This window comes from Krasilnikoviella flava (genome assembly GCF_900167525.1).
GTDB classification, from domain to species: Bacteria; Actinomycetota; Actinomycetes; order Actinomycetales; family Cellulomonadaceae; genus Isoptericola; species Isoptericola flavus.
Genome location: NZ_FUZQ01000003.1, coordinates 115,344 through 228,767, shown reverse-complemented (window position 1 = coordinate 228,767; position 113,424 = coordinate 115,344). Strand labels below are relative to the sequence as shown.

Here is a 113,424-nt window from a genome sequence, read left to right as displayed (position 1 = left end):
CGGCGGCAAGCGGTTCATGGCCTCGGTGCTGGACTACACCCTCGGCGGCAAGAACATCGCCGACGTGCTCGACCTGTCCGTGGCCCAGGCGCACGCCTTCTTCCGCGAGGGGGAGGCGAAGATCCCCGCCGCGCACAAGATCCTCGCGCACCTGGAGGACGTGGGGCTCGGGTACGTGAAGCTCGGCCAGCCGCTCAACACCCTGTCCGGCGGCGAGCGGCAGCGGCTCAAGCTCGCCATGCACATGGGCGAGAAGGGCGGCACGTACATCCTCGACGAGCCCACCACCGGCCTGCACCTGGCGGACGTCGCGAACCTGCTCGGCCTGCTCGACCGGCTGGTCGACGCCGGCAAGACCGTGATCGTCATCGAGCACCACCAGGCGGTGATGGCGCACGCGGACTGGATCATCGACCTCGGCCCGGGCGCCGGGCACGACGGCGGGAAGGTCGTCTTCGAGGGCACGCCGGCCGACCTCGTGGCCGCCCGGTCCACCATCACGGGCGAGCACCTGGCGGACTACGTCGGCGCCTGATGGACCGCTTCGCGGGGCGCGTCGCGCTCGTGACGGGGGCCGCGCACGGCATCGGCGCCGCCGTCGTCCGCCGGCTCTCCGGCGAGGGCGCGGCGGTGGTGCTGGCCGACGTCGACACGGCCGCGGCCGAGGAGACGGCGGCCACCCTCGAGCCGGCCGCGCGGGAGCGCACGCTCGTGGTGACCTGCGACCTCACCGACCCGGCATCGGTCGATGCGGCGGTGGAGGCCGCCGTCGCCCGGCGCGGCCGCCTGGACGTGGTGGTCAACGTCGCTGGCGGCGCGCTGCCGCACCCGGACCAGCTCGACGGCGGCACCGACGACGACTGGGCGGCCACCGTGGACCTCAACCTCGCCGGGCCCGCGCGCGTGCTGCGCGCCACCGCGCCGCACCTGAGGCGCCCGGGCGGCGCCGTCGTGCTGGTCGGGTCCGTCAACGGCCTGGCGGCGTTCGGGGGCGACGCGTACTCCGCCGCGAAGGCCGGGCTGGGCGTGCTGGCCCGGAACCTTGCCGTCCGGCTCGGGCCGGACGGCGTGCGCGTCAACGTCGTCGCACCCGGCACCGTCCGCACCCGCGTCTGGGACGACCAGGGCGGCCCCGACCGCCTCGCGCCGATGTACCCGCTCGGTCGCGTGGGCGAGCCGGAGGACGTGGCTGCTGCCGTCGCGTTCCTGGCGTCCGACGACGCCGCGTGGATCACCGGGGTGACCCTGCCCGTGGAGGGCGGCGTGCTCGCCGGGCCGCTTGCCGCGTTCGCCCGGCTCGCCGACGAGACCTGACGAGCGCGCGCTATCGTGACGGGACGGCCCGAGGTCCACGAGGGGAGACGGCATGAGTGACGTCCTGCTCGCGCTGGCGCGCGACGTGTCGTCGTCGCTCGCGGTCCTGCTCGGCACGCCGACACTGACGACCCTGCTCCTCCTGGTCGGCGCCGCCGGCCTGGTCGCGATGGCGCTGAGCTTCGTGGCCCGCGCGACGGCGACCGGCCCGCGACTGGTGCCCGTGACCGCGCCCGTCGTGCGGCGCGGCGCCGAGGTGCCGCCTCTCGTCACCCAGAGCGATCCCCACGCGCCCGGCCGTCCCCGGCCGCGTGCTCCCGGCGTCCTCGCCGGCTGATCACCCCTCGGGCCCTGCCCTGACCGTCCCTCGCCCGGACGGCGCGACGTCGTGCGCTGCGCGGCGACCCCGCACGCCCGCGGGGTGTTCGGCGAACGCGAACCCGACCGTTCGACCGAGGACACCCCATGGATCTCTTTGCCCTGCCCCCTGTCGCCGCCGTGCTCGGCGGCGCGTACCACGCCCTGATGGGCCTGTCCCACCTGCTCGAACCGGCCCTCGGCGGCGGTGCCGCTGCGGCCGCCGTCGTCGCCGTGACGCTCGCCGTCCGCGCCGCCCTGATCCCCGTCGGGGTCTCGCAGGCGCGGGCCGAGCGCACCCGGGTGCGGCTCGCTCCCCGAATCGCCGAGCTGCAGCGGCGGCACCGCAAGGACCCTGAGGCGCTGCAGCGCGCCACGATGCGGCTCTACGCCGACGAGGGCACCACGCCCCTGGCCGGCTGCCTGCCGATGCTGCTGCAGGCCCCGGTGGTCGGGGTCATCTACGCCGTGTTCGTCCACGCCGAGGTCGCCGGGCAGGCCAACGCCTTGCTGGGCCACACGCTGTTCGGGGTGCCGCTCGGCACCAGCCTCGTCGGCACGCTGTCCGCCGGCGTTCCCGCCGTCGCGACCGTGGCCGTCCTCGGTGCGCTCGTGCTCGCCGTCGCTCTCGTGGGCGAGCTGACGCGGCGCGCCGCACTGCCCGGCGGCCGCCTCGCCGTGCCCTCGGCGACCGCCGTCACCGCCGTCACCGCGGGGCCGTCCGGGGCGGCGGGGATGCAGCGCGTGCTCGGAGCGCTGCAGTTCGTCACCGCCGTCGTCGCCTGCTTCGTCCCGCTCGCCGCGGGGCTGTACCTCCTGGTGACGGTGGCGTGGACCTTGGTCCAGAGGATCGTGCTGCGGCGCCGGTTCCCGCTCGACCCCGAGGGTGGCGTACGACCGGCGATACCGTGACGCCATGTGGCTCGAGCGGCCGGGTTCGACCCCTGCGGTGCGCACGGTGTGGCGCGCGATCGTGGAGGAGCAGGGGGAGTACCTCGTGGCGGGCTCGGAGTACTGGGGCATCTCCTTCATCCGCCGCGCCGACGGGAGCCTCGGCGGCGAACTCGACGGGCCGAGCATGAGCGCCCGCAGCACGAAGAGCGTCGCGGGTGAGAGCTACTGGGGCGTGGAGCTGGCACCGTTCGTGGTGGTCACGGGCCTCGACAAGCAGCCGGTGCTCGGGGCCACCGTCGACCTGCCGGTGCGCTCCGGGCAGGTCCGGCTCGGGGAGCGGTGGACGACGCTGCCGGCCTTCGATGAGCTCGAGGACTGGGTGGACGAGATGGTGCGCCTCGGCCCGCTGGGCGTGGACGAGGGCGTGCGCGCGGCGCTGGACGGGCACCGGGACGGCGCGTCCCCGCGCACCTGGCAGCGCCGCTACCGGCGCACCGTCGGGCTGACGGCGGGGCAGGTGGAGCAGGTCAGGCGGGCCGAGAGGGCATACGCCCTCCTGCAGGCCGGCGTCGCGCCGGCGGAGGCGGCGGCGCGGGCGGGGTTCGCCGACCAGGCGCACCTGACCCGTAGCCTGCGCCTCATCCGCGGGCGGACCCCGGCGGCGGTGCTCGCGGCCGCCGCCCGCCGACGGCCCGACGCCGGGTGACGTTCTCGTTCAAGACCGGGCCCCTGCCCACGGGGTGTGATGGCGGGGACGAAAGGAGCCACCATGGCCGTCCCCTCAGGATTCTCGACGATCAACCCGTTCATCATCAGCCGCGACGTCGAGAACCTCATCCTCTTCCTCGTCGACGTGTTCGACGGCGTCGAGCACCCCGACGCACGGACCGTCGACCACGACGGATTGCTGCTGCACGCCGAGCTCCAGATCGGCGGCACCACCATCATGTTCGGCGAGCGCAAGCCCGGCTGGCCGTTCACCCCGTCCTTGCTGCAGGTCTATGTCGACGACGTGGACGCGGTGCTCAAGCGGGCGCTGGCCGGTGGCGCGGACGTCGTGACGGAGCCGACGGACTTCTTCGGCGAGGTGTTCTCCCGCTTCGTCGACCCCTGGAACAACCTGTGGTGGGTCTACAGCACCCCGCAGGACGACGCCGCCGGCGAGTGGGCGGAGGCCGGCGACGGTGACGAGACCGACGCCGAGTGGGAGCCGACGCCGGAGCTGACCTACATCCGCGACACCCTCGTCGCCACCCTGCCCCGCCTTCAGGACCCGGCCGTCTGAGCCGCGGTCACGTCCCCGCCCGCCGCCTCGTCGGAGGTGCAGGACGCGCGGTGGTCGCGCGACGACGGAGGAGGACGGCATGGCACGCATCCTGGTCACCGGCGGTACGGGGCACCTCGGCAGGCTTGTGGTGCCGCGGTTGGTGCGGACGGGCGCGGACGTGCGGGTGGTCAGCCGCAGCCCGCACGCGGAGGGCGACGGTGCGCGGTACGTCGTCGCGGACTGGGCGACGGGCGAGGGTCTGGCGCAGGCCGTGGGCGACGCGGAGGTGGTCGTGCACCTTGCCGGCGACCAGCTCCACAACGAGCCGATGGCGACGGCGCTGGTCCGGGCGGTCCGGGACGCCGGGGCGGAGCCCCACCTGGTGAACATCTCGGTGGTGGGCGCGGAGAAGGTGCCGGTGCGGTCCGGCTTCGACCGGCGCGCCCTCGGCTACATGGAGAGCAAGCTCGCCCAGGAGCGCGTGCTGGAGGAGTCCGGGATCCCGTGGAGCAACCTGCGCGCCAGTCAGTTCCACGAGCTGGTGCTCATCGCGGCCCGGGCGCTCGCGAAGCTGCCGGTGGTGCCCACGCCGTCCGGCTGGAGGGCGCAGCCGATCGCGGCGGACGAGGTCGCGGCGCGCCTGGTGGAGCTCGCCCTCGGCGACCCGCAGGGCCGCGTGCCCGATGTCGCCGGGCCGGAGGTGCTCACGTTCCGCGGGATGGTGCGGGACTACCTCGACGCCGTCGGGTCGCGGCGTCCCACGATGCCGGTCCGCGTGCCAGGTGCGGCGTCGCGGGCGTACGCGGCGGGCGGCAACCTCGCGCCCGACCGCGCGGTCGGCAAGCAGACGTGGGGTGAGTTCCTCGCGGAGCACGTCGAGCACCGCTGAGCGGCGGCCGTCGACGTAGCGCTTCCTTCCCGTCCTGCGCAGGGACGAGAAGGAAGCGCTACGTCGACGACCGGTCCGCCGCCTCAGCTGCCGGACAGCCGGAGCGACCGCACGATGCTGGCGAACCGCTCGTGGGAGGCCTCCCCGCGCGGCCCGTAGTACGACAGCACCACCGCGTCGTCGCCCCGGCGGAGCTCCACCGTTCCCAGGAAGCACGGCTGTCCGTTCTCCGTGGTGTCGTCGCCCACCTGGAGCGCGACGGCGTCCGCGCCCGGGACGTCGTACCGGTACCCGGCAGCCGGGGCGGTGTCGAGGACGTCGCCGGCCGCGGCCATGACCGTGACCGTCTCATCGGGCCCGCTCGCCGCCCAGTCGACGCCGTCGGGCGGGGGGCCCTCCGACCAGCTGCCCGGCAGAGCCAGCCGCAGCGCGCCCCCGCCGACCCCGCCGACGGTCGCGGCCCGCCACCCGTCCGGGACGGCCGTCGTCTGGAACTCCGGCAGGTCCTCCGGCCCGGGCACCGTCGCCGCCTCGGCGGAGAAGCCCAGCGTGCCCAGGAGCTGCCGCGTCAGGGCGCGCCCGTCGGCGTCGCCGGGGGTCTCGAGCGTGACGATGTACCCGCGCCCGCCCTCGCGCCGCACGTGCGCGGTGGTGCTGTCGACGCCGTCCGCGGTCATTGTCTCGACCTGGACCACGTCCGCGCCGTCCAGCGGGAACGTGGACGCCGGGTCGAGCGGCGACGACGCGATGGACTCCGGCCATCGCGCGAAGCCGTCGGACAGCGCCACCGTCATGGCGGCCGAGCCGTCGGCGCTCGCGGACCGCGACCGCTCACCGGCGGGGAACGCGTCGGCGACGCTCTCGTCGGCGGCCCAGCCACGCGGCAGGGCGTACTCCAGGCCGGCGAACGACGTCTCCTCCCAGCCCGCCGGCACGCCCGCTGCGAACCCGTCCAGGGGCTGCAGCTCGGCCTCCCCGTCCGGGTCCGGCAGGGGGGCGGAGTCCTCGTCCGCCGACACGGACGCCACGAGGTCGGCGAAGATCTCCTCGCCCTCGCCGCCGTCCACCCAGACCAGGGACACCTGCACCACGTCCCCCGACTCCAGCGTGACCTGGAGCCTCCCGAGGAAGTCCTGGGCGAAGGTCGGGTCGTCGCCGTGCTCCTCGACGACATACCGGGCCGACTCCGCCCCCGGGACGCGGACGTCCACCGGCGTCAGCCCGGAGCCCGGCGGCACGAGCGGCGCGTCCGCCCCCGCGGGCTGCACCTGCACGAAGTCTCCGCCGTCGTCGTCCGGACCCTGCTCCCAGACGCCGGCACGGCGGCTCGGCTCGAGCCCGGGCGGCACCGCGAGCCGCACGCCGCCGACGGCCACGGGTGTCCACCCGTCCGGCACGTCGGGCGACGACGCCGGGCCCACGACCCCGCCCGTCGACGTCACCTGCCACACCCCTGCGACGGTGCCGACGGCGGCGAGCGCCCCGACGCCGGTCAGTGCGGCGCGCCGGGCCCGCACCCGGCGGACGGCGCGGCGGCCCATCGCCGCGCCGTCGAGCGCGGCGACCGGCTCGACCCGGTCGGCCGCGTGCTGGAGCTCGGTCACGAAATCGTCCTGGAGGGTCATCGGACCGTCCCCTTCCTCTTCGGTGTCGGTGTCACGTCGTGGTTGCTGCCGTCGGCGCCGAGCAGCTCGCGCAGCCTCGCCAGGCCGCGCGACCCGCTCGACTTCACCGAGCCGGTCGAGATGCCCAGCTCGTCCGCGGTCTGCGCCTCCGAACGGTCGAGCAGGTGGCGCAGGACGACGACGCGCCGCTGCGACTCGGGGAGCTGCCGCAGCGCGCGGACGAGCCGGTCGCGGTCGACCACCGTCCGCGTCGCGTCCGGCACGGGGGCGGGGCGCAGGTCGGCGGGGTCGGAGAGCACGTCGTGGCGGGTGCGCCGCCAGCCGTCGATGCGTGTCGTCGCGATCACGCGGCGCGCGTACGCGAAGGGGTCGCCGTCCTCGACCCGCCCCCACGCGCGGTAGGTCCGTTCCAGCGCGAGCTGGACCAGGTCGCCCGCGCGGTGCTCGTCGCCGCACAGGAGGTACGCGATCCGGGAGAGGGCGGGCGTGCTGGCCGCGGCGAACGCCGTGAAGCGGTCCGCCGGGGTCTCGCCCGCCGCCACGACCCGGAACGGTTCGGCGCTCGCCTCGGCGACGAGCGGCACGGCGCCGTCGGCCGTCATGGGTGCTGCCTGTCTCGTGTGTTCACGGGACATAGACGCCGACGGCGCGGGAAAGGTTGTCGGGCGACGCCGCCCGGAGGCGGCGTCAGGCCGCGCGGTCACCCTTGAGCACGCCGTAGACGAGCGTGTCCGTCCACTCGCCCTTGGACCACCAGTCCTGACGCAGGTGTCCCTCGCGCCGCATCCCGACGCGCTCGCACAGGCGGGCGGAGGCGTCGTTGCGGGCGTCGAGCTGCGCGACGACGCGGTGCATGCGGTAGAAGTCGAACGCGAGGCCCAGGACGGCGCGCACGGCCTCGGTGGCGAAGCCCTGGCCGGTGTGGTCGGGATGGAAGACCCACCCGATCTCGCCGCGGGACATGGTGTCGCCCGTCGTCCACAGGGAGACGTCGCCGACGACCTGCCCGTCGTGCTCCACGATCAGCGCGAGGGCGGAGCCGGGCTCGTCGATCCGAGTACGGGCGAGCCGCTTCGCGAGCTGCGCCTCGGCGACGTCCGGCGTCCACGGCTCCTCGAGGAGGTAGCGCGCCACCTCGGGGTCGGCGTAGTAGGAGAGCAGGGGCTCGAGGTCCTCCGCGCGGTGCGCGCGCAGGACCAGGCGGCCCGTGGTCACCGGCAGCGGGGAATCGGTCGTCACGGTCAGGCACCCTACGCGCCGCGACGCCCGGCTCGCGACGGAAGCCCGCGGAAAAGGCGTGACGCCGAACCCGCCGGCGGCGCACCGTGGGCGCATGAGCATCCCCGCTGCCCCGCCGACGTGGCGCCTCGTCGACCCGCCCCGGCCGGGCACGCTGGACGTCCCGGAGGCCTGGGCGTACCACGGCATCGCCGCGCTGGAACGGGTCGTCGGCCTGGCCGACCTCGGCCACGACGACTTTCCGCCGCGCGCCGTCGACCTCCTGGTCGGCGACCTGCACCAGGAGCACCTGCGGCGGCACCGGCTCGTCGCGGTCGAGGTCGGTCCCGACGCTCCCGGGGCGGTGCCGCGCGTCGTCGGGCACGGGGTCCTCACGCTCCCCGTCACCGACAACCGGCACCTCGCCGTCGTGCGGATCGCCGTGCTGCCCTCCCACCGCGGCCAGGGCATCGGCTCCGCGATCGCGGACCGACTGCGCCGCGTCGCGCTCACCGAGTGCCGCTCCACCGTCTTCGCGGAGGTCGAGTTCGCCGCCGAGCCGCCGTCGGGCGCGCCCGACGCGCTCGCCCCCCGGGAGGGCGACGGCCACGTCTCCGCCGACCTGCCCGGGATGCGGTTCGCTCGTCGGGCCGGGCTCGGGCTGGAGATCGTCGCGCGCCGCTCCGTGCTCGAGGTGCCGCTGCCCGACGGCGTCGTCGAGAGGCTCGCGACCGACGCCGCGGCCCGGGCCGGCGACGCCTACCGCCTGCACACCTGGCAGGACCCGGTGCCCGAGGCGTGGGTCGAGCAGCTCGCCGCCCTCGAGCAGCGGCTGTCCGAGGACGAGCCGAACGGCGGCCTCGCACTGGAGGCCGAGCAGTGGGACGGGCAGCGGGTCCGGATCGAGGAGGCCAAGCGCGCCGAGCGCGGGCAGGGCGCGTTGGTGACCGTGGCCGAGCACGTGCCCACCGGCACCCTCGCGGGGATGACCCTGTTCATCTGGGACGCCGACCGCCCCGAGTTCACCGAGCAGGAGAGCACCGTGGTGCTGCCCGAGCACCGCGGGCACCGGCTGGGCATGCTCCTCAAGGCCGTGAACCTGCGCGAGCACACCCGGCTGCGCCCCGACACCCGCCGCATCTCCACGTGGAACAACGAGACGAACGCCCCGATGCTCGCGATCAACGTGGCGCTGGGCTTCCGCCCCGCCGGCGGCGCGGCCGAGCTGCAGGCGCCCCTCGCCGACGTCGTGCCGACGCGCCGACTCGCCGGTTGAGCTTGTCGAAACCTGGTCTCGACAGGCTCGACCGACAATTCCGACAGGCTCGACCGACGGTTCCGACAGGCTCGACCCACGTGCCGTCAGGCCGCGGGGACCTCGAGGCTCTCGCCGGGGGCGAGGCGGCGGTACTCGACGCCGCCGAGTCCGCCGACGACGCGGTCGGACAGCGCGCGGCCGGCGTCGCTGAGTATCGCGTCGTGGATCGGGACGGCGACGTGGGGCGCCACCTGTCGCACGTAGTCGACGGCCTCGCCCAGCTTGAGCCACGGCGCGGCCACGGGCACGGTGAGCACCTGCACGGACGTCCCCTCGGGGGCGGGCGTGAACGAGTCGCCCGGGTGCAGCACGGCGCCGTCCACGAGGAAGGCGACGTTCTCCGGCGGGGGCATGTCCGGGTGGATCGTCGCGTGCCGCTGCCCGAGCGCCTGCACCGCGAACCCGGCCGCCGTGAAGGCGTCGCCGCCGGAGACGGCGTGCAGTCGGTCGGCGGGGGCGCCCGCCTCCTCGAGCTGGTCGACCACCGGCCGCGGCGCCCACAGCTCCAGGGCGGGGTCGGCGGCGAGGGCCGGCGCCACGCGGGGCACGTCCAGGTGGTCGACGTGCTCGTGGGTGATCAGCACCGCGTCGGCGCCGTCGAGGATGCGGGGGTCGGTGAACGTGCCGGGGTCGACGACGAGCACGCGCCCGTCCCGCTCCAGGCGGACGCCGGCGTGGCCCCAGGTGGTCAGCGTGATGGAGGACATGACGCCATCCTCGCCCCGCTACCTGCGCGTGTGCTCCACGAGCTCCGGCAGCAGCACGTCCCACGACGACGGCGGCGGCGCCTGGTGACCCATGTGCTCGAGCAGCAGCAGCCGCGCGCCGGGGATCGCCGCCGCCAGCGCCGCCCCGTGGCCCGGGAACAGCGGGTCCTCCGTGCCGTGCACGACGAGCGTCGGCACGGTGAGGTCCGCGAGCGTGCCCACGAACGGGGCGCCCGGGTCCGCGGCGAAGTGGTTCGTGCCGGCCGTCGGGTCGATCGACCGCTCGACGGCGCGGGTCGCGATCGCGCGGGTGCGCGCCTCGTCGAACACGCCCCGGCCGGTGAGCGCACGGTCCTCGGCGACGGCGGCCTCCACCAGCGCGGCGGTGTCCCCGGGGTCGGGGGAGGGGCCGTCCCAGAGCCCGTGCAGCTCGGGGGCGGACGGCGGCAGGGCGGCGTCGCCCGGCGCCGAGAACGCGCGCGTCGTGGAGACCAGGGTGGCCGACGCGACCCGGTCGGGGTGCTCGAGGGCGAGCTCCTGCGCGATGGCGCCGCCCATCGACAGGCCCACGAGGTGCGCGCGATCCACACCCAAGGAGTCGAGCACGTGCAGCGCGTCCTCGGTGACGTCGCGGCCGGTGTAGTCCGGTGCGCCGGGCCGGCAGGTGGTGGAGCGACCGGTGTCGCGGTGGTCGTAGCGCACCACGTGGCGGCCGCGTTCGGCGAGCGCCGAGCACAGGTCGGCCGGCCACCAGTCCATCGACGACCCGACGCCGCCGATCAGCAGCACCGTCGGGGCGGCCGGGTCGCCGACCGCCTGGTAGCAGAGGCGCACGCCACCGGACGGCGAGCCCGCCGGGACCTCGGCGTACCGCTCGGGGCCGAGGGCGTCGCCGTCGGCGGGGCCGACACCCGAGGTCGGGGGGCTCGGCGTCGCGGGGCTCCGTGTCATGGACGGGTGGACGGCGCGGGCGGGCCCGAATCATCGGGGAGCGTCTCCGCCCGTCAGCGATCGGCGGTCGATTCCTGACGAGCAGAGACGCTCGACGGCGTCACGTCAGGCGCAGCAGCGCCTGGACGGGCGTGTGGTCGCTCGGCCAGCGGCCGTCCTTCGTCCACGTGTTGATGGTCGCGGCGAGCACCTCGGTGCCGCCGGTGGCGAGCACCCAGTCGATCCGGTCGGCGCCCGGCACGGGCTCGCCGTAGTTCGGGAACGTGCCGACGTCGGGGGTGAGGCGGCGGTCGGCGGACACCCACGTGTCGAGCAGGCCGCCGTCGGTGACGAGCACGTCGTAGGGCGCGGACCGCTCGGCGGGGGCGTTGCAGTCGGCGGTGAAGACGACGGGCAGGCCGAACCCGGCGGCCAGGTCGCGCACGACCTCGGCGCTGCGCACACGGGCGTTCTCCGACTGGTGGTCGAAGTGTGAGTTCACGTGCACGAACTCGGTACCCGTGCGCTGGTCCCGGAACCGGGCCCAGGTGACGATGCGGGTCACGGAGTTGCCCCACGTGGCCGAGCCGATGACGTCCGGGGTGTCCGACAGCCAGAACTGGTCCCACCACAGCAGCGTGAGCCGGCGCGCGTCGTAGAAGATCGCCGAGTACTCGCCGTCGGCGCCGCCCGACCGGCCGTAGCCCACCGTGCGGTAGTGCTTGCCGAGGCCCTCCTCGACGGCGGCCAGCTGCTGGAACTCCGCCTCCTGCACGCCGAGGATCGTGGGCTGCTCCAGGGCGAGGAACGCGGTGACGAGCGGGGCGCGGTCGGGCCAGTGGTCCGGCTCGCCGGGCTGGGTCGCGTCCTCGCGGTCGAGCCGGATGTTGAAGCTCATCGCGTGCAGCGTCGATCCCTTGGCCGGGCCGATCAGCGCGCCCCTGGCGGGGCGTGCGGCGGTCGTGGCGGCGGCGCCCGGCGCGGCGAGGGCACCCGCGACGCCGAGGGCGCCGAGCGCACCGGCGGCCGTGAGGGCGCCGCGGCGGGTGATGCCGGCGGGGGCGGCGGAGCTGCGGTGATCCATGTCGTCCTCCAGAGGGTGGTCGGCCGTGGTCGGCCGTTGCCCGACCATCCCATCGGTCGCACGTGACCGCCCGGCGGACGGCAGGTGGACGGCGGGCGACGGGGCCGTGACCAGGGCCTCGACCAGTCCGCGGCGGCCTCTCGCGATGCCGGCCCGGCTATGCTCGGCGCATCGTGACCGACCCTTCCCGAGACTCCGCCGCCCCTTCCGCTGCCCCTTCTTCTCCGGCCCTGTCCGCCGCCGGAACCGACCGCCTCGTCGCCTGGGGCCAGGAGCTGCGCTCCGTCCACGCCCGCCTGCGCGACGCGCTCGAGGTCGCGCGCGAGGCCGTCACCGTCGCAGCCGACGACGGTTCGACGCCGGCGGACGCCGACCCCCGCCGCCTGATCGGCCTGTACTGCCACGGCTTCTGCCAGGCGCTCGAGGGTCACCACCGCGGCGAGGACGGCAGCGTCTTCACCGCCCTGCTCGACCTGCGGCCCGACCTCGCCGACGTCGTCGCCGAGCTGCAGCGCGACCACACGATGCTCGACCACCTGCTGGGCGGGCTGGCCCGCGCGGTCGACGCCGGTGCCGACGCAGCCGCGCTCGACCGCCACCTGGACGGGATCGACGCCGTCATGGAGACGCACTTCCGGTACGAGGAGAAGCGGCTGGTCGACGCGCTCGACGAGCCGGCGCTCGCGGCGGCGCTCGCCGGCACCGACCGACGCGTCGCCCTGGGCCCGCTCGCCTAGAGCGGGTGCGGGGCCGAGGGTGCCGACGGGCTGTCACATCCTCGCGACGCCGAACGCCCGGCGTCGGGCAGACTGGCCCGACCGCCCGCACCACGAGAGGTCCGCCATGCCTGCCACGCCCCCGTCGCCCGCCCGCCCGCCGCTGTCCGCGATGGGCCGCGCGTTCGCCGTCGTCGCCGTGATCGAGGCGCTCACCTGGGCGGGGCTCCTGGTGGGGATGTTCCTCAAGTACGTCACGGAGACGACGGAGGCCGGCGTCTGGCTGTTCGGCCGCCTGCACGGCGCGGCGTTCGTGGCCTACGTGGTGATCGCGCTGGTCGTGGCGGTGAAGCTGCGCTGGGGTTGGTTCCGCACGCTGGTCGCCCTGGCCGCCGCCGTCCCGCCGCTGACCACGCTGCTGGCGGACTGGTGGCTGCGGCGCACCGGCCACCTGAGCGACCCGGCCTCGCGCCCGGCGGCGGCCCCCGAGCCGGAGACGGTCGGCGCGGGCTGAGCGGCGGGCGGCCTCCCGTTCTCCCGGCCTTCTCACGGCCGTCATGCCGCTGTCGCACGGTCCCGCTACGGTGACGCCCACCACAGTCCTTGTCACCGGGAGCGTCCCATGTCCTCAGCTCGGCCCTCCTTCCGCCGGCGGACCGCCGGCGCCACGTGCCTGACCCTCGCGCTCGCGGGGGTCACCACGGCCGGCGCCGTCTCCGCCCAGGCGGACCCGATCGTCGACGTCCAGATCCTCGCCACCAACGACTTCCACGGCCGCATCCAGGCGAACGGCACGGAGGCCGGCGCCGCGGTGCTGGCCGGCGCGGTGCAGCAGCTGCGCACCGAGAACCCGAACACGGTGTTCGCCGCCGCGGGCGACCTCATCGGCGCCTCCACGTTCGAGTCGTTCATCCAGCACGACAAGCCCACGATCGATGCCCTCAACGCCGCGGGCCTCGACGTGTCGGCCGTGGGCAACCACGAGCTCGACCAGGGCTACGACGACCTGCTGAACCGGGTGATGGCGCCCTACGACGCCGACAGCAACCCGTTCGGCGGCGCGCAGTGGCAGTACGTGGCCGCCAACCTCAAGGTCAGGGCGACGGGCGACGACGCCGTCCCCGCCACCTGGATCAAGGACTTCGGCGACGTGCAGGTCGGCTTCGTCGGCGCGGTGACCGAGGAGCTGCCCGCCCTCGTCAGCCCGGCGGGCATCGCCGACCTCGAGGTGCAGAGCATCGTCGACACGACGAACGAGGAGGCCGACGCGCTCAAGGCCGAGGGTGCCGACGTCGTCGTCCTGCTGGTGCACGAGGGCGCGGAGTCCACGGACTGCGCGGCGATGCCGACGGCGGACAACGCGTTCGCGAGCATCGTGAACGACGTCAGCCCCGAGGTGGACGCCATCGTCTCCGGGCACACGCACCTCGCGTACGACTGCACGTTCCCGGTGGACGAGTGGGCCGGCGAAGCCGTGACGGAGCGCCCGGTCGTGTCGGCCGGGCAGTACGGCTACAACCTCAACCAGCTGGTCTACTCGGTCGACGCCGCGACGGGCGAGGTGGCCGGCGTCGAGACGGGGATCCTGCCGCTGGCGGGCGCGTACCCGGCCGACCCGGACGTCACGACGATCGTGGCGGACGCCGTCAAGGAGGCTGACGTGCTCGGCGCGGAGCCGCTGGGCGAGATCGGCGGGGCGTTCAACCGCGCCAAGCTGTCGTCCGGCGCGGAGAACCGCGGCGGCGAGTCCACGCTCGGCAACCTCGTGGCCGAGGTGCAGCGGTGGGCCACCGAGGCTCCCGAGTCGGGCGAGGCGCAGATCGCGTTCATGAACCCCGGCGGGCTGCGGGCCGACATGGTGGGCTCCGGCACGGACGCCTTCCCGCGCACGCTCACGTACAAGCAGGCGGCCGCGGTGCAGCCGTTCGCCAACACGCTCGTCAACATAGACCTCACGGGCGAGCAGATCAAGGCGGTCCTCGAGCAGCAGTGGCAGCGCGACGCCGACGGCAACGTCCCCTCGCGGCCGTTCCTGCGCCTCGGCGTCTCCGACGGGTTCACGTCCACGTTCGACGCGAACCGTGAGGAGGGTGACCGCATCACCGGCATCTGGCTGGACGGCGAGGCGATCGACCCGGCCGCGTCGTACTCCGTCACGGTGAACTCGTTCCTCGCGTCGGGCGGCGACAACTTCCGCGCCTTCGCGGACGGCGCGAACGCCCGCGACACCGGGAAGGCCGACCTCGCGGCGTTCGTCGACTACATGGCGACCTTCGCCGCCGACGAGCCGCTCGCCGTCGACCCGAGCCAGCAGGCCGTCGGCGTCTCCTTCCCGGCTGACGCCCCCGAGGCGTACGAGCCCGGCACGACCGTCGCGTTCGACGTCTCGTCGTGGTCGATGTCCGCCCCCGGCGACGTCACCGACCCGGAGCTCACCGTGTCGCTCGGCGACACCGTGCTCGGCGCCGCCGCCGTGACGACGGCCGCGGGCACCACGCCCGACGACACGATCGGCACGGCCGCGGTCTCCGTCGAACTCCCGGCCGACACCCCCGCGGGCGCCGCGACGCTCACGCTCACCGGGGCCGCGACCGGCACCGAGGTCACCGTGCCGATCGAGGTCACCGAGCCCGCCAAGGCCACCCCGACCCTGACGGTCGACGCGCCGGAGACGGCGGTCGCGTGGCTCCAGCCGGCCCGCATCGACGTGTCGGTCGAGACGCCGGACGGCACGCCGACGGGCAAGGTCACCGCGACGATCAAGGGCAAGAAGGTCGACGTCGACGCGCTGAACAAGAAGGGCGACGCCCGCCTGTGGGCGGGCCCGTTCCAGCCCGGCACCGTCGAGGTGGAGCTGCGCTACTCCGGCGACGACGCCACCGAGGCCGCCACGACCACCACCACCATCCGGGTGAAGAGCCTGTGGGAGGTCATCTTCGGCGGGCGGTGACCCGCACCCCCCGAGACACCGACGGCCCGGCCCGACGCTCCCCTGAGCGTCGGACCGGGCCGTCCGGCTTCCGTCCCGGCGTCAGACGCGACGCCGGACGTGGAGCGCGACCGCCGCCACCGCCGCCAGCAGCCCGAGGGCCAGCAGGACGCCGCCGCCGAGCGCCGCGCCCCCGGCGGGGCTGTTCGTCACCTCGGACCTCATGGTGCCCGTCCCGTCCGCGAGCTCCGTGGTGCCCGCCGCGAGCGTGGCCGCCCCGTCCGCGAGGTCCGTGCTGCCATCGGAGAGCTGCGTCGCGCCGGTCGCCAGGCGCCCGGCCCCGTCCGCGAGCTCGGCCGAACCGTCGGCCAGCCGTCCGGCGCCCTTGTCGAGGTCCTGGGCGCCGGTGTCGATCTTGCGGATGCCGACCGTCGCGTCGTCCGCGCCGTCGGCCAGCTTGCCCAGGCCCGCCTCGAGGTCACCCGCGCCGGTCTGCGCCTCGCCGAGCTTGCTCGTCAGCTGCGCCGCCCCCGCGGACACCTGACCCGATCCGTCGACGAGCGCGGGGAGCTTGCCGGCCAGCTCGGCGGCGCCGTCGTTGGCGCGGACGGTACCGGCGGCGACCTCCTCGGCTCCGTCGGCGAGTGCGGGGAGCTTGCCGGCGAGCTCGGCCGCGCCATCGCTCAGCTCGGTGGTCTTCCCTGCCAGCGTGGTCACGCCTGCGTCCAGCTCGGACGATCCATGGGCGAGCGACTTCGCTCCGTCGCGGGCCGAGGCCGCGCCCGCCTGGAGCTTCGAACCGCCGGTGAGGAGCGCGCCGATCCCGTCCCGGACCTGCGCAGCCCCCGCGTCGACCTGCTGTGCGCCCCCGTCGAGGCGAGCGGTGGCGTCGGCGAGCTTCCCGGCTCCGGACGCGACCGACTCCGCGCCGTTCGCCACGGCCACCGTGCCCGACTGCAGGGCCTTCGAGCCGGCGACGAGGCCCTTCTCCCCGTCGAACCCGCCGGCGAGCTGCGCGGCACCGTCGCGCGCGGCACCGACACCGCCCGCGACCTGGGTGGCACCCGCCGACAGGCCCTCGGCCCTCGCCGTCAGGCCCTTCAGCGTCGCGGCGAGCTCAGGGTCCTCGGTCGAGGCGGCGAGGTCGGCGAGCGCGTTCGCCAGGTCCGAGCTGCCGCGCGCGACCTGGCCGGCACCCGCGTCGACGGACTCCAGCCCGGCGGCGAGCGAACGGCTGGCGCCCGCGGCCTGGGCGACTCCCGTGGTCAGACGCTCGGCGCCTGCCGCCGCTGTCGAGGCGCCGTCGGCGGTCTGCCGCGCCCCGCCCTTCAGCGTGCCGGTGGCCCCGACGAGTGAGGTCGTACCGTCCGCCACCGTGGTCGCGCCGGCCGCCACGTTCGTGGCCCCCGCCCCGAGCTCGCCCCCCGACGTGACGAGCTTGTCGATCCCCGCGGACAGCTGACCGACACCGGACGAGAGGTCGGATGCGCCCGAGGCGACCGCGCCCGAGCCGGTGGCAAGTCTCGTACTTCCCTCGGCGAGCAGCTCGGACCCGCCCGCAAGTGCGTTCGCCCCGTCCGACGCCTTGGCGTTTCCGGCAGCGACCTGGGCGGCGCCGTCGACGAGCTGGGGGAGCTTGCCGGAGAGCTCGGAGGCGCCGTCCGACGCCCTGACGCTGCCGGCGGCGACTTCGGAGGCGCCGTCGCTGAGCTTGGCTCCACCGTCGTGCAGCAGCACGGTGCCGTGGTGCAGCGTCTGGATCCCGGCGAACGCCTCGACGGTGCCGGGCTGCAGCTTGGTCTCGAGGCCTTCGCGCAGCTCGCTCGTACCGTCGAAGAGGCGTGCGGTGCCGGCCGTGAGGTCGTCGGTGCCGTCGACGAGGCGGACGGTGCCGTCGACGAGGGTGCCGGCGCCGTCGGACAGCTCGCCGGCCCCGTCGGCGAGCTGCGTGCTGCCGTCGGACAGGCGGGCTGCGCCGTCGTCCACCTGGGCGGCGCCGGCGTCGAGGCGCGTGGTGCCGTCGGCGACCTTGCCGTCGAGCAGCAGGAGCACCACCAGCGCGACGAGCGCCGCGAGGGCGAGGGCTGCGACGGCGATGGCAGAGGACACGGCGGGGCCGCGTGTTCCACGGGGCACGGGGGTGATCGAGTTCATCGGGGCCTCACTCCGGTCCGGGTCGTCGTCGACGCGGACGTCCGCGCGGCTCGGGGCCGCGGCCCGTCGTCGTCGACGGGTCTGGAGGGAGACTACTGATGCGGCCTCAATAACGGGAGGGTGCGTGCGGATTTCACCCGCTCGGCAATGCGGACGACGCGGGTCGCCGGTCAGTCCCACCCGCAGGCGTCGTGGACGATCTGGTAGATCACCGCGCGCTGCTCGTCAGACATCGGCACGTGGATCACCGGCTGCGGCGCGCCGTCGACCTCGGTGTGCAGGGGCAGGAACGTGCCGCGCTTGTCCTCCGCGACCACGTGCGGGTCGCAGCGCGCGGGCACGAGGTCGAGCACGACCCGCCCGTCGTCCTGCCCGGCCAGGTCGTCGCCCGTCCAGGCGACGCCGCGTGCGGGGGAGAGCAGCGTGGTGCCGGAGATCTCCACCAGGTGCACGTCGGGTCCGCCGGGCACGGGCTCGACGCCGAGCGTCACCCGCCCGCCGGGCTCGACGCCGCCGGAGGTGCGGACCCGGGCGGCCTCGACGTCGGCGACGCGCAGCGTGACGCCGGAGGCGACCAGGCGCTCGGCGCAGGCCTCCGCGTGCACGGCGGCGAGGCGGGCCAACGGGTCGATGACCTCGACGTCGACAGCGGTCCCGGACGTCGCGCCCTCGGCGGCGGACGCCGCGCCCGAGACGTCTCCCGCCGCCACCCGCACCGTCGCCGTCGCGACCGGCGTCTGCTGCGCCGCCGCGCCGGTCAACGGGTCCGGGGCGGTCGCGTCGCAGTCGACCTCCCCGAGCCGCAGCCGGACGTCACGGCCCGCGCCCGGCGCGAGCTCGCGGGCGCGCGGTGCGCCGTCGGGGCTGCTCGGCCCGAACCCCGGGGCGTCGAGGCTGCCGCCGAGCAGGGTCACCGTGCTGTCGGAGCCGTTGACCACTCGCAGCACGGCGCGGCGGTCGGCGTACTGCGTGCGGTCCTGGCGCAGCTCCGCCGTCAGGCCCTGCGCGACGCCGCTCGGCAGGGGCTGAGCGTCGTCGCCGGGGGACGTGCAGCCCGCGAGCGCGAGCGCCGCCACGGCGACGAGCCCGACGGCGCAGTGTCGCGCCCGCACGTCACGCCCCCTCCGCCGAGGACGACCGGGCGGGCCGGTCGATGACGCGCGTCATGACCAGGGACGTGCGCGTCTTGTCCACGCGGGCGCTGGCACGGATGGCCTCGACGGTGCGCTCCACGTCGCCCATGTTGCCCGCCATGATCTGCACCATCGCGTCGGCCTCCCCGGTGACCGTGTCCACCCGCACGATCTCCGGGATGGTGGCCAGGTCGCGGCGCAGGGTGGCGGGGGAGACGTTGCCGCGGCAGAACAGCTCGACGTACGCCTCCACGCCCCAGCCCAGCTCCTCGGGCGCCACCCGCACCGTGAACCCGGTGATCTCGCCGCGCGCGAGCATGACGTCCACGCGGCGCTTCACCGCGGGCGCGGACAGCCCCACGTCGGCGCCGATGTCGGCGTAGGTGGCACGACCGTCGCGCAGCAGGTGCCCGACGATCCTGCGGTTCAGCGCGTCCATGTCAGCTCCATGCCCGAATTCTTCAACCGGGACGCTCGATACGCCAGGTCGGGGCCCGGAACGCGCAACGGATCGCGCGTCCGGCGCAACGTCGGCGGCCCTAGCGTCCGGGTTATGACGGCCCTCACCACGCCGACGACGACGTCGGCCACGGTTCCCCAGCCTGCGAGGATCCCCGAGCGCGCGGCGACCCCGCGCCACTTCCTCATGTGCCCGCCCACCTATTTCGACGTGGTCTACGAGATCAACCCGTGGATGGACCTCGGCGTTCCGGTCGACGCCGGGCGCGCCCTCGCGCAGTGGGAGCACCTGCGCGCCACCTACGAGGCGTACGGTCACCGCGTCGAGGTGATCGACCCGGTCCCGGGCCTGCCCGACATGGTGTACGCCGCGAACGGTGGCGTCGTGCTCGGCGGGCGCGCCCTGGCGGCGCGGTTCACCTACCCCGAACGGCGGCCGGAGGGCGTCGCCTACGAGAAGTGGTTCGCCGGCGCGGACGACGGCGTCACCAGCCTCGGCCAGGCCGTCGAGCAGAACGAGGGCGAGGGCGACCTGCTGCTCGCCGGTGACGTCATGCTGGCCGGCACGGGCTTCCGCACCTCCCGCGCCGCGCACGCCGAGGTGGCCGCGCTGCTCGGCGTCGAGGTCGTGACTCTCGAGCTCGTCGACCCGCGCTACTACCACCTCGACACGGCGCTGGCGGTGCTCGACGGCGGAGCCTCGCCGCTCGTCGCCTACCTGCCGGAGGCGTTCAGCCCCGCCTCGCAGGCCGTGCTCGCCGAGCGCTACCCGGACGCGATCCTCGCGACGCCCGAGGACGCCGCGGTGCTCGGCCTCAACGCCGTCTCGGACGGGCGCCACGTGTTCCTCACCGACCGCGCCACCGGGATGCACGCCCGGCTGCGCGAGCGCGGCTTCGAGCCGGTCGGCGTCGACCTGTCCGAGCTGCTCAAGGGAGGCGGGTCCGTGAAGTGCTGCACGCTCGAGCTCCGACCGGCCCCGGCGACCACGCCGACGAGCTCGCCCACGAGCACCGCCACCGACCAGGAGGCCCGCGCATGACGACCGTCCCGTTCCTCGACGTCGCGTCCATGGCGCGCTGGGTGGCGCACCGCGGCCCGGAGCCCGTGATCCGGCGGCTCATGGACGCCCTCGAGGTCGACTTCGCCCGGTGGCCCGACCTGGACAAGCGCCCGCGGATCGCGTCCCACTCCCGTGACGGCGTCATCGAGCTCATGCCCACGTCCGACGACGTCACGTACGGCTTCAAGTTCGTCAACGGCCACCCGCGCAACCCGGCGCGCGGCTACCAGACCGTCACGGCGTTCGGCGTCCTCGCCGACGTGCGCAACGGCTACCCCACCTTCCTCGCCGAGATGACGCTGCTCACCGCGCTGCGGACGGCGGCGACGTCGGCCCTGGCGGCGCGGTACCTGGCGCGCGCCGGCTCGCGGACCCTCGCGCTGATCGGTGCCGGGTCGCAGTCGGAGTTCCAGGCCCTGGGGATGCGGGCCGCGCTCGGCATCACGCACCTGCGCGTCTGGGACACCGACCCGGGCGCGCAGGCCAAGCTCGCCCGGCACGCGCGGGCCCTCGGCTTCGAGGTGCACGAGGCGACCAGCGGCGAGGACGCCGTCACCGGCGCCGACGTGATCACGACCTGCACGGCGGACAAGGCGAACGCGACCGTGCTCACCCACGGCATGGTGTTTCGCCTCGCCCGGCCCGGCGTGCACGTCAACGCGATCGGCGGTGACTGCCCCGGAAAGACGGAGCTCGACCCGGCGATCCTGCGCGGCGCCGAGGTGTTCGTCGAGTACGAGCCGCAGACCCGCATCGAGGGCGAGATCCAGCAGACGCCGGACCTCGTCGTCACCGAGCTGTGGGAGGTCGTGGCCGGGCGGCGCGACGGGCGCCACGGCGCGCCCGCCACCGCGGGGCCCGGCGACGCGTTCGCCCGGCACGCCGGCGACCGCCGCACCCCCGACGACGCCACCGTGACCGTCTTCGACTCCGTGGGCTTCGCCGTCGAGGACTGGACAGCGCTGCGCCTCGTGCGCGACGACGTCCCCACCGGGCTCCTGCAGCACCTGGACCTCGTCGCCGAGCCGGAGGACCCGAAGGACCTGTACTCCCTGGTGCTCGCCGCCGAGCAGGACGACCGCGCCGATTCCCGGGACGCCCTCGACCGGCTCATGGGACTGACCGGCCGCGGCCACGTGGAGGCGCTCGCGACCGCACGGCGCTGACCCCGCCGCGCAGCCCCCGCTCGGGGTCGCCGCCGCCCGGCGGCCCCGAGCCCGCGGCGCGTCCTCACGCCCCGTCGAGGACGAGGTCCGTCAGCTCGGCGAGGGTGCCGATCCGGTGGGTGGCCCGTGAGAAGTCCTGCGAGCTCGTGAACTCGTGGTGGACGACGGCGCAGTCGATCCCTGCCGCGACCGCCGAGGCGAGTCCCCGCGACGAGTCCTCGACGACCAGCGTCTCCGCCCGGGTCGCCCCGAAGAGCCTCAGGCCGGTCAGGTACGGCTCCGGGTGCGGCTTGGCGTGCACGTAGTCCTCGCGCGCGAGGACGAAGTCCATGAACGGCAGGATGTCGCGCCTCTCGTGGATGAGGTCGAAGTCGACCCGCCGCGACGTCGTCACGATCGCCATACGGACGTGCGGCGCCAGCTCGGCCAGGGTGTCGACGACCCCGTCGATCTCGATCGCCTCCGTCCGCAGGTACTCCTGGTAGTAGCGGTCGCGGACCTCGCGCTGCCGGTCGATCGTGGCCTCGTCGACGCCGGCCCGACGCGCCTGGGCCCAGGTGGCCTGCCCGTCGTGCATGTCCCGCAGGTACCGGTCCCGGTCCTGGGTGAAGCCGACGTCCGCCAGGGCGCGCTCCCCGGCCCGGTAGTACCAGGGCTCGGTGTCCACCAGCACGCCGTCGTGGTCGAAGAGGACGAACTGCTTCATGCGCTCGAGCCTGCCCGTGGTCGCGGAGAGCGGCGCCGACGTCCCGCACCCTGAGACCTGCCTGAACAGGGGCTTGCCCGAACCCTGGGGTTCGCTGTCATCATGACCCCGCGAGCGTGCCTCCGGTGCGCCGCTCGAGACCCAGGGACGGGGGCACCGTGACCGAGACGGCCGGTGACGACGCGCCGTCGCGCGCGGGGTTCGTCGACGACGCGATCCGCCGGATGCGGGTCGCCGCCGCGGCCGCGGGGCGCGGGGGAGCACCCGGCGCCGCCGGGACCGCCGACCCCGAGGCGCAGCGCACCGCCCTCGCCGCGCTCCCGCCCGACGACCAGCTGCTGCTGTGGGCCACCCACGTCCAGCGGCACGAGCCGGCCGCCGTCGCCGCCGCGCTCGGCACGCACACGCGCGCCGTGCCTCGTTTGCTGGGGCAGGCCGAGCAGGCCCTCGCCGCGGCGCTCGAGGCGGCCCACGCGCACGGCTGCCCGCCCGGCTGCGCGGCCACGCGGCGGGCCCTCGGCGACCTGACGCACCGGCGGGTCCAGCCCGCGCAGGAGACGGAGCCCGAGGACCATCTCGTCGCCTGCCCCGCGTGCCTGCACGCGTTCGTCGACGTGCGCGAACCCGCCTGGGCGCTGCGGGACGCCGGCCCGCGGCTGCTCGCGGGCGGGTGGCGCCCGGCCGCGGTGCTCGCCGCGACGGCGGACCGACCCGCGACGCCCGCCCCGCGACCGGTGCGACGGCAGAGCTGGCTGATCGTCGCGGGCACGGTGGCCTGCGTCGCCGTGGCGGGGGTCGCGATCGCGCTCGGCAGCGGGGACGCGGCACCCGCGGCGCCCGGCCCCGGGTCGTCGCCGGAGGCGACCACCGTGGGCACGGTGCCCGACGGCGGGGTGTCGCCTGCGGTGGCACCCACCTCGACGACGCGAGAGGGCGGGCCGAGCGCGGGGCCGATGCCGTCCGGGGACGCCACGGAGACGCCGACGGGCGAGCCCTCGCCGACCCCGAGCGGCGACGACGATTCCGTGGACCCCGACCCGTCTGCCACGTCGTCGCCCACCCGCGGCGACGACCCGACGTCGTCGCCGACCTCCTCGTCGTCCGGGTCGCCGTCGACGCCGTCGTCGCCGCGGCCGTCGTCGACCACCCCGCCGGAGGACCCGCCGACGGAGGAGGAACCCGCGCCCACCGACAGCGGAACCCCGAGCGAGGACCCGACGAACGAGCCGACGGACGGGACCTCGACGGAGCCGGCACCCACGCCTTCGGCCGACCCGGAGCCCACCGGTGAGCCGGGGCCGACCGAGCCCACGGAGTAGCCCACTGACGCAGCCCGCCGCACCCTGCCGAACGAGCACGGGAGCAGGTCGTCGAACCGCCCGGGGGCTCGGTGAGCGCCGCTGCGGCGCGCCGTCCCGGGCCTGGGGATTTGCCTTGGCCCCGTGCGTCGCTGCGATCATGGCCCACGGCGCGCCCGTGTCGCGCGCCGTGAACGGCCCGCGACGACGGGCACCGGAGAGCATCAGCAGAGACGGGGGCGTCGCGTGACCGCGATCCACGACGGCGACGCGCCCGCGCGCCGCGGCGCCGTCGACGACGCGATCCGGCGGATGCGTGCCGCAGCCACGGCGGACGGTCGCGACGACGGTCCGGGCGCGGCAGGCACGGTGGACCCGGCCGTGCTGCGCACCGTGCTCGCCACGCTGCCGCACGACGACCAGCGGCTGCTGTGGGACCGGCACGTCGTGGGCCGGGAGCTGGCCGCGATCGCCACCGAGCTGGGCATGCACGCCCGGGCGGTGCTGCGCCGGCTGCGTCAGGCCGAGGAGCGGCTGGCCGCCGCGTTCGCGGCAGCACACGCCCGCGCCTGCCCGCCCGGATGCCTCGACACGCGGCAGTCGCTGCACTCGTACGTGCGGCACCGGCTCTCGCCGCCGCGCCGCACGGTGCTCGAGGCGCACCTCTTCGGCTGCCAGGGCTGCATGCGCGCGTTCATCGACGTGCGGGAGGCCGGCTGGGCGGTGCGCGACGCCGGCCCGCTGCTGCTCGCGGGCGCGGCTGCGGGAGTCGCCGCGGGCGGCGCCGTGCCGGTGGTCGTGGGCGCGCTCGGTGCCGGTACCACCGGCGCGGGCGCGCTCGTGTGGTCGGGCCCGGTGGGCGCCGCGCTCGTCACGGCCGGGGAGTGGGTGCGGGCGATCGTGCTCCGGCTCGGCCAGCTCGGCAAGGGCGGGCTGATCGGCGCGGGCACGGTCGCCGGGATCGCGGTCGCGGCCGTCGCGGTGGCGATGAGCGGCGGCGGCACCGGTGGACCGGTCGCCGCGCCGCCCGCGCCCGCCCCCACGTCGTCGGCCGTGGCCCCTGCTCCGGCCCCGAGCGACGCGGCGTCGCCCGACGCCCCGCCCGAGCCGGAGCCGAGCGCGACGACGGCCCCTCAGCCCACGCCGTCGGCGGACGCGCCGTCGACCCCGTCGACCGGCGGCCACGCCACCCCGAGCACGCCGACGCCCGGCCCCACGACGACGCCGGGCACCACTCCGCCGTCGTCGCCGCAGCCCAGCGCGCCGGCGACGGGCCCCGGCACGTCGCCCGAGCCGTCCGCCTCACCCGGGCCGACGGAGCCCTCGACGTCGCCGAGCGCGAGCCCGTCGCCGACCACCGCGCCGTCGCCGCCCGCCTCGCCGTCACCGAAGCCGACCCCGCCGTCACCGACGCCGACGACGACGCCCGAACCGACCCCCACCCCGACCGAGGAGCCTGACCCGGACCCGGTGCGCACCACGGTCACGGCCCAGACCTCCGGGCTGCGCGGCATCTACTCGGTGACCGTGGCCGACGCGGACGCGACGATCGTCAAGGTCACGGAGGACCGCCGCTGGCTCCAGACGAAGGAGTGCTCCGACGGCTGGCACGTCGCCTCGTGGCGCAACCGGGTCGGCACCGTCACCATCACCGTGGAGGCGCCGCCCGGCGTCGAGCCCGGCGTGACCCTCGCCCGGACCGGCAACTGGCCGGGGTGGCTGCACACCTGCTGACCCCGGGCACGGGTCGAGCCTGTCGAAACCCGGCGAGGTCTCGACAGGCTCGACCAGCGGTGGTGCGGTGCCGACAGGCTCGACCGGTGGCGATCAGCGCCCGTCGAAGCCGTGCGACCCGCGGTGGTGACCACCGCCGTGGCCGTGGCCGTGGCCATGGCCGTGACCATGGCCGTGACCGGGCCGGCCGGGCTCGACGCCGTTGACGGACTCGGTGCTCCACGCCAGCTGCTGCGCGGCGTGCCCGATCGCGCGGGACATGATGTCCAGCGCCTCGATGTTCACGTTCGACAGGTCGTCGCCCGCGGAGTGGTAGTTCTGGTCGAGGGCCTCGCCGGCGACCCCGCCGAAGACGGCCGCCTCCTCCTCGGTCTTGATCGCGTCCGCGCCGGTGAACAGGCCGGAGGCCGGCACGCCGTTGCTGATGAACGCGTCGTAGTCGGAGCGGCCGGAGAACTCCGAGTCCACCCACGCCTGGTCGATGTCGTCGAAGTAGTCGGTGAAGACGGCCTCGGTCGCGACCGAGCCCTCGGGCACGGTGACGGGGGCCGGGAACGTCGACTCGTTGGCGTCGTACACGCCGATCGTGTAGTTCGGCGAGCCCACCATGTCGAAGTTGAGGTAGGTCGCGATGTCGTCGAGGGCCTCGGGGTCGTTCGTCACGAGATCGTCGACGTAGTGCGCCGAACCGACCAGCCCGAGCTCCTCGGCGCCCCACCACGCGAAGCGGACGGCGTTGTTGAGCTTGGCGCCCTTGGCCAGCTGGACGGCGGTCTCGAGGATCGCGGCCGAGCCGGTGCCGTTGTCGTTGATGCCCGGCCCTTCCGGCACGCCGTCGAGGTGGGCGCCCAGCATGACGACGTTGTCGTGCCGCCCGCGCTTCGTCTCGGCGATCACGTTGAACGTCTCGGCGGTCCCGATCACGGCCTGCAGGTCGAAGGAGACCTGCGTCGCCGGGTCGGCGGCGAGGGCGGCGACGATGGCCGCACCCTCCGCCTGCGTGACGCCGACCGTGGGCGCGTACCCGTCGTTCCGCTCGCCGAGGGTGCCGTTGAGCGCGCCGTCGGTGTTGTTGTAGATGATCAGCCCGGCGGCTCCGGCCTCGCCGGCGGCGAGCGCCTTGGCCCCGAACGTGCACGACCCGCGCTGCACCACGGCGATCTTGCCGGTGGCGTCGACGCCGGCCCACGAGTCGTCGTGCGGCGCCTCGGGGTCGTCGCTGGCGGGGCAGCCGTCCGCGACCGCGGGCTGCACGGCCGCCGCGGTGACGCCGTCGTCGGGCGTGGAGGTGGAGTACGTCATCGGCACCGGGTCGAAGGCGACGCCGGGGATCGTGACGGACAGGTCGAGCACGTCGAACGTGTCGAACTCGAAGTACTGGCGCTCCGGCTGGTACCCCGCCTTGCGCAGGGTCTTCTCGACGTACCTCGCGGACGCCTCGTAGCCGGGGCTGCCGGCGGCGCGGTTGCCGTCGTTCTCGTCGGCGATCTCCTGGAACGCCTCCAGGTGGCGGAAGACCCGCTCGCCGGTCACTCTCTTCGACAGGTCCGGCCCTGGCACGTGGGTGCCGTGCCGGCCGGTGGCGACGGCGGGTGCCGCCGTCGCCGTGGGGGTGAGGGACGCCGCGACGACGAGCCCGCCGAGGGCTGCGGTCGCGACGGCCGTGCTGAACATCCTTGTTCTCACGGTCGACCTCCTGGTGGTGACCCCGCGAGGCCCGGGGTCGGGCTCACGACGCACGGCGCGACGCTGCGGGGTGCGGTTGGCGCGAGCGTAGGCCTCAGCCCGTGTTCAGGAAACCCCTGCCGCCGTCGGTCGAGCCTGTCGAGACCACGCACACGGTCTCGACAGGCTCAACCAGCGGTTGCCGTCCGCTCGAGGAGCACCAGCACCTCGTAGTGGCTGGTCTGCGGGAACATGTCGAGCAGCCGGGCACGGGTCGGTCGCAGCGACGGCATCCGCGCGAGGTCCTCGGCGAGCGTCACGGCGTTGCAGCTCGAGTAGAGCACGTGCGTGGCGTCGGAGTCCTCGAGCCAGCGCGACAGGTCGGCGCCGATACCGCGCCGTGGCGGGTTGACGATCACGAGCTCGGGCGCCCCGTCGTCGCGGGCGACGGCGGTGGCGTCGCCCGCGGCGAAGCGGACGTCGCGCACGGCGCCGGCCCACCAGGTGGCGTCGTGGCCGGCGACGACGGCGCCGGCGGGCAGGGCGGCGAGCTCGTCGCGCGTCGTGGTGGCGCTGGCGATGGCCTCGGCGGAGATCTCGATGCCGGTGACGGTGCGCCCGGGAGCCGCGCAGTGCAGGGCGAAGCCGCCGACGCCGCAGTACAGGTCGAACAGCGAGGCCGGCCCGACCTCGTCCACCCAGGCGCGGGCCTGCGCGTAGAGGGCGGAGGCGACGGCGGTGTTGGTCTGGAAGAAGCTCTGCGGCCGCAGGTGCAGGGTGATGCCGTCGGCCCCGACCCGCATCGGCAGGGCGTGCCGGTCGGTGAGCACGATCTCCTGCTCGCCCTCGAGGACGGCCGCGTGCGCGGGCTGCACGTTGACGCTCACCACCGCGACCTGCGGCAGCGCGGCGAGCAGCCACGAAAGGTGCTTGCGGAGCCGGGCCACCGGCTCCTGGCTGCGCAGCACGAACCGCACCATGAGCTCGCCGTCGGCGGACAGCGTGACGAGCACGTGCTTGAGCTCGCCCCGCCACGCCGACTCGCGCGGCGTCTCGCGTCGGCGCGCCCCGCGTGACGGCGACGTCGCGTCGTAGGGCTGCAGCCGGGCGCGCGTGATCAGCTCGGCCAGGACGGGGAACGACTCCTGCAGCGCGCCCGGATACAGGCCGCAGTCGGTGAGGTCGATGCCCTGACCGGAGAACGGTCCCGCCGCCGAGCCGAGGATGCCGAGCACCGGCTCCTCGAGCGTGCCGCTCACCACCATCTTCGCCTTGTTGCGGAACCCGGCCTCGGGGCCGGTCGCCGGCGGCAGCCAGGCGATCCGGTCGTCGGCGAGCAGGGCGGCCACGTGCTCCTGCTTCTCGCGCACCTGCGTGGGGTACGGCGTCGCCAGCAGGGTGCACGAGTGACAGCGGCCGGCGTCGAAGTGGGGGCACTGCACCGACCCATTCTCCCCCGTCCCGGCGCGCCCGGCGGGCGCCCCGGCCTCCTGATGCGGCCCACGGCGGGCGACCTTAGGTTGTGCTCGGGCCGGAAGAGGTCACGTCGCCAACGGGGAGGCCGGGATGACGACGCAGGTCGCAGGGCACATGAAGGGCACGACGGCGGCGCTGGTGGCGCTGACCGCCGCCTCCTGTCTCCAGGTGGTGGACCCGACGGCGAACAACATCGCCATCGTCGGGGCGAGCGTCGATCTCGACATGTCGAGCTCGTCGCGGGCGTTCGCGGCCAGCGTCGGCACCCTGTCGCTGGCGGCGTTCATCCTCACGACGGGGGCGCTGGGCGACCGCCTGGGGCGCCGCAAGGTGATGCTCGCGGGCCTGGTGGTCGCGATCGCGGGCGGCGTCCTCACGGCGATCGCCCCCACGACGGCGATCTTCATCCTCGGACGGGCCGTCACCGGCGTGGGGATCGCGGCGTCGTTCGGGCTGAGCTTCGCCCTGCTGCGCGAGGTGCTGCCGAACCAGATCCCGAAGGCCGTCGCGTTCTGGCTCGCCGGGCAGACGGCGGCCGCGCTGGTGCTCGGCGTCGTCGCCGGGTGGTTGGCCGGCTTCGGCTGGCGGTTCGGCTACCTCGCCATGCCGATCGTCGCGGTGATCGCCCTGCTCATGTGCCTGCGTGGGCTGCCCGAGGCCAAGGCCGACAGCGTCGGCGCGTTCGACTACGTCGGCCTCGGCTCGATCGCCGTCTCCCTCATCGGCCTCATCTACGGGCTGTCGAACGCCGCCAGCTACGGCTGGGGCTCCACCCAGGTGCTCGTGCCGGTGCTCGTCGGCCTGGTGTTCATGGCGCTCTTCATCTGGTGGGAGGGGCGCATCGCCGCCCCGGCGTTCCCGGTCAAGCTGTTCAAGGACCCCGAGCTCGCGGGCTCCGTCGCGGTCGGGTTCTCGTTCAACATGTGGCAGGCCGTGGTGATGATCCAGCTGTCCATGCTGTGGCAGTACGTGTACCAGTACACGCCGCTGCAGGTGAGCCTCGGCCAGCTGCCGATGAGCCTCGCCATGGTGGTGGGCGCCGTGATCGCCGGCCGGTTGCTGTCCCGCGGCATCCCGGCGTCGCTCAACCTGATCATCGGCCACGTGCTGCTCATCGGGACCATGGTGCTGTTCGGCTTCTCGACGACGACGTCGCCGTACGTCTTCTTCGCGATCCCGATGATCGTCGGCGGTTTCGCCCGCATGCTCAACGAGACGACGATGGGCCAGTTCTTCGTGGCCAAGCCGCCGCCGGCCCTGACCGGCGCGATGGCGTCGTCGAAGACCGCCATCGGCCAGACGAGCTTCGCGCTGGGCACCGCCCTGTCCTCGACGTTCCTGTTCGGGCAGTACGGGCGGGGGATCGCGGAGGCGTTCGCCGACGCCAACGTGGAGCCGTCGCAGCAGGGCCAGTACACCGGCATGATCCAGCAGTACGTCTCCGGCGGGGACATGTCCGACTACGACCCCGCCGTCGTGCAGAAGGTGATCGACCAGGCGTCCGAGGTCTTCCTGAGCTCCTTCAACGGGACGATGTTCATCATCGCGGGCTTCCTGGCGTTCTTCGCGATCATCTCCACGCTGTTCTTCGCCAAGGCGAACCGGGACCGCAAGGCCGGCCGGCTCGTCGACGGGCCGCTGACGCTCGACGGCCGCCCGGCTGCCCTCGCGGGCGGCGACGCCGGCCCGCGCGGGGACGAGACCCAGAGCTGAGCACGAGAGGAATCGAGGAACCATGACCGCGCCCGACCTGATCCTCACGAACGCCACCGTCGTCACGGTGGACGACGCCGACACGATCGCGGAGGCGGTGGCAGTCACCGCGGGGACGATCACGGCCGTCGGGTCGGCGACCGAGGTCGGGGCCTTCGCCGGGCCCGGCACGGAGGTGGTCGACCTCGGCGGGCGGACCGTCGTCCCCGGCTTCGTGGACGCACACAGCCACGTCTCGATGGGCGCGCCGTTCATCAAGCACGCGGCGCTGACCACTCCACCCGTCGGGGGCACGCGGACCGTCGGCGACATCCTGGCCAAGCTGCACGAGGCGAAAGACCGCAACGACCCCGCCCCCGGCGAGTACGTCATCGGGTGGGGCTACTACCCGGAGGCGATGGACGACGACGGCGAGCTCACCGCCGAGATCCTCGACCGGGAGTTCCCCGACCACCGCGTCGCCGTCGTGCACGTGTCGGCGCACGGCGGGGTCGTGAACACCCGCGTGCTCGAGGAGCACGGCTATGTCCCGGGCGTCGCGGACCCCGACGGCGGCACGATCGTGCGCGTCCCCGGCACCGACCGGCCGAACGGCGTGCTGTGGGAGGGGGCGTGGATGCCGCTCGCGTTCTCGCTGCTCGACTACGGGCGCGGGGAGTTCGACGCGATGCTCGCCGAGTACGCGCGCTGGGGCATGACGACCGTGCAGGACGGCGCCGCCACGTGGCCGCAGGTCGAGAAGGTGCGCGGGTTCGCCGCCGAGGGCGCGTTGCCGGTCGACGTGCGCAGCCTCGTGATCTTTACCGAGCTCGACGAGGCGGTGGCGTCGGGTCTCGTCGACACGACGGTCGGCGGGCACACGGTGCAGGGGGTCAAGCTGATCCTGGACGGTTCGCCGCAGGGCAAGACGGCGAACGTCACGCAGGAGTACCTCACGGGCGGCCCCAGCGGGGAGCAGCACTGGCACGGCATCGCCAACATCGACCAGCCGACCAGCGACGCGATCGTGACGACGGCGTACCGGAACGGCGTCCAGGTGTTCGCGCACTGCAACGGGGACGGCGCGGTGGACCAGCTCCTCGCGGCCCACCGCGCCGCCAAGGCGGCGGGCGCGACCCCGCCGGGGCGGACCGTGCCGATCCACTCGCAGGTGATGCGCCTGGACCAGCTCGACGACTACGTGGCCGAGGGGTTCGAGCCGTCGATGTTCACCGTGCACACCCTGCTGTTCGGGGACACGCACCTCGCGAACTTCGGCCGGGAGCGGGCGTTCGGTATCTCGCCGATGCGCTCCGCGATCGACAGGGGCCTACGCCCGTCCAACCACTCCGACTACCCGGTCACGCCGATCGACCCGCTGCTGCTCCTGTGGAGCTCGGTGTCCCGCACGTCGACCGGTGGCGTCGTGCTCGGCGAGGACCAGCGGGTCACCCCGCTCGAGGGCCTGCGGGCGCTGACCATCAACGCTGCCTACGAGCACCGCACGGAGGGCGACCGCGGGTCGATCGAGGTGGGCAAGCTCGGCGACCTCGTGGTCCTGAGCGACAACCCCCTCGAGGTCGACGTGGACGCGATCCGCGACATCCAGGTGCTGCGCACGATCAAGCGCGGCGTCACGGTGCACGAGGCGTCGTGAGCGGGGCCGCGCCAGCCGGCGCCGGCGCGACGTCCGGTGGCGCGACCCCGGGCGAGCCGGCCGACGGCGTCGCGCAGCGGCCCGGCCTGGCGATCTTCGCCCTGACGGTCGCGGGCGTCGCTCAGGCGGCCGACGTGTCCCTGCACAACACGGCCCTCGCGTCCGCGGCGGCCGAGTTCGGTATGTCGGCGACGCAGCGGTCGATCGCGGCGTCGGCGGCGACGCTGGCCCTGGCCGCGTCGATCCTCACGATCGGGACGATCGGCGACCGGTTCGGCCGGCGCCTGACACTGATGTGGTGCGCGGTGGCCCTCGTCCTGGGGGGCCTGGTGACCGCGACGGCGCCGGGGTTCGGCATCTATCTCACGGGCCGCGTGATCACGGGGATCGGGCTCGCGGGCACGCTCGCGCTGTCGATGGCGCTCATCCGCACGGTGGCGCCCGACCACATCCCGAGCGCGATGTCGCTGTACTTCACCGGTCAGGTCGGTTTCACCCTTCCTCTGACGATCCTCGGCGGCTGGCTCATCGGGTCGGACTGGCGCCTCGGGTACCTGGTGGTGCCCGTGGTGGGCGCGGTGGCGCTCGTGCTCAACAAGCTGTTCGTGCCGCGGTCGAAGGCCGTGCACCGGCGCAAGTCCGACCCGGTGGGGCTGGTGCTCGTCGCCGTCGCGCTGGTGGGGATCATCTGGGGCGTCAGCGACGCGGCGAACGGCTGGTTGACGGCGCGGGTGCTCGTGCCGGTCGTGGTCGGCGTCGTCGCGCTGGCCGGGTTCCTGTGGTGGGAGCAGCACCACGACGAGCCGGCCCTGCCCGTGCACCTGTTCAAGGACCGCAACCTCGCCGGCGCGCTGACCGCGGACGTCTCGTTCAACATGTGGCAGGCCGTCATGGTGCTGCAGCTGTCGCTGCTGTGGCAGTACGTGTACGCATACAGCCCGCTGGACGTCACCCTGGGCCAGCTCCCGGCGTCGCTCGCCATGGTGCTCGGCGCGTTCGCCGCCGGCCGCCTCGCCGCGCGCGGCCGCCGGCCGCAGACGCTCGTCCTGCTCGGCCTGACCGGCGTCGCGCTGTCGATGTACCTGTTCGTGCTCGGCGGCGCGACGACCCCGTACTGGGTGTTCGGCGTCTCGCTCGTGCTGGGCGGGTTCTCCCGGATGCTCACCGAGACCGCGGCGGGGGAGTTCTTCGTCGAGGTCCCGCCGCCGGACCTGGTCGGCGCGACGGTGGCGAGCAAGCCGGCTATCGGGCAGGCGTCGTTCGCTCTCGGGTCCGCGCTGAGCTCGACCCTCCTCTACGGCGGCCTGGGCCGCGGGCTGTCCGACCGGCTGGCAGAGCTCGGTCTGACCCCGACCCAGCAGAGCACGGTCGTGGGCTGGTTCTCCGACGACTCCGTGTCCGCCTGGGCGCGGGACAACGACCTGTTCGACCAGGTGGTGGCGGCCAGCCAGGACGCCTACGTGGACGCCTACCGGGTCACCATGCTGGTCTTCGCCGTCGTCTTCACGCTGCTGCTCGGCCTGGCGTGGCACTTCCTGCGGCGGCGCCCGGCTTGAGACCGGGCGGCAGGATGAGGTCAGATCCCGCCGCTCGTCCTCAGGAGACGGAAAGTCTCATGCTTCGTCGCTCCATCGCGGTGCTCCTCGGTGCCGCCATCGCCCTCGGGCAGCCGCGCTCCCCGCGCAGGCGGCCACGGTCTACCCGACCAGCCTCACCCTCAACGCCAAGCCGGAGCCGGTCGCGGTCGGCGGCACGGTGACCCTCGCCGGCACGCTGAAGTACAAGAATTCCGGCCGCTGGGTGGCTCCGACGGCCGGCAAGGCGATCGCCGTGTGGTTCGACCCGGCGGGCGACGCGAAGCCGGTCAGGATCAAGACCCTGAAGACGAACACCAAGGGCGCCTACGGCTACAAGCACTCGCAGTCGCGGTCGGGCACCTGGGTCGTCAAGTTCGCCGGGAAGTCCAACCTCGAGGCCGACCGCGCGACCGACTACGTGCGCACGTACGTCAAGGGCCCGTGGAACTACCCGGGCAAGGACCTCGACTGCTCCGACGTCCGCAAGAAGGTCTGGGTCGGCAGCGACGACTACCACCGCCTCGACGCGGACGGCGACGGCTGGGGCTGCGACTCCTGGGGCTGAGCCCTCAGCCACGAATCAGCCCACGAAGAGGCAGAACGGGTGACCGGCGGGGTCGGCGTAGACCCGCAGCGGCTCCTGGGGGTCGTCGGACCGGTCGCGCAGCAGCCGTGCCCCGAGCGCGAGGGCGCGCTCGTGCTGGCGGTCCAGCGCGGCGACGTCGGGCACGGTGGCGTCGAGGTGCAGCTGCTGCGGCACGCCGTCGTCCGGCCAGGTCGACGGCGGCAGCGCCGGTACCTGCTGGAAGGCGAGGGGGACGCCGCCCGGGTGGCGCAGCACCAGCCAGTCCGCGCCCCGCGGGTCCGGCTCGCCCGGTGCCGGCGGCTCGTCGCCCGGGCGGTACGCGAGGCCGAACATCTCGCGGTAGAACTCGGCGAGCCCGCGTGCGTCGGCCGTGTCGAGCACGACCTGGCGGATCGTCGGGACGGTGGGGACGTCGTCGGTCATCGGCTCTCCTCGGGGAACTGCTCGGCGATGCCACGCAGGGTGGCCGTGAAGGCGGCGTAGTCGAAGCCGCTCGCCAGGTTGTCGTTGCCGGGCCGCATGCCGACGGCGCCGTCGGCCTCCTCCCGCAGGATGTCGGCGTGCCCGGCGTGCCGGTGCAGCTCGGTGGTCACGTGCACGAGGATCTGGTGCAGCGTGACGTCCTGGTGCCCCTCGCGCCACCAGGGGACACGACCGGGCGCGTCGAGGGGGAGCGCCTCGATGGTCGCGTCCGCGAAGTCCCACACCTGCCGGTACAGGCCGATGATCTGCCCGACCGACTCGTCTGCGGTCGCGAAGAACTCCGCCTGCAGCGCGTCGGCGTCGGCGTCGGGGGCGTCGGCCGCGGCGAGCCACGGCGCGTCCTCGGGGCGGGGCCATGGGCGCCGGAACACGCCGCCGAAGTAGCCGATCTCCACGGTGGCCGCGTGCTTGACCAGCCCGAGGAGGTTGGTGCCCGTCGGCGTGCGAGGCATCCGCGCCTCCCGCTCCGACAGCCCTTCCACCTTCCACAGCAGCGCCTCGCGGGCCGAGCGCAGGTAGCGGTGGAGCACGGTCCGGGGGTCAGGGGGCGGCGCCGTCGTCATGGGCACAGCCTGCCCACGGCCACCGACAGCTCGCGCGACCACCCCGCCGACCACCCTCCGACCACCGCCCCGAACGCAGGGTAGGCAAACCTTACTTCCCCTGTTATGGTGACGCCACGTCGTGACGATCGGTCACGACGTCGACGGCGACGCCGGAGGTCCGGCCGACCATGACCTGGAGGTCCCATGACCGTGCTCGCGGAGGTTGCCCCGCTGTCGACCCGGCTGCGCGAGGGCACACGTGCCGAGCACTCGCAGGCGGAGTCCGAGGGGTTCGTGGAGCGGCTCCTCGCGGGCGTGCTCGACGTCGCGGCGTACGCCGACCTCGCCGCGCAGCAGCTCGCGGTCTACACGGCCCTCGAGCGGGCGAGCGACCTGATGCGGGCCGACGACCGTGGCCAAGGCCTGGTCTTCGATGAGCTCACCCGCGTGCCCGCCATCGAGCGGGACCTCGCGCACCTGTACGGCCCGGGATGGCGTGACGTCGTGCGCGTGCTGCCCGCGACGGAGCGCTACGTCGCGCGGCTGCACGCCGTCGGCGGCGACGTCGCCTGCTATGCCGCGCACGCCTACACGCGGTACCTCGGCGACCTCTCCGGCGGGCAGGTCATCCAGCGGATGATGCAGCGCCACTACGGCCTCGCCGGCGCGGGCCTGGAGTTCTACGACTTCCCCGAGATCCCCAAGGCCAAGCCCTTCAAGGACGTGTACCGCGAGCGCCTGGACGGCCTCGACCTCGACGACACCGAGGTCGACCTCGCCGTCTCCGAGGCGAAGGAGGCGTTCCGCCTGAACCGCGCGCTGTTCGTCGAGCTCGGCGCCGCGCACCTCTGACGCCCGCGGGTCAGCGGACGCGGGCGGCGAGCACGGCCACGTCGTCGCGCTGAGGCACCTGCACCATGCGGTCGACGAGCCGCTGCGGCAGCTCCGCCGTCGGGCTCCCGTGCAGGTCCACGAGCACGCCGCGCAGCTCCTCGGCGCGGGCGGCGAAGGACACGGTGCGGGACTCCACGAGCCCGTCGGTGTACAGCAGCAGGGTGTCGCCGGGCCCCAGCTCGGCCGCGTGGTCCCGCCGCAGGATCGAGGGGTCGACGCCGAGCATGAGGTCCGGGCGCCCCGCCAGCTCGTGCACGCGGCCGTCGGCGCGCAGCACCACCGGCCGCGGGTGGCCCGCGCTGGCCCACCACAGGCGGCAGCCGTCGTCCCCGTCGCCGGGCTCGCCGCGGCCCGTGCGGTCCAGGCGCGCGACGACGGCCGTGCCGCTCGCGGTGAGCCCGAGGCCGCGGTTGGCGCGGTCCAGCTCGCGCAGCAGCCGGGCGGGCGGCGCGTCCTGGCACCAGGCGAGGGTGCGCAGCATGGCGCGCAGCTGCCCCATCCGGGCGGCGGCCTGCATGTCGTGGCCGGTCACGTCGCCGATCATCAGCACGGTGGAGCGCGGGTCGAGCTCCACGGCGTCGTACCAGTCGCCGCCCACCTTGTCGGTGCGGGTGGCGGACGCGTACGTCGACGCCAGCTCCAGGTACGGCACGTGCGGCAGGTCGGTGAGCATCGCCGCCTGCAGGGTGGTGGCCACGCGGTGCCGGTCCTCCAGGACCCGGATGCGCACGAGGGCCTGCGCCACGCACGACGCGAGGGTGGCGGCGGTGCGCCGGCTCTCGTCGTCGTGGTCGTGGGGGCCGCGCCACAGCAGCACGACGACGCCGAGCAGATGGTCGTCCACGACCATGGGCAGCAGGGCCAGGCCGCCGAGGGACGGGTCGACCCACGGGGACCAGGTGGGCTGGTCGCGCAGGGCCGCGGTGCCGTCGCGGTAGAACGCCGGGCGGCGGGCGCGGGCGACGGACGCCACCGCGGGGTCCGAGAAGCGCCAGTGCCGCGGCAGGTACGGGTACGCGCCGTCGCGCTCCGCGAGGGTGAGGCCGGACCCGCCGGGCTCCGCGAGCGCGAGCGCGGCCCAGACGGTGCCCAGCCCGGGACCCGACGCACGCAGCGCGTCGACGATCTCGTCGAGTGTGGTCGCGGCGGCGAACCGGTCGGTGAGGTCGAGCAGCATGCGGGTGCGGCGCGTGGCGTGCACCGCCACCTGCTGGATGCGGTGCGCGCGCTGCCGCTCGAGGCGCAGGCGCAGCTCGGCGGTGCAGGCGGAGGCCAGGTCGGCCAGGGTGGCGAGGTCGGTCGCGCTCCACGCGTGCGCCTCGGTGTCCAGGGCGCACACCGTGCCGACGGCGGTGCCGTGCCGGTCGAAGATCGGGAAGCCCGCGTACGACCCCATGCCGAGCTCGGTGACCGTCTCCCGGCTCGCGAAGCGGGGGTCGGCGCGCAGGTCCTCGACGACGAGGGGGCCGCTCGTCCGGATCGTCTCGCCGCACAGGGGATCGGCGAGCGTGGTGCGGCGCGTGGCCTGGTAGGGGTCGGGCAGCCCGAGCGCACCGGGGTACACCTGGGAGTCCGGCAGCACGAGGGTGACCAGCGCGGTGGGGACGCCGAGCTGGCGCTGCACCAGCCGGGCGAAGCGGTCGAAGGACTCGTCCGCGACGGGGCGGGCGAGCCCCGCCGCCACGAGGGCCTGCACCGCGGTCGCCCCGGGTCTCCCGGGGGGCTGCGTCGTCCTGAGCCTGCCGAGGGGCCGGGCCGTCATGGGCGCGCACCCCCGTCACGGCTGTGCGCACCGTCCGCGACCATGCCCCGGATTCTTCCACGCACGCCGCCGGATATCCTCGCCGGACGATGGAAACCGCCCCCCGTGCCGCCCCACCGGCAACGACGTCGCGCCAGGCGTGGCGGGTCGTCGCCGCGGCCCTCGTGTCCGCGTCGGCGATCCTGCTGTTCGCGGTGCACGTGCGCCCGCTCGCGTACCTGCCGCTGGTGGCGGGCGTCGCGCTCGGCCTCGTCGTCGATCGGCGGCTCGGGCGCGACCTGGCGCTGATCGCCGTCTCGCTCGGCATCATCTCGACGATCTCCCTCGAGGCGGACCTGTCCGACGCCGGGATGGCGCGGTTCGCCGTCGTGCTGTCCCTGGCCGTGCTGGTGCCGTGGGCGGCGTCCCGGTTCTGGTTCCGCGACGACGACGGCGCGGGCGTGGTGCGCTTCCCCATCGCGACCGGGCGGCGGTGGTCGAGCGGGCAGTACGTGTACCTCGTCGTCGTGGTGCTGGTGGGCTACCTCCTGCTGCCCTGGTACTTCCTGGGCTCCGGGGCGTACCTCAACTGGCCCCCGCTCGAGGACGGGCAGGACGTGGCCCGGCTGTTCGTCGGCGTCAATGCCGTGGGCATCTGGGACGAGCTGTTCTTCGTGTGCACCGTGTTCGCGCTGCTGCGCCGCCACTTCGGGCTGTGGACGGCGAACGTGCTGCAGGCGGTGATCTTCGTGTCCTTCCTGTGGGAGCTCGGCTACCGCGAGTGGGGGCCGCTGCTCACCGTGCCGTTCGCCCTCGTCCAGGGGTGGATCTTCAGCCGCTACAAGAGCCTCACCTACGTGGTGGCGGTGCACCTGCTGTTCGACCTCGTCGTGTTCGCCGTGCTGGTGCACGGCCACCACCCCGAGCTCTTCGACGTCTTCGTCACCGCGCCTTGAGCCCCGGGCCGGCCACGCCGCAATTTTGGAGGCGGCACGAGCGGCGTGGGAGGGTTCCTTCGTGCGCCAAGAAGCGGCCGCCGCGCACGAACGAGCCCAGGATGAGGCTGATCGAGCATGCGGAGCTCCGTCCGAGACAGTGACGACGACGCCGACCTCGAGGTCTGCGCGGCCGAGCCGATCCATGTGCCGGGTTCGGTCCAGCCCCGCGGAGTGCTGATGGTGCTCGACGCGGACGTCGTGGTCCAGGTGTCCGCCAACGCGGAGGATCTCCTGGGCGTGGCGGCCGACGACGTGCTGGGGCGGACCGTCGCCGCCGTGCTCGGCGACGACGCCGCGGCGGCGCTGCGGCTCGACGACGTCGCCGACGGCGGGCCGCTCGCGGACGGGCTCCGGCGGGTGGTCCTCCACGGCCGCACCTGGGTGGCGTCGACGCACCGGAACCCGCAGTCCGCCGTGATCGTCGAGCTCGAGCCGCTCGCGGACCAGTCCGCCGACCCGGCGGAGCCGTACCGCGCCGCGTACACCGTGCTCGGCCAGGCGGCGACGGCCGGCTCGCTGGAGGAGCTGTACGCGCTCACGGCGCGCGGGGTGCGGGAGGTGACGGGCTTCGACCGGGTGATGGTCTACCGGTTCGACGAGGACCACCACGGCGAGGTCGTCGGGGAGTCTCGCCGCGAGGACCTCGAGCCCCTCCTCGGCCACCGCTACCCGGCGGGCGACATCCCGCCGCAGGCGCGCGCCCTGTACGAGAAGAGCTGGCTGCGGCTCATCTCCGACGTGGAGTCGGTGCCGCGGCACCTGGTGCCCGTGCTGCTGCCGGGCACCGGCGAGCCGACCGACCTCTCGTTCGCCAGCCTGCGCGCGGTGTCCCCCGTGCACGTCGAGTACCTGCGGAACATGGGCGTCGCCGCCTCGATGTCGATCTCCCTGCTGCGGGGCGGGCGGCTGTGGGGGATGGTCGCGTGCCACCACGTCGACGGCCCGCACACGCCGTCGCTCGAGGTCCGCGCAGCGGCCGAGGCGCTGGCGTCGGGGCTGTCCCTCCAGATGGTGGTGCGCGAGGCCGCCGACGACGCGCAGCACGCCCGCGACGTGTCCCGGGCCCTCGAGGCGCTGGTGCGGGCGGAGGACGACCCGGTGGCCCACGCCGTCGCCCAGCCGGAGCTGCTGCGCATCCTGGGCGTGGACGGCGCGGTGGTGCGCACCGGGGACGTGACGGCGGCGGTCGGGCTGGTCCCGGACGCGCCGGAGGTGGTGGTCGACGTCGTGCGACGGACCGCGACGCCGCGCAAGGACGTCGGGACCGAGCCGGTGTACACGTCGGACGACCTGCGGGGCGAGCACCCCGAGCTGAAGGAACAGCTCGGCGAGGTCGCGGGGGCGCTCGTGGCCCCGCTGCCCGACGGGGACCTGCTCGCGCTCTTCCGCCGGGAGGTCGCCCGCGAGGTGACCTGGGGCGGCGACCCGAGCGCGAAGACGGTCGACCGCGACGAGGACGGCACCGTCGTCCGGGTCGGGCCCCGGCGCTCCTTCGCCGCGTGGCGCGAGGCCGTGCACGGCACCTGCGAGCCCTGGTCGGACCACGACGTCCGCGCCGCCCTCGTGGCGCGCCGCACCGTCGTCGAGCTCCTGTACCGGCGCAGCCGTCCCGACCTGGGGGCGGCGCTGGTGCTGCAGCACTCGTCGCTGCCCGCCGCGCTGCCCACGGTGCCGGGCTGGCGGCTGGAGGCGCGCTACCGGCCCGCGGACGGGGGACGGGTCGGCGGGGACTGGTACGACGCGTTCGAGCTGCCCGACGGGCGGACCGCCCTCGTCATCGGGGACGTGGCGGGCCACGGGCTGCCCGCTGCCTCCGCGATGAACCAGCTCCGCAACGGCCTGCGCTCCCTGCTCCTCGAGCACCGCGACGTCGCGACGGCCGCGGCCGGGCTCGACCGGCTCGCCCGCACGCTCCTGACCGACGACATGGCCACGCTGCTGGTCGGCATCCTCGAGGTCGACACCGACACCGGGGCGGGGGTCGTCGACTACGTCTGCGCCGGGCACCTGCCACCCGTGGTCGCCGACGCGCACGGCGCCCGGTGGGTCGAGGTGGTCCGCAACCCGCCCGTGGGCGCGATGCGGGAGACGGTGCGCGCCGGCCAGGTGACCCTCGTGCCGGGCGAGTCCCTGCTGCTCTACACCGACGGGCTCGTGGAGCGTCGCGGCACCCGGCTCCGGGACCGGCTCGAGGACCTGCGCTCCACCCTCGGGCTGACGTGCGACCTGGAGGTCGTCGAGCACAAGCTCGCCGGCCTCGAGTCCGACGACGACTCCACGATGCTGCTGGTCACGGCTCTGCCGAGGCCCTGACCGGCGCGGGTCACGCGTGGCCGGTCGGGACCACGGTGGGCAGCGCGTCGTACGGGTCGGGGAAGACGTGCGCGTCCAGGCCGAAGACGTCGGCGAGCATCGTGGCGTCCAGGACGTCGGCGGGCGGTCCCTCCGCGCGCACCCGCCCGTCCTTCATGACGACCACCCAGTCGGAGTAGCGGGCGGCCAGACCCAGGTCGTGCAGCACCGTGACGACCGTGCGGCCCTCGGCGCGCAGCCGCACCACCAGGTCGAGCACGTCGACGGCGTGCGCGAGGTCGAGGTGGGTGGTGGGCTCGTCGAGCAGCACGACGTCGGTCTGCTGCGCCACCGTCATCGCGATCCACGCCCGCTGCCGCTGCCCGCCGGAGAGCTCGTCGAGGGCGCGGTCGGCGAGGTCCGCGACGCCGGTGGACTCCATCGCCTCCTTCGCGATCCGCACGTCCTCCGGGGACCACTGGCGGTACCAGGGCCGGTGCGGGTGCCGACCGCGCTCGACGAGGTCGCGCACGGTCATGCCGTCGGGCGCGACGGGCGACTGGGGCAGGATGCTGAGCCGCCGCGCGAGCTCGCGCGGCCGCAGCCCGGCGACGCGGTCGCCGCCCAGCTCGACGTGCCCCCCGGTGGGGGTCAGCAGGCGCCCGAGGGTGCGCAGCAGCGTGGACTTGCCGCAGCCGTTGGGCCCGACGACGGTGGTGATCCGTCCGGCCGTGACGGCGAGGTCGACGCCCTGCAGCACCGCGCGGTCGCCGTAGCCGGCGTGCACGCCGACGGCGCGCAGGGGCGGGAGCTCGCCGGTCACGGCGCCGGGGGCGGCCGGCGCGCCGGTGTCGAGGCGGGCGGTGTCAGCCACGGGTCCTCCGCAGGGATCGGGTCGCGAGGTAGAGCAGGAAGGGGGCGCCGACCAGCGACGTCAGCACGCCCACCGGCAGGGGGACGGGCAAGGACTGGGCCAGGGTGTCGGCGACGAGGAGCAGCGCGGCCCCGACCGCCGCGCCGGCCAGCGGCGGGGGCCCGGCGGTGCGGAACGCGCGCAGCGCGATCTGGGGTGCCACGAAGGCGACGAACGCGACCGGCCCCACGACCGCCGTCGCAGCCGACGCGAGCACGACCGCCAGGACGAGCGCCCCCACCTGCGTCCCCCCGGCCCGTACCCCGAGCGAGCGGGCGACCTCGGGCCCGAGCCGCAGCGCGCCGAGCCGGTCGGCCAGCACGACGCACGCCAGCAGCCCCGGCAGCGCGACGAGCCCCAGGGACGCGACCTCCGTGCCGGTGGCGCCCTCGAGCGACCCGACGAGCCAGCGCTGCGCGACCGCGGCGCTCTCGAGCTCGGCGCGGGTGAGCAGCCAGGACACCACGGCGAGGGCGAGCGCGTTGACGCCGATGCCGACCAGCACGAGCCGGAACCCGTCGAAGCCCCCGCGCTGGCTGAGCACGAGGAGCAGGGCCGCCGTCAGCAGGCCGCCGAGCACCGTGGCGACGCCGACGACGCTCTGCGGGGGGACTCCCAGGGCGCCCTCGACGACGTCCGGCCGGACGGCGACCAGGACGGCGAACACGCTGGCCCCGGCCGTGACGCCCAGGATGTCGGGGCTGGCGATGGGGTTGCGGGTGACGGTCTGCGTGAGGGCCCCGCTGCAGCCGAGCGCCGCCCCCACGACGACGGCCGCGGCCGCGCGCTGCAGGCGCCGGCCCACGACGAGCTGCTCGACGCCCGACCCCTGCCCCGCGAGCGCGACCAGCACCCGGTCCACCGGCAGCGCGAGCGCCCCGGTGAGGAGCGCCACGGTCAGGACGCCGACCAGGACGAGGAGCACGGCGAGCGTCGCGACGACCGCCCGCCGACGCACGCGCAGCGCGACGGGGCCGAGGCGCACCGCCGCGACCCCGGGGGCCGTCGTCCGCCCGGCGCTCACAGCGCCACCAGCCGGCGCCGGCGGGTGATGACGAGCAGCACGGGCGCGCCGACGAGGGCCATCATGATGCCGACCTGCAGCTCGCCCGGCGGGGCGATCACGCGGCCGAGGGTGTCCGCGACCAGCACGACCACGGCCCCGACCAGGGCGCTCGCGGGCACGATCCAGCGGTAGTCGTGCCCGGCGAAACGCCGTGCGACGTGCGGGGCCACCAGCCCGACGAACCCGATCGGCCCGCACACCGCGGTCGTCGTCCCCGCCAGGAGGGTGACGGCGACGATCCCGACCACGCGGGCGCGCAGCACCCCGGTGCCCAGCGACCGCGCCACGTCCTCGCCCAGGCCGAGCGAGCTGAGCGCGCCTCCGTTGAGGAGGGCGAGCACGAGCCCCGCGACGGCGAGCGGCAGCACGAGGGCGGTCGCGGACAGGTCGCGCCCAGCCACCGACCCGACGTCCCAGAAGCGCATCACGTCGAGCGTCTGCCGGTCGAGCAGCACGAATCCCTGGGTGAACGCGCCGAGGAAGGCCGCGAGCGTGGTGCCGAGCACGGCGAGCATCACGAGCGCGTCGCCGCGCAGCGCACCGAGGCCCAGCACGAAGAGGAGCGTGGCGGCCACGCCCGCGCCGAGGAGGGCGGCGAGCACGATCGCGGCGGGGGCCTGCACCCCGAGGACGAAGACGAGCACGGCCACCCCGAACGCGGCGCCCGCGTTCACGCCGAACAGGCCGGGGTCGGCGAGCGGGTTGCGGGTGTGGCCCTGCATGAGGGCCCCTCCCGCACCGAGGGCCAGCCCGGCGGCCAGTGCCACGAGCGTGCGGGGCAGGCGCTGGCTGGTGACGACGGTGGCGTCGTCGGAGTCGACGTCGGCGAACAGGGCGGCGAGCACGTCGCCGGCGGGGATCGCGCGACTGCCGATCATCAGGCTGAGCAGCAGCGCGGCGGCCAGGACGGCGGCGAGGACGACGAGCAGGAGGGCCTGGCGCGGGGCTCGCCGTCGCACGTCGGGGGGAGACACAAAGGGCATCCTAAGTTACGTTAGCCTCGCCTTAGCACCAGGTCCCGCGATCCGGCGGTCGTCGCCGTCGCGCGGCCGTCGCACGGCTGCGACCCCGCCTCCCGCCCGCCCCTCCCGAAGGAACCTGCATGTCTCCGACCCGCACCGTCGCCGCGCTCGGCACCGCCCTCCTCGCCCTCTCCCTGACCGCGTGCGGCTCCGCGGGCGCCGCGGACGACGGCGCGTCGTCCGCCGCCGAGGGGGACGGCGGCACGCGCACCGTGGAGTCCACGTTCACGGGCGAGGACGTGGAGATCCCCGCCGACCCGCAGCGCGTCGTCGCGCTGTGGCGCACCGGGACGGAGCTCGCCGAGCTCGGCGTCGTGCCGGTCGCGTCGCTCGAGGACGAGTTCCTGCCGGAGGAGCTCGGGGAGCGGTACGACGCCGTCGCGGACGTGCCCACGGTCGGCACCTGGGAGGGCGTCGACATCGAGAAGCTCATCGCGGCGGAGCCGGACCTCATCATCGGCATGGACAACGGGTCGCTCGGGATCGACTACGAGGAGATCTCGCAGGTGGCGCCCACGGTGATCCTCGACATCGCCGAGCCCACGGACGTCTGGGCCAACTACCCGACGGTGGCCGACCTCGTGGGCAGGGCGACCGACTCCGACGAGCGGCAGAAGGCCCTCGACGCCGAGCTTGCCGCGATCGAGGAGGAGCACGGCGACGTGCTGACCGGGCTCGAGGCCACGCACCTGAGCACCATGGACGGCATCTGGGTCTCCACGTCCAAGTCGCTCGCCTACCAGCGCCTCACGGGCGCCGGGTTCGGGTATAACCCCGCCTACACGGAGAACCCCGAGCGGTACGTCACCGAGCTCGCGACCGAGAACCTCCCGGACCTCGCCGGGCAGGACGCCCTCTTCTACGCCGTGAACCTCGACGGTTCGGTGGACGCTCCCACGCAGGAGATCCTCGACAGCGCGTCCTGGCAGCGGCTGCCCGCGGTCGAGGCCGGGCACGCGTTCCCGATGACGTCGGGCACGATCTACACCTTCGACGCCGCCGAGCAGCAGGTGGAGGACCTCCGGGCCGCGGCCGAGACGCTGGCGGCGGACCGATGAGCGCCCTGACCGAGCCCGTCGCGGTCGTCGACCCGCGCGGGCCGCGGCCGGAGGCGTACTTCGACGACTTCCCGATCCGGATCCGCGAGCTCACCGTGCTGCGCCGTACCCACGTCACGCCGCGCATGGTGCGCGTGACGCTGGGCGGGCCGGACATGGACGGCTTCGAGTCCCACCAGGCCGACGAGCACTGCAAGCTCGTCTTCCCCGACGCCGACACGGGCCGGGTGCGCGTGCCGTGGCAGGCGGACGACGGCGAGCACCTCGACTGGCCGGACCCGTTCCCGCCCACCCGCGAGTACACGATCCGGCGCTACGACCCCGTGGCGCGCGAGGTGGACCTCGACTTCGTCGTCCACCCCGGCGGGCTGGCGTCCGACTGGGCGCAGACCGTCGAGCCGGGGGAGACCCTGTGGGTGGCCGGCCCGAGGCCGGGCCTGGTCGTGCCGCCCGAGTTCGGCTTCCTCGTCCTGCTCGCCGACGAGACGGCGCTGCCCGCCGTCGCGCGATGGCTCGAGGAGCTGCCCGACGACGCGCGCGGCGTCGCCGCGATCGAGGTCGCCGACGCCGCCGAGGAGCAGGAGCTGCGCGTGCCGGCCGGGTTCACGCTGACCTGGCTGCACCGCGACGGCGCCGCCCCCGGCAGCACGCGGCTGCTCGGCGACTTCGCCGAGGGGATCGAGCTGCCCACGGACACGTGGGCCTACGTGTGGGCGTTCGCCGAGGCGGGATGCGTCAAGCCCGTGCGCCGCTGGGCCCGCGCCCAGGGCATCGGCAAGCGGCAGAGCGACATCGGCGGGTACTGGAAGGCCGGCCGCACCAACTCCTTCCAGGACGTGGTGGCGGACCCGTCGCGGCACGAGGAGATGCACGAGCGCCAGCGCGAGCACGACGACCACGACGACCACGACGAGTAGCCTCGCTGGTTGAGCCTGTCGAAACCCGGCCTCTGGTGTCGACCTGCTCCACCGGCGGTGGTTTCGACAGGCTCAACCAGCGAGCTCGTCGAGCAGCCGGGACATCCGGTCGATCTCCGCGATCTGGTCCGCCGCCACGTTCGCGGAGAACTCCTGGACGGTCTCGTCGCGGCCGGCGGAGCTGACGTCCTCGACCATCTCCAGTGCACCGCCGTGGTGCTGGATCATGCCCTCGAGGAACAGCCGGTCGAAGGCGGTGCCGTCCGCGTCCGCCAAGGCCTCCATCTCGGCGTCGGTCAGCATGCCGGGCATCGAGTCGTGGTCGTGGGTCTGCGGGGCGCGCGGCCCGCTCCCGTCCGAAGGCGCCGCCGACGGCGAGGCGACCGCGGGCACCGGGAGGCCGTGGTCGGTGAGCCAGCGGCTCATGTACTGGATCTCGCCGTCCTGCGTCAGGCGGATGCGCTCGGCGAACTTCTCGATCTGCGCCGACGTCGACCGCTCGGGAACCAGCTGCGCCATCTCCACGGCCTGGGCGTGGTGGCCGATCATCTGGGTCATGAAGTCGGCGTCGGCGTCGGTGACCACGTCGACGTCGCCCATGCCCTCGTAGTCGTCGGGTGCGATCGTCCGGGCGGGTTCGCCGGGCTTGCCCGGCGCGAGCACGGCCGACGACGGCGTCGGTGCCGGCGCGGGCTCCTCGGCGGTGCATCCGGCGGAGAGCCCCAGAGTGAGCGCGACGACGCAGGTCAGGGCGGCGCGACGGCCGCCCGTGCGACGGATCCGGGGGTCTGTGGTCACCGGAAGATCCTCTCCTGAGGTTGTTGCCACGGCGTAAAAAGATGCCCGCACACCTGGTGGGGAGGATGCTTCCAGACAACACTCAGTGTGACCAACACAACGATGTGTGGCGCATGCGCGTCGTCCAACCCTGAGTTCACGGAAGAGGAGTCCACGGATGCGGAGTTCACGGACGAGCAGTTCACGGACGAGAGGCGTCGCCGGTGTCGCCCTCTCGCTGACCCTGGTCGCGGGGGCGCTGGGGCTCGCGGCCCCCGCGTCGGCGTCCGACGCCGCCGAGCCCGACGTCCCGCCCGGCGAGGTGGCGTCGTCGAACATCGAGCACCTCAGCAACAACCCGAAGAACGGCGCCCTGCAGGGCACCGGCTCGGACATCGCGTTCCAGGGCAAGTACGCCTACGCGGGGAACTACGACGGCTTCACCGTCTACGACCTGTCCGACCCCGAGGAGCCGGTCCAGGCGCTGCAGGTGTACTGCCCCGGCTCGCAGAACGACATCTCCGTGTACGGCGACATCCTGGTGCTCTCCACCGACTCGTCGCGCAGCGACGACTCCTGCGCCTCGACAACCCGCCCCGCGACGGAGAAGGACGCCTGGGAGGGCATCAAGGTCTGGGACATCTCCGACCCGCTCGAGCCCGAGTACGTCCAGGCGGTCGAGACGGCGTGCGGGTCCCACACCCACTCGCTGGCACCGACCAAGAACGGCAAGGACCTGTACGTCTACGTCTCGTCGTACAGCCCGAACTCGTCGTTCCCCGACTGCCAGCCGCCGCACGACATCATCTCGATCGTGAAGATCCCGGTGAAGAACCCCGCCGCGGCCGAGCTCGTCGGCACGCCGAACCTCTTCCCCGAGGGCGGCTACGAGGGCGACCCCGACCGCAGGGCCTCGGCGACGTCCGGCTGCCACGACATCACCACCTACGCGCAGAAGGACCTCGCGGCGGGTGCGTGCATGGGCGACGGCATCCTGATGGACATCAAGGACCGCGCCCACCCGAAGGTGATCAGCACGGTCCGCGACACCGAGAACTTCGCGTTCTGGCACTCGGCCACCTTCAACAACGATGCGACCAAGGTCGTCTTCACCGACGAGCTCGGCGGCGGCGGCCTGGCGACCTGCACCGGCGAGTACGCACCGGAGCTCGGCGCCAACGGCATCTACGACATCGAGAAGGTCCGGAAGCACGGCGGGAAGCACGGCAAGGAGCTCGTCTTCCAGAGCTACTACAAGATCCCGCGCATCAACGACGCCACCGAGAACTGCGTGGCCCACAACGGCTCGCTGATCCCCGTCGAGGGCAAGGACCTCATGGTCCAGTCCTGGTACCAGGGCGGCGTCTCCGTGTTCGACTTCACCGACTCGTCCCACCCGACCGAGGTCGCCTGGTTCGACCGCGGCGCGGGCATCTCCAGCGGTGGCACCTGGTCCACCTACTGGTACAACGGCTACGCCTACTCGAACGACCTGGGGATCGGTTTCGACACGTTCGACATCGACGACCGGATCGACGGGAGGGCGAAGACGAACCTCAAGTCGCTGAACCCGCAGATGCAGGAGAAGTTCTGAGGCTCTGAGCCCGGCCGGCAGCAGCGGCCGGGAGACGACGACGGCCGGTCCACCTCCGCGGTGGGCCGGCCGTCGTCGTGCGGTGCAGGAAAAGGCCTTCGGGGCCGGTGGTCGAGACCACCGGCCCCGAAGGCCTTCGTCAGGCGCGAGCGAAGCGCTCAGCCGATGCGGATCACTCCGCGGCGGCGGCCTTCTCCCAGCCCACGTTCTCCACCGGCTGCAGGCCGAAGAGGTCGAGACCGGTGTAGGTCTCGGGCGTGAGGTTGGCGAGGCCCTCCTTGGCCATGGCGATCCACGGGCCGTTGTACAGCGGCAGGACGCCCCACGTCTCGGCGATGATCTCCGCCTCGAGCTTCATGCCGGCCGCGTTCTGCTCCTCGGCCGTGGGCAGCGACGACACCTCGTCGGCGATCTTCTTGTCGATCTCCTTGGTGCTCGTCGCGGACAGGTTCAGCCCGCTGTCCGAGCAGTAGATCTGGCACATGTACGCCACGCCGTACGGGTCGCTCGACGAGAAGCCCATCGTGATGAGGTCCCAGTCCTTGGTGGTGACGACCGTGGAGAAGTCGCTCTCCGGGCGCTTGTCGATCTCGAGGGCGAAGCCGACCTGGGCGAGCTGCTGCTGCAGCACCTTGGCGCGGGCCTCGACGATCGGGTCGTCGCCGAAGATCGGCATGCGACCCTCGAGCTTCTGACCGTCCTTCTCGCGCACGTCGCCGTTCAGCGCCCAGCCGGCCTCGTCGAGGGCGGCGTTGGCGGCCTCGACGTCGTACTTGTAACCGGCCTCGGCCAGCGCGTCGACGTAGCCCTCCTGGAACGGGTACAGGTTCAGCGACCCGACCTCAGGCTCCGTGTAGTTGAGGCCGTTCCACATGACCTCCTTGATCTGCTCGCGGTTGACCGCCTTGAAGATCGCCTCGCGGACCTTGAGGTCCGAGAGCTGCGGGCGCTCCGCGTTGAGCTGGATCAGGTTGGTCGCCGCGCGCTGCGCGCGGTAGGTCTCGGCACCCTCGACGTCGGCGAGCTGCTCGAGGTTGTCGGCGGAGAGGTTCTCGACCAGGTCCACCTCACCGTTCTGGAACGCGTTCACCGCGGCGACGGAGTCGAGCACGCGGTACGTGACCTTGTCGAGCAGCGGCTTGTCGCCCCACCACTTCTCGTTCGGGACGAACGTGATGACGCCACCGTTGAGGTCGAACTCGTCGATCTTGTACGGCCCCGCGCCCCACTCCGGGTGCGCCTTCTCGACGTAGCCCTCGTTGAAGACCTTCGGCGAGTCGACGTTCGGGTTGAGGATGTGCCAGAACAGGCCGTCGGTCCACGGGTACTCCGACTTGAACGTGACGACGGCCTGGCGCTCGTCCTCACCCTGCTTCACCGACTCGATCTGCGAGTAGCCGTCGGTGGTGTTCGGCACGTAGCCGTCGTCGACGGACCGGTTGGCGATCCAGGTCTGCTCGTACGACTTCCACGTGATCGGGCTGCCGTCGTTCCAGACCGCCTCGGGGTTGATCGTGAACGTGACGACCGTCTTGCCGTCCACGACCTCGGAGGTCCAGTCGGTGAGGTAGGCGGGGTTGGCCTCGGCCTCGCCCTCCGGCGTCATGAGGATCGTCTGCGGGTTGTACCACTCCCAGATCCGGGCCGTGTCGACCGATCCGTCGGAGTGGTTGACGTTCATCTGCGGCGTGATCTCCCCGATCGGGAAGGTCACCTCGCCGCCCTGCTCGAGGTTCTCCCGGGGCTGCGGGTTGTAGTCCGCACCCTCGACGGTCTGCGCCTCGGCGGTGGGCTCGTCGCTACCGCCGTCGTTGCCGCCGCCGCCGCAGGCGGTGAGGGCCAGGGCGAGCACGCCGGCCACGGCGACGCTGCCGACCAGTCTCTTCTGCAGCCTCATAGGGGCTCCTTTCGCGCCTCGGGGGCGCTGACTCGATGGTGGGGTGAGTGATGGATGGGGAACGTGGTCAGCGGTGGTGGCAGGCGTTCACGTGCACGCCCGTCCGGCCGCTGAGAGCGGGGACCTTCGTGTCGCAGACGGCGCGCTCGGCGTCGTCGAGCGTCTGGTACAGCGGGCAGCGCGAGACGAAGGCGCACCCCTGGATGCTGTCGGTCGGGCTCGGCAGGTCTCCGGTGAGCACGATGTGCTCGCGGGTCCGCTCTGCGACCGGGTCCGGTACCGGGATCGCGGACAGCAGGGCCTGCGTGTACGGGTGCTGCGGGTCGTCGAACACCGCGTCGACCTCACCGTGCTCGACGAAGCTGCCGAGGTACATCACGGCCACGCGGTCGGCGATGTGCCGCACGACCGACAGGTCGTGCGCGACGAAGAGGTACGACAGGCCGAGGCGGACCTTGAGCTCGTCGAGCAGGTTGATCACGCCCGCCTGGACCGACACGTCGAGCGCGGACACGGGCTCGTCCAGCACGACCAGCTTCGGGTTGGTCGCCAGGGCGCGGGCGATGCCGATGCGCTGGCGCTGGCCGCCCGAGAACGCGGCGGGGAACCTGTCGCTGTGCGAGGGGTCGAGCCCGACCAGGCCCATGAGCTCGTCGACCCGCGGCCCGACCTGCGCGGAGGGCGTACCCACCGTGCGCAGCGGCTCGGCGATGACGTCGAAGACCGTCATGCGCGGGTCGAGCGAGCCGACCGGGTCCTGGAAGACGATCTGGACGTCGCGGCGGAGCTGCCGTTCGGCGCGGCCACCCTTGACGTCGGCGACGCTGGTGCCGACGATCCGGATGTCGCCGTCGTCCTGCGTGGCGAAGTCCATGATCTGCAGCAGCGTCGTGGTCTTGCCCGACCCGGACTCGCCGACGATCGCCATCGTCTCGCCCTCGCGGACGTCGAAGCTGACGCCCTTGACGGCGTGCACCTCGCCGACCTTCTTCTTGCGGAAGGAGCCCTTGAGGAGCGGGAACGACTTCGAGAGGTTCTCCACCTCGAGCGTCGGGTTGCGCAGGTCCCTCGGCACGGACTCGAGCGTCGAGGTGGGGATCTCGGGGAGCGGGTAGACCGGGCCGCCGTCGATGCGACCCGCACGGATCTCCTCGGCGCGGATGCACGCGGCGCGGTGCCGGTCGTCCCCGCCGACGGCGACGAGCTCGGGCTCGGCGGTGCGGCAGGCGTCGGTCACGATCGGGCAGCGTGCCGCGAACGGGCACGCGTCGGGCAGGTCGACCAGCAGCGGCGGGGTGCCCTTGATCGGCACCAGGGGCTGCTTCTCGGACGTGTCCACGCGGGGGATCGCGCCGAGCAGGCCGATCGAGTACGGCATGCGCGTGTCGGCGAACAGCGTGTCGACGGGTGCCTGCTCGATCGGGCGGCCGGCGTACATGACGACGACGTCGTCGGCGATGTTCGCGACGACGCCCATGTCGTGGGTGATCATCATGACCGCGGCCCCGGTCTCACGCTGGGCGGTCTTGATCAGGTCGAGGATCTGCGCCTGGATCGTGACGTCGAGGGCGGTCGTCGGCTCGTCCGCGATGATCAGCCGGGGGTTGTTCGCCATCGCGATGGCGATGACCACGCGCTGGCGCATGCCGCCGGAGAACTCGTGCGGGAAGGACTTGACGCGATCCTCGGGCCGGGGGATCCCGACCAGCTTGAGCAGCTCCACGGCGCGGCTCCAGGCCGCGCGGCGCGACATCCGCGGGTTGTGGACGGTGAGCGCCTCGACGATCTGGTCACCGACGGTGAAGACCGGCGTCAGCGACGTCAGGGGGTCCTGGAAGATCATCGCGATGCCGTTGCCGCGGATCTTGGACATCTGCACGTCGCTCTTGCCCAGCAGCTCCTCGCCCTCGAAGCGCACGGAGCCGCCGACGCGGGCGTTCTCGTCGAGCAGGCCCATCACGGCGAGCGACGTGACGGACTTGCCCGAGCCGGACTCGCCCACGATGCCGAGGGTGCGACCCGCCGCGACGTCGAACGAGACACCGCGCACGGCGTCCACCCGACCCGCCTCGGACGGGAAGCTGACGGTGAGGTCGCGGACGGAGAGAACGGGGGTGGTCATGCGCGGCCTCCCGCAGCGGAGGTGGGATCGAGGGCGTCCCGCAGGCCGTCGGCGATGAGCGCCATCGAGACCGTCAGCAGCGTCAGGGCGGCGGCGGGGAAGTAGAACATCCACGGCGAGCTCGAGATGCTCGAGGCCCCGATGCCGATGAGGGACCCGAGCGAGACGTCGGGCAGCTTCACGCCGAAGCCGAGGAAGGAGAGGCCCGTCTCGGCCATGACGGCGCCGACGACGCCGAGCGTGAAGTTGATGACAAGCAGCGACCCGATGTTGGGGATGAGGTGGCGGAAGACGATCCGCAGCCCGGGCACCCCCATGTAGCGCGCTGCGTGCACGAACTCCCGCTCGCGCAGCGAGAGGGACAGCGTCCAGATGGTGCGGGCCTGGAAGAACCAGCTGACGAGGATGAGGACGAGGGCGATGACCTTCCAGTCGCCGCCGGAGCTGTTGGACATCATCGCGAGCAGCAGGAACGTGGGCGCCACCATGAGGAAGTGGATGACGAACAGCGCGACCCGCTCGATGCGGCCGCCGAAGTAGGCGGCCGCCGTGCCGATGACGGCGGACAGGATCGTCGTGCCGGTGGCCACGACGACGGCGATGAGCAGGGAGCGCTGCAGGCCCACCACGACCATCGCGTAGAGGTCGTTGCCGGCGTTGTTGGTGCCGAACCAGTGCTCGGGGCTCGGCGGGTCGGACAACGCCAGGAAGTCCAGCTCGACGTGGTCGTACTTCGCGAAGAGCGGGCCGAACAGGGCGAACAGGACGAGGAGCACGAAGATCACGACGCCGCCGACCGCGGGGCGGTTGCGCGTGAAACGGCGCCCGTACAGCCGCCACTTGGAGAGACGCTTGCGCTGGCCGGGCTCGACGACCGGCGGCGCGGTCTCCGCCTCGGCGAGGGGGTCGACCATGGAGGGATCGGTTGCCATGTCAGCTCACCCGCACTCGGGGGTCGAGGACGACGACCGCGATGTCCGCGAGGATCGCGCCGATCGCGGTCATCACCGCGCCGAACGCCGCCACCGCGACCACGCCGTTGATGTCGTTCTTGGAGATCGTCTCGATGAAGTACTGACCCATGCCCTTCCAGGCGAAGATCGACTCGGTCAGCACGGCACCGGTGAAGATGCCGGGGATCGAGAAGGCGACCTGGGTCGTGACGGGGATCAGTGACGTGCGCAGCGCGTGCTTGCGGATCGCCTGCTGCTTGGTCAGGCCCTTGGCCCGCGCCATGCGCACGTAGTCGGACTTGATGTTGTCGAGCAGCAGCGAGCGCTGCAGGAAGTGGTACTGCGCGTAGCCGACGATGACCAGCGCGAGCGTCGGCAACGTGAGGTGCTGGATGGTGTCGACCAGCGTGGGGAAGAACCCGCTCACGCCGGGACTCGACGCTCCGGTGACGTAGAAGACGGTGGTTCCGACCGCGCCGTTGAACGCGATCGCGAGGAGCACGAGCCCCAGCGCCGCGACGACGATCGGGATGTTCATCGTGATGATGGACGTGCCCTGCGCGACCCGGTCACCGACCCGGTACTGTCGCGACGCGCTGTAGACGCCCAGCGCGATCCCGATCAGCGTGAGCAGGATCGTCGCACCGAGCATCAGCTCGGCCGAGATCCACATCCGGTAGGCCACCTGGTCGTTGACCGACTGCCCGGTGGGGCTCACGCCCCAGTCCCAGCGGAAGAGGACCCCGCTGAACCAGTTCCACCACCGGACGAGGAGCGGAGTCCCGTCGTCGAGGTTGCGCGGCTCGAGCAGGTTGACGATCTGCTGTTCGCTCAACGGTGGGCGCCGGCCCACGTAGTTGCTGCGGGGATCGAGGTACGCCCAGGCGAGGAAGTACGTCAGGTTCGTGACGGCCACCACCATGAGCAACCAGCCTGTGGTGCGGCGCAGCAGATATCGGGTCAAGTTCGTCGGGGCTCTCTGGGCGAAGGTCGGTGCGGCGAGGCTATCCGTGCCCCGAGGGTGCTCCAGACCACATCCCCCCGGGCGGAAGAATCGTTACCGATTCGTGCTCGGGGCGAACATTCCTTGCAACGCAGCGGTTTCGGCGCCGCAACCTTCCGGTCGCGGCGTCCGATGCGCCGGACCACGACGTCTCCGCAGGTCAGGCGTGGCGGCGCAGCGCGCCCTCGACGAGGGGGACGGCGACGGCGACCAGGGTGAGCGCGGCGCCGACGTAGGTCGCGGCGCCGGGCGGGCCGACGGCGGGGGAAACGACGTCGAGCACCAGCGCGCCGACCACCTGGCCGGCGATCATGCCGAGCCCGAGCAGCAGCACGCCGATGCGCTGCACGACCGCCGCCTGCAGGGCGATGAAGACGATGCCGAGCAGGCCGCCGGAGTAGAGCAGCAGGTCGGCGGGAAGTCGGGTGGGCAGCGCGCCGGTGGGCGGGCCGTCGACGGCGATGGACACCCCGAAGACGACGAGCAGCGCCGCCGTTCCGACGAGGAAGCTGACGAACGTCGCGGCCAGCACGCCGCCGTCGCGCCCGCCGGCCGTGCTGTCGGCGGGGCGCACGGCCGCGCGCACCCGCCCGTTGAGCGCCTGCTGGAACGACTGGAGCACGCCCGCCACGAGGGGGAACAGCGCCAGGCCGAGTGCGGCCGTGGTCGCGCCCGCGCCGGAGACCACGACCACGGCGACCAGGGTGAGCACCGGTCCCAGCGCGCGGCCCACGGTGACCAGGCGCACGCCGCCGGGCGCGAGCCCCATCCGGTCGATGACGAGCGAGCTCACCGACTGCCCGGCGACGAGCGCGATGGTGAACACCGCCACGCCCAGCGCGTCGACCGTCAGGCCCTGCGACATCACGTAGAACGCCCCGCCGAGACCGCCCAGGCACTCCCACCAGCGCAGGCCGCCCGCGCCGCCGCCGCGGCGCAGGCCGGCCGCGACCTGCGCGAGCGCGGACCGCCCGGTGCGGGAGAAGGGGAGCACGAGCGTGAGCAGCACGAGCCCGGACCCGAACGACAGGGCGGCCGTGCCGAACGCGGTGCCCGTCTCGGTGGCGAGCGTGCCGTTGACGCGGCTCTGCAGCGCGGCGGCGAACCCTGCGACGATCGCGAGCGCCACCCCGAGCGCCCGCCCGGACCCAGATCCGGCGGGGGGATCCGGCGTCTGGTTCACCCCGGGAGTGTACGTCCGGGAAACTGCCGGCCCGCGTGTGAGGATCCGCGCATGACGCCTGCCCCGAGGTCCGACGTCAGCCCTGCCCCGGCGCACGCCGACGACCCGGGCGACGGCCGTCACGACGGCCGTCCACACGGTCATTCCCACGGACACTCGCACGGACACGCGCACGGCGGCGCCGTCGCGCCCGCCCCGCGTCGCACGCGGGTGGTCATCGCCTGCCTCGTGCTGCCCGCGATCGTCGCGACCGCGCTCGGGCTGTGGATGCTCTGGCCGAAGGCGGGCGAGGTGCCCGACCGCATCCCCGTCGTGGTCGACGGGAGCGCCTTCGTCGAGGTGACGGTGGCGGGGCCGCCCGGCGAGGACGAGTCCGGCGAGATGACGGTGCCGATCGAGCTGCCCGGCGGCGGCGCGTCGCGGATGCAGGTCGACCCGCGGTTCGAGTTCGAGACGGGCGACGGCCTGGTGGCGCTGCTCATCGCCGACCTCCAGGGGGAGGTGGCGGCCCCCTACGTCTTCATGGAGCACCAGCGGGAGCTGCCCCTCGCCCTGCTCGCCGGCGCGTACGTGCTGGTCGTCCTCCTGGTGGCGCGATGGCGGGGGCTGGCGGCGTTGGCCGGGCTCGGGCTCGCCTTCGCCGTCTTCCTCGGCTTCACCTTCCCGGCCCTGCTGGCGGGCAAGGACGCCATGGCCGTGGCTCTCGTGACGTCCTCGGCGGTGATGCTGGTGGTCCTCTACCTGGCGCACGGCCTGACGACGCGGACGTCGGTGGCGCTGCTGGGCACGCTGGCAGGGCTCGCGCTCACGGCCGCGATCGGCACGTGGGCCACGGGCGCCTCGAACATCACGGGTGCGACGTCGGAGACCGCGCAGACGCTGCCGTCGATGGCGCCGGGCGTGGACCTGCAGGGCATCGCGCTGTGCGGGCTCGTGCTCGCCGGGATGGGCGTGCTCAACGACGTCACCATCACCCAGGCGTCGGCCGTGTGGGAGCTCCGGGCGCTGGCGCCCCTCGCCCCGCGGCGCGCCCTGTTCGCGCGGGCCATGCGGATCGGTCGCGACCACATCGCGTCCACCGTGTACACGATCGCGTTCGCCTACGTGGGGGCCGCCCTGCCGCTGCTGCTCACCGTGTGGCTCCTGGACCAGTCCCCGACGACGGCGCTCACCTCGGGGGAGATCGCGGAGGAGATCGTGCGGACGCTCGTGGGCTCCATCGGGCTGGTCCTCGCCATCCCGATCACGACGGCGATCGCGGCGGTCGTCGTCCCGGGCGCCGCACCGGCGCCGACCACGGGCGCGGGCACCGCGCCGGGCCCGGAGCGCGCCGCGTCCCGCTGAGCCTCAGGTCAGGTGGTCGAAGTCGCCGCGCGCCCAGGCGGCGTGCCGCTCGGCGGAACGCAGCACGACCTCCCTGGCGTCGGCCGGGATCACGCCGTCGAAGTTGTTGTAGAGCCGGTCGAAGGGCCGGCGGGCCACGTGCTCGGCGACGCGCGTGACGACCGCCCCGGACAGCGGGATGCGGTTGGGGTAGCTGCGCATGAAGCTCGCCGTGCGGTCCGGGTTGGCGAAGATCGTGTCGCCGGAGAGCAGCACCCCGCGCCCGTCGGCGCCGGTCCAGTGCACCACCGTCGAGCCGGGGAAGTGCCCGCCCGGCTGGCTGAGCACCACGCCGGGCAGCACCTCGCGCTCACCGTCCGCGCCGGGCGACCACGTCTCGATCACGGCGTCGGGGCGCGCGACCCAGCCGGCGTCCGCCTCGCTGACCAGCACGGGCACGTCGCGGCCGGTGGCCTCCGCCAGCAGCCGGCTCCACTCCACCTGCACGCCGAACATGTGCGGGTGGCTGGCCGCGACCACCACGTCCCCGCCGCCGGCGGCGGACACGACGGCCGCGACCCCGGCGTCGTCGACGAAACCGAGCGGGTCCCACAGCAGCGCGCCCGCGGGGGTGCGCACCACCTTCGCCTGCTGCCCGATGCCGACCTGCGGGGCGGCGTGCAGGGCCAGCAGGTCGGGCTCGAGCTCGGCGACCTCGACGGCGAGGCCCTCCGCGGTCAGCTCGGCCAGGGTGGTCCACTCCTGACCCGTGGCGGGCACCCACTGGCGCTCGTCGGCGCAGATCGCGCAGACGTCCGGTCGGTCGGCGTGCTCGACGGCGCAGGTGCGGCAGATCCAGAACGTGTCCGCCGGTGTGGGGATGCTCATGGGCCCACCCTTCCACCTCACGGCGGAGGCGCCCACCCGGTGGTGCTCCCTAGGCTGGCCGGATGCCGCAGCAACCCGCCGGGTGGACCGCCCGCCTCGCCGACTGGTGGGGGATCGACTCCGGGTGGGAGCGCGTGCCCGCCGACCCGGCCCGCGCCTACCGCAACGACCTGTGGTTGGGCGCCGCGTTCGTCGTCGTCTCCCTGGTGGGCGCCGAGCTCGCCCGCAGCATCGGGTACTTCGAGGACGAGCCGGCCCCGACCTGGCTGCTCTACCTGCTCTCGGCCGCGGGCGCCGCACCTCTCATGTGGCGCCGGCGGTTCCCCCTGGTCGTGCTCTCCGTGGTGTACCTGCACTTCCTCGTGGTGGGGCTGACCGTCCCGATGGTGACGATCCTCGTGCCTCTGCAGGTGGTCTACTTCGTCGCGCTGTTCAGCGCGGTCGCGTGGGCGCGCGACCGGCAGGCGATGGTGCTCGTCGTGGGCGCCGCGCTGCTGGCGATGTTCGGCTGGCTGGCCTGGCAGTTCGCCGTCGGCGCGGGCATCGACGGCATCGTCGAGCAGATGGGGCTGGCCGACGAGCGGCCCGGGCTGGTCGACCCGGGCGTGGCGTTCACCGCGTACAACCTGCTGATCAACCTCGCCTACTTCTACGGGGCCGTCGTGGGAGGCCAGCTCATGTGGCACGGCGCGCGCCGGCGGGAGCAGCTCGAGGCGCAGGCCGCGACCATCGAGCGGCAGACCGCGGAGCTGCAGCGCCAGGCCGTGGTCACCGAGCGGCTGCGCATCGCCCGCGAGCTGCACGACGTCGTCGCCCACCACGTGTCCGTCATCGGCATCCAGGCCGCCGCCGCCCGGCGGATGCTCGCCGGCGACCCGGCCACCGCGGCCGCGCCGCTGGCCACCATCGAGGGCGAGTCGCGCGAGGCCGTGGCGCAGATGCGCGGCCTGCTCGGCACCCTGCGCGGGGTCGAGGACGCCGCCGGCAGCGCCCCGGGCGGGCGCGCGCCGGAGCCCGGGCTGGCCGACGTCCCGGCGCTCGCGGACGACGCCGGGCTGGACGTCGAGGTGCGGGTGGTCGCGGAGGACGGCGCCTTGGACGCCGTGCCCGCGCCGCTCGGCCTCAGCCTCTACCGCACCGCGCAGGAGGCCCTGAGCAACGTCCGCAAGCACTCCACCGCCCGGTCCGCGCGCGTCGTCGTGCGCGTGGACCGTCGGCCCGTCCGCCGCGGCGACCCCGCGGCGGAACGCTTCCCGCACGGCTTCGCCGAGGTCGAGGTGCTCGACGACGGCCGCCCGCGGCCCGGCTCCTCCGGCACCGGCCTGGGCCTGGTGGGCGTGCGCGAGCGCGTCGCGACCCACGGCGGGATCGCCGACGTCGGGCCGCGCGCCACCGGCGGCTACCGTGTGCGGGTGCGCCTGCCCCTGCCCGAAGAACGCCCGTGACCGGCCCCGACGCACCCCCGGGCGGCGCCCCCGTGCGCGTGCTGCTCGTCGACGACCAGCGGCTGGTGCGCTCCGGGTTCGCGATGATCCTGTCCGTCGAGCCCGACGTCGAGGTGGTGGGCGAGGCCGCCGACGGCGCGCAGGCGCTGGAGCAGGTGCGGTCGCTGCGGCCCGACGTCGTCCTCATGGACGTCCAGATGCCGGTGATGGACGGCATCGAGGCCACCCGGCGCATCGTCGCCGAGGACCTTGCGCGGGTGCTCGTGCTCACGACGTTCGACGACGACGCGTACGTGGACGACGCCCTGCGGGCCGGCGCGTCCGGGTTCCTGCTGAAGAACTCCGACGCCGACCGGCTGGTGGACGCCGTGCGCACCGTCGCCCAGGGGCACGCGCTGCTCGCGCCGGAGGTCACGCGTCGGGTGATCGAGCGGATGGTCTCCGGGGAGCGGCCGGTGGCCGACGTCCGGCCGGCCGGGGCGACGTCGGACCGGCGGCTGGGTCAGCTGACCCCGAGGGAGCGCGAGGTGCTGGTGCTCGTGGGCCAGGGCCTGTCGAACGCCGAGATCGCCGGAGAGCTGTTCCTCGGCGAGGCGACCGTCAAGACGCACGTCTCCAACGTGCTGTCCAAGCTGCACCTGCGCGACCGCGTCCAGGCGGTCGTCTTCTACCACCGCAGCCTGACGTAGCGGTGGGTCGTCGTCCGATGCTGGCACGACGACCCACCGCTACGTCGACAGGACGAACGGCCGGTCCGCGGGCCAGGGGTGCGGGGACCAGCCCGCGGCGGCCAGGACTCGGCGCACCTCGTCGACGACCACACCTCGGGCGACGTCCCGTCCGGTGAACCGCAGCAGGACGGCTCCGTGGCTCGTCAGCCCGTTCTGCCGACGCCGATCGCCGAAAAGGGCCTTCGGCGTCGTGTGGGCGTCGCGTCCGTCGAGCTCCAGGAGAAGGACCCGGCCGCCCGGCAGGAGCCACGCCAGGTCCACACGGGCCAAGAACCGGCCCCGCGCGTCCCGCACCACGAGCTGCAGGGCGTCGGGTGGGTAGCTCGCGTCCGTGCAGGCGAGCCGTGCCGCCGTCTCGATCGGAGACTCCGCCCGCGGGTCCGACTCGTCCCACCAGGGCGACGCCCGCGCCGCCCCTCGTCGACCGCGCGCGGCCTCGCGGGCCCGGCGGAACTCGTCCTCCGTGACGACTCGCCGGTGTCGGGCGGAGTCCATCAGCGCGACGGCGTGACCTCGGTCGAGCTCGGGGACCGCCTGTGCCAGCGCAAGCTCTGCCGGGACGCAGGGGAGGCCTCCGACGACCACCCATCGCCGCAGCCGCTCGCGACGCACCCGCCCTGGCCCGCCGGACCGCGGGGAGCCATCGGGGAACGTCACCTCCGGTGCGATGTGTGCGGGCGCGCCTTGCACGCCCTGCCACACGAGGGCGCACAGCCCGGTGGCGACCGAGCCGGGACGGGCGAGGACGCCGACGAGTGCCGACCGTCGTCGGGGGACGTCGAAGGGGTCGGTCGTGCCGCCGGCCGCGCCGGTGTCGAACACCCCGCGAGCCACGCGGCCCCAGTCCTGGCGTCCCACCAGCGCGGCGGCGTTCTGTTTCGTGAGCCCGTGCTCATGGCACTGTTCGGACGACACCAGCCCCTCCTGCGCGGCGGCGATCTGCCGGAGCGACGCGGGGACGACGAGGCGACGATGCACCCCGGAAGCAGACCAGAGATGGGGGCGGTGGCCTGGTCGTGATCCACAGCCCTGACCTTCGACGTAGCGATCAGTCCTCGTCCTCCGTCCGGACGAGGACCGATCGCTACGTCGAGGGTCAGGCGCGGGGGATCAGCCGGATGACCGGCAGCTCGCGGTCCGTCCGGGCCTGGTAGGTGGCGAAACCGGGGGAGATGGTCGTGACCGTCCGCCAGGCGGCCGCGCGCTCGACGCCGTGCAGCTCCTCGGCGACGACGGGCAACGTCTGCCCGCCCGTCGTGACCGTCGCGCGGTCGGGGTGGGCCGCGAGGTTGAGATACCAGGCGGGGTTCGCCCGTGCGCCGGCGGCGGACGCGACGACGATCCAGCTGCCGTTCCCGCCGGGGAAGCCGCCGACGGGGGTGGACCGCTCCTGCCCGGTCTTCCGGCCGATCGTCGTCAGGGAGAGGAGGCCGCCGGTGGCCCGGCCTGCGCGTCGCGCCGCCCGCCGGTTCCGGCCGGCGAGGAAGCGGCCACGGGGCTGGCGGGTGCCCCGCGGGTGCGTGAACGTCATGGTGCTCTCCGTCGTCGGGGCGCCAGGTGCTCGCCGGTGGATCGTGCGTCCCGCCGAACGTAGCCAGGGGCGAGCGGCCTCCGGTACCGACCGTCGGCCCCGGTGCCGCGACGAAAGTCGGGGGTCGGAGGGCGGATCCTGGACGGCCCTTGCGCTGGAGTGCACTCAAGCTCCTACGGTCGACGCATGACGACGACGGGGACCGGGACGACGGTCGGCATCCGGGAGGTCGCGGAGCACAGCGGCCTGAGCGTGGACGCCCTGCGCTGGTACGAGCGCGAGGGGCTGCTGCCCCGCGCGCCTCGCGGGCCGGACGGCAGGCGCCGCTACCCGGAACGGCTGGTCGGGTTCGTCCGTCTGGTCGTCGCGCTGCGCCGCACCGGCATGCCCGTGGCGGACGTCCGCGAGTTCGTGGCGCTGACCGACGACGGCGCCGCGTCGCACGGGCGCCGCATGGCCCTGCTGGAGCGGCAGCGCGAGAACATCCTGCGCCAGCAGGCCCAGCTCGCCGACGACCTCGCCGCCGTCGGGCACAAGATCGAGCACTACCGGGAGCTGATCGCGGCCGGACTCGACTGCGAGGGCCTCCCGGTGCCCCCCGACGTCGCGGCGGTCCAGTGCCTGCCCACCCTTCAGACCGAGAGGACCGCCTCATGACCACGACCACCGGCATGCCCCGCACCACCCTGGGGGACGGGCTCGACACCTCGCTGCTCGGGTACGGGGCCATGGGCCTCGCCCAGGTGTACGGCGCGGTGGACGAGGACGACGCGCTCGCGACGCTGCACCACGTGGTGGACGTCGGCATCGACCTGATCGACACGGCCGACCTCTACGGCGCGGGCTCCAACGAGCGATTGGTCGGGCGGCTGCTCCGTGACCGGCGCGACGACGTCACGCTCGCGACCAAGTTCGGCATCGTGTCCGAGGACGACACGTACTCCCGCATGTCGGCACGCAACGACCCGGCGTACGTCGCCGAGGCGGCCGACGCGAGCCTGCGCCGCCTCGGCGTCGACGTCATCGACCTGTACTACCTGCACCGCCGCGACCCGCGGGTGCCGGTCGAGGACGTCGTCGGCGCGATGGCGGAGCTGGTGACGGCCGGGAAGGTGCGCCACCTGGGCCTGTCGGAGGTCACGGCGACCGAGCTGCGGGCGGCGCAGGCCGTGCATCCGATCGCCGCGGTGCAGAGCGAGTGGTCGCTGTGGAGCCGCGACGTCGAGCGGTCGGTGGTGCCGACGGCAGCCGAGCTCGGGGTGGGCTTCGTGCCGTACTCGCCGCTCAGCCGCGGCCTCCTCACCGGCAAGCTCACCGATGCCGACGCGCTGGCCGGCGACTGGCGCAGCAACCTGGAGCGCTTCCGCGGCTCCGCATTCGAGGCGAACCAGGCGCTCGTCGCCGTCGTCCGCGGGATCGCGCAGGAGCGTGGTGCGACGCCCGCCCAGGTCGCGCTGGCCTGGCTCCGCCACCAGGGGGACGCGCTGGGGCTGCCCGTGGTGCCGATCCCGGGCTCCCGGCGCGCCGCCCGCGTGGACGAGAACCTCGCCTCGCTGGGCCTGGCCCTCGACGCGGAGGCCGTCGCGGCGCTCGACGAGCTGGCCGGCCGCGTGGTCGGGGCCCGCTCCGACCAGTCCAACCCGGACTGGGTCTCCGCGACCCGGGAGTGAGGGATCCGCCCGGCGGGGGAGGGGACGATCTCCGCCGTCGGGCGGATCCGCCGAGGGGCTGTGGTCCGTAGCGTCGTCGTCATGGACAACGACTCCCTCGAGGTACGGGGACTGACCAGGACGTTCGGCGACCTCACCGCCGTCGACGACGTCTCGTTCACCGCCCCGGCCGGGCTGCTCACCGGGTTCGTGGGCGGCAACGGCGCCGGCAAGACGACCACCATGCGCATGATCATGGGCGTCCTGGCGCCCACGGCCGGAGAGGTGCGGTTCGGCGGCGACCCGGTGACGCGGACGGCCCGCCGCGCGTTCGGCTACATGCCGGAGGAGCGCGGGCTGTACCCGAAGCAGCCGGTGCTCGACCAGCTCGTCTACCTGGCGCGGCTGCGCGGCATCGCGGCGCCCAGGGCGCGCGCCGAGGTGCTGGACATGCTCGACCGGCTTGGCCTCGCCGGCCGGTCCAAGGAGCACGTGGAGAAGCTGTCGCTCGGCAACCAGCAGCGCGTGCAGATCGTCGCCGCGCTGATGGGCACCCCGCGGATGCTGGTGCTCGACGAGCCGTTCAGCGGCCTCGACCCGGCCGCCGTCGACGGCATGGTCGACCTGCTCGCCGAGCACACGGCCCGCGGCGTGCCCGTGCTGTTCAGCTCGCACCAGCTCGACCTCGTCGAGCGGCTGTGCGAGCGGCTCGTGATCCTCAAGTCCGGCCGGGTCATGGCCGACGGCGCCCCTGCCGACCTGCAGCAGGCCGGCGCCCTGCGCCACCGCCTCGTCGCGGGCGGCGACGCCGGCTGGGTGCGTGGCGTCCCCGGCGTGCACGCGGTCGACGTCGACGGACCCGTCGCACTCCTCGAGGTGGCCGACGACGCGTCCCTGCAGCGGCTGCTCGCCGCCGGCCTCGAGCGCGGCGGCGTCCGCGAGCTCACCCCCCTGAAGCCCACGCTGGCCCAGATCTACCGCGAGGTGACGGCATGACCACCACCCTTCCCTCCCCGACCGGCACGACGACGCCCGAGGAGGCCGCCGAGGGCACGCGCGGCGCGTGGCTGGTCGTGATGAAGCGCGAGATCGTGGTGCGCGCCCTCAACAAGACGTTCCTCGTGGGGCTGCTCGTCTCGGTCGTGATCATCGCCGCCCTGGCCGCGTTCATGGCGTGGCAGGGCAGCAAGACCGACAGCTTCACGGTCGCGGTGCCGGCGGGCGACACCGCCGCGACGGCCGCCGTCGAGTCCGCGGCCTCGATCCCGGAGGCGCAGGGCGGCGGGGCCGAGCTCACGACGCTCGAGGTGCCCGACGACGCGGCCGCCCGCACGGCGCTCGCCGCCGGCGACGCGGACGCGTGGCTGCACCCTGCCGCCGGGTCCGCGGACGACGGCTGGGTGCTCACCGGCGAGGCGGACCCCGACTCGACGCTCACCCGCCTGCTCACGGCGGGGGTGGCGGAGCAGACCCTCGCGACCAACGCGGAGGCCGCCGGCACGACCACCGCCGAGCTGACCGCCGGCGGCACGCTGACCACCGACCGGCTCGACGGCGACGCCGTGGACTCCCAGACGCTGTTCTTCGCGTCGTTCGCCCTCGCGCTGCTCTTCTTCCTCGGGGCCCTCGGCTCCGGGCAGATGATCGCGGGCAGCGTGGTGGAGGAGAAGCAGTCGCGGCTGGTGGAGATCATGGCCACCGCCGTGCCGTTGCGGCACCTGCTGGCGGGCAAGATCCTCGGCAGCTCCGTCGTCGCGCTGGCGCAGAACGTCGTCTTCGCCGCGGTCGGCCTCGTCGCGCTGTCGTTCACGCCGACCGCGTCGATCCTGCCGTCGTTGTCGACGTCGCTGCTGTGGTTCGTGCTGTTCTTCGCGGTCGGGTTCCTCGGCCTCGCGGCCCTCTACGCGGTGGCGGGAGCGCTCGCCTCGCGCACCGAGGACCTGCAGCACACGACGACCCCGATGACGATGGCGGTCATGGGCGTGTACTTCCTGACGTTCTCCGCCAGCGGCACGTTCGAGACCGTCCTGTCGTACGTCCCCGTGGCCAGCGTCGTCTCGATGCCGGTGCGGGTGCTGTCCGGCGACGCCGCGTGGTGGGAGCCGATCGTCTCGCTCCTGATCCTCGCCGCGTTCGCCGTCGTCGCCCTGCTCGTGAGCGAGCGCGCCTACCGCGGTGCGTTGCTGCAGACCGGTGGGCGCATCGGCTGGAGGAGTGCCCTGACCGCACGCGCCTGACCCGGTAGGAGTGTCCCCCGAAATCGCTCAGGGTTGTCCCCCGAAGGTCCCGAAATCCCTGGGATCGCGGGGCTGGGGCGCCCTAGCGTCGGCCCCATGACCGCCGTCGACGCCGCCCGCCTGCAGTTCGCGCTGCTCGCCGGGACCCACTTCCTCTTCGTCCTGGTGACGCTGGGGCTCGGGCCCGTCGTGGCGATCCTGCAGACCCGCTGGGCGGCGGCCCGCGACGCCGGGAGGGCGGCCACGCTCGAGACCGCCACCCGGTTCTGGGGCCAGCTCTACCTGGTCAACTACGCGCTGGGCATCGCCGCCGGCATCGTCATGGAGCTGCAGCTCGGGCTGCACTTCCCGGGCCTGCTGGACGTCGCCGGCGGCGTGCTCGGCGCCCCGCTGGTGATCGAGACGATGGCCGCGTTCTTCCTGGAGTCCACGTTCCTCGGCCTGTGGGTGTTCGGCTGGCACGTGCTGCCGCGCTGGGCGCACACCGCCGCGTTCTGGGCGGTGGTGGTCACGGGTTACCTGTCCGCCTTCACGGTGATGGTGGCGAACGGCTTCCTGCGAAACCCGGTCGGCTTCGAGATGGTCGACGGAGTCGCCCGCGTCACCGACGCGGCGGCGCTGATCACGAACCCGGCGGCGCTGCAGTCCGCGCTGCACGTGGTGGGCGCGTGCCTCATGGCCGGCGCGTTCCTGCTGGTCGGGGTCAGCGCGTGGCACCTGCGCCGCGCGCCGTCGCGACTGCCGGGGGTGGTCGCGGCCGGCCTGCCGGGCGCCGTCATGTCGCCGGAGAACGACGTGTGGCGGCGGTCGATGCGGATCGGGCTGGTCGCGGGGACGTTCGGCGCGTTCGTCGCCACGGGGTTCGGGTACGCGCAGTTCGGGTACCTGCAGGACGTGCCCGGCGGCGACCCGCCGGTGGTCGGCATCGCGTACGCGGTGATGCAGGGCGTGGGCGGCCTGGCGTTCGTCGTCGGGTGCGTGCTGCTCCTCCTGCTGCCGGGGAACCTGCTGTTCCGCATGTGGCGGCCGCTGCGCCTCGCCCTCTACGGCACCCTCACCGTCCTGCTGCCGGTGCCGTTCCTCACCGCGCTGCTCGGCTGGGCGGCCCGCGAGATCGGGCGCCAGCCCTGGGCGATCGCCGGCGTGCTGCGCACCGAGGACGCCGTTTCGGGCGCGTCCGCGGCCGCCGTGATCACGTCCCTGGTCGTCCTCGTCGGGGTGATGCTCACCCTCGCCGTCGTCGACTGGGCCGTGATGGCGAGGCTCGCGCGCCGCGGCACGACGCGCCTCGCGCTCGGCGCCCCGCCCGCCGACGTGCTTCGCGACCTCGACGACGTGCAGGCGGCGCGGGTCTCGGCAGGCTCGACCGGCGGGCCAGGCTCGACCGGCGGGGCAGCGGAGGCCGGCGTGGACGACGACCGCACCGAGATCCTCACCTTCGGAGGCACCCGATGAACGCGCTGGGCTGGGGCCTGCTGCTCGCCGTCCTGCTCGCCGGCTGGGCGGTGCTCGACGGCGCGGTGCAGGGCGGGGTGCCGCTCGTGCGCGCCCTCGGCGGCCGGGACGACGCGCGCCGCCGCCTGGTGCTCGCCACCGTGGCGCCGTTCCTCCTGCTCGGGGAGGTGTGGCTGGTCGCCGCGGCGGGCGTGCTGCTCGCGGCGTTCGGGCACGTGGAGACCACCCTGTGGGCGGCCGGCTATCCCGTGGTCGTCGCGCTGCTGGTGGCGTGGGTCGTGCGGGACGCCGGGCTCTGGCTGCGCAGCCGGCTGCCGTCGCCGCGCTGGCGCCGGGGGTGGGACGTCGCGGCGCAGGCGGCGAGCCTCGCGCTGCCCGCCGCGTTCGGGGCCCTCGCCGGGGTCGCGTGGGTGCGCCTGTCCGTCGTCGGCGCGCAGGCGGACGGCGGGTCGGGCGCGGCGCAGGCGCTCGCGCTCGGGCTGCCGGTCGTCACCGCGGGCCTGGCCGTCGCGGCGGCGCGGGTGCACGGCGGCCTCGTCGTCGCCGCCCGGACGCCCGCGGCGGTCGGGCGGGAGGCCCGCGTCCGGGTGCGCCGCGCCCTGGTCCCGGCCGCCGCGCTCAGCACCCTGGCGGCCCTCGGCGCGCTCGCGGTCGCCGCACTCGGCACCGCCTCCGCCCTCGTGGCCGCCGTGCTGCTGGTCGCCGCCGCGGGCGTGGCGCTCGCGGCCCGCTTCGACCTCGACCGCGGAGAGCGCCGCAGTGGCGTCGTGCGGGCGGCGGGGCCGCTGCTCGCCGTCGTCCCGGTGGTCGCGACGGCGGCCGTCGTCGGCCCCGCGACGCTCGCCCTGGCCGCACCCGCGGCGGTGCTGCACGACCTGACGTGGCCGGTGCTGGGCGCGTTCGTGGCCGTCCTCGCGGCGCAGGTCGTGAGCTGGCGGGTGCTCGTGCGCCCGCTCGGGCCGCGCACCGCCGTCTTCCTCTGACCGGGCCTCCGGGCCGCGAGCCCTGACGAGGCCGTCACGCGGGGGCAACACCGCGGAAACGCCGGCCTCGCAGCATGGGGACGAGCGGCCACCCGGGCCGCGAGAAGGAGGCGCACGATGCCTGTCCCGACCCCGGCCACGATGCCCGCCACGACCTCCCGGCCGATCCTGCCGTCGCCGCACGCCTCCGCCGGCTCCCGCCCGGCCGAGCGCCGCGCCAACCCCGGCGACCGGATGACGGTGGACCCCGACGACCGCCGCCGCCGTGCCCGCACCGCCCTGCTGGAGCTGGCCGTGGCACGGTCGGTCGAGCGGCGCCGGGTGATCTGACCGGCGGGGGCCGCGCACGGGTCGCCGGTCGCGGGGGCCAGGCTTAGGTTCGAGAGGTGGCCCGACGACGCGGCGCCCGCCCGGACGCCTACACGTTCGACCTCGATCCCGACGGCATCGATCAGGACGGCAACGAGCCCGACGGTGCCGGAGACGGCGAGGCCGGGCCGGTCGTGCGGGCGACGTACCGGGCCGGGACGCGCGGCCCCCTCCTGATCGACCTCGACCCTGTCGAGGACGCCGACGACGATCCCGACGACCTCGCCCCGCCCCCCGGTGCCGACGACGTGCTGACGTGGCGCCGCGCGGCGGACCGCGTGCGCGACGCCCTGCGGGGCCGTCGGCTGGCGGCCGCGGTGGTGCTCGTCGCGGTGACGCTCACCGCGGTGGTCGTCGACACGGTGGGCGACCGGGGCCGCCTCGCCGCGCTGCGCTCCGCCCCCGGAGGCGTGCTGGACCTGACGGACCAGCCGCGCGAGGTGTGGCGCGTCGCGGCCGAGGGCGACGCCCCGGGCGGCCTGATGGGGGTGCTCGGCGGGCTGGTGGTGGCGCAGCACCGGGACGCGCTGCTCGGGCTGGACGTCGAGACCGGCGAGCGGCGCTGGGAGGTGGACCTGCCGGGCTCGGCGAGCTCCTGCGGCCCGGGGATGCAGGTGTGGTCGGGCGGCTTCCAGCCGGAGGCGGTGGACCGGATCGTGTGCGTGACGCAGGCGCCCGCCGCCGACGACGGCGCGGCGCGGCACAGCACCGTGACCGTGGTGGGCGCCGACGGCTCCGTGGAGGGCAGCCGCGAGGTCGAGGGCTCGCCGTCGGAGCTCTACCCCGGCGCGGACGGCGGGCTGGTCACCGTGGACTGGGTCGGGGAGGCCTCACCCGTGGACCCGCACGTCGCGGACGACGTGGTGTCCGGCATCGCGGACGAGGGGGCCATCCCCGACGGGTACGACCTGCGGGTCCGCGTCGAGGACGCGATCACGGGGGAGCTGCGGTGGGACGACACGGTGCGGTTCGACGCCGCCGTCGACCCGTCGCTGTGCGTGCGCTGGTCGGACGACGGCACCACGTCGGGGGTGGACCTGCGCGGCGGTGTGCAGGCGATGGTCACGGACCGGGTGCTGTGGCTGGGAGGCTGCGGCATCGACGCGTGGTTCACGCCGGAGGGCGTGCGCCTGGACCGCCCGGACGACCCGGGGACGTTCGACGGGTTCTCGGTGGAGCCGTTCACGGACGGCGGCTACGTGGTCCGTACGGACGCCGACGGCCTGGGCGCCCGGGACCCGGCTGACGCCGACCGCCTGCTCCGCGACGACGGCACCGAGGTGCGCGAGGTGCGCGGGCGCTACCTCGTGCCGCTGAGCACGGACGGCGGCGGCGAGGGGGTGCACCTGGAGCGGCGGGGCGGCGCGACCGTGGGCACGGACGCCGACGGCGACGAGCGGTGGCGCACCGACGTGCGCAGCACCAGCCTCCTGGTGCGCACCTCGCAGGTGGCGGTGGTCGTGGACGAGGGCCGTCGGGTGTACGGGCTGGACCTCGGCACGGGCGAGGTGCTGTGGGTGCGGCCGGACCTCGTGGAGGGGCTCGACGCGATGGGCGCGTACGGGCCGCGGTTCGTCGACGCGGCGTTCACCGACGGCCGTCTCGCCGCGTTCGTCGTGCCGGACTACGCCCGAGGCGACGTCGTGCACTGGGTAGCGCTCGACGCCGTCTCGGGCCGTCAGCTGTGGCAGGTCGAGCTCGGCGGCGACGGCTGGGGGGTCCAGCTCGCGGTCGCCGGCCGGCTCGTCCGGTGGTCACCGACCGAGATCGTCGGTCTCGGCTGACGGGTCGTCGGTGCCGGTGTCCGTGGCCGTCTCGGCACTCGTGCCGGTGCTCGTGTCGGCGAGCACGAGGTAGACCTCGCGCCGCGCCCTGTCGAGCACCGCGGCAGCGGCCTCGGCCTGCGCCCGGGTGCCGGCGCGGGCGACCTGCTCGACGGCGCCGCCCAGGGCGCGCATCGCGTGGTGCAGCTCGTGCCCCTGGCGCCGCGGGTCCTCCGCGACCTTCTGCCACGGGCTGCCGAGCTCCTCGCGGTGCTCCTCCACGTACGCGCGGCCGGTGTCGGTGAGCGACGCGAGCCGGCGTCCGCCGTCGTCCGCCACCGCGACGAGGCCCTCGTCCTGGAGCTGGGAGATGGCCGGATAGACGGCGCCCGGGCTGGGGCGCCAGCGGCCGTCGGTGCGCTCGGCGAGCTCGGTGATGACCTGGTAGCCGTGCATGGGCTGCTCGGCGAGCAGCAGCAGCAGGGCGGCCCGGATCTCACCGCGGCCGGCGCGGCGCCCGCCGCCCCGGTGGCCGCGCGGGCCGAACCCGGGGCCGAAGCCCGGGCCGGGGCCGAAGCCGGGGCCGAAGCCCTCGGGTCCGGGGAAGTCGCCGCGCCGGCGGCGGTCGCCGCGCGGGCCGGGCTGACGGTCGAAGGGGTGCCGGTCGAAGGACCGGGGATCGAAGGTGCGGGGGTCGAAAGAAGTGTCTCGGGGGGTACGCATGAGAGATGTCCTCACTGGTTCGGGGTCTGGGGTGATCCGCTGGTCGAGCCTGTCGACCCGGTTCCGGGGACGGGCTCGACCGCGGGGGTCCGGGGTTTCGACAGGCTCAACCACCGGAGGTATCGCGACGTATCTAAGATAGAACGCGATATATCGTTAAGCAACACCGATCGACTGTGACGTGGGTCACTCTGATATCGGTCCGGTGACGGGCCCAGGAGAACCCGCGACGGTGCGCCTACGTTGTTCGGCATGGAGGTGTTACTCGTCGCGGTGCTCGCGGCGGTCGTCGTCATCGCCGTCACCGCGCTGGCGCCCCGGGCCGGGGTCGCCGCACCGCTGGTCCTGGTGCTGATCGGCGTCGCCGTGAGCTTCGTCCCGGCCGTAGCGGCCATCGACATCAACCCCGAGGTCATCCTCGTCGGCGTGCTGCCTGCACTGCTCTACGCGTCGGCGGCGTCGTTCCCGTCGATGGACTTCCGGCGCGACTTCACCGCGATCGGTGGCATGGCCGTGCTGCTCGTGGTCATCTCCGCCGTGCTGCTCGGGTTCGTCTTCTCCTGGGTGATCCCCGGCATCGACCTGGCCGCCGGCATCGCGCTCGGCGCCATCGTCAGCCCGACGGACGCCGTCGCCACGTCGATCATCAAGAAGCTCGGTGCTCCGCAGCGCGTGGTCGTGATGCTCGAGGGCGAGGGGCTGCTCAACGACGCGACGTCTCTCGTGCTCCTGCGCTCGGCGATCGCGGCGACGGCGGCCAGCGTCAGCCTGTGGGGCGTGGTCGGCAGCTTCTTCAAGGCCGTGCTGCTCGCCGTGATCATCGGCGTGATCGTCGGCCGGCTCGGCCTGTGGGCCCGCGAGCACCTGCGGCACGCGGCGCTGTCCACCGCCGTGTCGTTCGTGGTGCCGTTCGTGGCCTACCTGCCCGCCGAGGAGCTCGACGCGTCCGGCATCGTCGCCGCCGTCGCGGCCGGGCTCGTCACCAGCACCCTCTCCGCGCGCCACCTCAGTCCGCAGGACAGGGTGGCGGAACGCATGAACTGGCGGACCATCGAGATCCTGCTCGAGGGCGGCCTGTTCCTCGCGATGGGGCTCGAGGTGTTCGGGCTGGTCCAGGACGTGCGGGAGGCCCACGGGTCGCTCTGGACGGCGGTCGGCGTCGCGGCCCTCGCGGCGGCGGGCGTCATCGCGCTGCGCGCGATGTTCGTGCTCCCGCTGCTGCGGTACCTCGCGGCACGACGGCGGCGGGCCGAGCAGGTCCGCGAGACGCTCGACCGGATGGAGCACCGGGTCTCCGCGAAGCTCGACGAGTTCACGGACCCGAACGGCATCATCACCCCGGAGGCGGCGCAGGCCCTCTCCGCGGTGTGGACCCAGGGCGACCAACGAGTGTGGGAGGCCGGCAACCCGCGCCGCCAGGTGCGACGGGTGCAGCGTCGCGTGCAGGTCGAGGCCGACAAGCGGCGCGTGGCCGCCGGCGGGCTGTCCGACGACCAGAAGGAACGGATCCGGCAGCGCCGGATGGACCGCATCACCGAGTTCCGCCGCCGGTTCACGCGGCGGATCGCCGACGTGGACTACCTCGTCGCCGCCCCCCTCGGTCCGAAGGAGGGCGTGGTCATCGTGTGGGCCGGCATGCGCGGCGTCGTGACGCTCGCGGCGGCGCAGACCCTGCCCCACGACTTCCCGCAGCGGTCCCTGCTGATCCTCATCGCATTCGGCGTCGCGGCCGGCACCCTGCTGGTGCAGGGCGGCACCCTGCCGTGGGTGGTGCGGCGGCTCGGGCTGGCGGGTGTCACCTCGTCGCGGTTCGTCGAGGGCACGCAGGGACTGCGGGAGATCGTCGACGGCACCGCCCGCGACGTGCTCGACGACCCCGAGCTGCGCCGCAAGGACGGCACCCCCTACGCGCCGTACGTCGTCGACCGCGTGCGGTCCGTCGTCGTGCGCGAGCAGGCCGACCAGGACGAGGAGGAGGCCACGCCCGAGGAGCTGTCCGCGCAGTTCTTCGAGCTGCGCCTCGCGACCATCGCCGCGCAGCGCAAGGCCCTGCTCGAGGCCCGAGCCCTGGGGACGTACGACTCGGACCTGCTGAGCAGGGCCCTGGAGCAGCTCGACGCCGACCAGATCGCCGTCGAGATGCGGGGGCACCTCGACGGCGGTTGATCAGGACGACGAGATCTCGCTGCGCTCCACGCGCCAGAGGCCGCCGGCCAGCGGCGCGACCACCCAGATGAGCGTCGCCGTGCCGAGCTGGGCCCAGCCCTCGCCGTCGAGCGCGCTACCGAAGAGCAGCGGCTCGCCCGCCGTGCCGAGGTCGATCCAGGGCAGCACGTCGGCCATGCCCGGCACGAGGCCGCCCACGAGGCCGAACAGGGTCGGCGCCAGGAGCAGGGTGACGATGGCTGCCGGGGTGCTGCGCAGCAGCAGGCCGAAGCCGACCCCCTGCGCCATGAACAGCACGACGGACAGCGCCAGGTAGAGCACGGCGCGCGCGGTGACGTCCCACGCCGGGTCGGCGTCGCGGAAGGCGACGACGAGCAGGTGGGCGAGGGCGGCGAGGCCCACGGTCACGACGAGCAGCGCGAGGCCCGAGCCGATCGCGGCGACCACCTTGGCCAGTCCGACGCGGGTGCGGCGAGGCTCGAGGGTGAAGGTCACCAGCGCGGTGCGCTGCGACCACTCGGACGTCGCGGCGAGCACGCCGACGATGGGCAGCAGCATCGCCATCGGCGTCGTCGTGCCGACGACGAACGCGCTGAACGAGTGGTTGCCGCCGTTCACCGCCACCATCACGGCCAGCACGCCGGCGGTGACGATCGCGATGACGGCGAGCAACCACCGGCCGGCGCGGGTGTCGAGCTGCTTGCGCCATTCGACCAGCGTGAGCGTGGCGAACGTGAGCGGGCGGACGTCGGGGGTGGTGCGGGTGCGGCGGGTCCTGGTCTCGACCGGCGGTTCCTGAGCCTGTCGAAGGGCGTTCGACGATGCGGTGGTCATGCGGGCACCTCCATCCGGGACTGCTCACGGGCGTCGTCGGCGGTGAGCTCGAGGAACAGGTCCTCGAGGCCGCGGGAGTCGGCGGCGCGCAGCTCGGCGAGCACGACGCCCGCCGCGGCCGCCGCACGGCCGACGTCGATCGGCTCGGCCTCGACGGACAGCCCGCCGGTGCTGAGCTCCTCGACGCCGGCCCCGCCCTGCCGCAGGGCGAGGGCGAGGGCGACGTCGTCGGTGGAGCGGACGAACGTGCCCGCCTGGCGCAGCAGGTCGTCCTTGTGGCCCTGGGCGACGACCCGGCCGCGGCCGATGACGACGAGCCGGTCGGCGACCGCTTCGATCTCGCGCAGCAGGTGGGAGGACAGCAGCACGGTGCCGCCGCGCGAGGCGAAGTCGTCCAGCAGGTCGCGCATCCAGCGGATGCCGGCCGGGTCGAGGCCGTTGGCCGGCTCGTCGAGGATCAGCACCTCGGGGTCGCCCAGCAGCGCCGAGGCGATGCCCAGGCGCTGCCGCATGCCGAGGGAGTACTGGCCCACGCGGCGGGCGGACTCGCGCTCGGTGAGGCCCACCAGGTCCAGCGTGGTGTCGATGCGGCGGCGGTCGACGCCGGTCATCAGCGCGGCCAGCGTGAGGACCTCCCGGCCGGTGCGGCCGGAGTGCTGGGCGGCGGCGTCGAGCAGGACGCCCACGCGGCGGCCGGGGTTGGGGAGCGCGGTGAACGGCTTGCCGAGCACGCGGGCGGAACCCGACGTGGCCGGCGTGAGGCCGCAGATCATGCGCATCGTCGTGGACTTGCCGGCGCCGTTGGGGCCGAGGAAGCCCGTCACGTGGCCGGGCTCGACGGTGAACGACACGTCGTCCACGGCGACGGACGGCCCGTATCTCTTGGTCAGGTGCTCGACGGTGATCATGGCTCCACCCTGCCCGGGCGGGCGGCGGCGGCGCGTCCGGCGAGGGGATGGTTCGTGTCCTCCTTCCGGAGGATGCGCCCCAGCCGCCCGGCGGATGCCCGAGGGCCGGGCGGTGCCTAGGCTCGACGACGTGCCCGCCGCCCCTGCCCGTCCGTCCCGAGCCCGCCGGGTGTGGGGCGAGACGTGGCGGGTGCTCGTGGCGCTGCTGGCGGGCATGACGGCGCTGGTCTTCGTCGCCTGGGAGTCCGACACCGGTCAGCGGACGATGTCCGACGGGCTCCTGGCGCTGGACCTTCTCGTCGGGCTCGCCGCGCTCCCGGTGCTCCTGCTGCGGCGGAGGGCGCCGCTGACGGTGGCGCTGGTGCTGACCGCGGCCTCGGCCGTGTCCGTCCTGGCGATCGGCGCCCAGGCGATCGCGATCATCTCGCTCGCCACGCGCCGTCGCTGGTGGCAGCTCGCGGCCGTCGGGGTGGCCTTCGCCGCGGCGAGCTGGGTCTACGAGCGGACGCACCCCACCACGTCGCAGCAGGACGTCGACACGTGGGTCGGGGGCCTCGGATCGGTGCTGATCTTCGCGCTGCTGGTCTGGATCGGCGCGTACATCGGGCTGCGGCGCGAGCACCTCGCGTCGCTGCGGGAGCGCGCGGAGACGGCGGAGCGGGAGCAGGCGAGCCGCGTGGCGCAGGCGCGGACGGCGGAACGGACGCGCATCGCCCGCGAGATGCACGACGTGCTTGCCCACCGCATCTCCCTGGTCGCGATGCACGCGGGCGCGCTGGCCTACCGCACCGACCTGCCGCCCGAGAAGGTCGCGGAGACCGCGGCGGTGGTGCAGGAGAACGCGCACGCCGCCCTGGCCGAGCTGCGTGAGGTGCTCGGCGTGCTGCGCGACCCGGCGCCCGCCTCGCCGGAGCCGCCGCAGCCCACGCTGGCCGACCTCGACGAGCTGCTCGCCGAGGCCCGCGCGAGCGGTGTCGACGTGCGGCTCGCGGACCACGTCGACCGGGTCGACGAGCTGGGCGAGGCGGTGAGCCGGCACGCCTACCGGATCGTGCAGGAGGGGATGACGAACGCGCGCAAGCACGCCCCGTGGGCGCCCGTGTCCGTGGCCCTCGCGGGCGCGCCCGGGGACGGGCTGACGATCACGGTGCGCAACCCCGTGCGCACCGTGGGTCCCGATCCCGAGCTGCCGACGGCACCGGAGTCCGGGCTCGGGCTCGTGGGCCTCACCGAGCGGGCGGAGCTGGTGGGCGGACGGCTGTCGTACGGCACGACGGGTGACACGACGGGCGGTGTCGCGCCGCGGGACGGGCGCGCCGCGGACTTCCTCCTGGAGGCGTGGCTACCGTGGGCGGCATGAGACGGGCGGCATGAGATGGGCGGCATGAGCGAGAAGACACGGGTGGTCCTGGTCGACGACGACCCGCTGGTGCGGTCGGGGCTGTCGCTGATCCTGGGCGGCGCGCCCGACCTGGACGTCGTCGCCTCCGCCGGGGACGGGCTGGAGGCTCTCGACGTCGTCGCGCGCGAGCGGCCCGACGTCGTCCTCATGGACATCCGGATGCCGCGCCTCGACGGGATCGAGGCCACCCGCCGGCTCGTGGCCGCCTCCGCCGTGCGCGTCATCGTGCTCACCACGTTCGACACCGACGACATGATCGTGGACGCCCTCCGCGCCGGCGCCGCGGGGTTCCTGCTCAAGGACACGCCCCCCGACCGCCTCGTCGCCGCGGTCCGGGCGGCGGCGGACGGCGAGCCGACCCTGTCGCCGCGCGTCGCCGCGCAGCTCATCGCCGCCGTCACGGAGGGCTCGGCCCCCGACGGGCGCCGCGCCGCCGCGGCGCGCCTCGACACGCTGACCGACCGCGAGCGGGACGTCGCGCTCGCGGTCGCCCGCGGCCTGTCCAACGCCGACATCGCCGCGGAGCTCTACATGAGCGTCCCCACGGTGAAGACGCACGTCTCGCGCATCCTCACCAAGCTGGACGCCGCCAACCGCGTGCAGGCGGCGATCGTCGTGCACGACGCGGGCCGCGCCGCGGGGTGAGGTGTCACCCTCGGCGCACGGCCCTTCCTGCGCCGGGGCCCAGGGGCCACCCTCGGCGTCGTCGCCCCTCGTCCACAGGCCCGCGGGCCGATCCGGCCGATCCGGCCGGGCGGTCGAGGCGTCAGGCCGCGAGGCGCTCCCGCAGCCAGGCGATGTCGGGGCCCATGTCGCCGTGCGTCTCGCAGACGACGGGTGCGCCCGCGGCGGCGACCACGCCGACGAGCAGCTCCGGCGGGATGTTCCCCTCGCCGAAGTGCGCATGCCGGTCGGCGCCCGACCCGGCGGTGTCTCGGGAGTCGTTGGCGTGCACCAGGTCGATGCGCCCGGTGATCGCCCGGATGTCGTCGACCGCGGTCGCGAGGTCGATGCCGCCGGCCCAGGCGTGGCAGGTGTCGAGCGTGAAGCCGACGTTCTCGGCGCCGTTCGCCTGCATGACGGCCGCCCAGAGCTGCTCGATCCGCTCGAGCCGCCGGGCCATGGAGAAGTCGCCGCCCGCGGTGTTCTCGACGAGCACGGGCACGTCGGTCTCGAGCGCGTCGATCGCCTTGCGCCAGTTGTCGAAGCCCACGGCCGGGTCGTCCTTGGCGGTGACGTGCCCGCCGTGCACGACGACGCCCCGGGCGCCGATCGCCTCGGCCCCGGTCATGATCTGCTGCAGCAGCTTGCGGCTCGGGATGCGGATGCGGTTGTTGGTCGAGGCCACGTTGATGACGTACGGGGCGTGCACGTAGACGCCGAGGCCCGCCGCCGCCGTCTCCTCCCGGAACGCCTCCGCGCCGCCGGGGTGATCGAGCGGCGGCACCTTCCACGCCTGCGGGTCGGACAGGAACACCTGCACCACGTCCGCCCCGATCGACTTCGCCTGCGCGACGGCGTCGGACAGGTCGACGTGGGCCCCGATCTGAACGCTCATGGGCCCACCCTACGGATCCGGCCCGACAACCCCGGGTCGGGGCCGTCGTAGGCTGGCCCACCATGAGCAGCACGCCGTCCCTCGCGTACGTCATCGCCGGATCCGAGGCCACCGGAGGGGCCGGCATCCAGGCCGACCTCAAGACCTTCCAGGAGCTGGGCACCTACGGGGTGGGCACCCTCACCTGCATCGTCTCCTTCGACCCCAAGCACGACTGGGGCCACCGGTTCGTGCCCGTCGACCCGCAGGTCATCGCCGACCAGTTCGAGGCCGCGACGTCGACCCACGCGCTCGACGTGGTGAAGATCGGGATGCTCGGCACCCCGGCGACGATCGACGTCGTGGCGCGCTCGCTCGAGTCGCAGCCGTGGCGGCACGTGGTGCTCGACCCGGTGCTGATCTGCAAGGGGCAGGAGCCGGGCGCCGCCCTCGACACCGACACCGCGCTGCGCGAGCGCGTGCTGCCGCTGGCCACCGTCGTGACCCCGAACCTGTTCGAGGCCAAGACGCTGGCGGGCATGGACGACATCACCTCCCTGGAGGAGCTCGTCGAGGCCGCGCGGCGCATCCACGCCCGGCTCGGCGACGGCCGCGGGCCGCGCTACGTGGTCGCCAAGGGCGGTGTCGAGCTGTCCGGGCCGGACGCCGTCGACGTCCTGTTCGACGGCGAGGACGTCACGGTCTACGCCGCCCCCAAGGTGGGGGAGGAGCGCGTCTCCGGCGCCGGCTGCACGTTCGCCGCCGCGATCACCGCCGAGCTCGCCAAGGGTGCGGACGTGCACGACGCCGTCCGCGTCGCGAAGGACATGGTGACGCAGGGGATCGAGGCGCGGGTCGCGGCCCGCACCCCGTTCGACACCGTGTGGCAGGGCGCGTACGTCGCCTGACACCCGTCAGTAGCCGCCCCCGCCGCCCGAGCCGGCCATCGTGGTGATCTCGGAGCCGTCGGGCGCCACCACCCACCAGATGTCCTGGAGGCCCTGGCCGGCGACGTCGCCCGGGGCCGCGTCACCCGCGTACAGGTAGACGGGCCGGTCGTCGAGCGTCAGCTGCGGCTCGCCGTCGTTGCCGGTGATCGTGCCGACGTCGGCCGTCACGCCCTTCACCGCCGGGGTCCCGCTGCCGGCGTGCACCGGCGGCCACGCCGCGAGGCACTCGTCCGTGCACGCGCTCTTGCCCGACCCCGGCTCGTCCGGGGTGTAGTAGTAGACGGTCATGCCCTGGCCGTCGACCACGATCGTGCCCAGGTCGCTCTCGCCCGTGGTCAGGGCGGCGGCGCTCGCGGAGCCACCCCCGCCGGACGGCGAGCCCGTCGTGCCGCCCGTCGTGGTGTCGGTCGGGGAGCTCGCCCCGCCGCCGTAGCCGCCGCCACCCCCGCTGCACGCGGCGAGGGTCCCGGCGAGCGCCGCCGCGGCGGCCAGGGCCGCGAGTCGCCTGCTCGTGGTGCGCATGATGTCTCCTCCGTCTCGGGTACACGGCTCGGTGCACCTATGGAGCACGACGAGATCGCGGCACCGACGGTTCACCGGCGGGCCCACGGGCCCGGATGAACCTCCCCCGGCCCTGTCTCGTCGTGCGGGTAGGAGCCGCGCGGGCGGGCGCGGCCCTCGGCGGAAGGGGGCCGGTCGTGCGCAGACGGACGAAGGTGCTGGTCGGGGTGGGCGCCGACCCGGCCCTCGACGGCGGCATCGTCACGGACGAGCCGCCGCGGGACGCGTACTTCCGTGGCAGCGTGATGCAGGTGGGGACGTTCCCGGCCGCGGAACTCGCGGTCACCGACCCGGTACGGCTGACGGCGGGCGCCACCGAGGTGGACCTGACGGGCGAGCTGACGGTGCACGGCGTCACGCGCGGCGTGATGGCGGAGGCCGAGGACGACCACGGGTCGGTCGAGCTCTCCCTGCACCTGGCCCCGGCGGACCCGGAGTGCTCGTCGTGAGGTCGCGCTCCCGGGCCGACGAGGAGCTCCTCGCGGCGATCCACACCGCGCACGCGCCCGACCTGCAGCGGTTCGTCGCGCGGCTGGTGCCCGACGGCGCCGACGCGCAGGACGTGGTGCAGGAGTCGCTGCTGCGCCTCTGGCGCCACCCCGAGGTGCTGGAGCGCCCCGAGGAGTCCGTCCGCGCCTGGCTGTTCACCGTGGCGCGCCACCTCGTGGTCGACCAGCTCCGCAGCGCGCGGCACGCCCGCGAGCGCGTCACGGGGCACCTGCCGGAGCAGGCGGAGCCGGACCGGACCCAGGCCGTCCTGGACGCGTGGCTCGTCGCCGACGCGCTCGCCGACCTGTCGGCCGAGCACCGCGCCGTCGTCGTCGGCGCCTACTACCGCGGGCGTTCCGTGGCCGAGCTGGCCGACGAGTTCGACGTCCCGGCCGGGACCGTGAAGTCCCGGCTGCACTACGCCCTGCGCGCCCTGCGGCTGGCGCTCCAGGAGAAGGGAGTCACGCCATGACCGCGACGACCGACCCCTACCGCGAGTGGGACGCCGCGTACGTGCTGGGGGCGCTGGGCCCGGCCGAGCGCCGCGAGTTCGAGGAGCACCTGGCCGGGTGCGACGCCTGCCGCGCGGCGGTCACGGAGCTGGCCGGGGTGCCCGGCCTGCTCGCCTCCGTGCCCGTGGAGCACGCCCTCGCGGCGGGCCCGCGGGCCGTCGTCGCGGGCGAGGGCGACGACGGCGACCTGGCGGACGTCGTCCCGCTGGCGGGCCTGGCCGGCGCGGCGCGGCGCTCCCGGCGGCGGCGGCGCACCCTCACGGTGGCCGCGGCGTCCGCGCTGCTGGTGGCCGGCGTCGGCGCGGGGCTGGCCCTCGGTCCAGGGTCCGACGGGCCTGGCTCCGCGCCGTCCGCGACCACACCGGTGGCGCAGGGCACGACGGTGGACCTCGAGCCCGTGGGCGCCGTCGAGGTCCGGGCGTCGCTCACGGCGACGGCGCGGCCGTGGGGCACCAGCCTGGAGTGGAGCTGCACGTACCCGCCCCGGTCGGGGGCCTACGACCCGCCGGACGCGGCGACCTACACGCTGGTCCTCGTCGACCACGACGGCGGCCGCACGGTCGCCGCGACGTGGACCGGGTCGGGCACGGCCTCCACCGGCCTCGGCGCGGCGTCCGCGTTGCCGCTGGACCGCATCCAGCGGGTCGAGATCGCGCGGGCGGGCGGCGAGACGCTGGCCTCCGCCCCGCTGTGACGGGCGCGCCGGGTCAGGCGACCGGGGCGGCCGTCGAGTCGCGCACCACGAGCTCCGGCCGGAACAGCAGCGACGTCGCCTGCGACGTCGGCTGCCCGTCGGCGGGGGCGTGCAGCGCGCGGAAGGCGGCCGCGGCCATCTCCTTCATCGGCTGGCGCACCGTCGTGAGCCGGGGCGAGTAGAGCTCGGCGAGCACGATGTCGTCGAAGCCGGCGACCGAGACCTCCCGGCCCACCTCCATGCCGGCGTCGCGCACGGCGCGGCAGACGCCGATCGCGGTCATGTCGTTGACGGCGAAGATGGCGCTGGGCGGGTTCGGGCCGGTGAGCAGCTCCGTGGCCGCGACCCGCCCCAGCTCCGCGGCCTCGACGTCGCCGAAGGTCCCGTCGGCGCTGCTGCTGCCCGGCCAGGTGACGACGTCCGGGCGGGCTATGCCGGCCCGCTCGAGCGCGCGCAGGAAGCCCGCGAACCGCTCGGTGCGGTTGACCGACCGGATCGCCCCGGAGACGAACGCGATCCTGCGGTGGCCGAGGGACACCAGGTGCTCGCCCATGAGCTCGGCGCCGATGGTGTTGTCCACGCTCACGTTGACCAGGCCCACCGGGTCGTCGGCCTGGGCGGTGCGGTCGAAGGCGACCAGGCGCAGCCCGTCCTCGATCAGCCCGGACACGTGCTCCAGCGACGGCAGCGAGGAGCACAGCACGATGCCGCGGATGCCGTCGGAGACCAGCTCGTCGACGTACTGGCGCTCGCGCGCCGGGTCGCGCTCGGAGTTGCACAGCAGCACGTGGTAGCCCTCGGTGAGCGCGGCGGCCTCGAGGTACCGGGCGAGCGCACCCCAGTACGGGTTGCCCACGGACGGCACGACGAGGCCGATGACCTGCGGCTTGCCCGTGCGGAGCTGGCGCGCCGCGCGGTTGGGCCGGTAGCCGAGGTCGCGGATGGTGGACTCCACGCGCTCGCGGGTCTCGGGCAGCATGCGGCCGGTGCGCCCGTTCAGCAGGTTCGAGACGGTGCTCGTGGACACGCCGGCGGCGCGCGCCACGTCCAGGATCGTGATGCCAGCCATGCTTCCGTGCGGCCTCCTCCGGTTCCGGACTCCGCCCACCGTCCAGTGCATCGATGGACTGTCTGGCGCCGATCATAGGGCATCAATTCACGCTTGACGCCGGTCACACCCGCCCCTATGGTCGGTGCATCGTTACACCGGAGTCGAGGTCGACTCCCCACGCCTTCGCCAGATCAACGCCGATCGAAAGGGCTTGTCATGGAATTCAGCCGTCGCAGCTTCCTCACGGCCATGGGCCTCGGAACCGCGGCCGCCGTCGCGGGCTGTGCCACGACGAGCCCCAGCGGCTCGTCCGCCGCCGACCCCACCGGACCGGTGGAGGGCGACATCACCTTCCTGTGCGCGCTGTTCGAGGGCGCCACCGGCAAGGACACGCTCGAGGGCAAACTGCTCAAGCAGTTCAACGAGAAGTACCCGGACGTCAACGTCACCGTCGACTACACCGACTACGGGTCGCTCAACGAGAAGATCACCACCGGCCTGGCCAGCGGGCTCATGCCCGACGTCGTCACGCTGGGCGTCGGCTGGATCCCGCCGTTCGCCTTCAAGAACGCGATCGCCCCGCTGCCCGAGTCGCTCGCGACGCGCTACACGTACGAGGAGCGGGTGCTGGAGCCGTCGCGGTTCGACGGCAAGCTCTACGCCCTGCCGATGGTGCTGGACACGCGCATCGTCGCGTACCGCAAGGACTTCTTCGAGGAAGCCGGCATCAAGGACACCCCGAAGAACTGGGACGAGCTGCGTGAGATCGCGAAGCAGCTCACCGTCAAGGAGGGCGACAAGGTCACCCGCGTGGGCTTCGACCCGTTCTCCATCGACCTGCGCCAGTGCTGGGAGACGTTCCTGTTCGGCAACTCCGGCGAGCTCTTCTCCGCCGACGGCCGCGAGGTGCTCTTCGACAGCCCCGAGGGCGTCGCGTCGCTGCAGCTCTTCCTCGACATGATGGCGGACGGCTCGGCCGACTTCGCCCTCACCACCGAGGCCGGGCAGCCCACCACCCTCCAGCAGGGCACCTCGGCGATCATGATGACGAACAACTCGCTGTACGTGCAGCTGGAGCAGCAGTCGCCCGAGCTGATCGACAAGATCGGCACGTTCGTGCTCGGCAACACCGACCCGGCGATGCTGCAGGGCGGCACGATGGTCTCCCAGTCGGCCACCAGCAAGAACCCCGCCGCCGCGCGCGCCCTCGTCGAGTTCCTGGGCTCGCCGGACCCGGTCCTGGTGGCGAGCGAGCAGCGCGGCTCGGTCCCGGCGATCTCGGACCTCAAGGACAGCGAGTACGTCCAGGGCAACCCCATGGTCGCGTTCGCGCTGGAGAACCTCGGCAAGGCGCGGTCCGAGGGCGGCACCCCGGCCTGGATGGAGATCCGGGAGAAGATCAAGCCGACCCTCGAGACGGCGATCGTCGGGCAGCAGACCGCCCAGCAGGCCATCGACCAGCTCGCCGGCATCGCGAACGACGCGATCGCCCGCCTGTGACCCGGCCCGCCCCATGACCGTGACCGTCACACCGAGGAAGAGGGGGTCGTCGTGGCCGTCGTCTCCGCGCCGCGCGACGTGAGCGCACCACCTGCCACCCCGCCCCGTTCGCCCGCGCCCCGGCGCCGGCGGGCGGGCGGGGCCCGGCGCCGAGCCGGGATGCTCATGGTGGCGCCGGCGTTCCTGCACGCCCTGATCTGGATCGGCATCCCCGTGATCGCCGCGTTCGTGCTGTCGTTCACCAACTACGACGTGCTCACGCAGCCGCGGTTCACCGGGATCCAGAACTACGTGGACGCGCTGACCGACCCGGTGTTCCGCCGGGGCATGGTCAACACGCTGGTCTACGCGTTCTTCACCGTGCCGGTCGCGATGGGGATCGCGCTGCTCATCGCGCTGATGCTCGACACCCAGCTGCGCGCCCGGGCGCTGTTCCGCACCGCCGTGTTCATCCCGCAGGTGACCGCGACCATCGCCGTCGCGCTGGTGTGGCTGTGGATCTACGACCCGCGCAACGGCCTGCTGAACGCCGTGCTCGGCTTCTTCGGGATCCCGGCGCAGAACTGGCTGTCGTCGACCACGTGGGCGATGCCGTCGGTGATCGTCGTCGGCATCTGGCAGGGCATCGGCCTGAAGATGCTCATCTACCTGGCGGCGCTGCAGTCCCTGCCGAAGGACGTCTACGAGGCGGCCTCGGTGGACGGGGCGTCGAAGACCCGGCAGTTCTTCAGCATCACGCTGCCGCTGCTCAAGCCCGCCACGTTCTTCGTCTTCGTCACCTCGGTCATCTCCGCCTTCCAGGCGTTCGACCTCATCTACATCCTGACGGACGGCGGTCCGGCGAACACGACCACGATGATGACGTACGAGATCTACAAGTCGGCGTTCCGGGAGTTCCGCGTCGGCTACGCGTGCGCCCAGTCGATCATCCTGTTCGTCTTCCTGCTGCTCCTGACCCTCGCGAACCGACGGCTCAACGGAGGCGACAGTGGCCGGCATTGATCTCACCGCGACCTCGCCGCGCACCTCGCTCGACGTCGTCGGCCGCTCCCCGGCGTCGCGCCGCCGGCTCTCGCGGGCCGCCCTCTACGTGGCCCTGAGCGTCATCGCCGTCGTCATGGTGGTGCCGTTCGTGTGGATGGTGCTGACGTCGCTCAAGACGCCGGCGGACATCGCCGCGAGCCCGCCCACGTTCCTGCCCACCGAGTGGGCGTGGGGCAACTACGCCGACGCGCTCGCCGCGGCGCCGTTCCTCACCTACGCGCGCAACAGCCTGGTCATCGCGGTGAGCCACACGACCATCAACCTGCTGGTCGCGTCGATGGCGGGCTACGCGCTGGCCCGGCTGCGCTTCCGCGGCTCGGAGCTGGTGTTCCTCGGGTTCGTCGCGGCGCTGATGATCCCCACCTACACGAAGATCATCCCCGAGTTCCTCATCGTGCGGTTCATGCCGCTGTTCGGGGGCAACGACATCCTCGGGCAGGGCGGCACCGGCTGGCTCGACACCTGGTGGGCGCTCATCGTGCCCGGCGCCGTGACGCCGTTCGCCGTCTTCCTGTTCCGGCAGTTCTACCTCGACCTGCCGGTGGAGCTGGAGGAGGCCGCCAGGCTCGACGGCGTGAGCGAGCTCGGCATCTGGGCACGGATCATGACGCCCCTGGTCAAGCCGGCGTTCATCACCGTGGGGCTGCTGACGTTCGAGAGCTCCTGGAACAACTTCCTGTGGCCGCTGCTCGTGACGCGCACCGACTCGATGCGCGTGATCCAGGTGGGCCTGTCGGTGTTCCGCACGGAGAACGACACCCAGTGGGCGTTCCTCATGGCCGGCACCACGCTGGCGACCCTGCCGATGGTGGTGCTCTTCCTCCTCGGCCAGAAGTACTTCGTCCGCGGCTTCGCGAACGCGGGCATCAAGTGACGGTCGGCGGACGGCCGCCCGTCGGACAGAGAGGACAGCAGATGGCGATGGACATGACGGACGCGAAGGTGCTCGTCACGGGCGCGGGGCACGGGATCGGGCGCGGTGTCGCGCTCGGCCTGGCGGCCGCGGGGGCGGACGTCGTGGTCCACTACGGCAGCTCGGCCGACGCGGCCGCACGGACGGTGGCCGACATCGAGGCGCTCGGCCGCAAGGCGGTCGCGCTGCAGGCCGACGTCACGTCGACCGAGGACGTCGACCGGTTGGTCGAGGACGCGGTCGCCTTCCTGGGCGGGCTCGACGTCGTGGTGTGCAACGCGGGCCACCTGGTGGGGCGCGTGCCCGTGGCGGAGATGAGCGACGACCACTACCAGGCCGTGGTCGACGTCAACCTCGGCGCCACGTTCCGCACCTGCCGGGCCGCGATCCCGCACCTGCGCGAGTCGGACCGGCCGCGGATCGTCGCGGTGTCGTCGCTGGCGGCGCACAACGGCGGCGGGCCGGGATCGGTCGTGTACGCGGCGGCGAAGGCGGCCGTGCGTGGCTTCGTCAAGGGCCTCGCCAAGGAGCTCGGCCCGCAGGGCGTCACGGTGAACGCGGTGGCCCCCGGCTACATCGCGGACACGGCGTTCCACGGCACGTTCAGCACCGACGAGGCGCAGCAGAAGATGGTCGCGGGCACCCCGGTCGGGCGCCCCGGCACCGTCGAGGACGTCGCCGCGGCGGTGCAGTACCTGGCCTCGCGCGAGGCGTCGTACATCACCGGCACCACCCTCGACATCGACGGGGGGACCTGGCCGCGATGACCTCCCTCGCCCCCGTCCCCCTCCCCGCCGGCGCTGTCGCGGCCGGGCTGCCCCGTCAGCGCGGCGGCTGGTGGCACGACTTCGTCTGCCCGACGCACGGCACAGAGCTCTCCCACGCGGGGATCCCCGGGCCGGTGCCGCCCGTCGGCGGCGTGCGGTGCCCGCACGGCTGCACGGTGGACACCGAGCTCGTGCGCGGCGCCTGGCTGGTGCTCAGCCACCAGGCGTGGGCGCGGCGGGCGCGGGTGCTGGCGCACCGGGCGGCCCGGACCGGGGACGCGGCGGCGCGGGCAGAGGCGGTGGCCCTGCTGGTGGGCTACGCCGACGTGTACGCGGAGGTCGCGGGCGGGGGCGAGCACGAGCGCGCGCAGGACTGGATGCTGCGCGGGAGGCTGTTCCACCAGGCGCTCACGGACGCCATCTGGGCCGTGTCGATCGGGCACGCGGTGTGGTCCCTCGCGGAGGCCGACCCGGACCGCGCGGGCGACCTGGTCCCCGTGCTGGGGATGCTCGACGCGACCGCCGAGGCGGCCCGCGCCGCCCGGGGGCGGCTCGTGGACGACGGACGTTTCACGTCGAACTACACCGCCTGGCTGAACGCCGCCGGGCGGGTGTGCAGCCGGGCGGCCGCGCTCGTGCGCGGCGACCGGCAGGCGCCCGCCGTCGCCGGCGACGAGTGGCTGTCGGGGGAGCACGGGCAGCTCGCCCACGCCCTCGCCGCCAGCACCCGCGGCGGCTGGGAGTGGGAGGCCAGCACGTACTACCACGGCTTCGTGGTGCGGGCCTATCTCCTGTCCCTGCGCGGCACCGACCCCACAGACCTGCCCGCCGACGCCCGTGACCGGCTCGTCGCGATGGTCGACGTGCTGGCCGGGCTCGCGACCGATGGCGGCGTGCTGCCGTCGGTGCACGACGGCCCGTACTCCCGCCCGGCCCTCGCGCTCGAGTGGACGGAGCTGGCCGCGCTGGCCGACGGCTTCGTCGCCGACGCCGGGCTGGCCGCGGTCGCCGCGCACGCCCGCACGGAGGCGGCGGCAGGGGACGGCGACGACGAGGGGGCGGACGGCCTCGAGGACGAGCTGCGCCGGATGGCGCCGGGCTGGTTCGCCGCCCCGCCGCTGGCGGTGGCGCGGCCGCCGCGCCCCGCCGTGAGCCTCGACGAGGAGGTGGGGATCGCCGTCCTGCGCGGGGCGGGGATCCACGCCGTGCTCGACCACGGGCCGCACGGCGCCGGGCACGGGCACCACGACAAGCTCGCGCTCGCCCTGTTCGGGCGCAGCACCCCGTGGCAGCCCGACCCGGGCCAGGTGCCGTACGGCCACCCGGCCTGGCGGTCGCACTACGCGTCGGCCGCCGCCCACCCGGTCGTCCGCGTCGACGACGCCGACCCCGCCGAGGCGACCGGGCGGCTGCTGGCCCGCGACGAGCGGTCGCTGACCGTCGAGGTCCGCGGAGACGCGACGTCCTGGTACGACGGCGCCCGCGCCGTGCGGCACGTCGTCCTCGGCGACGGCTACCTGCTCGACGTCGTGCACGCGCGCGCCGACCGGCCGAGGCGGCTGGTGCTCGGGCTGCGGCCCGACGTGCCGCTCGGGGTGCGCGTGGACGGCGACGTCGTGCGCACGGCCTGGCTGGGCGCCGAGGCGCTCGACGGCGTGCACGCCGCCGGCGCCGCCGGGCCGGACGGCGCCGGGACCGACGGACCCGTGCCCGTGCGCGCCGTCGTCCTCCCCGGGCCGGGCCCGGCGGACGACCCGCAGCGCGAGCGTGCGCACGTGGACTGGGCGGCCGAGGGCGCGACGTCCGCGACGTGGGTGTCGGTGTACCAGGCGGACGTCGACGCGCGCGGGGGCGGTGCGGACGTGACGGGCGTCGAGCTCGACGCCGCGGAGGTGCGGGTGCTCCGCGCGGACGGGGCGGTCCACGTCCACGCCCTGCCGGAGGCGATGGCATGACCGACGTCGTCGCGACCACCCGGATGCTGCTGCTCGACGACGCCCGGCTGGCCGACCTGCGCTCCCGGCTGGACGGCGACCTGGCGCCGCAGTGGCGCCGCCTGGCGGAGCAGTGCGACCTGTACCGGCGCACGGCGCCGCCGGCGGAGCACCCGCTCGCGAGCATCACGTACCTGGGCCCGGCGGCCGCGAACCTCGCGCTGGCCTACCGGCTCACGGGCCAGCGGCACTACCTGGAGGAGGCGTGGCGCTGGATCTCGGCGGCCGTGTCCTTCGAGCACTGGGGCCGCGCGCACCTGCCCGACCACGACCTCGACGCCGGGTGGATCCTCCACGGGCTGTCGCTGGCGTACTCCTGGCTGGGCGACGACCTCGACCCGGAGCGGCGGGAAACGCTGCGCGCCAAGCTCGCGCTGCAGGGGGAGCGGCTGTTCGACTTCGCCGTCGCGAGCGAGGGCGGCTGGTGGAGCAGCTCGTACTGGCAGAACCACCACTGGATCTGCCACACCGGCCTCGCGACCGCCGGCTACGCGCTCGGCGTGCCGGCCTGGACGGAGCGGGCCAAGGCGGCGATGTCCACCGTCGTCGACGTGCTGCCCGCCGACGGCTCCGACATGGAGGGCGTCGTCTACTGGCGCTACGGCGTGCCGTGGCTCGCCACCTACCTCGACCTGCTGCACGACGCCGAGGGCGTGGACTGGTGGGACCGGTGCCGGTTCCTGGCCCGCACGTTCTTCTACCGGCTGCACCAGGCCGCACCGGGCTACGAGGAGATCGTCGACCACGGGGACTGCCACGACCGGCGCAGCGGGCACAGCGTGGCGCTGTACCGGATCCTCGCGTCGCGGTACGGGATCGGCGAGGCGCAGTGGCTGGCCGACACCGTGGCGAGGCGCTTCTTCTGGCGCGAGGCGTACGAGAGCGGCGTGAAGCCCGGCGTGCTGCCCGAGGCCTGGGCCGAGCTGCTCTGGTACGACGCGTCCGTGGCGCCGGTCGACCCGGCCACGTCCGTCCCCGCGCAGGCGGCGTTCGAGGACCTGGGGCTGCTGGTGCACCGCACGTCGTGGGACGACGACGCCACGCTCGTGTCGTTCAAGTCGTCGCCCGGTGGCGGGCACACGGCCTGGGACACGTCGCGGCGGATCGACGCCGAGCGCGGCTGGGACACCCTCAGCGCCGGCCATCACCACCCGGACGCCGGGTCGTTCGTGCTCGCGTCGCGCGGCGCGTGGCTGCTGGTCGACGAGGGGTACTCCAACAAGAAGCGGGCCGGGCACCACAACCTCGTCCTCGTCGACGGGCAGGGCTTCGCGGGGGAGGGGCGGTACCACGTCTACGCCGACGCCCCGCCGGACCGCACCGCCGACATGGTCGACGTCCTCGCTGAGGGCGGGTTCCTGCACGGCCGCGCCCGCATCGGGCGGATGTACCCGGCCGAGCTGGGCGTCGAGTCGCTGGAGCGCACGCTCGTCGTCCTGCCCTCCGGGCGCACCGTCGTCGTCGACCGCGGGCGGGCCGCCGAGCCGCGCGAGTGGACGGTGCTGCTGCACGCCGACCACCCCACGGAGACGGTCGACCGCGACGTGCCCCACGACGGCCTCGGGGACGGAGCGGACGACGGCGTCGTGCGGCGCGTGCTGCGGAACGGCCGTGCGGGCGCGTGGCTCACGACCCACGCCGCCGGCGGCGCCCGCGCCGAGCAGGTCGTGACCGACGTCGAGGCCAACCCGACGTCGAGCACCCCGTCGCTGGTCGTGACGCGGCGGCTGCACACGCTGCGCGTCACGCCGCCCGCCGCCCGCGACCTGCTCGCCGTCACCACGATCGAGCCGTTCGACGCCTTCGGCCCGACGCCCTCCACCGTCCGCCTGCCCCGCCCGCTCACCATGGAGGTCGGGGTGGACCTGGGCGGCGGCGAGCGCGTGTACCTCGCCGGGCCGGACGGCGCGATCGAGGCAGACGGCGTGACGGCGCTGGCGCGCGCGGTGCTGGTCGCGGGCGACCGGGTCGCCGTCGTCGGGGCCCGGCGCGTCGAGCTCGACGGCCAGGTGCTGCTCGACGGCGACGCCGAGGTCACCGCCGTGCTCCCGGCCCGGGGCGAGCGATGACGGCCGCGCCCGCCGCCGGCCGCGCGCCGGCCGACCGGTCCCGCCGCTGGTCGCAGACGTTCCTGGGCTGGCTGGAGTGGCTCGCGCACCCCGTGGCGGCGGGCGCGGCGTTCGCGATCCTGTGCCTCGGCGTCGTCACCTGGCTCCCGGCGCTCGCGGCGACCAGCCACGCCCTGCGGGCCTGGCGCGCCGACGGCGAGGGCCGCGTGTTCACGGGCGTCTTCCGCGCCTTCGGCACGTATTGGCGCCCGCTGCTCGGGCACGCGGTCGCGTCGACGGCGGGTCTCGCCCTGCTCGTGGTCGACGTCGTGTTCCTCGTCGGGCGTACCGGCCCGGGCGCGCTGGTCCTCGTGATGCTCGCGCTCGGGCTGCTCGTCGCGTCCGTGCCCTACCACCTGGCGCTCGCCGTGGTCGCCGCCGCGCGGCCCGACGGGTCCGTGCGTACCTGGGCGCCCGGCGCGCTGTGGTTCGCCTTCGGCTCGGTGCCGCGCGGCACCGCCCTGCTGGGCGCCGCCGTCGCGACGCCCGTGTTCTCGCTCGTGGTCCCCGCGGGCCCCCTGCTGCTGTGCGCGAGCGTCCCCGTCCTGGTGGGGCTCGTGATCCTCGACCAGACGGAGGACGCATGACCGGCACCACCGCACAGGCCCTGTCCCGCCCCGGCGCCGTCGGGCGGCGGTCGCTGCTCGCCGGGGCGCTCGCCTCCACCGGCGCGCTGCTCCTCGCGCCCCGCGCCGCGGCGCTCGACGAGGGCCCGGCGCTCGCGGACACCGCCACGGCCCGGACACGCACCACGTCGTGGGTGCCGTCGTGGACCACCGCGCACACCCGGCCCACGGCCACCGACCCGCTGGTGGTGGGCGGCGTCACCGACCGCACGGTGCGGCACGTGCTGCGGCTCAGCACGGGGACCGGCCGGGCAGGAGCGCTGCGCGTGCGGCTGGCGGGCACGTTCTCGGCGACCCCGGTCCGCGTCGGAGCGGTCACCGTCGCGCGTCGCGCGGCGGGGCTCGCCGGGGCGGGCGCCGCCGTGGACCCGGCCACCGTCACGACGCTCACCTTCGGCGGCGAGCGTGGTGCCCTGCTCGCCGCGGGCGCGACGCTGGTCAGCGACCCGGCGGAGCTCGGCGTGCCCGACGGCGGCGACCTCGTCGTCAGCGTGCACCTGCCGGGCCCCACCGGCCCCCTGAGCTTCCACCGCAACACGCATGCGACGGGCTACGTGGGCGCGGGCGACCTCACCGCCGACGTGGGGCCCGGCTTCGACGGCGCGGAGACGACGAGGTCGGCCGTGCTGCTGGTCGGGGTCGACGTCGAGCGTCCCGGCGTCCCGGGCGTCGCCGTGCTGGGCGACTCGATCACCGAGGGCGTGGGTACGCCCGACGACGCCGACGAGCGGTTCACCGACCACCTCGCGCGTCGCCTCGCCGAGCGTGGCGGACCGGTCGGCGTCGCGAACCTCGGCATCAGCGGCAACCGGGTGCTGCTCGACGACGAGCGGTTCGGCCCGAGCGGCCAGGCGCGCCTGGACCGCGACGCCCTGGCCCTGCCCGGCATCGACACCCTGCTGGTGGTGCTCGGCGTCAACGACCTGCAGCAGCCGCCCAGCCAGACCGACCCCGCCGTGCTGCTCGCCGGCTACCGCCAGCTCGTCCTGCGTGCCCGCGACCGGGGCCTGCGGGTGGTCGGCACCACGATCACCCCCTTCGGCGACTGGCAGCGCTGGACTCCCGCTCTCGAGGAGGAGCGTCGGGTCGTCAACGCGACGCTGCTCGCCGAGGCAGGCCGCGGCACCGGGGCGTTCGACGCCGTCGCCGACGTGGCGTCCGCCCTCGCCGACCCGGCCGACCGGGCGCGGCTGGCGCCCGCCTTCGACAGCGGCGACGGCCTGCACCCCGCGCCCGCCGGCGCGGCCGCGATGGCCGCCGCGGTCACGCGCCGCGCCCTGCTGGGCTGACCGGTCCCGACCTTTCTCCCGCACCACCCGCACGCCGTTCCACCCCTGCGTTCCACCCACCTGCTCGACGACGAGAGGGATCGTGATGGAGAACGACACGACCATGCCTGCCCACCGGGCGACCGCGCCCAGCCGCCGGTCCGTGCTGCGCGGCTTCGGCGCCCTCGCCGGCGCCGCCGCGCTCGCCCCGGCCCTGCCGCTGCCCGCCCGGGCGACGCCCGCCTCGACCACCACGGAGCTGGTGGAGCGCTGGGCCGTGCTGCAGACCGGCGGCCCGGGCCTGGACCTGGCCGACGCGCACGTCGCCGCCGCCGTGCGACGCGTCGACCGGGCCGCCACGACCGTCCTCGCGACGCTCGACCCGTCCGCCGGGCGGGCGTCCCTGTGGCCCGACCTGGGCGACTGGACGAGGTCCAACACCGTCACCACGACGTTCAAGCGGCTGCGCTCGATCGCCGTCGCGTGGGCGACGCCGGGCACGTCGGTGGCGGGCGACGCCGCCGTGGCGGACGCGGTCGCGGACGGCATCACGTGGATGCACGACCACGTCTACGGCCCCGGGATCCCGCGCTTCGACAACGACTGGGACTGGGAGATCGGCTCGGCGTCGGCCCTGGCGGACACGCTCGTCGTGCTGCGCACCCACCTGGGCGACGCGCTCGCCCGCAGCACGGCCGCCATCGACCACTACACGCCCGACCCGAACCTGTGGCGGGCCGACCGGCAGATCGCCACCGGCGCCAACCGGGTGTGGATCGCGACGGTCGTCGCCGTGCGGGCGTCGCTGGACGGCGACGAGGCTGCGCTGCTGCGGGTGCGCGACGCCCTGAGCGACGTCGACGGCGGGGGCGCCAACAGCGTGCTGGCGTTCGTCGACGGCGGCACCGCGGAGGGCGAGGGCACGGGGGAGGGCTTCTTCCGGGACGGCTCGTTCCTGCAGCACTGGAAGCACCCGTACAACGGCGGCTACGGCAAGGAGCTGCTGGGCACGCTGTCGTCGCTGCTGCACCTGCTGGGCGACTCGCCCTGGCAGGTCACCGACCCGGCGCTGGCGAACGTCTACGCCTGGGTCACCGACGCCTTCGACCCGCTCATGGTGCGCGGCGACATGGTCGCGTCGGTGTGCGGGCGCGAGATCGCGCGGCCCAGCAAGCAGGGGCACGCGGCCACCCAGACGGTGATCGAGGGCACCCTGCGGCTCATCCCTTCCGCCCCCGAGACGCTGGCGGCGACCCTGACGTCGCTGGTGGCGCAGTGGATCACCGAGGACACCTACCGCGACTTCCTCGCCGCTACCACGCCCGCGTCGGTCGTGGCCGCGAACGCCCTGCTGGCCGCCTCGCCGACGCCGCGCGGCGCGCTCGTCGCGCACCGGCAGTACCCGGCGATGGACAAGGCGGTGCACCACCGGCCGGGCTTCGCGGTGAGCGTCAGCGGGTACTCGGCCCGCGTGTACAACTACGAGTCCATCCAGAACGAGAATCTGCACGGCTGGCACCTGTCCGACGGCATGGTGCTGCTGTACACGGACGACCTCGGCCACTACAGCGAGGACTACTGGCCCACGGTCGATGCGTACCGCCTGCCCGGCACCACCGTCGACACGGCGCGGCTCGCGAACAGCGCGAACTTCCGGGAGACGAGCGAGGCGACCTGGGTGGGCGGGGCCGCGGTGCCCGGCGCCACGGTCGGCGCGTACGGGCAGGACCTGCGCGCCCGCGGGTCCGACCTGCGGGCGCGCAAGAGCTGGTTCCTCATCGACGACGCCGTGGTCTGCGTCGGCTCCGGCATCACCGCCCCCGCGGCGGGCGGCGTCGAGACGGTCGTGGAGAACCGCAAGGTGCGCGACGGCGCCGCGCTCGTCGTCGACGGCGTCGCGCAGGGGATCGGGAACGGCTGGTCGGCCACGCTCGACGACGTGCGCTGGTGCCACCTGTCCGGCACGGCCGGCTACGTCTTCCCGGACGGCGCGCGGCTGCACGCCCTGCGCGAGGACCGCACGCACACGTGGCGCGAGATCAACATCAAGTACGGCACCGACACCCCGGTGACCCGCCCGTACGTCACGGCGTGGCTCGACCACGGCGCCGCCCCCGCGGACGCGACCTACGCCTACGTCATGCTCCCGGCCGCCGACCCGGACGGCACCCGCGCGTTCGCGGAGGCCTGCGGCACCGCCGACGGGTTGCGGATCCTCGGGCAGGACGCCGACGTGCACGCCGTCGCGCTCGGCGGCACGCTCGCGGCCAACTTCTGGGCGCCCGCGTCCGTCCCGGTCGGCGCCGGGGTGCCCGGGGAGGGCGGGGCGCTGCACGCCGACGGCCCGGCGTCCGTCGTCGTGCACGAGTCCGGGGTCACCGAGTGGACCCGGCCCACCACCGTCGCGGTGAGCGACCCCACGCAGACCCGGGACCAGGTCGTCGTCGACCTGAACCGCGACGGGCTGCGGTTCGTGTCCGCCGACCCGGGCGTCACCGTGACCCGACAGGGGGCGGGCTGGCGCATCGTCGCCGCCACCGCCGGCCTGGCCGGCGCCACCGTCACCGCGTCGTTCGTCTGACCAGCCCGCGACCTCTGGAGGAACCATGAAGAAGCACCTCGCACTGCCTCTCGTCCTGGCCGTCGGGCTGTCCCTGGGCGCTGCGACGCCCGCCACCGCCGCCGGCTCCGCGCAGTCCCCGGTGCCCGCCGACGCCGCGACGTCCGGCGGCCCGGCCGCCGCCGCGGGGGAGGACGCCGAGCCCGCGCCGCTGCGCACCGTCCCCGTGAGCACCAGCGCCGAGCTCGCTGCCGCGTTCAAGGCGGCGCTGCCCGGCGACCGCATCGTGCTGGCCGACGGCGAGTACACGATGGTCAAGCTGGCCGACAAGGCGGGCACCGCGGAGGCGCCCGTGGTCGTCGAGGCCGCGACGCTCGGCGGCGCCGTCGTCACCGGCGGCCAGCTGGAGGTCGCCCGGTCGAGCCACGTCGTCGTGCGCGGCCTGACCTGGCGCAACGCCACCACGCTGAAGATCACCGCGTCCACGCACGTGCGGTTCACGCGCAACGACGTGGCGCTGCGGTTCGAGCCGCCCGCCGACCCGACGTCGTCGCGGCACTGGCTGCAGATCTCCGGCGAGGGCAGCGGGTACCACCGCATCGACCACAACGCGTTCCACGACAAGACGCTGATGGGCAACTACGTCACCGTCTACGGCGGCGCCACGCAGATCTCCCAGCACGACCGGATCGACCACAACTGGTTCGCCGACAGCCCGGCGCAGCCGGTCAACGGCGGCGAGGCGATCCGGCTCGGCGTCTCGGCCCTGTCCGACTCGAGCTCGTTCGCCGTCGTCGAGCACAACCTGTTCGAGAACACCGACTCCGACCCGGAGATCGTCTCGATCAAGAGCGACGACAACACCGTGCGCTTCAACACCGTGCGCACCTCGGCGGGGGCGTTCGTCGCGCGGCGCGGGGACCGCAACGTCATCCAGGGCAACTTCTTCCTCGGCGAGGGCAAGCCGGGCACGGGCGGCGTGCGGCTCTACGGCGACGACCAGGTCGTGTTCGACAACTACTTCGAAGGGCTCGCCGGCTCGGGGTACACGGCCGCCCTGCAGATCGACGGCGGCGACGTGGACGGGTCCGGCTCGACGTCGGCCCACTGGCGCGTGCACCGCGCGACCGTCGTCCACAACACGTTCGTGGACAACGTCGCGAACATCGAGGTCGGCGCCAACTACCTCTACCCGCCGGTGGACTCCCTCGTGGCCGACAACCTCGTCGTCGGCTCCGCCGGGCCGCTGTTCGTGGAGCACAAGCAGCCCGCCGGGATCACGTACTCCGGCAACGTCGCGTTCCCGACCGGTGCCGCGACCCTCGGCCTCGACGCCGCGCCGCGCGAGGTGCGCGTCGTCGACCCGCTGCTGGTCCGCTCCGGCGGGCTGTGGCGGCTGCGCCCCGGGCCGGACGTGAACACAGCCGTCGGGAGGTACCCGTTCCTCACCGAGGACATGGACGGCCAGCCCCGTGACCGGCGCCCCGACGTCGGCGCCGACGAGGTGTCCTTCGCGCCCGTCGTCCGGCAGCCTCTCGAGCGGGCGGACGTCGGACCCTCCGCTCCCTGACCGGGCCCCTGCACCACCCGTCCCCGCACCACCACGACCCAGGAGCAACCCGCATGGCCTTCTTCGACAAGCCCCTCGACGACCTGCGTGCCTACCGCCCGGAGCCCGAGGAGCCCGCGGACTTCGACGCGTTCTGGAAGCAGACGCTCGACGAGGCGGCGGCCGCCGCCTCCGAGCCGGAGTCGGTGCCGTTCGACGCCGGGCTCGGAGGCGTCGAGGTGCGCGACGTGACGTTCTCCGGGTGGGCCGGCCAGCCCATCAAGGCGTGGCTGCTGCTGCCGCGCGAGCGCAGCGGGCCGCTGCCCGCCGTCGTCCAGTACATCGGGTACAACGGCGGGCGCGGCGTCCCGTGGGAGTGGCTCACATGGTCCGCGGCCGGGTACGCGCACCTGGTGGTGGACAACCGCGGCCAGGGCGGCGGCGGCAAGACCACCGCCGACACCCCGGACGTCGCGCCCGAGGGCCACGGGTCGTCGTCGCCCGGCTTCCTCACCCGCGGCATCGAGGACCCGGCCAAGCACTACTACCGCCGCCTCGTCACCGACGCCGTGCGCGCCGTCGACGCCGTCAAGGCGCTGCCCGAGGTCGACCCGGCCCGGGTCGCGGTGCTCGGCGGCAGCCAGGGCGGCGGGCTCGCGCTCGCCGTCGCCGGCCTGCGCGACGACCTCGCCGGGATGATCGCCGACGTGCCGTTCCTCAGCCACTACCGGCGCGCGTCGCAGATCACCGACGAGGGCCCGTACGCCGAGATCGCCCGCTACCTCAAGGGCCACCGGTTCGAGGTCGAGGAGGTGATGCGCACGCTGTCGTACTTCGACGCCACGAACTTCGCCGCCCGCGCCCGCTGCCCCGGATGGTTCTCCGTGGCGCTGATGGACAAGATCTGCCCGCCGTCCACCGTCTTCGCGGCCTACCACCGCTACGGCGGGCCCGCGCAGATCGAGGTCTTCCCGTACAACGGGCACGAGGGCGGCGCGGCGTACGACATGCCGCGCAAGCTCGCGGCGCTCGCGGGGGTGCTCGGCCCCCGGTGACCTCCCCCGACGACGCCGCGGGGCGGACCCCGCCCCGCGGCGCCATGCCCGCCCTGTACGCCAACACGTTCGTCATGGCGACGGGCTTCTACGTGCTGGTGCCGCTGCTCGCCGTGCACCTGGCCGACGGGCTCGGGTTCGGGCTGGCGCTGGTCGGGCTGCTCGCGGGGGTCCGCGCCGGGGCGCAGCAGGGGCTGCAGCTCCCCGCCGGCATCCTCGCGGACCGGTGGGGCGTGCGCCGCACCATCGTCGCGGGCGTGCTCGTGCGTGCGGCGGGCTTCGGGGCGCTCGCGCTCGCGACGACGCCGCTCGCGGTCGGGGCCGCCGGCGTCGCCGTCGGTCTCGGCGGGGCCCTCTTCCACCCCGCCTCCTACGCCGCCTACGCGCGGCTCGGCGGCGCCCGACCCGACGTCTTCGCCCGGCGCGAGGCGCTGAGCAACGCCGGGTTCGTCGTCGGGCCGCTGCTCGGCGGGTTGCTCGTGGCCACCGGCTTCGACGTCGTGTGCTGGGTCGCGGCCGGGCTGTTCCTCGTCGCCGCACCGCTCACCTGGTGGGGGCTCGGGCGGGCGGCGGAGCCCGACGCCGGGCCTCCCGCCGTCCCGGCCGCCGAGCCCGCGACGCCCGCACCGTCGCCGAGCGGCGGGATGCGGCGCGAGGCGCGCCGCGCGCTCGTTCTCCTGTGCCTGCTCAACGCGGGCGCGTGGGCGATCTTCACGCAGCTGCAGCTCGTCGTGCCGTTGCGGCTGGATGCCGTGCTCGGCAGCAGCGTGGGCGTCGGCGCGGTGTACGCCGCGGTCGCCGTCCTCGTCCTCACGACCACCGTGCCCGTGACGCGGTGGCTCCAGGCGCGGCTACGGATGCCCGCCGTGCTCGCCCTCGGCGTCGCGCTCATGGGCACGGGCATCGCCGTCCTCGGCGGCGGTCCGGGCGTCGCGTCGCTGGTGGCAGGGATGGTCGTGTTCACCCTCGGGCAGATGGTGTTCCAGCCCGCGATGAGCGCCGTCGTCGCCGCGGGGGCGCCCGCCGCGTCCGTCGCCACGCGGTTCGGCGTCAACGGGCTGGCGCTCGCCGTCGGCGGCGTGGTCGGCTCGTCGGTCGTCGGCGCGATGCTCGCCGGCCCCCTCGCCGACGGCGGCTGGGCGTGGGCGGGGTTCGCCCTCGCCGGGGCCGGCGTGGCCGTCGGGTACGCCCGCGCCCGGGTCGGGTAAAGAGTCTGGAGCTCTGCCCGACCGGCCAGCTCACGAGGCTTCCGATGGTGCCCCAAGAGCCGAGGACCGCGATGAGGCCGACGACGCCCGGACGTCAGGCCAGCCGCGCGACGAGGCAGGGTCCGCCCTCGTAGATGCCGCCGTCGATGGCGAGCGCGCGGCCGTCGGCGTAGGACTGCGGCTCGGTGACGTCCGCGTACGCACGGCCGAGCATCTCGGCGACGATGCTGTGCCCGTGCACGACCCGGTCGCCCCCGAGGTGGTCCAGCAGCTCTCGGGCGGCCTGCGGGCCGCCCTCCCCGCGGAAGGCCGCGCGGGAGGTGAGGCGCCGCCACGTCTCCCACCACACCGCGAGGTCGTCCGACTCCAGCAGGCCCTGACCGGTGGCGTTGAGGTCCTCGAGGGTCCGGCCCCACTCGAGGTAGGCGAGGGTGTCGGAGTGCACGAGGAGCGCACCGGCGTCGCGCGCCGCCATCGGCAGGGCACGCAGCCACCCGACGTGCTCGTCGGTGAGGCGCGCCTGGTCGCCGGCGAGGCCGCCGTTGCGTTCCCACGACCGTGCGAAGCTCCGCCCCGCCTCGCCCGGACCGGGGATCGTCGTGGCTCCGAACTGCCGCATCCCGAGCGCCAGCACCTCGTGGTTGCCCAGGAGCGCTCCGACGGCGCCCTCGGACTCGTCGACGAGCCGCCGGACGAGGTCGATGACGCCGACGCCGTCCGGCCCACGGTCCAGGTAGTCCCCGAGGAACCAGAGCCGGGCGTCGGCACCGGCCCACCGCCCGTCGGCGTCGGTGAGCCCTTCGGTGGCCAGGGCATGCACCAGGACGTCGCGGTAGCCGTGCACGTCGCTGACCGCGTACACCCTCGTCATGGGTCCCTTGCTCCGTTCGTCGGTCTGCCGCGGGTCGAGCGGCCGCACCCGGGAGGGTACCGGGACGGGGGAGAGGTACGTCCGGCTCGCGCCGTCCTCGCGGTCGACGCCGAGCGGTCGGTACGCCGTCGAAAAAGCGCTGTGCGTCCGCGCGGGTGGCTGCGACCATGCCCGCATGGACACGTCCGCCCCGGTCCCCGTCGACGTCGCCACGTGGCCGCGCCGGCAGCACTTCGAGCACTACCTCCGGGCGTCACCGTGCACGTACGCGATGACCGTCGAGCTGGACGCCACTGCGTTCGTCGACGCGCTGCGCCGCTCGGCGCGCAAGACGTACGTCGCTCAGGTCTGGGCGCTCGCGACGGTCGTCAACCGGCACGACGAGTTCCGGATGTGCCTCACCAGCGAGGGGGGCCCCGCGGTCTGGCCGACGGTGCACCCGGCGTTCACCGTCTTCCACCCGGAGCGGGAGACGTTCTCGTGCGTCTGGACGCCCTACGACGCCGACTTCGGCACGTTCCACGACGCCGCGGCCGCGGTGCTGGCCGAGCACGGGAGGTCGGCGGAGTTCTTCCCGCAGGGCGCGCCGCCGCCGAACGCGTTCGACGTGTCCAGCCTGCCGTGGACGTCGTTCACCGGGTTCACCCTGAACATCCGGGACGGCTGGAGCCACCTCGCGCCGATCTTCACGCTCGGCCGCTACGTCGAGCGGGACGGCCGGGTGCTGCTGCCGCTGGCGGTGCAGGTCCATCACGCCGCCGCCGACGGCTTCCACACCGCGCGGTTGGTCGACGAGCTGCGGGAGCTCATGGCCGACCCCTCCTGGGTGGACTGACGCGAGCGTCACAGGGGTCACCAGCCGGACGACCCGACGCCCGGACGGCGAGACGGCTTACGCTCTGGTCCCGTGAGCGAGAACCTGGGATCCACCGGCTCGATCGAACGTGTGGTGGCACGCCACGAGATGCCCGACCCTCTGCGCGACGACATCCGCCTGCTCGGCGGGCTGCTCGGCACCGTGCTCAAGGAGGCGGGCGGGCAGGGCCTGCTCGACGACGTGGAGCGTCTCCGCGGCCTGACCATCCGCGCCTACGGGGCGGACGACGGCGGCGCTGCGCTGGCGGAGGCGGCCGAGGTCGTGGCCGGCTTCACGCCGGAGCGCGCCGAGCAGGTCGCGCGCGCCTTCACGTGCTACTTCCACCTGGCGAACCTCGCGGAGGAGTTCCACCGCGTCCGCGTGCTGCGGTCCCGCGAGTCGGACGCCGCCGGGAACGTCGTCATCGAGGACTCCCTGCCGCAGGCCTTCACGCAGCTCGCGGAGGAGGTGGGCCGCGACGAGGCCCTGCGTCGCCTCGGCGAGATCGAGTTCCGGCCGGTGCTCACGGCGCACCCCACCGAGGCGCGCCGTCGTGCCGTCTCGGGCGCGGTCCGCCGCATCTCGTCCCTCGTCGCCGACCGCGACACCATGCGTCCCGGCGGCACGACGCTCGCCGAGAACGAGCGCCGCCTGCTCGCCGAGATCGACACGATGTGGCGCACGTCGCCCATCCGGGCGCACAAGCCGTCGGTGCTCGACGAGGTGAAGACCGCCATGGGCGTCTTCGACGCCACCATGTTCACCACGTTCCCCGAGGTGTACCGGCGCCTGGACGACTGGCTGCTCGACGGCGAGGCGGGCAGCGTCCCGCCCGTCGCCCGGCCCTTCGTCCACCTCGGCTCCTGGATCGGCGGCGACCGGGACGGCAACCCGAACGTCACCGCCGAGGTCACGCGCCAGGCCGCGACCCTCGCCGCCGAGCACGCGCTCGGCGCGCTCGAGACCGCGGCGGTCGAGACGGGCCGCCGGCTCACGCTCGACGAGGCCGGCACGCCGGCGTCGTCGGAGCTCAAGGCGCTGTGGCAGCGGATGCGCCAGCTTGCCGACGAGCTCGTCACCCGCGCGGCCGCCGACTCGCCGAACGAGCCGCACCGGGCTGCCGTCCTCGCGATCGCCGGCCGCGTCGCCGCGACCCGCCGCCGGGACGCCGACCTGGCGTACCGGAACCCGGAGGAGCTCGTCGCCGACCTCGAGGTCGTGCAGCGCTCCCTCGTCGAGGCGGGCGCCCCCCGCGCGGCGTACGGCGACCTGCAGAAGCTCGTCTGGCAGGTGCAGACCTTCGGGTTCCACCTCGCGGAGCTCGAGGTGCGCCAGCACTCGCAGGTGCACGCCGCCGCCCTCGCCGAGATCGAGGAGAAGGGCCTCGACGGGGACCTGTCGGAGCGCACCGTCGAGGTGCTCGACACCTACCGCGCCCTCGGCGCCGTGCAGAAGCGGTTCGGCATCCGCGCCGCCCGCCGCTACATCGTGTCCTTCACCCAGGCGCCCGAGCACCTGGCCGCCGTCTACCGGCTCGCCGCGCTCGCGTTCGAGGGCTCCGACGAGGCCCCCGTGGTGGACGCCGTCCCGCTCTTCGAGACCTTCGACGACCTGGAGAACTCGGTCGACATCCTCGAGGCGATGCTGGAGTTCCCGGAGGTGCAGAAGCGCCTCGTCGAGAACGGCCGCCGCGTCGAGGTCATGCTCGGGTACTCCGACTCGTCGAAGGACGTCGGCCCGGTCGCCGCGACCCTCGCCCTGCACAAGGCGCAGTCGCGGATCGCCGACTGGGCGCAGCGTCACGACATCACGCTCACCCAGTTCCACGGCCGCGGCGGCTCGCTCGGCCGTGGCGGCGGCCCCGCCAACCGCGCGGTGCTCGCCCAGCCGCCGCACTCGGTGGACGGCCGGTTCAAGCTCACCGAGCAGGGCGAGGTCATCCTCGCCCGCTACGGCGACCCGACGATCGCCGCGCGGCACATCGAGCAGGTCGCCGCCGCGACGCTGCTCGCGTCGGCGCCGACGGTCGAGAAGCGGAACGCCGAGGCCCGCGAGCGGTTCGCGCCGCTCGCCGACGCCCTCGACGTGACGTCGCGGGCCGCCTTCCACGGCCTCGTGAAGTCCGAGGGCTTCCCGCAGTGGTTCGCGCAGGTGACGCCGCTGGAGGAGGTCGGCCTGCTGCCGATCGGCTCCCGCCCCGCCAAGCGCGGCCTGTCGGTCAACTCCCTCGACGACCTGCGCGCCATCCCGTGGGTGTTCTCCTGGTCGCAGGCACGCATCAACCTGGCGGGCTGGTTCGGCCTCGGCACGGCGCTGCGCTCCGCCGGCGAGCAGCCGGGCGGGCTCGAGGAGCTGCAGGCCGCCTATCGCGAGTGGCCGCTGTTCACCACGCTGCTGGACACGGTCGAGATGGGCCTCGCCAAGACGCAGGAGGACATCGCGGCCCAGTACCTCGCGCTCGGTGACCGCGACGACCTCGCGCAGCTGGTGCTCGACGAGCTGCGGCGCACCCGCGAGTGGGTGCTGCGCGTCACCGGCAACGAGTGGCCGCTGGCGAACCGTCGCGTGCTGGGCCGCGCCGTGCAGCTGCGCTCCCCGTACGTCGACGCCCTGTCGCTGCTGCAGGTCCGCGCCCTGCGCGCGCTGCGCAGCAAGGGCACCAGCGAGGGCCTCACCGTGGACGACGGCGAGTGGGTGGACGGCGGCCACAAGGACCGCTGGCAGCACTTGCTCCTCCTCACCGTGAACGGCGTCTCCGCGGGCCTGCAGAACACGGGCTGACCGGCAAAAGCGCTGGTCGCGCGGTCGGGGCGGCTGCGACGATGGACCCATGTCACGTCGCCCTGCCCACATCGCGATGGTCGGTGTACCCGCCGTCAGCCACGTCCTGCCGAGCCTGGAGATCATCCGTGAGCTCGTCGCGCGCGGGCACCGGGTGACGTACGCCAACGACACCCCGGTAGCCGACCTCATCACGCCCACCGGGGCGGAGCTGGTGCCGGTCACGTCCACGCTGCCGGTCGCCGACAACGACTGGCCCGAGGACGCCATCGGCGCGATGGAGACGTTCCTCGATGACCAGATCCAGGTGCTGCCGCAGCTGCGCGCCTTCTACGGCGACGACCCGGCGGACCTCTACCTGTACGACATCGGCGGGTACTCCGCGCGGGCGCTCGGCGAGTCCCAGGGACGGCCCGTGATCCAGCTGTCGCCCACGTTCGTCGCGTGGGACGGCTACGCCGAGGAGGTCGCGGCACCGCTGTGGCAGCTCCCCGGCGCCGACGCCTACCGGGAGAAGTTCGCCCGCTGGCTCGCGACGAACGGCGCCACCACCACCGACGTCGACGCCTTCCCGGGGGCGCCCGGCACGGTGCTGGCGGCGATCCCGCGGGCGATGCAGCCGGAGGCCGACCGGGTCGACACCGACGTGGTGACGTTCGTCGGCCCCTGCTTCGACATCCGCAGCGCCACGGACTGGAGCCGCCCGGCCGGCGCGGAGAAGGTGCTGCTGATCTCCCTCGGCTCCGCGTACACGCGGCAGCCGGAGTTCTACCGGCGGTGCGTGGAGGCCTTCGGCGACCTGCCCGGCTGGCACGTCGTGCTCCAGGTCGGCAAGTACGTCGACGCGAGCGAGCTCGGCGAGCTCCCCTCGAACGTCGAGGTGCACGCCTGGGTGCCGCAGCGCGCGATCCTGGAGCAGGCCGACGCCTTCGTGACCCACGCCGGGATGGGCGGCAGCAGCGAGGGGCTCCTCGCCGGCGTGCCGATGATCGCGGTGCCGCAGGCGGTCGACCAGTTCATGAACGCGGACCGGCTGGTCGAGCTCGGCGTCGCGCGCCGCCTCAGCAGCGACGTCTCGACCGCCGACGAGCTGCGCACCGCCCTGCTCGAGCTCACCACCGACCCCGAGGTCGCGCGCCGCTCCGCCGCGCTGCAGACGGAGGCGCTGGCGGAGGGCGGGACCCGGCGGGCTGCCGACCTCGTCGAGGCCGCGCTCGCCTGACGGCGGCCGTGGGTACCCTTCCGGTCATGAGCCTGGTGACGTTCAAGGACCTGTGCGTCGACGCCACGGACGCGGCCGCGCTGGGCGAGTTCTGGGCCCGCACGCTGGGGCTGCGGGTCGAGCGGCTGGACGACGGTGACGTCGTGCTGCGCGACCCGGGCCCCGACCCCGTGCCCGAGCGGACGGTCTGGGTGAACACCGTGCCCGAGGTGAAGACGGTGAAGCACCGCGTGCACCCCGACGTGCGCGCCCGGTCGCTCGACGAGTTCCCCGACCGGCCGCGCCTGACCGAGCCAGGGCAGTTCCACTACACGACGCTGGCCGACCCCGAGGGCGGTGAGCTCTGCGTCTTCACGGTCGACGACGTGCCGTCCTACCGGCTCAAGGACATCGTCGTCGACTGCGCGGACTACCGGACCGTCGCCGCGTTCTGGCACGGGCTGCTGGGCGGCACGCTCACCCAGGACGACGACATGGACTACGCCTACCTCGACGAGGGTGCCGGCGTCCCGTTCGAGTCGTTCGACTTCGTCCCCGTGCCGGAGCCGAAGACGGTCAAGAACCGCTGGCACTGGGACGTCACGCTGGACGACGGCGTCAGCCTCGACGACCTCGTCGCCCGCGGCGCGCGGGTGCTGCGCGCGCAGGACGACGAGATCGGCTGGACCGTCATGGCCGACCCGGAGGGCAACGAGTTCTGCGTCTTCCAGCCCTGATCAGGGACGTGCGGCAAGGGCCGTGAGCACCCGGTCCACGCTGCTGCGGATGCCCCACCGCTCGGCGAGGGTGTCCAGCGCCTCGGGGTCCTTCGGGGCCCGGGGCAGCGCGTCGTCGACCTCGCCGACGGGGGCGTCGCGCGCGACCTGCACCACGGTGGGGGCGACGTCGAGGTAGGCCGCGGCGTCGAGCAGCTTCTGGCGCTGCGTGGCCGTGAGGCCCTTCGCCCCGGACTCCGCGGCCGCGCGGAGGCCCGCCAGGTCGCCGAACGCGGCGAGCAGCTTGGCCGCCGTCTTCTCGCCGATGCCGGGCACGCCGGGCAGCCCGTCGGAGGGGTCGCCGCGCAGCGTCGCCATGTCGGCATACGCCTGGCCGCCGGGGACGCCGTACTTCTCGGCGAGCCGGGCCTGGTCGACGACGTCCGGGTCGCGCACCCCGCGCGCCGGGTAGAGCACGCGCACGCCCGCCGCGTCGTCGACGAGCTGGAACAGGTCCCGGTCGCCGGTCACGATGTCGACGCTGGCCGGCATCACGATCCCGACGGCACCGGGGACCGGCAGCGCGGTCGCGGCGCTGCGCGCCACCTCGCGCGTCACGAGCGTGCCGATGACGTCGTCCGCCTCGAACCCCGGCGCCCCGACGCGGGCGATACCGAGCGCGGCCAGCACGTCCACGATCACCGGCACCTGCGGGGTGAGCGCGTCGGGCACCTCCTCGACGTCGGGCTCGCCCGCCGGCGTGACCGCCGCGACCCGGTGCCCCTTGTACGACCCGATCGCCTCGACCCGGAACGCAGGCCGCCAGTCCTCGTCCCAGCACGCCACGAGCCGGTCCGGCCCGTGCTCCGTGACGAGGAACGCGATCATGTCGAGCAGGCCGCGCACCGCGTTGACGGGCCTCCCGTCCGGGGAGCGCAGCGAGTCGGGCAGGCCGTAGAAGGCGCGGAAGTACAGGCTCGCGGAGTCCAGCAGCATGAGGCTCACCGGGTCAGCGTGCCACAGCGGCTCCGACGTGGTCGGCCGAAGTCCTGGCCGGGGCGCGAGCGTCTACGGCGTCGCGGCGTCCGGACCGGCCCGCCGCCGGGAACGCAGGCGCTGGACGGCAAGGACCGCGGCCAGGAACGAGCCCAGGACCGGGAGCAGGAATGCCATGAGCACCGTCACGACCCGGCGTGCCGGACTCGTCCGCCGGTCGCCGGCCGCGTAGACGGCGCAGGCCAGACCGACGGCCCACACGGTGAGCACGAGGACCTCGCCAGGGTTGAGTGCCAGCACGGCACCATCATGTGGCGGCGCGCGGAGGAGGGCCAGCGCGGGCGACGACGGCTCAGAGCAGCCGGCCCACGAGGACTCCGAGGCCGATGCCGACGACGACGGCAATCAGCGTGAGGGCCATCGTGCCGAGCGCGTTGGCCACCGCGAGCCGTCGCCGGCCGGAGCGGGCGAGACGCACCGCCTCGACCATCGCCGTCGAGAAGGTGGTGTAGCCGCCGCAGAAACCGGTCGCGACGCCGATCCGCCACGGCTCGAGCGAGGCGGGGTCGCCCGCGCCGAGCAGCACACCGGTGACGAGGCCGATCACGAGCGAACCGGACACGTTCACCACGACCGTGGCCCACGGGAACGCGGCGCAGGGTGTGCGCGCCCGCACCGCGCCGTCGACGACGAACCGGGCGGCGGCACCCAGCCCGCCCGCCACGGCCACGAGCAGCAGCGCCGTCGCGGCGCTCATCGTGATCTCCGGGTCATCGCGACCTCCGCCCGGAGCCGAGCAGCACGCCCGCGAGGCAGGCCAGGTAGCCGAGCACGAGGGTGCCGCCCGCGTAGGCGAGCGCCTGCCACACCGCCCCCACCGCGAGCAGCCGCTCCGTCTCCAGCGCGAGCGACGAGAACGTCGTGAACCCGCCCAGCACGCCGGTGCCGACGGCGAGCCGCACCCGCTGCACCGCCCGCGTCTCGGGCCCGCGGGCGGCGAGCGACTCCAGCAGCCAGCCCAGCACGAAGGCGCCGAGCACGTTGGCGGCGAACGTCGCGACGGGCCATCCCTCCACGGCGGGCCAGGCCTGCGCCAGCCCGTACCGGCCCGCGGTGCCGACGGCGCCGCCGGCCGCGACCAGCGCGACCAGGCCGGGCCGGCGATGGGCGGGCCGGGCCCGGCCGGACGGCACTCGCGCGGGCGGGCTGCCCGCCGTCACGAGGCGTCGTCCGCGTGCTCGTCGGGCAGCACGACGACGGGTCGTGGTTGGTCGTGGACCAGGCGGCCCGCGACGGTGCCGCCGACGAGGTGCGTCGCCCAGCCCAGCACGCCGGGTCGCCGCGCCCCCACCACGATGAGGACGGCGTCGTGGGCGGCCGCGAGGCGGGCCAGCTCGGCAGCCGGGTCGCCGGCGGTGCGCTCCAGCCGCCACGGGACCGGGCTTCCCGCGAGGGCGGCGGCGAGGGCGTCGTGCGCGTCGCCGTCGTCGGCGGCGGGCGAGCCGGCGTCGGGGTCCACGGGCGCGACGCCACCGGAGGACACGCGCACCGACGCTTCGTCCACCGTTACGCACAGCAGCTCGGCGCCGAGCGCGGCCGCCAGGTCCGCCGCCCGGCGGGGCACGCTCGGGCGGTGGTCGTGCGGCACGCCCACCAGCACCGGACCGGTCATGCCGTCATCGTAGGCAGCGGGCCCTCATCAGGCCGACCGGTCACGTCGACCGGTCGAGGATCGGCAGGCCGTCGTCGTCCAGGCGCTCCCGCTCGGACGAGCGCACGCCGAACAGCGTCGCGGCGGGCCCTCCGGTGAACCCGTAGACGATCGCAGTGAGCAGCACGACGCCGAAGACCACCGGCACCAGCTGGGGGAACGGCTCGCCGGCATCTTCGAACCGCAGCGCGAAGACGGACGCGGTCGAGGCGGCGACGATGCCGCGCGGGGCCATCCACCCGATCATCGCGCGGTCCGACCAGCGCAGCTCGGTGCCGAGGGTGGAGACGGCGGCCACCACAGGGCGCAGCACCAGCACGAGGAGGGCGACGATCCCGATGGTGGGCAGGGCGTAGCGGGCCAGCGCGTCCAGGTCGATGCGCGCGGACAGGACCACGAACAGCGCGCCGATCAGGAGCAGTCCGATGTGGGTGCCGAACTCGTGCAGCGGCTCGGTGCGCGCCACCCGCTGGTTCGCCAGGACGGCGCCGAGCGCGGTCGTGGCGAACAGGCCCGCCTCGTCGTGCACGCCCTCGGCGATCGCGTAGGCCCCGAGGGCGAACGCGAACGCGAGCACCACCTCCGTCTCCCGCGGTACCCGGCCGAAGCGGATGAGGATCACGAGCAGGGCGGCGGCGACGACGCCCACCAGCAGGCCCCAGCCGCCGGTCTCGAAGAGGCTGACCGGCTCGGCGTGCAGCACGACGTTCGCCACCGCGAGCGCCACGGTGGCCCCGATCGGGTCGATGAAGATGCCCTCGAAGGCGAGCACCGACTCCACGGGCTGGCGGGGCCGGATGATCGCGAGCAGCGGCCCGACGACGGTGGGGCCGGAGACGATGAGGATCGCGCCGATCACGGCGGCCCGCCCCCACGTCACGTCGAGGAACAGGTACGCGATCGCGGTGGCGCCGAGGCCGGTGACCAGCGCTCCGGTGGTGACCAGTCCGAGCACGGGACGTCGCGCGCCGCCGCGCAGGCGCCGGAAGTCCAGCTTGAGCGACTCCTCGAACAGCAGCAGGCCGACCGCCATGGACACGAGGGGGAAGAGCGCGTCGCCGAACACCTCGTCCGGGTCGAGCCACCCGAGGACGGGGCCGACGAGGAGGCCCAGCACGAGCAGCAGCAGGATGGACGGCACGCGCAGCGCCCGCGCCGCGACCTGCCCTGCCACGCCGACCGCCACGACGAGGGCGATACCTCCGACGAGATCCATGCTCACTCCCTGTGCTCAGTCCTCTGCGCCGTCGCGGCGCCGGGCCTCCGCCTCGCGTGCGGCACGCTCGCCCGCCTCGAGGTTGCGGCGGCGCCGCGACGACCAGGACCCCTCGCCCCGGCCCGTCGTCCTGGCGCCCGGCGCGTCCGGGTCGTGCAGCAGTCGGGACTCGACGAGCTCGTGCCGCTGGAGGTAGGTGTTCCCGAGGGCCTGCACGGTCGCGAGGATCGGCAGGGCGAGGAAGGCGCCGAGCGCGCCGAACACGGCGCCGAAGCCGAGCACGCCGACGAACGACACGGCAGGGTTCATCTCCAGGGCCCGGGCGCTGACCTTGGGGGAGAAGATCAGGTTCTCCACCTGCTGGTACGCCACGATGAAGACGAGGACGGCGATCGCCTGCGGCAGCCCCTGCGCGGCGAGCGCGACGGCCACCGGCAGCGCGCCGCCGATGTATGTGCCGATGGTGGGCACGAACTGCGAGACGACGCCCGTGAACACCGCCAGCGGCAGGGCGTACGGAGTCTGCACGATCAGCAGGAACACGAACGTGAACACGCTCGACAGGGCCGCGAGCACGACGCGCGAGCTGATGAAGTCGGAGACCTTCACCTGCGTGATCTCCCACAGGGTCAGGACCTCCTGCTGCCGGTCGGGCCGGAGCCAGGCACAGATGGCCGCGCGGAACTTTGGCCCCGCCGCCATGAGGTAGTACGTGATGAGCAGGATCGTGGTGATCGCGAAGAGCACCCCGACGATGGACACGCCGACGCTGATCGCGCCCGTGGCGACGTCCTGCCCCCACTGGTCGAGGGCCTGCGCGATCAGGTCGTCGGAGTCCGGGACGGTGACGTCCCAGCGGGCCTCGATGTCGGTCTGGACGCTCGTGTAGAGCGCGGGCAGCGAGGACACGAGCTGGATCAGCTGCTGCACGAACAGGTTGCCGAACAGGGCCAGCACGCCCGCGACCACCACGAGCGACCCGCCCAGGGCTGCCCCGGCGGCCGCGCCCCGCCGCCACCCGTGCCGCACCAGCCACACGACGATCGGCTCGAGGGCGAGCGCGACGAAGAAGGACAGGAGGACGTTGACGGCGAGCCCGCCGAGCTGGCCGAACGCGTACGACAGGAACGTGGCGACGAAGATGGCCACGACCGCCATCGCGAGCGCCCGCGGCAGCCATCGCGGCGGGTTGCGGCTGTCGTGCTGGACCGGGCGGACGGAGTCGTCGATCTCCTCGTCCGGCGCGGGCGCGGGTGTCCCGGTGGGGGGCACGCCCTCGGGCTGCGGGGCGTCCGTGGTCATGCGGGAAAACGTAGCCCAGCGACGTCCGGCGGGCGCGGCGGGCGCGCAGGTCAGAGGGCGGGCAGGCGGTCCGGCAGCCCGAAGCGGGGGAACCAGGTGGCGGTGTCGAGGAACGTCGTGATGCCGGTGATGCGGCCGCTGCCGTCGTCCTCGAGCACGGCCAGCCCCCACGGCGACCAGCCGCCGGCCGGGTCCCGGCGGTACTGCCCGTACGCCATGGACCCGTTCGCCTGCACGGGCAGGCACCGCGACCCGCGACAGCCGGCGCCGGCGCCGGTCATCCAGCGGATCACCTCGGAGCGGCCGCGCACCCACATCGTGTACGGCGGCATGTTGAGCACGGCGTCCTCGTGCAGCAGCGCCACCAGGGCGTCCATGTCGTAGCGCTCGAAGGCGTCCAGGTACCGCTCGAGCAGATGGTGGTCGATCTCGGACCACTGCGGCTCCGGCGCGTCCGCGGCGTCGTCGCCCCCCGCCCGGCGCAGCCCCTTGCTCCCGAGGGTGGCGCGGGCGCGCTGGAGGGCGCTGTTCACGGACGCGACCGTGGTGTCCAGCAGCGCCGCGACCTCGGCGGCCGACCAGCGCAGCACCTCGCGCAGCACCAGCACGGCGCGCTGCCGGGCCGGCAGGTGCTGGAGCGCGGCCACGAACGCGAGACGGATCGACTCCCGGCCCACCGCGACGTCCGCCGGGTCGCCCTCGCGCGGCAGGACGGCGTCGTCGGGCACGGGCTCGAGCCACCGGTCCTCGGCGAGCACGTCGCCGAAGTACTGCTCCTCCGCGGGCTGCGGCCCGCCGAGCCCCATGGGGCGCTCGCGTCGCTTCGACGACCCGAGGTGGTCGAAGCAGACGTTGGTCGCGATGCGGTACAGCCACGACCGCAGCGACGAGCGTCCCTCGAACTTGTCGTAGGACCGCCAGGCGCGCAGCAGCGTCTCCTGCACCGCGTCGTCGGCCTCGAACGCGCCGCCGAGCATCCGGTAGCAGTAGCCGGTGAGCTCGCGCCGGTACGGCTCGAGCAGGGCGCCGATGTCGTCGGGGGCACCGGTGGCGGCCGTCGTCGAGGGTGAGGTCGACGGCGCGGCGGTGCGCTGGGCGGTGTGTGTCACGTCTCACACCGTACGACGGACCGCCGACACCCGGGAGGGGTGTCGCCCGGGGCGACGGCGCTGCCACGCTTCTGGGCCCCGCCGGACGAGTCCTCCGTGCCGCCGCACTCAGCAGGGTTCCTGCTCGCTCAGAAGGGAGGCGGATCCCTGGAATGCCAAGACCCGCCCACCGGGGCGTCAGCCGGTGGCCTTCTTGCGGCGCGCCCATGTCGTGGCGGCCGCCCCCGCCCCGAGAAGCAGGAGCGCGACGACGGCGAGCGGCGCGACGGGCCTGCCGGTGGCGGCCAGCTGTGCGGTGTCGGAGCCGCCGCCGTCCACGGGAACCGTGCCCTCACCGCCAGGGAACCCGTCCGCGTCGATTCCAGGGCCCGGGTCGTTGCCGTCGGGGACCGGGACCGGATCCGCGCCACCGTCGTCCGGCCCTGGCGGCTCCGGCGCGGGCGCTCCTTCGACGGCCCAGACGGCCTGCGCGTCGTTGTCGGTGGCAGTGGCTTCGGTGTCGGTCGAGATCGTCGGGACGACCAGCGGGCTGAGCTGCTCGATGATCGCGTCGACGCTGCCGTCCTCGTCGAGGTCGATGTCCGGAGCGGGCGCGACGTAGGCGACGTTGCGCATCGTCGACTCGCCCGCCGGGGGCACGAGCACCTGAGCCGTGACGGTCAGCAGCGGGCCGTCGGCGCCGACCGCCAGGTCGGCGGCGGCCGTCGCGGTGGTGCCGTCGACGGAGTACCCCTCGCCCTCCATGGAGACGAGCTCGACGCCGTCGGGCAGCAGCTGTGTGATCGTCCAGCCGGCCGGTGCGGCGCGGGGACCGTCGTTATGGGGCGTGAGCCTCCAGGTCACCAGGTCGCCCGCGTGGAAGACGGTGCCGTCGTCGGCATCGATGACCTCGGTCAGTGACAGGTCGATGCAGTTCATCGGGTACAGCACGGGAGCCTCGGTCACCTCGTGCACCTCGGCGCCGCCGCCGTCGTAGTAGGAGGCGTCGTCGAGAAGACCCGTCGCCTTGCACGTCGAGTCCCAGTCGTTCGGGTCGTCGTGGTCACGCGCGTCGACGGCGACCGGGCCGTCCACGGGCAGGGCTCGGGCGAGGGCCGGGGCCGTGTCCTCGCCGACGACGGCGTTGGCGTAGGTGCGGATCGCCGCGGAGCCCGCCGGAAAGATGTTGCCGGTGGCGAGCACGTCGTCGCGGAGGGCACGGCGCAGGGCCTCGTCGGGGTGCGCGTCCGGATCAGCGGTGCCGACCTGAATCCACGTGCCACCCCCGGCGAACTCGTTCCCGGTGATCTCCACGTCGGACGAGGAGTACGAGCCCGGGAGCGCGCCGTCCTGCCACAGAGGGGCGACGGTGATCGCCGCGAGGCCGGCGGCGCCGGTCTGCTCGACGCTGTTACCCGCGATGGTGAGGTCGTGCGCAGAGCCGGCGGTGACCATGTCGGGCTGGCCGCTCACGGTGTTGTCGGTGATCGACACGCCGGTGGTGCCCTGGAGCACGTGGATGCCGCCGTCGTTGTCGGTCATGGTGCTGTCGTGCACGGCGACGTCGTGGCTGATCCCGTCGTCGGGGTTGGTCACGACGAAGAGCCCGACCGCCGAGTTGCCGGTGAACGTGGCCTCGCTGACATCGACGTTCGAGACACTGCGCCCGTACACGCCGTACTCGGCGAGGCCATTCACGCTCGCGTCGGTCACCGTGGATCCGTCGGTGTCCGAGTAGAAGAACCCGTAGGAGCCGCCGTCGATCGACGAGCGCGTGACGTCGACGTCCTGCGAGCCGTAGGCGCGCAGGATGGCGCCGCCGGTCACCGAGGTCGGGCCCTCGCGCCCGGTGACCTCGACGTCCTGCGCGAGCACCCCGGTCGACTGGTGGATCACGAGCGCCGCGCCGGTGAGCTCAGCCGTGACGCGGGAGATCGTCGCGTCCACCGCACCGAGGAGATACACGCCGCTCGAGGCGTTCGGAGCACCCGTCACGCGGATGTCGGAGATCGCGATGTTCGCGCGGTCGGAGCTCGCATCGAGGTTGGACTGGGCGCCGATCCCGTAGAGGAAGCCCGTGGCGGTCATGTCCGAGATCGAGACGCGGCCGGCGTTGACGGTGTTGATCCCGGTCCCACCTGTCCACGGCCCGTTGTCGAGGACGGCGCCGGTGACGGAGGCGCCCTGCGTGGAGCCGAGGGTGATGCCGCCGAAGGCGGTGATCCGGGGATCGGTGATCGTCGGCCCGGCGCCGGTGTTGACGGCGCTCGTCGTGATGCCGTACATCGCCTCGGTGATCACCGGCCGTTCGATCGTCACCGCGGTGGCCAGCAAGGTGAGGATGCCGGTGGACTGGGCGGCGCCGGCCAAGGTGATCCGGGCATCGGTCACGCTTGCGCCCGTGGTCGAGCCGAGCGCGATGCCCTCGCGGCTGCTCCCGTCGATGACCGCGTCGCTGACGGTCGGCCCGGCCCCGGCACTGGTGGGGGAGGCACCGATGCCGCGGGCGAAGCCGTGCACGGTGACCGAGTCGACGACGGCGCCGGTCGAGTTCGCCAGGTCGATGCCGGTGCCCGCGCCGGACGTGCCCGTGACGTCGACGTCCGAGACCTGCGGTGCGGTCGAGGTGCCGAGGGAGACTCCGGAGGTTGCCGCCGCGACGGTTCCTCCCTCGACCGCGATACCGCTCGCGGTGGAGGCCGCCGTGGCGACGACGCCGGTCGCGACTCCGGCGATGGTGGGGTCGGTGAGGGTCGCCGAGCCCGTGGTGAGGTTGACGCCGAACGACGACGGTTCGCCTGCGCCGTCGACGTCGAGGCCG

The 113,424-nt window shown here is 74.2% G+C and carries 102 protein-coding genes (2 of these 102 running past the window's edge); 59 read left to right on the top strand and 43 right to left on the bottom strand.

Annotated features, from left to right (window positions below):
- The 7 genes from B5Y66_RS09035 to B5Y66_RS09005 all read left to right on the top strand — a co-directional run.
- On the top strand, positions 1–535 hold the 3' portion of the coding sequence (locus B5Y66_RS09035) for an ATP-binding cassette domain-containing protein (protein ID WP_079573673.1). 1,868 nt of this gene lie to the left of the window's left edge; only the last 535 of its 2,403 coding nucleotides appear in the window; its start codon lies off the left edge, out of view; it ends in the stop codon at positions 533–535.
- A complete protein-coding gene (locus B5Y66_RS09030) occupies positions 535–1,314 on the top strand; it encodes an SDR family NAD(P)-dependent oxidoreductase (RefSeq protein ID WP_079573671.1) in 780 nt (259 codons plus the stop codon). The genes B5Y66_RS09035 and B5Y66_RS09030 overlap by 1 nt, the downstream gene beginning before the upstream one ends.
- A 52-nt stretch (positions 1,315–1,366) precedes the next feature.
- Positions 1,367–1,651: a DUF6412 domain-containing protein gene (locus tag B5Y66_RS09025; RefSeq protein ID WP_079573669.1), complete on the top strand. Its 285-nt coding sequence runs from the start codon at positions 1,367–1,369 to the stop codon at positions 1,649–1,651.
- Between the two features lie 128 nt (positions 1,652–1,779).
- Positions 1,780–2,583 carry a YidC/Oxa1 family membrane protein insertase gene (locus B5Y66_RS09020; protein WP_079573667.1) on the top strand — a complete coding sequence of 268 codons (804 nt, stop codon included), beginning with the start codon at positions 1,780–1,782 and terminating at the stop codon, positions 2,581–2,583.
- Between the two features lie 4 nt (positions 2,584–2,587).
- Entirely contained in the window at positions 2,588–3,271 is a 684-nt protein-coding gene (locus B5Y66_RS09015) for a helix-turn-helix domain-containing protein (RefSeq protein ID WP_079574394.1), read from the top strand.
- 63 nt (positions 3,272–3,334) lie between these two features.
- On the top strand, positions 3,335–3,850 hold the full coding sequence (locus tag B5Y66_RS09010) for a VOC family protein (protein WP_079573665.1): 516 nt from the start codon (positions 3,335–3,337) through the stop codon (positions 3,848–3,850).
- Positions 3,851–3,929: 79 nt separating this feature from the next.
- Entirely contained in the window at positions 3,930–4,721 is a 792-nt protein-coding gene (locus tag B5Y66_RS09005; protein ID WP_079573663.1) for an SDR family oxidoreductase, read from the top strand.
- An 83-nt stretch (positions 4,722–4,804) separates the two neighbouring features.
- Here the strand turns inward: B5Y66_RS09005 and B5Y66_RS09000 are convergent, their stop codons facing one another.
- The 3 genes from B5Y66_RS09000 to B5Y66_RS08990 form a co-directional block, all read right to left on the bottom strand.
- Positions 4,805–6,325 (bottom strand): hypothetical protein, encoded by a 1,521-nt coding sequence (locus tag B5Y66_RS09000; RefSeq protein ID WP_139820810.1) that lies wholly within the window; start codon positions 6,323–6,325, stop codon positions 4,805–4,807.
- A gap of 17 nt (positions 6,326–6,342) precedes the next feature.
- Positions 6,343–6,948, bottom strand: coding sequence for a SigE family RNA polymerase sigma factor (locus B5Y66_RS08995; protein WP_079573659.1), 606 nt, complete (start codon positions 6,946–6,948; stop codon positions 6,343–6,345).
- Between the two features lie 85 nt (positions 6,949–7,033).
- A complete protein-coding gene (locus B5Y66_RS08990) occupies positions 7,034–7,585 on the bottom strand; it encodes a GNAT family N-acetyltransferase (RefSeq protein WP_245807018.1) in 552 nt (183 codons plus the stop codon).
- A 94-nt stretch (positions 7,586–7,679) separates the two neighbouring features.
- Here B5Y66_RS08990 and B5Y66_RS08985 point away from each other — a divergent pair, with 94 nt between their 5' ends.
- Positions 7,680–8,840, top strand: a complete 1,161-nt coding sequence (locus B5Y66_RS08985; RefSeq protein WP_079574391.1) for a GNAT family N-acetyltransferase — start codon at positions 7,680–7,682, stop codon at positions 8,838–8,840.
- An 86-nt stretch (positions 8,841–8,926) separates the two neighbouring features.
- Here B5Y66_RS08985 and B5Y66_RS08980 read toward each other — a convergent pair whose 3' ends face one another.
- The 3 genes from B5Y66_RS08980 to B5Y66_RS08970 all read right to left on the bottom strand — a co-directional run bounded on the left by B5Y66_RS08980 (position 8,927) and on the right by B5Y66_RS08970 (position 11,603).
- A complete protein-coding gene (locus B5Y66_RS08980; RefSeq protein WP_139820809.1) occupies positions 8,927–9,589 on the bottom strand; it encodes an MBL fold metallo-hydrolase in 663 nt (220 codons plus the stop codon).
- Positions 9,590–9,607: 18 nt separating this feature from the next.
- On the bottom strand, positions 9,608–10,540 hold the full coding sequence (locus B5Y66_RS08975) for an alpha/beta fold hydrolase (RefSeq protein WP_079573655.1): 933 nt from the start codon (positions 10,538–10,540) through the stop codon (positions 9,608–9,610).
- Between the two features lie 100 nt (positions 10,541–10,640).
- Positions 10,641–11,603, bottom strand: coding sequence for an endonuclease/exonuclease/phosphatase family protein (locus tag B5Y66_RS08970; RefSeq protein ID WP_079574387.1), 963 nt, complete (start codon positions 11,601–11,603; stop codon positions 10,641–10,643).
- 173 nt (positions 11,604–11,776) lie between these two features.
- Between B5Y66_RS08970 and B5Y66_RS08965 the strand changes: the two genes are divergently transcribed.
- From B5Y66_RS08965 to B5Y66_RS08955, 3 genes are all read left to right on the top strand, one after another.
- Complete coding sequence (locus tag B5Y66_RS08965; RefSeq protein WP_245807017.1) at positions 11,777–12,340, top strand: hemerythrin domain-containing protein; 564 nt, start codon at positions 11,777–11,779, stop codon at positions 12,338–12,340.
- Between the two features lie 106 nt (positions 12,341–12,446).
- Positions 12,447–12,833: a DUF3817 domain-containing protein gene (locus B5Y66_RS08960; RefSeq protein WP_079573653.1), complete on the top strand. Its 387-nt coding sequence runs from the start codon at positions 12,447–12,449 to the stop codon at positions 12,831–12,833.
- A 108-nt stretch (positions 12,834–12,941) separates the two neighbouring features.
- Positions 12,942–15,269, top strand: a complete 2,328-nt coding sequence (locus B5Y66_RS08955; protein ID WP_079573651.1) for a bifunctional metallophosphatase/5'-nucleotidase — start codon at positions 12,942–12,944, stop codon at positions 15,267–15,269.
- An 81-nt stretch (positions 15,270–15,350) separates the two neighbouring features.
- On the opposite strand, the gene B5Y66_RS08950 is transcribed toward B5Y66_RS08955, so the two are convergent.
- The 3 genes from B5Y66_RS08950 to B5Y66_RS08940 form a co-directional block, all read right to left on the bottom strand.
- Positions 15,351–17,357 (bottom strand): YhgE/Pip domain-containing protein, encoded by a 2,007-nt coding sequence (locus B5Y66_RS08950; protein ID WP_176168828.1) that lies wholly within the window; start codon positions 17,355–17,357, stop codon positions 15,351–15,353.
- 215 nt (positions 17,358–17,572) lie between these two features.
- Positions 17,573–18,514, bottom strand: a complete 942-nt coding sequence (locus tag B5Y66_RS08945) for a hypothetical protein (RefSeq protein ID WP_079573647.1) — start codon at positions 18,512–18,514, stop codon at positions 17,573–17,575.
- A 1-nt stretch (position 18,515) separates the two neighbouring features.
- Positions 18,516–18,974: an Lrp/AsnC family transcriptional regulator gene (locus B5Y66_RS08940; protein WP_079573645.1), complete on the bottom strand. Its 459-nt coding sequence runs from the start codon at positions 18,972–18,974 to the stop codon at positions 18,516–18,518.
- A 114-nt stretch (positions 18,975–19,088) separates the two neighbouring features.
- Here B5Y66_RS08940 and ddaH point away from each other — a divergent pair, with 114 nt between their 5' ends.
- Both ddaH and B5Y66_RS08930 read left to right on the top strand, forming a co-directional pair.
- Positions 19,089–20,036: a dimethylargininase gene (gene ddaH, locus B5Y66_RS08935; protein WP_079573642.1), complete on the top strand. Its 948-nt coding sequence runs from the start codon at positions 19,089–19,091 to the stop codon at positions 20,034–20,036.
- Entirely contained in the window at positions 20,033–21,223 is a 1,191-nt protein-coding gene (locus B5Y66_RS08930) for an ornithine cyclodeaminase (RefSeq protein WP_079573640.1), read from the top strand. The genes ddaH and B5Y66_RS08930 overlap by 4 nt, the downstream gene beginning before the upstream one ends.
- Before the next feature lie 64 nt (positions 21,224–21,287).
- On the opposite strand, the gene B5Y66_RS08925 is transcribed toward B5Y66_RS08930, so the two are convergent.
- On the bottom strand, positions 21,288–21,929 hold the full coding sequence (locus B5Y66_RS08925) for an HAD family hydrolase (protein WP_079573638.1): 642 nt from the start codon (positions 21,927–21,929) through the stop codon (positions 21,288–21,290).
- Between the two features lie 158 nt (positions 21,930–22,087).
- Here B5Y66_RS08925 and B5Y66_RS08920 point away from each other — a divergent pair, with 158 nt between their 5' ends.
- The gene (locus B5Y66_RS08920) at positions 22,088–23,248 is read left to right on the top strand and encodes a hypothetical protein (RefSeq protein ID WP_079573636.1); all 1,161 of its coding nucleotides are present in this window, start codon (positions 22,088–22,090) and stop codon (positions 23,246–23,248) included.
- 225 nt (positions 23,249–23,473) lie between these two features.
- Positions 23,474–24,961 (top strand): zf-HC2 domain-containing protein, encoded by a 1,488-nt coding sequence (locus B5Y66_RS08915; RefSeq protein WP_079573634.1) that lies wholly within the window; start codon positions 23,474–23,476, stop codon positions 24,959–24,961.
- 93 nt (positions 24,962–25,054) lie between these two features.
- On the opposite strand, the gene B5Y66_RS08910 is transcribed toward B5Y66_RS08915, so the two are convergent.
- Together B5Y66_RS08910 and rlmC are read right to left on the bottom strand one after the other, a co-directional pair.
- Positions 25,055–26,647: a M20/M25/M40 family metallo-hydrolase gene (locus tag B5Y66_RS08910; RefSeq protein ID WP_245807016.1), complete on the bottom strand. Its 1,593-nt coding sequence runs from the start codon at positions 26,645–26,647 to the stop codon at positions 25,055–25,057.
- A gap of 167 nt (positions 26,648–26,814) precedes the next feature.
- Positions 26,815–28,068, bottom strand: a complete 1,254-nt coding sequence (gene rlmC, locus B5Y66_RS08905; RefSeq protein WP_079573630.1) for a 23S rRNA (uracil(747)-C(5))-methyltransferase RlmC — start codon at positions 28,066–28,068, stop codon at positions 26,815–26,817.
- Positions 28,069–28,192: 124 nt separating this feature from the next.
- Here rlmC and B5Y66_RS08900 point away from each other — a divergent pair, with 124 nt between their 5' ends.
- The 4 genes from B5Y66_RS08900 to B5Y66_RS08885 all read left to right on the top strand — a co-directional run bounded on the left by B5Y66_RS08900 (position 28,193) and on the right by B5Y66_RS08885 (position 33,593).
- Positions 28,193–29,815 carry an MFS transporter gene (locus B5Y66_RS08900; protein WP_079573628.1) on the top strand — a complete coding sequence of 541 codons (1,623 nt, stop codon included), beginning with the start codon at positions 28,193–28,195 and terminating at the stop codon, positions 29,813–29,815.
- A gap of 22 nt (positions 29,816–29,837) precedes the next feature.
- On the top strand, positions 29,838–31,451 hold the full coding sequence (locus tag B5Y66_RS08895; RefSeq protein WP_079573626.1) for an amidohydrolase: 1,614 nt from the start codon (positions 29,838–29,840) through the stop codon (positions 31,449–31,451).
- Positions 31,448–33,007 (top strand): MFS transporter, encoded by a 1,560-nt coding sequence (locus B5Y66_RS08890; protein WP_079573624.1) that lies wholly within the window; start codon positions 31,448–31,450, stop codon positions 33,005–33,007. The genes B5Y66_RS08895 and B5Y66_RS08890 overlap by 4 nt, the downstream gene beginning before the upstream one ends.
- Positions 33,008–33,206: 199 nt before the next feature.
- Positions 33,207–33,593, top strand: a complete 387-nt coding sequence (locus B5Y66_RS08885) for a hypothetical protein (protein WP_079573622.1) — start codon at positions 33,207–33,209, stop codon at positions 33,591–33,593.
- A gap of 15 nt (positions 33,594–33,608) precedes the next feature.
- On the opposite strand, the gene B5Y66_RS08880 is transcribed toward B5Y66_RS08885, so the two are convergent.
- Both B5Y66_RS08880 and B5Y66_RS08875 read right to left on the bottom strand, forming a co-directional pair.
- Positions 33,609–34,037, bottom strand: a complete 429-nt coding sequence (locus tag B5Y66_RS08880) for a VOC family protein (RefSeq protein ID WP_079573620.1) — start codon at positions 34,035–34,037, stop codon at positions 33,609–33,611.
- Positions 34,034–34,660 (bottom strand): DinB family protein, encoded by a 627-nt coding sequence (locus tag B5Y66_RS08875; protein ID WP_079573618.1) that lies wholly within the window; start codon positions 34,658–34,660, stop codon positions 34,034–34,036. Before B5Y66_RS08875 ends, B5Y66_RS08880 begins: the two co-directional genes overlap by 4 nt.
- Positions 34,661–34,846: 186 nt before the next feature.
- Here B5Y66_RS08875 and B5Y66_RS08870 point away from each other — a divergent pair, with 186 nt between their 5' ends.
- Positions 34,847–35,494 carry a biliverdin-producing heme oxygenase gene (locus B5Y66_RS08870; protein WP_079573616.1) on the top strand — a complete coding sequence of 216 codons (648 nt, stop codon included), beginning with the start codon at positions 34,847–34,849 and terminating at the stop codon, positions 35,492–35,494.
- Between the two features lie 10 nt (positions 35,495–35,504).
- Here B5Y66_RS08870 and B5Y66_RS08865 read toward each other — a convergent pair whose 3' ends face one another.
- On the bottom strand, positions 35,505–37,232 hold the full coding sequence (locus tag B5Y66_RS08865; protein ID WP_176168827.1) for a SpoIIE family protein phosphatase: 1,728 nt from the start codon (positions 37,230–37,232) through the stop codon (positions 35,505–35,507).
- A 155-nt stretch (positions 37,233–37,387) separates the two neighbouring features.
- On the opposite strand from B5Y66_RS08865, the gene B5Y66_RS08860 reads away from it, so the two are divergent.
- Both B5Y66_RS08860 and B5Y66_RS08855 read left to right on the top strand, forming a co-directional pair.
- Positions 37,388–38,233: a CPBP family intramembrane glutamic endopeptidase gene (locus tag B5Y66_RS08860; protein ID WP_079573612.1), complete on the top strand. Its 846-nt coding sequence runs from the start codon at positions 37,388–37,390 to the stop codon at positions 38,231–38,233.
- Positions 38,234–38,350: 117 nt separating this feature from the next.
- Positions 38,351–40,588, top strand: a complete 2,238-nt coding sequence (locus B5Y66_RS08855; RefSeq protein WP_079573609.1) for a SpoIIE family protein phosphatase — start codon at positions 38,351–38,353, stop codon at positions 40,586–40,588.
- A gap of 10 nt (positions 40,589–40,598) precedes the next feature.
- Here B5Y66_RS08855 and B5Y66_RS08850 read toward each other — a convergent pair whose 3' ends face one another.
- From B5Y66_RS08850 to B5Y66_RS08840, 3 genes are read right to left on the bottom strand one after another with little or no spacing between them, the layout of a single operon-like run.
- Complete coding sequence (locus tag B5Y66_RS08850; RefSeq protein ID WP_079573607.1) at positions 40,599–41,441, bottom strand: ABC transporter ATP-binding protein; 843 nt, start codon at positions 41,439–41,441, stop codon at positions 40,599–40,601.
- Entirely contained in the window at positions 41,434–42,504 is a 1,071-nt protein-coding gene (locus B5Y66_RS08845) for a FecCD family ABC transporter permease (RefSeq protein ID WP_079573605.1), read from the bottom strand. Before B5Y66_RS08845 ends, B5Y66_RS08850 begins: the two co-directional genes overlap by 8 nt.
- Positions 42,501–43,520 (bottom strand): FecCD family ABC transporter permease, encoded by a 1,020-nt coding sequence (locus tag B5Y66_RS08840; protein WP_245807015.1) that lies wholly within the window; start codon positions 43,518–43,520, stop codon positions 42,501–42,503. Before B5Y66_RS08840 ends, B5Y66_RS08845 begins: the two co-directional genes overlap by 4 nt.
- A 128-nt stretch (positions 43,521–43,648) precedes the next feature.
- On the opposite strand from B5Y66_RS08840, the gene B5Y66_RS08835 reads away from it, so the two are divergent.
- Together B5Y66_RS08835 and B5Y66_RS08830 are read left to right on the top strand one after the other, a co-directional pair.
- Complete coding sequence (locus tag B5Y66_RS08835) at positions 43,649–44,626, top strand: ABC transporter substrate-binding protein (RefSeq protein WP_079573601.1); 978 nt, start codon at positions 43,649–43,651, stop codon at positions 44,624–44,626.
- Positions 44,623–45,543, top strand: a complete 921-nt coding sequence (locus B5Y66_RS08830; RefSeq protein WP_079573599.1) for a siderophore-interacting protein — start codon at positions 44,623–44,625, stop codon at positions 45,541–45,543. The genes B5Y66_RS08835 and B5Y66_RS08830 overlap by 4 nt, the downstream gene beginning before the upstream one ends.
- Before the next feature lie 72 nt (positions 45,544–45,615).
- Here the strand turns inward: B5Y66_RS08830 and B5Y66_RS08825 are convergent, their stop codons facing one another.
- Complete coding sequence (locus B5Y66_RS08825; RefSeq protein ID WP_079573597.1) at positions 45,616–46,341, bottom strand: DUF305 domain-containing protein; 726 nt, start codon at positions 46,339–46,341, stop codon at positions 45,616–45,618.
- Positions 46,342–46,498: 157 nt separating this feature from the next.
- Between B5Y66_RS08825 and B5Y66_RS08820 the strand changes: the two genes are divergently transcribed.
- Positions 46,499–47,914: an LVIVD repeat-containing protein gene (locus B5Y66_RS08820; protein WP_079573594.1), complete on the top strand. Its 1,416-nt coding sequence runs from the start codon at positions 46,499–46,501 to the stop codon at positions 47,912–47,914.
- Between the two features lie 172 nt (positions 47,915–48,086).
- On the opposite strand, the gene B5Y66_RS08815 is transcribed toward B5Y66_RS08820, so the two are convergent.
- From B5Y66_RS08815 to B5Y66_RS08795, 5 genes are all read right to left on the bottom strand, one after another.
- Positions 48,087–49,811, bottom strand: a complete 1,725-nt coding sequence (locus B5Y66_RS08815) for an ABC transporter family substrate-binding protein (protein WP_079573591.1) — start codon at positions 49,809–49,811, stop codon at positions 48,087–48,089.
- Between the two features lie 67 nt (positions 49,812–49,878).
- On the bottom strand, positions 49,879–51,933 hold the full coding sequence (locus tag B5Y66_RS08810; RefSeq protein ID WP_079573589.1) for an ABC transporter ATP-binding protein: 2,055 nt from the start codon (positions 51,931–51,933) through the stop codon (positions 49,879–49,881).
- On the bottom strand, positions 51,930–52,847 hold the full coding sequence (locus tag B5Y66_RS08805) for an ABC transporter permease (protein ID WP_245807014.1): 918 nt from the start codon (positions 52,845–52,847) through the stop codon (positions 51,930–51,932). Before B5Y66_RS08805 ends, B5Y66_RS08810 begins: the two co-directional genes overlap by 4 nt.
- 19 nt (positions 52,848–52,866) lie before the next feature.
- Positions 52,867–53,850 carry an ABC transporter permease gene (locus B5Y66_RS08800; protein WP_079573585.1) on the bottom strand — a complete coding sequence of 328 codons (984 nt, stop codon included), beginning with the start codon at positions 53,848–53,850 and terminating at the stop codon, positions 52,867–52,869.
- 199 nt (positions 53,851–54,049) lie between these two features.
- Complete coding sequence (locus tag B5Y66_RS08795) at positions 54,050–55,072, bottom strand: DMT family transporter (protein WP_245807013.1); 1,023 nt, start codon at positions 55,070–55,072, stop codon at positions 54,050–54,052.
- A gap of 51 nt (positions 55,073–55,123) precedes the next feature.
- Between B5Y66_RS08795 and B5Y66_RS08790 the strand changes: the two genes are divergently transcribed.
- Positions 55,124–56,416, top strand: a complete 1,293-nt coding sequence (locus B5Y66_RS08790; protein ID WP_079573581.1) for a YibE/F family protein — start codon at positions 55,124–55,126, stop codon at positions 56,414–56,416.
- Positions 56,417–56,419: 3 nt separating this feature from the next.
- Here the strand turns inward: B5Y66_RS08790 and B5Y66_RS08785 are convergent, their stop codons facing one another.
- A complete protein-coding gene (locus tag B5Y66_RS08785) occupies positions 56,420–57,283 on the bottom strand; it encodes an MBL fold metallo-hydrolase (protein ID WP_079573579.1) in 864 nt (287 codons plus the stop codon).
- A gap of 62 nt (positions 57,284–57,345) precedes the next feature.
- Here B5Y66_RS08785 and B5Y66_RS22695 point away from each other — a divergent pair, with 62 nt between their 5' ends.
- Both B5Y66_RS22695 and B5Y66_RS22690 read left to right on the top strand, forming a co-directional pair.
- On the top strand, positions 57,346–58,728 hold the full coding sequence (locus B5Y66_RS22695; protein ID WP_079573577.1) for a sensor histidine kinase: 1,383 nt from the start codon (positions 57,346–57,348) through the stop codon (positions 58,726–58,728).
- 83 nt (positions 58,729–58,811) lie between these two features.
- Positions 58,812–59,417 (top strand): response regulator, encoded by a 606-nt coding sequence (locus B5Y66_RS22690; protein ID WP_245807053.1) that lies wholly within the window; start codon positions 58,812–58,814, stop codon positions 59,415–59,417.
- Between the two features lie 39 nt (positions 59,418–59,456).
- Here B5Y66_RS22690 and B5Y66_RS08770 read toward each other — a convergent pair whose 3' ends face one another.
- Positions 59,457–60,437, bottom strand: coding sequence for a hypothetical protein (locus tag B5Y66_RS08770; RefSeq protein ID WP_079573575.1), 981 nt, complete (start codon positions 60,435–60,437; stop codon positions 59,457–59,459).
- Positions 60,438–60,555: 118 nt separating this feature from the next.
- On the bottom strand, positions 60,556–60,990 hold the full coding sequence (locus B5Y66_RS08765) for a nitroreductase/quinone reductase family protein (RefSeq protein ID WP_079573573.1): 435 nt from the start codon (positions 60,988–60,990) through the stop codon (positions 60,556–60,558).
- A gap of 186 nt (positions 60,991–61,176) precedes the next feature.
- Here B5Y66_RS08765 and B5Y66_RS08760 point away from each other — a divergent pair, with 186 nt between their 5' ends.
- From B5Y66_RS08760 to B5Y66_RS08725, 8 genes are all read left to right on the top strand, one after another.
- Entirely contained in the window at positions 61,177–61,647 is a 471-nt protein-coding gene (locus B5Y66_RS08760) for a MerR family transcriptional regulator (RefSeq protein ID WP_079573571.1), read from the top strand.
- The gene (locus B5Y66_RS08755) at positions 61,644–62,660 is read left to right on the top strand and encodes an aldo/keto reductase (RefSeq protein ID WP_079573569.1); all 1,017 of its coding nucleotides are present in this window, start codon (positions 61,644–61,646) and stop codon (positions 62,658–62,660) included. The genes B5Y66_RS08760 and B5Y66_RS08755 overlap by 4 nt, the downstream gene beginning before the upstream one ends.
- 81 nt (positions 62,661–62,741) lie before the next feature.
- Complete coding sequence (locus B5Y66_RS08750) at positions 62,742–63,635, top strand: ABC transporter ATP-binding protein (protein ID WP_079574380.1); 894 nt, start codon at positions 62,742–62,744, stop codon at positions 63,633–63,635.
- Positions 63,632–64,876 carry an ABC transporter permease gene (locus tag B5Y66_RS08745; RefSeq protein ID WP_079573567.1) on the top strand — a complete coding sequence of 415 codons (1,245 nt, stop codon included), beginning with the start codon at positions 63,632–63,634 and terminating at the stop codon, positions 64,874–64,876. Before B5Y66_RS08750 ends, B5Y66_RS08745 begins: the two co-directional genes overlap by 4 nt.
- Before the next feature lie 96 nt (positions 64,877–64,972).
- Positions 64,973–66,331 (top strand): cytochrome ubiquinol oxidase subunit I, encoded by a 1,359-nt coding sequence (locus tag B5Y66_RS08740; protein WP_079573565.1) that lies wholly within the window; start codon positions 64,973–64,975, stop codon positions 66,329–66,331.
- Positions 66,328–67,314, top strand: a complete 987-nt coding sequence (locus B5Y66_RS08735) for a cytochrome d ubiquinol oxidase subunit II (protein WP_079573563.1) — start codon at positions 66,328–66,330, stop codon at positions 67,312–67,314. Before B5Y66_RS08740 ends, B5Y66_RS08735 begins: the two co-directional genes overlap by 4 nt.
- 117 nt (positions 67,315–67,431) lie before the next feature.
- Positions 67,432–67,644 (top strand): hypothetical protein, encoded by a 213-nt coding sequence (locus B5Y66_RS08730; RefSeq protein WP_079573560.1) that lies wholly within the window; start codon positions 67,432–67,434, stop codon positions 67,642–67,644.
- A 56-nt stretch (positions 67,645–67,700) separates the two neighbouring features.
- Complete coding sequence (locus B5Y66_RS08725; protein ID WP_079573558.1) at positions 67,701–69,467, top strand: outer membrane protein assembly factor BamB family protein; 1,767 nt, start codon at positions 67,701–67,703, stop codon at positions 69,465–69,467.
- On the opposite strand, the gene B5Y66_RS08720 is transcribed toward B5Y66_RS08725, so the two are convergent.
- The gene (locus B5Y66_RS08720; RefSeq protein WP_079573556.1) at positions 69,438–70,169 is read right to left on the bottom strand and encodes a PadR family transcriptional regulator; all 732 of its coding nucleotides are present in this window, start codon (positions 70,167–70,169) and stop codon (positions 69,438–69,440) included. The genes B5Y66_RS08725 and B5Y66_RS08720 overlap by 30 nt on opposite strands.
- A 252-nt stretch (positions 70,170–70,421) precedes the next feature.
- Here B5Y66_RS08720 and B5Y66_RS08715 point away from each other — a divergent pair, with 252 nt between their 5' ends.
- Entirely contained in the window at positions 70,422–72,335 is a 1,914-nt protein-coding gene (locus tag B5Y66_RS08715) for a cation:proton antiporter (protein WP_079573554.1), read from the top strand.
- Here the strand turns inward: B5Y66_RS08715 and B5Y66_RS08710 are convergent, their stop codons facing one another.
- Together B5Y66_RS08710 and B5Y66_RS08705 are read right to left on the bottom strand one after the other, a co-directional pair.
- The gene (locus tag B5Y66_RS08710) at positions 72,336–73,169 is read right to left on the bottom strand and encodes a hypothetical protein (RefSeq protein WP_079573551.1); all 834 of its coding nucleotides are present in this window, start codon (positions 73,167–73,169) and stop codon (positions 72,336–72,338) included.
- Entirely contained in the window at positions 73,166–74,077 is a 912-nt protein-coding gene (locus B5Y66_RS08705) for an ABC transporter ATP-binding protein (protein WP_079573549.1), read from the bottom strand. The genes B5Y66_RS08710 and B5Y66_RS08705 overlap by 4 nt, the downstream gene beginning before the upstream one ends.
- A gap of 130 nt (positions 74,078–74,207) precedes the next feature.
- On the opposite strand from B5Y66_RS08705, the gene B5Y66_RS08700 reads away from it, so the two are divergent.
- Both B5Y66_RS08700 and B5Y66_RS08695 read left to right on the top strand, forming a co-directional pair.
- Complete coding sequence (locus tag B5Y66_RS08700; RefSeq protein ID WP_217700763.1) at positions 74,208–75,437, top strand: sensor histidine kinase; 1,230 nt, start codon at positions 74,208–74,210, stop codon at positions 75,435–75,437.
- Positions 75,438–75,461: 24 nt separating this feature from the next.
- Positions 75,462–76,124, top strand: coding sequence for a response regulator (locus B5Y66_RS08695; protein WP_079574378.1), 663 nt, complete (start codon positions 75,462–75,464; stop codon positions 76,122–76,124).
- A 121-nt stretch (positions 76,125–76,245) separates the two neighbouring features.
- Here B5Y66_RS08695 and B5Y66_RS08690 read toward each other — a convergent pair whose 3' ends face one another.
- A complete protein-coding gene (locus B5Y66_RS08690) occupies positions 76,246–77,037 on the bottom strand; it encodes a deoxyribonuclease IV (RefSeq protein WP_079573545.1) in 792 nt (263 codons plus the stop codon).
- Positions 77,038–77,099: 62 nt separating this feature from the next.
- On the opposite strand from B5Y66_RS08690, the gene B5Y66_RS08685 reads away from it, so the two are divergent.
- Positions 77,100–77,924: a hydroxymethylpyrimidine/phosphomethylpyrimidine kinase gene (locus B5Y66_RS08685; protein ID WP_079573543.1), complete on the top strand. Its 825-nt coding sequence runs from the start codon at positions 77,100–77,102 to the stop codon at positions 77,922–77,924.
- 6 nt (positions 77,925–77,930) lie between these two features.
- Here B5Y66_RS08685 and B5Y66_RS08680 read toward each other — a convergent pair whose 3' ends face one another.
- Positions 77,931–78,488, bottom strand: a complete 558-nt coding sequence (locus B5Y66_RS08680; RefSeq protein ID WP_079573540.1) for a COG4315 family predicted lipoprotein — start codon at positions 78,486–78,488, stop codon at positions 77,931–77,933.
- A gap of 176 nt (positions 78,489–78,664) precedes the next feature.
- On the opposite strand from B5Y66_RS08680, the gene B5Y66_RS08675 reads away from it, so the two are divergent.
- From B5Y66_RS08675 to B5Y66_RS22685, 3 genes are read left to right on the top strand one after another with little or no spacing between them, the layout of a single operon-like run.
- Positions 78,665–78,976, top strand: coding sequence for a YceI family protein (locus B5Y66_RS08675; RefSeq protein ID WP_245807012.1), 312 nt, complete (start codon positions 78,665–78,667; stop codon positions 78,974–78,976).
- On the top strand, positions 78,973–79,488 hold the full coding sequence (locus B5Y66_RS08670; RefSeq protein WP_079574375.1) for a sigma-70 family RNA polymerase sigma factor: 516 nt from the start codon (positions 78,973–78,975) through the stop codon (positions 79,486–79,488). The genes B5Y66_RS08675 and B5Y66_RS08670 overlap by 4 nt, the downstream gene beginning before the upstream one ends.
- Positions 79,485–80,222: an anti-sigma factor family protein gene (locus B5Y66_RS22685; protein WP_079573536.1), complete on the top strand. Its 738-nt coding sequence runs from the start codon at positions 79,485–79,487 to the stop codon at positions 80,220–80,222. Before B5Y66_RS08670 ends, B5Y66_RS22685 begins: the two co-directional genes overlap by 4 nt.
- Positions 80,223–80,235: 13 nt before the next feature.
- Here the strand turns inward: B5Y66_RS22685 and B5Y66_RS08660 are convergent, their stop codons facing one another.
- Positions 80,236–81,291 (bottom strand): LacI family DNA-binding transcriptional regulator, encoded by a 1,056-nt coding sequence (locus tag B5Y66_RS08660; protein WP_079573534.1) that lies wholly within the window; start codon positions 81,289–81,291, stop codon positions 80,236–80,238.
- A gap of 198 nt (positions 81,292–81,489) precedes the next feature.
- Between B5Y66_RS08660 and B5Y66_RS08655 the strand changes: the two genes are divergently transcribed.
- From B5Y66_RS08655 to B5Y66_RS08600, 12 genes are all read left to right on the top strand, one after another.
- Positions 81,490–82,773, top strand: a complete 1,284-nt coding sequence (locus B5Y66_RS08655; RefSeq protein ID WP_079573532.1) for an ABC transporter substrate-binding protein — start codon at positions 81,490–81,492, stop codon at positions 82,771–82,773.
- Between the two features lie 51 nt (positions 82,774–82,824).
- Entirely contained in the window at positions 82,825–83,775 is a 951-nt protein-coding gene (locus tag B5Y66_RS08650) for a carbohydrate ABC transporter permease (protein ID WP_245807011.1), read from the top strand.
- Positions 83,762–84,691, top strand: a complete 930-nt coding sequence (locus tag B5Y66_RS08645) for a carbohydrate ABC transporter permease (protein WP_245807010.1) — start codon at positions 83,762–83,764, stop codon at positions 84,689–84,691. The genes B5Y66_RS08650 and B5Y66_RS08645 overlap by 14 nt, the downstream gene beginning before the upstream one ends.
- Positions 84,692–84,732: 41 nt before the next feature.
- Positions 84,733–85,497 (top strand): SDR family NAD(P)-dependent oxidoreductase, encoded by a 765-nt coding sequence (locus B5Y66_RS08640; protein WP_079573528.1) that lies wholly within the window; start codon positions 84,733–84,735, stop codon positions 85,495–85,497.
- Positions 85,494–87,452: a heparinase II/III domain-containing protein gene (locus B5Y66_RS08635; RefSeq protein WP_079573526.1), complete on the top strand. Its 1,959-nt coding sequence runs from the start codon at positions 85,494–85,496 to the stop codon at positions 87,450–87,452. The genes B5Y66_RS08640 and B5Y66_RS08635 overlap by 4 nt, the downstream gene beginning before the upstream one ends.
- Positions 87,449–89,560: a DUF4962 domain-containing protein gene (locus B5Y66_RS08630; RefSeq protein WP_139820806.1), complete on the top strand. Its 2,112-nt coding sequence runs from the start codon at positions 87,449–87,451 to the stop codon at positions 89,558–89,560. Before B5Y66_RS08635 ends, B5Y66_RS08630 begins: the two co-directional genes overlap by 4 nt.
- Positions 89,557–90,186: a DUF624 domain-containing protein gene (locus B5Y66_RS08625; protein WP_217700762.1), complete on the top strand. Its 630-nt coding sequence runs from the start codon at positions 89,557–89,559 to the stop codon at positions 90,184–90,186. Before B5Y66_RS08630 ends, B5Y66_RS08625 begins: the two co-directional genes overlap by 4 nt.
- On the top strand, positions 90,183–91,514 hold the full coding sequence (locus tag B5Y66_RS08620) for a GDSL-type esterase/lipase family protein (protein WP_079573524.1): 1,332 nt from the start codon (positions 90,183–90,185) through the stop codon (positions 91,512–91,514). Before B5Y66_RS08625 ends, B5Y66_RS08620 begins: the two co-directional genes overlap by 4 nt.
- Positions 91,515–91,617: 103 nt before the next feature.
- Positions 91,618–94,074, top strand: a complete 2,457-nt coding sequence (locus B5Y66_RS08615; protein WP_079574366.1) for a polysaccharide lyase 8 family protein — start codon at positions 91,618–91,620, stop codon at positions 94,072–94,074.
- A gap of 25 nt (positions 94,075–94,099) precedes the next feature.
- A complete protein-coding gene (locus tag B5Y66_RS08610) occupies positions 94,100–95,623 on the top strand; it encodes a polysaccharide lyase 6 family protein (RefSeq protein ID WP_079573522.1) in 1,524 nt (507 codons plus the stop codon).
- Between the two features lie 53 nt (positions 95,624–95,676).
- Positions 95,677–96,657 (top strand): acetylxylan esterase, encoded by a 981-nt coding sequence (locus B5Y66_RS08605; protein ID WP_079573520.1) that lies wholly within the window; start codon positions 95,677–95,679, stop codon positions 96,655–96,657.
- Positions 96,654–97,865 (top strand): MFS transporter, encoded by a 1,212-nt coding sequence (locus B5Y66_RS08600; RefSeq protein ID WP_139820805.1) that lies wholly within the window; start codon positions 96,654–96,656, stop codon positions 97,863–97,865. The genes B5Y66_RS08605 and B5Y66_RS08600 overlap by 4 nt, the downstream gene beginning before the upstream one ends.
- Positions 97,866–97,959: 94 nt before the next feature.
- Here the strand turns inward: B5Y66_RS08600 and B5Y66_RS08595 are convergent, their stop codons facing one another.
- Positions 97,960–98,736, bottom strand: coding sequence for a metallophosphoesterase (locus B5Y66_RS08595; RefSeq protein ID WP_079574363.1), 777 nt, complete (start codon positions 98,734–98,736; stop codon positions 97,960–97,962).
- A 175-nt stretch (positions 98,737–98,911) separates the two neighbouring features.
- On the opposite strand from B5Y66_RS08595, the gene catA reads away from it, so the two are divergent.
- The 4 genes from catA to B5Y66_RS08575 all read left to right on the top strand — a co-directional run bounded on the left by catA (position 98,912) and on the right by B5Y66_RS08575 (position 104,311).
- Positions 98,912–99,571, top strand: coding sequence for a type A chloramphenicol O-acetyltransferase (catA, locus tag B5Y66_RS08590; protein WP_079573516.1), 660 nt, complete (start codon positions 98,912–98,914; stop codon positions 99,569–99,571).
- A 129-nt stretch (positions 99,572–99,700) separates the two neighbouring features.
- Entirely contained in the window at positions 99,701–102,373 is a 2,673-nt protein-coding gene (locus B5Y66_RS08585; protein WP_079574361.1) for a phosphoenolpyruvate carboxylase, read from the top strand.
- A 49-nt stretch (positions 102,374–102,422) separates the two neighbouring features.
- Positions 102,423–103,595: a macrolide family glycosyltransferase gene (locus B5Y66_RS08580; protein ID WP_079573514.1), complete on the top strand. Its 1,173-nt coding sequence runs from the start codon at positions 102,423–102,425 to the stop codon at positions 103,593–103,595.
- 26 nt (positions 103,596–103,621) lie between these two features.
- On the top strand, positions 103,622–104,311 hold the full coding sequence (locus B5Y66_RS08575) for a VOC family protein (protein WP_079573512.1): 690 nt from the start codon (positions 103,622–103,624) through the stop codon (positions 104,309–104,311).
- Here B5Y66_RS08575 and B5Y66_RS08570 read toward each other — a convergent pair whose 3' ends face one another.
- The 9 genes from B5Y66_RS08570 to B5Y66_RS08530 all read right to left on the bottom strand — a co-directional run.
- Positions 104,312–105,286 (bottom strand): 5'-3' exonuclease, encoded by a 975-nt coding sequence (locus B5Y66_RS08570; RefSeq protein ID WP_079574358.1) that lies wholly within the window; start codon positions 105,284–105,286, stop codon positions 104,312–104,314.
- A 72-nt stretch (positions 105,287–105,358) separates the two neighbouring features.
- Positions 105,359–105,586: a hypothetical protein gene (locus B5Y66_RS08565; RefSeq protein ID WP_079573510.1), complete on the bottom strand. Its 228-nt coding sequence runs from the start codon at positions 105,584–105,586 to the stop codon at positions 105,359–105,361.
- Between the two features lie 52 nt (positions 105,587–105,638).
- On the bottom strand, positions 105,639–106,043 hold the full coding sequence (locus B5Y66_RS08560; RefSeq protein ID WP_079573508.1) for a fluoride efflux transporter FluC: 405 nt from the start codon (positions 106,041–106,043) through the stop codon (positions 105,639–105,641).
- A gap of 13 nt (positions 106,044–106,056) precedes the next feature.
- Positions 106,057–106,506 carry a fluoride efflux transporter FluC gene (locus tag B5Y66_RS08555; RefSeq protein ID WP_245807009.1) on the bottom strand — a complete coding sequence of 150 codons (450 nt, stop codon included), beginning with the start codon at positions 106,504–106,506 and terminating at the stop codon, positions 106,057–106,059.
- The gene (locus B5Y66_RS08550) at positions 106,503–106,958 is read right to left on the bottom strand and encodes a universal stress protein (RefSeq protein WP_079573504.1); all 456 of its coding nucleotides are present in this window, start codon (positions 106,956–106,958) and stop codon (positions 106,503–106,505) included. Before B5Y66_RS08550 ends, B5Y66_RS08555 begins: the two co-directional genes overlap by 4 nt.
- A 40-nt stretch (positions 106,959–106,998) precedes the next feature.
- Positions 106,999–108,213 carry a cation:proton antiporter gene (locus B5Y66_RS08545; RefSeq protein WP_079573502.1) on the bottom strand — a complete coding sequence of 405 codons (1,215 nt, stop codon included), beginning with the start codon at positions 108,211–108,213 and terminating at the stop codon, positions 106,999–107,001.
- Positions 108,214–108,228: 15 nt separating this feature from the next.
- Entirely contained in the window at positions 108,229–109,515 is a 1,287-nt protein-coding gene (locus B5Y66_RS08540) for an AI-2E family transporter (protein WP_245807008.1), read from the bottom strand.
- 50 nt (positions 109,516–109,565) lie between these two features.
- On the bottom strand, positions 109,566–110,624 hold the full coding sequence (locus B5Y66_RS08535) for a sigma-70 family RNA polymerase sigma factor (RefSeq protein ID WP_079573500.1): 1,059 nt from the start codon (positions 110,622–110,624) through the stop codon (positions 109,566–109,568).
- Positions 110,625–110,801: 177 nt separating this feature from the next.
- Positions 110,802–113,424 carry the 3' portion of a beta strand repeat-containing protein gene (locus B5Y66_RS08530; protein WP_139820804.1) on the bottom strand. The gene runs 668 nt beyond the window's last position, so 2,623 of the gene's 3,291 nt are visible here — the last part of the coding sequence; its start codon lies beyond the right edge, outside the window; the stop codon is at positions 110,802–110,804.

What these genes read in the sequence shown, in the direction of transcription:
- B5Y66_RS09030 (WP_079573671.1), top strand. Translation starts at nt 535, where the DNA reads ATGGACCGCTTCGCGGGGCGCGTCGCGCTCGTGACGGGGGCCGCGCAC.
- B5Y66_RS09025 (WP_079573669.1), top strand. Translation starts at nt 1,367, where the DNA reads ATGAGTGACGTCCTGCTCGCGCTGGCGCGCGACGTGTCGTCGTCGCTC.
- B5Y66_RS09020 (WP_079573667.1), top strand. Translation starts at nt 1,780, where the DNA reads ATGGATCTCTTTGCCCTGCCCCCTGTCGCCGCCGTGCTCGGCGGCGCG.
- B5Y66_RS09015 (WP_079574394.1), top strand. Translation starts at nt 2,588, where the DNA reads ATGTGGCTCGAGCGGCCGGGTTCGACCCCTGCGGTGCGCACGGTGTGG.
- B5Y66_RS09010 (WP_079573665.1), top strand. Translation starts at nt 3,335, where the DNA reads ATGGCCGTCCCCTCAGGATTCTCGACGATCAACCCGTTCATCATCAGC.
- B5Y66_RS09005 (WP_079573663.1), top strand. Translation starts at nt 3,930, where the DNA reads ATGGCACGCATCCTGGTCACCGGCGGTACGGGGCACCTCGGCAGGCTT.
- B5Y66_RS08995 (WP_079573659.1), bottom strand. Translation starts at nt 6,948, where the DNA reads ATGACGGCCGACGGCGCCGTGCCGCTCGTCGCCGAGGCGAGCGCCGAA.
- B5Y66_RS08985 (WP_079574391.1), top strand. Translation starts at nt 7,680, where the DNA reads ATGAGCATCCCCGCTGCCCCGCCGACGTGGCGCCTCGTCGACCCGCCC.
- B5Y66_RS08980 (WP_139820809.1), bottom strand. Translation starts at nt 9,589, where the DNA reads ATGTCCTCCATCACGCTGACCACCTGGGGCCACGCCGGCGTCCGCCTG.
- B5Y66_RS08975 (WP_079573655.1), bottom strand. Translation starts at nt 10,540, where the DNA reads ATGACACGGAGCCCCGCGACGCCGAGCCCCCCGACCTCGGGTGTCGGC.
- B5Y66_RS08970 (WP_079574387.1), bottom strand. Translation starts at nt 11,603, where the DNA reads ATGGATCACCGCAGCTCCGCCGCCCCCGCCGGCATCACCCGCCGCGGC.
- B5Y66_RS08960 (WP_079573653.1), top strand. Translation starts at nt 12,447, where the DNA reads ATGCCTGCCACGCCCCCGTCGCCCGCCCGCCCGCCGCTGTCCGCGATG.
- B5Y66_RS08955 (WP_079573651.1), top strand. Translation starts at nt 12,942, where the DNA reads ATGTCCTCAGCTCGGCCCTCCTTCCGCCGGCGGACCGCCGGCGCCACG.
- B5Y66_RS08940 (WP_079573645.1), bottom strand. Translation starts at nt 18,974, where the DNA reads ATGGACGCGCTGAACCGCAGGATCGTCGGGCACCTGCTGCGCGACGGT.
- ddaH (WP_079573642.1), top strand. Translation starts at nt 19,089, where the DNA reads ATGACGGCCCTCACCACGCCGACGACGACGTCGGCCACGGTTCCCCAG.
- B5Y66_RS08930 (WP_079573640.1), top strand. Translation starts at nt 20,033, where the DNA reads ATGACGACCGTCCCGTTCCTCGACGTCGCGTCCATGGCGCGCTGGGTG.
- B5Y66_RS08925 (WP_079573638.1), bottom strand. Translation starts at nt 21,929, where the DNA reads ATGAAGCAGTTCGTCCTCTTCGACCACGACGGCGTGCTGGTGGACACC.
- B5Y66_RS08900 (WP_079573628.1), top strand. Translation starts at nt 28,193, where the DNA reads ATGACGACGCAGGTCGCAGGGCACATGAAGGGCACGACGGCGGCGCTG.
- B5Y66_RS08895 (WP_079573626.1), top strand. Translation starts at nt 29,838, where the DNA reads ATGACCGCGCCCGACCTGATCCTCACGAACGCCACCGTCGTCACGGTG.
- B5Y66_RS08880 (WP_079573620.1), bottom strand. Translation starts at nt 34,037, where the DNA reads ATGACCGACGACGTCCCCACCGTCCCGACGATCCGCCAGGTCGTGCTC.
- B5Y66_RS08875 (WP_079573618.1), bottom strand. Translation starts at nt 34,660, where the DNA reads ATGACGACGGCGCCGCCCCCTGACCCCCGGACCGTGCTCCACCGCTAC.
- B5Y66_RS08870 (WP_079573616.1), top strand. Translation starts at nt 34,847, where the DNA reads ATGACCGTGCTCGCGGAGGTTGCCCCGCTGTCGACCCGGCTGCGCGAG.
- B5Y66_RS08860 (WP_079573612.1), top strand. Translation starts at nt 37,388, where the DNA reads ATGGAAACCGCCCCCCGTGCCGCCCCACCGGCAACGACGTCGCGCCAG.
- B5Y66_RS08855 (WP_079573609.1), top strand. Translation starts at nt 38,351, where the DNA reads ATGCGGAGCTCCGTCCGAGACAGTGACGACGACGCCGACCTCGAGGTC.
- B5Y66_RS08835 (WP_079573601.1), top strand. Translation starts at nt 43,649, where the DNA reads ATGTCTCCGACCCGCACCGTCGCCGCGCTCGGCACCGCCCTCCTCGCC.
- B5Y66_RS08830 (WP_079573599.1), top strand. Translation starts at nt 44,623, where the DNA reads ATGAGCGCCCTGACCGAGCCCGTCGCGGTCGTCGACCCGCGCGGGCCG.
- B5Y66_RS08820 (WP_079573594.1), top strand. Translation starts at nt 46,499, where the DNA reads ATGCGGAGTTCACGGACGAGCAGTTCACGGACGAGAGGCGTCGCCGGT.
- B5Y66_RS08815 (WP_079573591.1), bottom strand. Translation starts at nt 49,811, where the DNA reads ATGAGGCTGCAGAAGAGACTGGTCGGCAGCGTCGCCGTGGCCGGCGTG.
- B5Y66_RS08810 (WP_079573589.1), bottom strand. Translation starts at nt 51,933, where the DNA reads ATGACCACCCCCGTTCTCTCCGTCCGCGACCTCACCGTCAGCTTCCCG.
- B5Y66_RS08805 (WP_245807014.1), bottom strand. Translation starts at nt 52,847, where the DNA reads ATGGTCGACCCCCTCGCCGAGGCGGAGACCGCGCCGCCGGTCGTCGAG.
- B5Y66_RS08790 (WP_079573581.1), top strand. Translation starts at nt 55,124, where the DNA reads ATGACGCCTGCCCCGAGGTCCGACGTCAGCCCTGCCCCGGCGCACGCC.
- B5Y66_RS08785 (WP_079573579.1), bottom strand. Translation starts at nt 57,283, where the DNA reads ATGAGCATCCCCACACCGGCGGACACGTTCTGGATCTGCCGCACCTGC.
- B5Y66_RS22695 (WP_079573577.1), top strand. Translation starts at nt 57,346, where the DNA reads ATGCCGCAGCAACCCGCCGGGTGGACCGCCCGCCTCGCCGACTGGTGG.
- B5Y66_RS22690 (WP_245807053.1), top strand. Translation starts at nt 58,812, where the DNA reads ATGATCCTGTCCGTCGAGCCCGACGTCGAGGTGGTGGGCGAGGCCGCC.
- B5Y66_RS08765 (WP_079573573.1), bottom strand. Translation starts at nt 60,990, where the DNA reads ATGACGTTCACGCACCCGCGGGGCACCCGCCAGCCCCGTGGCCGCTTC.
- B5Y66_RS08760 (WP_079573571.1), top strand. Translation starts at nt 61,177, where the DNA reads ATGACGACGACGGGGACCGGGACGACGGTCGGCATCCGGGAGGTCGCG.
- B5Y66_RS08755 (WP_079573569.1), top strand. Translation starts at nt 61,644, where the DNA reads ATGACCACGACCACCGGCATGCCCCGCACCACCCTGGGGGACGGGCTC.
- B5Y66_RS08750 (WP_079574380.1), top strand. Translation starts at nt 62,742, where the DNA reads ATGGACAACGACTCCCTCGAGGTACGGGGACTGACCAGGACGTTCGGC.
- B5Y66_RS08745 (WP_079573567.1), top strand. Translation starts at nt 63,632, where the DNA reads ATGACCACCACCCTTCCCTCCCCGACCGGCACGACGACGCCCGAGGAG.
- B5Y66_RS08740 (WP_079573565.1), top strand. Translation starts at nt 64,973, where the DNA reads ATGACCGCCGTCGACGCCGCCCGCCTGCAGTTCGCGCTGCTCGCCGGG.
- B5Y66_RS08735 (WP_079573563.1), top strand. Translation starts at nt 66,328, where the DNA reads ATGAACGCGCTGGGCTGGGGCCTGCTGCTCGCCGTCCTGCTCGCCGGC.
- B5Y66_RS08730 (WP_079573560.1), top strand. Translation starts at nt 67,432, where the DNA reads ATGCCTGTCCCGACCCCGGCCACGATGCCCGCCACGACCTCCCGGCCG.
- B5Y66_RS08720 (WP_079573556.1), bottom strand. Translation starts at nt 70,169, where the DNA reads ATGCGTACCCCCCGAGACACTTCTTTCGACCCCCGCACCTTCGATCCC.
- B5Y66_RS08715 (WP_079573554.1), top strand. Translation starts at nt 70,422, where the DNA reads ATGGAGGTGTTACTCGTCGCGGTGCTCGCGGCGGTCGTCGTCATCGCC.
- B5Y66_RS08710 (WP_079573551.1), bottom strand. Translation starts at nt 73,169, where the DNA reads ATGACCACCGCATCGTCGAACGCCCTTCGACAGGCTCAGGAACCGCCG.
- B5Y66_RS08705 (WP_079573549.1), bottom strand. Translation starts at nt 74,077, where the DNA reads ATGATCACCGTCGAGCACCTGACCAAGAGATACGGGCCGTCCGTCGCC.
- B5Y66_RS08695 (WP_079574378.1), top strand. Translation starts at nt 75,462, where the DNA reads ATGAGCGAGAAGACACGGGTGGTCCTGGTCGACGACGACCCGCTGGTG.
- B5Y66_RS08690 (WP_079573545.1), bottom strand. Translation starts at nt 77,037, where the DNA reads ATGAGCGTTCAGATCGGGGCCCACGTCGACCTGTCCGACGCCGTCGCG.
- B5Y66_RS08685 (WP_079573543.1), top strand. Translation starts at nt 77,100, where the DNA reads ATGAGCAGCACGCCGTCCCTCGCGTACGTCATCGCCGGATCCGAGGCC.
- B5Y66_RS08680 (WP_079573540.1), bottom strand. Translation starts at nt 78,488, where the DNA reads ATGCGCACCACGAGCAGGCGACTCGCGGCCCTGGCCGCCGCGGCGGCG.
- B5Y66_RS22685 (WP_079573536.1), top strand. Translation starts at nt 79,485, where the DNA reads ATGACCGCGACGACCGACCCCTACCGCGAGTGGGACGCCGCGTACGTG.
- B5Y66_RS08660 (WP_079573534.1), bottom strand. Translation starts at nt 81,291, where the DNA reads ATGGCTGGCATCACGATCCTGGACGTGGCGCGCGCCGCCGGCGTGTCC.
- B5Y66_RS08655 (WP_079573532.1), top strand. Translation starts at nt 81,490, where the DNA reads ATGGAATTCAGCCGTCGCAGCTTCCTCACGGCCATGGGCCTCGGAACC.
- B5Y66_RS08640 (WP_079573528.1), top strand. Translation starts at nt 84,733, where the DNA reads ATGGCGATGGACATGACGGACGCGAAGGTGCTCGTCACGGGCGCGGGG.
- B5Y66_RS08635 (WP_079573526.1), top strand. Translation starts at nt 85,494, where the DNA reads ATGACCTCCCTCGCCCCCGTCCCCCTCCCCGCCGGCGCTGTCGCGGCC.
- B5Y66_RS08630 (WP_139820806.1), top strand. Translation starts at nt 87,449, where the DNA reads ATGACCGACGTCGTCGCGACCACCCGGATGCTGCTGCTCGACGACGCC.
- B5Y66_RS08625 (WP_217700762.1), top strand. Translation starts at nt 89,557, where the DNA reads ATGACGGCCGCGCCCGCCGCCGGCCGCGCGCCGGCCGACCGGTCCCGC.
- B5Y66_RS08620 (WP_079573524.1), top strand. Translation starts at nt 90,183, where the DNA reads ATGACCGGCACCACCGCACAGGCCCTGTCCCGCCCCGGCGCCGTCGGG.
- B5Y66_RS08615 (WP_079574366.1), top strand. Translation starts at nt 91,618, where the DNA reads ATGCCTGCCCACCGGGCGACCGCGCCCAGCCGCCGGTCCGTGCTGCGC.
- B5Y66_RS08610 (WP_079573522.1), top strand. Translation starts at nt 94,100, where the DNA reads ATGAAGAAGCACCTCGCACTGCCTCTCGTCCTGGCCGTCGGGCTGTCC.
- B5Y66_RS08605 (WP_079573520.1), top strand. Translation starts at nt 95,677, where the DNA reads ATGGCCTTCTTCGACAAGCCCCTCGACGACCTGCGTGCCTACCGCCCG.
- B5Y66_RS08595 (WP_079574363.1), bottom strand. Translation starts at nt 98,736, where the DNA reads ATGACGAGGGTGTACGCGGTCAGCGACGTGCACGGCTACCGCGACGTC.
- catA (WP_079573516.1), top strand. Translation starts at nt 98,912, where the DNA reads ATGGACACGTCCGCCCCGGTCCCCGTCGACGTCGCCACGTGGCCGCGC.
- B5Y66_RS08585 (WP_079574361.1), top strand. Translation starts at nt 99,701, where the DNA reads ATGCCCGACCCTCTGCGCGACGACATCCGCCTGCTCGGCGGGCTGCTC.
- B5Y66_RS08580 (WP_079573514.1), top strand. Translation starts at nt 102,423, where the DNA reads ATGTCACGTCGCCCTGCCCACATCGCGATGGTCGGTGTACCCGCCGTC.
- B5Y66_RS08575 (WP_079573512.1), top strand. Translation starts at nt 103,622, where the DNA reads ATGAGCCTGGTGACGTTCAAGGACCTGTGCGTCGACGCCACGGACGCG.
- B5Y66_RS08570 (WP_079574358.1), bottom strand. Translation starts at nt 105,286, where the DNA reads ATGCTGCTGGACTCCGCGAGCCTGTACTTCCGCGCCTTCTACGGCCTG.
- B5Y66_RS08560 (WP_079573508.1), bottom strand. Translation starts at nt 106,043, where the DNA reads ATGAGCGCCGCGACGGCGCTGCTGCTCGTGGCCGTGGCGGGCGGGCTG.
- B5Y66_RS08550 (WP_079573504.1), bottom strand. Translation starts at nt 106,958, where the DNA reads ATGACCGGTCCGGTGCTGGTGGGCGTGCCGCACGACCACCGCCCGAGC.
- B5Y66_RS08545 (WP_079573502.1), bottom strand. Translation starts at nt 108,213, where the DNA reads ATGGATCTCGTCGGAGGTATCGCCCTCGTCGTGGCGGTCGGCGTGGCA.
- B5Y66_RS08540 (WP_245807008.1), bottom strand. Translation starts at nt 109,515, where the DNA reads ATGACCACGGACGCCCCGCAGCCCGAGGGCGTGCCCCCCACCGGGACA.